At 53.8% G+C, this 115,343-nt stretch carries 105 protein-coding genes and 1 tRNA gene (2 of these 106 cut by a window edge); 46 read left to right on the plus strand and 60 right to left on the minus strand.

Annotated features, from left to right (window positions below; translation table 11 throughout):
* Positions 1-1,720, minus strand: the 5' portion of a protein-coding gene (locus RC73_RS02145) for a DUF2339 domain-containing protein (protein ID WP_039033089.1). Its footprint begins 1,355 nt before the window's first position; the window shows 1,720 of its 3,075 coding nt (coding positions 1-1,720); its start codon is at positions 1,718-1,720; its stop codon lies off the left edge, out of view.
* A gap of 253 nt (positions 1,721-1,973) precedes the next feature.
* On the opposite strand from RC73_RS02145, the gene mpl reads away from it, so the two are divergent.
* The 5 genes from mpl (at position 1,974) to RC73_RS02170 (ending at position 6,364) form a co-directional block, all read left to right on the plus strand.
* Positions 1,974-3,356, plus strand: coding sequence for a UDP-N-acetylmuramate:L-alanyl-gamma-D-glutamyl-meso-diaminopimelate ligase (gene mpl, locus RC73_RS02150; RefSeq protein WP_039033090.1), 1,383 nt, complete (start codon positions 1,974-1,976; stop codon positions 3,354-3,356).
* On the plus strand, positions 3,353-3,994 hold the full coding sequence (locus tag RC73_RS02155; RefSeq protein ID WP_039033091.1) for a flavin prenyltransferase UbiX: 642 nt from the start codon (positions 3,353-3,355) through the stop codon (positions 3,992-3,994). Before mpl ends, RC73_RS02155 begins: the two co-directional genes overlap by 4 nt.
* Positions 3,995-4,001: 7 nt before the next feature.
* A complete protein-coding gene (hpt, locus tag RC73_RS02160; protein ID WP_039033092.1) occupies positions 4,002-4,532 on the plus strand; it encodes a hypoxanthine phosphoribosyltransferase in 531 nt (176 codons plus the stop codon).
* 126 nt (positions 4,533-4,658) lie between these two features.
* Entirely contained in the window at positions 4,659-5,597 is a 939-nt protein-coding gene (locus RC73_RS02165; protein WP_039033093.1) for an ABC transporter ATP-binding protein, read from the plus strand.
* The gene (locus RC73_RS02170) at positions 5,594-6,364 is read left to right on the plus strand and encodes an ABC transporter permease (RefSeq protein WP_039033094.1); all 771 of its coding nucleotides are present in this window, start codon (positions 5,594-5,596) and stop codon (positions 6,362-6,364) included. The genes RC73_RS02165 and RC73_RS02170 overlap by 4 nt, the downstream gene beginning before the upstream one ends.
* A 1-nt stretch (position 6,365) precedes the next feature.
* Here the strand turns inward: RC73_RS02170 and RC73_RS02175 are convergent, their stop codons facing one another.
* From RC73_RS02175 to sfsA, 8 genes are all read right to left on the minus strand, one after another.
* Entirely contained in the window at positions 6,366-6,872 is a 507-nt protein-coding gene (locus RC73_RS02175) for a DUF4124 domain-containing protein (protein WP_039033095.1), read from the minus strand.
* A gap of 158 nt (positions 6,873-7,030) precedes the next feature.
* Entirely contained in the window at positions 7,031-7,876 is an 846-nt protein-coding gene (gene panC / locus RC73_RS02180) for a pantoate--beta-alanine ligase (protein ID WP_039033096.1), read from the minus strand.
* A 19-nt stretch (positions 7,877-7,895) separates the two neighbouring features.
* The gene (gene panB / locus RC73_RS02185; RefSeq protein ID WP_039033097.1) at positions 7,896-8,690 is read right to left on the minus strand and encodes a 3-methyl-2-oxobutanoate hydroxymethyltransferase; all 795 of its coding nucleotides are present in this window, start codon (positions 8,688-8,690) and stop codon (positions 7,896-7,898) included.
* A 77-nt stretch (positions 8,691-8,767) separates the two neighbouring features.
* Complete coding sequence (gene folK / locus RC73_RS02190) at positions 8,768-9,256, minus strand: 2-amino-4-hydroxy-6-hydroxymethyldihydropteridine diphosphokinase (RefSeq protein WP_039033098.1); 489 nt, start codon at positions 9,254-9,256, stop codon at positions 8,768-8,770.
* Between the two features lies 1 nt (position 9,257).
* Positions 9,258-10,643 (minus strand): polynucleotide adenylyltransferase PcnB, encoded by a 1,386-nt coding sequence (gene pcnB, locus RC73_RS02195; RefSeq protein WP_202932874.1) that lies wholly within the window; start codon positions 10,641-10,643, stop codon positions 9,258-9,260.
* Between the two features lie 113 nt (positions 10,644-10,756).
* A complete protein-coding gene (gene gluQRS / locus RC73_RS02200; RefSeq protein ID WP_039033191.1) occupies positions 10,757-11,626 on the minus strand; it encodes a tRNA glutamyl-Q(34) synthetase GluQRS in 870 nt (289 codons plus the stop codon).
* A 68-nt stretch (positions 11,627-11,694) separates the two neighbouring features.
* Complete coding sequence (gene dksA, locus RC73_RS02205) at positions 11,695-12,138, minus strand: RNA polymerase-binding protein DksA (RefSeq protein ID WP_025010051.1); 444 nt, start codon at positions 12,136-12,138, stop codon at positions 11,695-11,697.
* 168 nt (positions 12,139-12,306) lie between these two features.
* Entirely contained in the window at positions 12,307-13,011 is a 705-nt protein-coding gene (gene sfsA, locus RC73_RS02210) for a DNA/RNA nuclease SfsA (protein WP_039033099.1), read from the minus strand.
* A 164-nt stretch (positions 13,012-13,175) separates the two neighbouring features.
* Here sfsA and pepB point away from each other — a divergent pair, with 164 nt between their 5' ends.
* Both pepB and RC73_RS02220 read left to right on the plus strand, forming a co-directional pair.
* Complete coding sequence (gene pepB, locus RC73_RS02215) at positions 13,176-14,453, plus strand: aminopeptidase PepB (RefSeq protein WP_039033100.1); 1,278 nt, start codon at positions 13,176-13,178, stop codon at positions 14,451-14,453.
* Positions 14,454-14,545: 92 nt separating this feature from the next.
* Positions 14,546-15,004, plus strand: coding sequence for a GNAT family N-acetyltransferase (locus RC73_RS02220; protein ID WP_039033101.1), 459 nt, complete (start codon positions 14,546-14,548; stop codon positions 15,002-15,004).
* A 1-nt stretch (position 15,005) separates the two neighbouring features.
* Here the strand turns inward: RC73_RS02220 and thpR are convergent, their stop codons facing one another.
* The gene (gene thpR / locus RC73_RS02225; RefSeq protein ID WP_039033102.1) at positions 15,006-15,554 is read right to left on the minus strand and encodes an RNA 2',3'-cyclic phosphodiesterase; all 549 of its coding nucleotides are present in this window, start codon (positions 15,552-15,554) and stop codon (positions 15,006-15,008) included.
* A gap of 156 nt (positions 15,555-15,710) precedes the next feature.
* Here thpR and RC73_RS02230 point away from each other — a divergent pair, with 156 nt between their 5' ends.
* The 3 genes from RC73_RS02230 (at position 15,711) to mrcB (ending at position 22,844) form a co-directional block, all read left to right on the plus strand.
* The gene (locus tag RC73_RS02230) at positions 15,711-17,882 is read left to right on the plus strand and encodes a putative bifunctional diguanylate cyclase/phosphodiesterase (RefSeq protein ID WP_039033103.1); all 2,172 of its coding nucleotides are present in this window, start codon (positions 15,711-15,713) and stop codon (positions 17,880-17,882) included.
* A 64-nt stretch (positions 17,883-17,946) separates the two neighbouring features.
* A complete protein-coding gene (hrpB, locus tag RC73_RS02235) occupies positions 17,947-20,502 on the plus strand; it encodes an ATP-dependent helicase HrpB (protein ID WP_039033104.1) in 2,556 nt (851 codons plus the stop codon).
* Between the two features lie 14 nt (positions 20,503-20,516).
* A complete protein-coding gene (gene mrcB, locus RC73_RS02240; protein WP_039033105.1) occupies positions 20,517-22,844 on the plus strand; it encodes a penicillin-binding protein 1B in 2,328 nt (775 codons plus the stop codon).
* A 435-nt stretch (positions 22,845-23,279) separates the two neighbouring features.
* Here the strand turns inward: mrcB and RC73_RS02250 are convergent, their stop codons facing one another.
* The 3 genes from RC73_RS02250 to pntA all read right to left on the minus strand — a co-directional run bounded on the left by RC73_RS02250 (position 23,280) and on the right by pntA (position 27,495).
* Positions 23,280-23,987, minus strand: a complete 708-nt coding sequence (locus RC73_RS02250; RefSeq protein WP_039033107.1) for a hypothetical protein — start codon at positions 23,985-23,987, stop codon at positions 23,280-23,282.
* Between the two features lie 485 nt (positions 23,988-24,472).
* Positions 24,473-25,957: a Re/Si-specific NAD(P)(+) transhydrogenase subunit beta gene (gene pntB / locus RC73_RS02255; protein WP_039033108.1), complete on the minus strand. Its 1,485-nt coding sequence runs from the start codon at positions 25,955-25,957 to the stop codon at positions 24,473-24,475.
* A gap of 11 nt (positions 25,958-25,968) precedes the next feature.
* Positions 25,969-27,495 (minus strand): Re/Si-specific NAD(P)(+) transhydrogenase subunit alpha, encoded by a 1,527-nt coding sequence (pntA, locus tag RC73_RS02260; RefSeq protein ID WP_039033109.1) that lies wholly within the window; start codon positions 27,493-27,495, stop codon positions 25,969-25,971.
* Between the two features lie 434 nt (positions 27,496-27,929).
* Between pntA and RC73_RS02265 the strand changes: the two genes are divergently transcribed.
* The 3 genes from RC73_RS02265 to RC73_RS02275 are packed head-to-tail and all read left to right on the plus strand — an operon-like array spanning position 27,930 to position 32,228.
* Entirely contained in the window at positions 27,930-29,735 is a 1,806-nt protein-coding gene (locus RC73_RS02265; protein ID WP_039033110.1) for an assimilatory sulfite reductase (NADPH) flavoprotein subunit, read from the plus strand.
* 32 nt (positions 29,736-29,767) lie between these two features.
* Positions 29,768-31,474, plus strand: coding sequence for an assimilatory sulfite reductase (NADPH) hemoprotein subunit (gene cysI, locus RC73_RS02270; protein WP_039033111.1), 1,707 nt, complete (start codon positions 29,768-29,770; stop codon positions 31,472-31,474).
* Complete coding sequence (locus RC73_RS02275) at positions 31,467-32,228, plus strand: phosphoadenylyl-sulfate reductase (protein WP_039033112.1); 762 nt, start codon at positions 31,467-31,469, stop codon at positions 32,226-32,228. Before cysI ends, RC73_RS02275 begins: the two co-directional genes overlap by 8 nt.
* 548 nt (positions 32,229-32,776) lie before the next feature.
* Here the strand turns inward: RC73_RS02275 and RC73_RS02280 are convergent.
* Both RC73_RS02280 and RC73_RS02285 read right to left on the minus strand, forming a co-directional pair.
* Entirely contained in the window at positions 32,777-34,249 is a 1,473-nt protein-coding gene (locus RC73_RS02280; protein WP_039033113.1) for a S41 family peptidase, read from the minus strand.
* A 71-nt stretch (positions 34,250-34,320) separates the two neighbouring features.
* On the minus strand, positions 34,321-35,232 hold the full coding sequence (locus tag RC73_RS02285) for a phospholipase A (RefSeq protein ID WP_177192581.1): 912 nt from the start codon (positions 35,230-35,232) through the stop codon (positions 34,321-34,323).
* A 383-nt stretch (positions 35,233-35,615) separates the two neighbouring features.
* Here RC73_RS02285 and cobA point away from each other — a divergent pair, with 383 nt between their 5' ends.
* Genes cobA through cysC form a run of 5 tightly spaced genes read left to right on the plus strand, consistent with a single transcriptional unit; the run spans position 35,616 to position 41,165 of the window.
* Complete coding sequence (gene cobA / locus RC73_RS02290) at positions 35,616-36,437, plus strand: uroporphyrinogen-III C-methyltransferase (RefSeq protein ID WP_039033114.1); 822 nt, start codon at positions 35,616-35,618, stop codon at positions 36,435-36,437.
* A gap of 18 nt (positions 36,438-36,455) precedes the next feature.
* Positions 36,456-37,364 carry a sulfate adenylyltransferase subunit CysD gene (gene cysD / locus RC73_RS02295; protein WP_025009976.1) on the plus strand — a complete coding sequence of 303 codons (909 nt, stop codon included), beginning with the start codon at positions 36,456-36,458 and terminating at the stop codon, positions 37,362-37,364.
* On the plus strand, positions 37,364-38,779 hold the full coding sequence (gene cysN / locus RC73_RS02300) for a sulfate adenylyltransferase subunit CysN (protein ID WP_039033115.1): 1,416 nt from the start codon (positions 37,364-37,366) through the stop codon (positions 38,777-38,779). The genes cysD and cysN overlap by 1 nt, the downstream gene beginning before the upstream one ends.
* A gap of 1 nt (position 38,780) precedes the next feature.
* A complete protein-coding gene (locus RC73_RS02305; protein WP_039033116.1) occupies positions 38,781-40,517 on the plus strand; it encodes an SLC13 family permease in 1,737 nt (578 codons plus the stop codon).
* Positions 40,518-40,526: 9 nt separating this feature from the next.
* Complete coding sequence (gene cysC / locus RC73_RS02310; protein WP_025009979.1) at positions 40,527-41,165, plus strand: adenylyl-sulfate kinase; 639 nt, start codon at positions 40,527-40,529, stop codon at positions 41,163-41,165.
* A 14-nt stretch (positions 41,166-41,179) separates the two neighbouring features.
* Here cysC and RC73_RS02315 read toward each other — a convergent pair whose 3' ends face one another.
* Both RC73_RS02315 and RC73_RS02320 read right to left on the minus strand, forming a co-directional pair.
* Entirely contained in the window at positions 41,180-42,010 is an 831-nt protein-coding gene (locus tag RC73_RS02315; RefSeq protein WP_039033117.1) for a TIGR03899 family protein, read from the minus strand.
* 65 nt (positions 42,011-42,075) lie between these two features.
* A complete protein-coding gene (locus tag RC73_RS02320; RefSeq protein WP_039033118.1) occupies positions 42,076-43,278 on the minus strand; it encodes an MFS transporter in 1,203 nt (400 codons plus the stop codon).
* Positions 43,279-43,587: 309 nt separating this feature from the next.
* On the opposite strand from RC73_RS02320, the gene hemG reads away from it, so the two are divergent.
* Together hemG and RC73_RS02330 are read left to right on the plus strand one after the other, a co-directional pair.
* A complete protein-coding gene (gene hemG / locus RC73_RS02325) occupies positions 43,588-44,130 on the plus strand; it encodes a menaquinone-dependent protoporphyrinogen IX dehydrogenase (protein ID WP_039033119.1) in 543 nt (180 codons plus the stop codon).
* A 12-nt stretch (positions 44,131-44,142) separates the two neighbouring features.
* Positions 44,143-44,667, plus strand: a complete 525-nt coding sequence (locus RC73_RS02330) for a cytochrome b/b6 domain-containing protein (protein WP_039033120.1) — start codon at positions 44,143-44,145, stop codon at positions 44,665-44,667.
* Positions 44,668-44,730: 63 nt separating this feature from the next.
* Here the strand turns inward: RC73_RS02330 and RC73_RS02335 are convergent, their stop codons facing one another.
* Positions 44,731-46,347: an AMP-binding protein gene (locus RC73_RS02335; protein WP_039033121.1), complete on the minus strand. Its 1,617-nt coding sequence runs from the start codon at positions 46,345-46,347 to the stop codon at positions 44,731-44,733.
* A gap of 222 nt (positions 46,348-46,569) precedes the next feature.
* Here RC73_RS02335 and RC73_RS02340 point away from each other — a divergent pair, with 222 nt between their 5' ends.
* Entirely contained in the window at positions 46,570-47,139 is a 570-nt protein-coding gene (locus RC73_RS02340) for an NADPH-dependent FMN reductase (protein ID WP_039033122.1), read from the plus strand.
* Between the two features lie 49 nt (positions 47,140-47,188).
* Here the strand turns inward: RC73_RS02340 and ccoG are convergent, their stop codons facing one another.
* The 3 genes from ccoG to RC73_RS02355 form a co-directional block, all read right to left on the minus strand.
* On the minus strand, positions 47,189-48,595 hold the full coding sequence (gene ccoG, locus RC73_RS02345) for a cytochrome c oxidase accessory protein CcoG (protein WP_039033123.1): 1,407 nt from the start codon (positions 48,593-48,595) through the stop codon (positions 47,189-47,191).
* 184 nt (positions 48,596-48,779) lie between these two features.
* Positions 48,780-50,201 carry a sigma-54 interaction domain-containing protein gene (locus RC73_RS02350; protein WP_039033124.1) on the minus strand — a complete coding sequence of 474 codons (1,422 nt, stop codon included), beginning with the start codon at positions 50,199-50,201 and terminating at the stop codon, positions 48,780-48,782.
* 84 nt (positions 50,202-50,285) lie between these two features.
* A complete protein-coding gene (locus RC73_RS02355) occupies positions 50,286-50,828 on the minus strand; it encodes a thioredoxin family protein (protein WP_039033125.1) in 543 nt (180 codons plus the stop codon).
* A 191-nt stretch (positions 50,829-51,019) separates the two neighbouring features.
* On the opposite strand from RC73_RS02355, the gene RC73_RS02365 reads away from it, so the two are divergent.
* Positions 51,020-51,637, plus strand: a complete 618-nt coding sequence (locus tag RC73_RS02365) for a LysE family translocator (RefSeq protein ID WP_039033127.1) — start codon at positions 51,020-51,022, stop codon at positions 51,635-51,637.
* Here the strand turns inward: RC73_RS02365 and RC73_RS02370 are convergent.
* Both RC73_RS02370 and RC73_RS02375 read right to left on the minus strand, forming a co-directional pair.
* Positions 51,626-52,525 carry a LysR family transcriptional regulator gene (locus RC73_RS02370; RefSeq protein WP_264184785.1) on the minus strand — a complete coding sequence of 300 codons (900 nt, stop codon included), beginning with the start codon at positions 52,523-52,525 and terminating at the stop codon, positions 51,626-51,628. The genes RC73_RS02365 and RC73_RS02370 overlap by 12 nt on opposite strands.
* A 189-nt stretch (positions 52,526-52,714) precedes the next feature.
* Entirely contained in the window at positions 52,715-53,041 is a 327-nt protein-coding gene (locus RC73_RS02375; protein WP_039033128.1) for a DUF3144 domain-containing protein, read from the minus strand.
* A gap of 332 nt (positions 53,042-53,373) precedes the next feature.
* On the opposite strand from RC73_RS02375, the gene ung reads away from it, so the two are divergent.
* The 6 genes from ung to RC73_RS02405 all read left to right on the plus strand — a co-directional run bounded on the left by ung (position 53,374) and on the right by RC73_RS02405 (position 60,254).
* Positions 53,374-54,042 (plus strand): uracil-DNA glycosylase, encoded by a 669-nt coding sequence (gene ung, locus RC73_RS02380; RefSeq protein WP_039033129.1) that lies wholly within the window; start codon positions 53,374-53,376, stop codon positions 54,040-54,042.
* A gap of 483 nt (positions 54,043-54,525) precedes the next feature.
* Complete coding sequence (locus tag RC73_RS02385; RefSeq protein WP_144361567.1) at positions 54,526-55,551, plus strand: ABC transporter substrate-binding protein; 1,026 nt, start codon at positions 54,526-54,528, stop codon at positions 55,549-55,551.
* Complete coding sequence (locus RC73_RS02390; RefSeq protein WP_039033130.1) at positions 55,548-56,555, plus strand: FecCD family ABC transporter permease; 1,008 nt, start codon at positions 55,548-55,550, stop codon at positions 56,553-56,555. Before RC73_RS02385 ends, RC73_RS02390 begins: the two co-directional genes overlap by 4 nt.
* Positions 56,552-57,292: an ABC transporter ATP-binding protein gene (locus tag RC73_RS02395; protein ID WP_039033131.1), complete on the plus strand. Its 741-nt coding sequence runs from the start codon at positions 56,552-56,554 to the stop codon at positions 57,290-57,292. Before RC73_RS02390 ends, RC73_RS02395 begins: the two co-directional genes overlap by 4 nt.
* A gap of 40 nt (positions 57,293-57,332) precedes the next feature.
* Positions 57,333-58,142 carry a class I SAM-dependent methyltransferase gene (locus tag RC73_RS02400; RefSeq protein ID WP_039033132.1) on the plus strand — a complete coding sequence of 270 codons (810 nt, stop codon included), beginning with the start codon at positions 57,333-57,335 and terminating at the stop codon, positions 58,140-58,142.
* 108 nt (positions 58,143-58,250) lie between these two features.
* Complete coding sequence (locus tag RC73_RS02405) at positions 58,251-60,254, plus strand: TonB-dependent receptor plug domain-containing protein (RefSeq protein WP_082014223.1); 2,004 nt, start codon at positions 58,251-58,253, stop codon at positions 60,252-60,254.
* An 82-nt stretch (positions 60,255-60,336) separates the two neighbouring features.
* Here RC73_RS02405 and RC73_RS02410 read toward each other — a convergent pair whose 3' ends face one another.
* Positions 60,337-60,897, minus strand: a complete 561-nt coding sequence (locus RC73_RS02410) for a PepSY-associated TM helix domain-containing protein (protein WP_082014224.1) — start codon at positions 60,895-60,897, stop codon at positions 60,337-60,339.
* A complete protein-coding gene (locus RC73_RS02415) occupies positions 60,887-61,357 on the minus strand; it encodes a DUF4920 domain-containing protein (RefSeq protein ID WP_039033133.1) in 471 nt (156 codons plus the stop codon). The genes RC73_RS02410 and RC73_RS02415 overlap by 11 nt, the downstream gene beginning before the upstream one ends.
* A gap of 281 nt (positions 61,358-61,638) precedes the next feature.
* Here RC73_RS02415 and folM point away from each other — a divergent pair, with 281 nt between their 5' ends.
* A complete protein-coding gene (gene folM, locus RC73_RS02420) occupies positions 61,639-62,346 on the plus strand; it encodes a dihydromonapterin reductase (RefSeq protein WP_200887981.1) in 708 nt (235 codons plus the stop codon).
* Position 62,347: 1 nt separating this feature from the next.
* Here folM and RC73_RS02425 read toward each other — a convergent pair whose 3' ends face one another.
* The 4 genes from RC73_RS02425 to RC73_RS02440 all read right to left on the minus strand — a co-directional run bounded on the left by RC73_RS02425 (position 62,348) and on the right by RC73_RS02440 (position 67,068).
* A complete protein-coding gene (locus RC73_RS02425) occupies positions 62,348-63,235 on the minus strand; it encodes a universal stress protein (protein ID WP_039033135.1) in 888 nt (295 codons plus the stop codon).
* 124 nt (positions 63,236-63,359) lie between these two features.
* Positions 63,360-64,334 (minus strand): LysR family transcriptional regulator, encoded by a 975-nt coding sequence (locus RC73_RS02430; protein ID WP_039033136.1) that lies wholly within the window; start codon positions 64,332-64,334, stop codon positions 63,360-63,362.
* Between the two features lie 153 nt (positions 64,335-64,487).
* A complete protein-coding gene (locus RC73_RS02435; protein ID WP_039033137.1) occupies positions 64,488-65,246 on the minus strand; it encodes an outer membrane protein OmpK in 759 nt (252 codons plus the stop codon).
* Positions 65,247-65,289: 43 nt separating this feature from the next.
* Positions 65,290-67,068 carry an aryl-sulfate sulfotransferase gene (locus tag RC73_RS02440; RefSeq protein ID WP_039033138.1) on the minus strand — a complete coding sequence of 593 codons (1,779 nt, stop codon included), beginning with the start codon at positions 67,066-67,068 and terminating at the stop codon, positions 65,290-65,292.
* 532 nt (positions 67,069-67,600) lie between these two features.
* Between RC73_RS02440 and RC73_RS02445 the strand changes: the two genes are divergently transcribed.
* Together RC73_RS02445 and RC73_RS02450 are read left to right on the plus strand one after the other, a co-directional pair.
* Entirely contained in the window at positions 67,601-68,023 is a 423-nt protein-coding gene (locus RC73_RS02445; RefSeq protein ID WP_234501210.1) for a DsbA family protein, read from the plus strand.
* 11 nt (positions 68,024-68,034) lie between these two features.
* Entirely contained in the window at positions 68,035-68,637 is a 603-nt protein-coding gene (locus tag RC73_RS02450) for a disulfide bond formation protein B (protein WP_039033197.1), read from the plus strand.
* Between the two features lie 66 nt (positions 68,638-68,703).
* Here the strand turns inward: RC73_RS02450 and RC73_RS02455 are convergent, their stop codons facing one another.
* The gene (locus RC73_RS02455; protein WP_039033140.1) at positions 68,704-69,123 is read right to left on the minus strand and encodes a VOC family protein; all 420 of its coding nucleotides are present in this window, start codon (positions 69,121-69,123) and stop codon (positions 68,704-68,706) included.
* Positions 69,124-69,174: 51 nt separating this feature from the next.
* Positions 69,175-69,777, minus strand: a complete 603-nt coding sequence (locus RC73_RS02460) for an NADPH-dependent FMN reductase (RefSeq protein WP_039033141.1) — start codon at positions 69,775-69,777, stop codon at positions 69,175-69,177.
* A gap of 139 nt (positions 69,778-69,916) precedes the next feature.
* Here RC73_RS02460 and RC73_RS02465 point away from each other — a divergent pair, with 139 nt between their 5' ends.
* Together RC73_RS02465 and RC73_RS02470 are read left to right on the plus strand one after the other, a co-directional pair.
* On the plus strand, positions 69,917-70,555 hold the full coding sequence (locus RC73_RS02465; protein ID WP_039033142.1) for a helix-turn-helix transcriptional regulator: 639 nt from the start codon (positions 69,917-69,919) through the stop codon (positions 70,553-70,555).
* Positions 70,545-71,258: a 16S rRNA pseudouridine(516) synthase gene (locus tag RC73_RS02470; protein ID WP_039033143.1), complete on the plus strand. Its 714-nt coding sequence runs from the start codon at positions 70,545-70,547 to the stop codon at positions 71,256-71,258. The genes RC73_RS02465 and RC73_RS02470 overlap by 11 nt, the downstream gene beginning before the upstream one ends.
* A gap of 15 nt (positions 71,259-71,273) precedes the next feature.
* Here RC73_RS02470 and RC73_RS21410 read toward each other — a convergent pair whose 3' ends face one another.
* Together RC73_RS21410 and RC73_RS02480 are read right to left on the minus strand one after the other, a co-directional pair.
* The gene (locus tag RC73_RS21410) at positions 71,274-72,356 is read right to left on the minus strand and encodes a methyl-accepting chemotaxis protein (protein WP_039033144.1); all 1,083 of its coding nucleotides are present in this window, start codon (positions 72,354-72,356) and stop codon (positions 71,274-71,276) included.
* 136 nt (positions 72,357-72,492) lie between these two features.
* Positions 72,493-74,028 carry an MFS transporter gene (locus tag RC73_RS02480; RefSeq protein WP_039033145.1) on the minus strand — a complete coding sequence of 512 codons (1,536 nt, stop codon included), beginning with the start codon at positions 74,026-74,028 and terminating at the stop codon, positions 72,493-72,495.
* Positions 74,029-74,364: 336 nt separating this feature from the next.
* On the opposite strand from RC73_RS02480, the gene RC73_RS02485 reads away from it, so the two are divergent.
* Positions 74,365-74,622, plus strand: a complete 258-nt coding sequence (locus tag RC73_RS02485; RefSeq protein WP_039033146.1) for a putative hemolysin — start codon at positions 74,365-74,367, stop codon at positions 74,620-74,622.
* A gap of 24 nt (positions 74,623-74,646) precedes the next feature.
* Here RC73_RS02485 and RC73_RS02490 read toward each other — a convergent pair whose 3' ends face one another.
* On the minus strand, positions 74,647-75,060 hold the full coding sequence (locus tag RC73_RS02490) for an acyloxyacyl hydrolase (RefSeq protein ID WP_039033147.1): 414 nt from the start codon (positions 75,058-75,060) through the stop codon (positions 74,647-74,649).
* Positions 75,061-75,216: 156 nt separating this feature from the next.
* The gene (trpS, locus tag RC73_RS02495) at positions 75,217-76,218 is read right to left on the minus strand and encodes a tryptophan--tRNA ligase (protein WP_039033148.1); all 1,002 of its coding nucleotides are present in this window, start codon (positions 76,216-76,218) and stop codon (positions 75,217-75,219) included.
* A gap of 374 nt (positions 76,219-76,592) precedes the next feature.
* On the opposite strand from trpS, the gene RC73_RS19775 reads away from it, so the two are divergent.
* A complete protein-coding gene (locus RC73_RS19775; RefSeq protein WP_160289555.1) occupies positions 76,593-77,153 on the plus strand; it encodes a HupE/UreJ family protein in 561 nt (186 codons plus the stop codon).
* A 74-nt stretch (positions 77,154-77,227) separates the two neighbouring features.
* Here RC73_RS19775 and RC73_RS02505 read toward each other — a convergent pair.
* The 11 genes from RC73_RS02505 to lptD form a co-directional block, all read right to left on the minus strand.
* Positions 77,228-77,304, minus strand: a tRNA-Pro gene (locus RC73_RS02505).
* Between the two features lie 112 nt (positions 77,305-77,416).
* A complete protein-coding gene (locus tag RC73_RS02510; RefSeq protein ID WP_039033149.1) occupies positions 77,417-77,869 on the minus strand; it encodes a SufE family protein in 453 nt (150 codons plus the stop codon).
* A gap of 3 nt (positions 77,870-77,872) precedes the next feature.
* Positions 77,873-79,087, minus strand: a complete 1,215-nt coding sequence (locus RC73_RS02515; RefSeq protein WP_039033150.1) for an aminotransferase class V-fold PLP-dependent enzyme — start codon at positions 79,085-79,087, stop codon at positions 77,873-77,875.
* Positions 79,088-79,166: 79 nt separating this feature from the next.
* Complete coding sequence (locus RC73_RS02520; RefSeq protein ID WP_039033151.1) at positions 79,167-80,207, minus strand: NADP(H)-dependent aldo-keto reductase; 1,041 nt, start codon at positions 80,205-80,207, stop codon at positions 79,167-79,169.
* 301 nt (positions 80,208-80,508) lie between these two features.
* Entirely contained in the window at positions 80,509-82,530 is a 2,022-nt protein-coding gene (locus tag RC73_RS02525) for a methyl-accepting chemotaxis protein (protein ID WP_039033152.1), read from the minus strand.
* 97 nt (positions 82,531-82,627) lie between these two features.
* The gene (locus RC73_RS02530) at positions 82,628-83,449 is read right to left on the minus strand and encodes a symmetrical bis(5'-nucleosyl)-tetraphosphatase (RefSeq protein WP_039033153.1); all 822 of its coding nucleotides are present in this window, start codon (positions 83,447-83,449) and stop codon (positions 82,628-82,630) included.
* Positions 83,450-83,462: 13 nt separating this feature from the next.
* Positions 83,463-83,843 (minus strand): Co2+/Mg2+ efflux protein ApaG, encoded by a 381-nt coding sequence (gene apaG / locus RC73_RS02535; protein WP_039033154.1) that lies wholly within the window; start codon positions 83,841-83,843, stop codon positions 83,463-83,465.
* A 59-nt stretch (positions 83,844-83,902) separates the two neighbouring features.
* A complete protein-coding gene (gene rsmA, locus RC73_RS02540; protein WP_039033155.1) occupies positions 83,903-84,709 on the minus strand; it encodes a 16S rRNA (adenine(1518)-N(6)/adenine(1519)-N(6))-dimethyltransferase RsmA in 807 nt (268 codons plus the stop codon).
* Between the two features lie 15 nt (positions 84,710-84,724).
* The gene (gene pdxA / locus RC73_RS02545) at positions 84,725-85,711 is read right to left on the minus strand and encodes a 4-hydroxythreonine-4-phosphate dehydrogenase PdxA (protein WP_039033156.1); all 987 of its coding nucleotides are present in this window, start codon (positions 85,709-85,711) and stop codon (positions 84,725-84,727) included.
* A 5-nt stretch (positions 85,712-85,716) separates the two neighbouring features.
* Entirely contained in the window at positions 85,717-87,021 is a 1,305-nt protein-coding gene (gene surA / locus RC73_RS02550; protein ID WP_039033157.1) for a peptidylprolyl isomerase SurA, read from the minus strand.
* Between the two features lie 114 nt (positions 87,022-87,135).
* Entirely contained in the window at positions 87,136-89,448 is a 2,313-nt protein-coding gene (gene lptD, locus RC73_RS02555) for an LPS assembly protein LptD (protein WP_039033158.1), read from the minus strand.
* Positions 89,449-89,608: 160 nt separating this feature from the next.
* Here lptD and RC73_RS02560 point away from each other — a divergent pair, with 160 nt between their 5' ends.
* The 5 genes from RC73_RS02560 to RC73_RS02580 all read left to right on the plus strand — a co-directional run bounded on the left by RC73_RS02560 (position 89,609) and on the right by RC73_RS02580 (position 93,850).
* Positions 89,609-90,661, plus strand: coding sequence for an aminoglycoside phosphotransferase family protein (locus tag RC73_RS02560; protein ID WP_052247939.1), 1,053 nt, complete (start codon positions 89,609-89,611; stop codon positions 90,659-90,661).
* Positions 90,658-91,341, plus strand: coding sequence for an N-acetylmuramate alpha-1-phosphate uridylyltransferase MurU (gene murU, locus RC73_RS02565; protein WP_039033159.1), 684 nt, complete (start codon positions 90,658-90,660; stop codon positions 91,339-91,341). Before RC73_RS02560 ends, murU begins: the two co-directional genes overlap by 4 nt.
* Before the next feature lie 86 nt (positions 91,342-91,427).
* Positions 91,428-92,201, plus strand: a complete 774-nt coding sequence (gene djlA / locus RC73_RS02570) for a co-chaperone DjlA (RefSeq protein ID WP_039033160.1) — start codon at positions 91,428-91,430, stop codon at positions 92,199-92,201.
* A gap of 58 nt (positions 92,202-92,259) precedes the next feature.
* Entirely contained in the window at positions 92,260-92,874 is a 615-nt protein-coding gene (locus RC73_RS02575; RefSeq protein WP_039033161.1) for an outer membrane beta-barrel protein, read from the plus strand.
* A 22-nt stretch (positions 92,875-92,896) separates the two neighbouring features.
* Positions 92,897-93,850 (plus strand): D-2-hydroxyacid dehydrogenase, encoded by a 954-nt coding sequence (locus tag RC73_RS02580; RefSeq protein WP_039033162.1) that lies wholly within the window; start codon positions 92,897-92,899, stop codon positions 93,848-93,850.
* A 1-nt stretch (position 93,851) separates the two neighbouring features.
* Here RC73_RS02580 and RC73_RS02585 read toward each other — a convergent pair whose 3' ends face one another.
* On the minus strand, positions 93,852-94,409 hold the full coding sequence (locus RC73_RS02585) for a class IV adenylate cyclase (RefSeq protein ID WP_039033163.1): 558 nt from the start codon (positions 94,407-94,409) through the stop codon (positions 93,852-93,854).
* Positions 94,410-94,420: 11 nt separating this feature from the next.
* Positions 94,421-95,596, minus strand: coding sequence for a formate-dependent phosphoribosylglycinamide formyltransferase (gene purT, locus RC73_RS02590; protein ID WP_039033164.1), 1,176 nt, complete (start codon positions 95,594-95,596; stop codon positions 94,421-94,423).
* 184 nt (positions 95,597-95,780) lie between these two features.
* Here purT and RC73_RS02595 point away from each other — a divergent pair, with 184 nt between their 5' ends.
* A complete protein-coding gene (locus tag RC73_RS02595; protein ID WP_039033165.1) occupies positions 95,781-97,247 on the plus strand; it encodes an AAA family ATPase in 1,467 nt (488 codons plus the stop codon).
* Here RC73_RS02595 and RC73_RS02600 read toward each other — a convergent pair.
* A complete protein-coding gene (locus RC73_RS02600) occupies positions 97,238-97,765 on the minus strand; it encodes a DUF4136 domain-containing protein (protein WP_039033166.1) in 528 nt (175 codons plus the stop codon). The two genes, RC73_RS02595 and RC73_RS02600, sit on opposite strands and share 10 nt — an antisense overlap.
* A 150-nt stretch (positions 97,766-97,915) precedes the next feature.
* Between RC73_RS02600 and RC73_RS02605 the strand changes: the two genes are divergently transcribed.
* The gene (locus RC73_RS02605; protein ID WP_039033167.1) at positions 97,916-98,227 is read left to right on the plus strand and encodes a DUF1289 domain-containing protein; all 312 of its coding nucleotides are present in this window, start codon (positions 97,916-97,918) and stop codon (positions 98,225-98,227) included.
* On the opposite strand, the gene RC73_RS02610 is transcribed toward RC73_RS02605, so the two are convergent.
* Genes RC73_RS02610 through RC73_RS02625 form a run of 4 tightly spaced genes read right to left on the minus strand, consistent with a single transcriptional unit; the run spans position 98,214 to position 101,404 of the window.
* Positions 98,214-99,491 carry an ATP-binding protein gene (locus RC73_RS02610; RefSeq protein WP_039033168.1) on the minus strand — a complete coding sequence of 426 codons (1,278 nt, stop codon included), beginning with the start codon at positions 99,489-99,491 and terminating at the stop codon, positions 98,214-98,216. The genes RC73_RS02605 and RC73_RS02610 overlap by 14 nt on opposite strands.
* A 19-nt stretch (positions 99,492-99,510) precedes the next feature.
* A complete protein-coding gene (locus tag RC73_RS02615) occupies positions 99,511-100,224 on the minus strand; it encodes a response regulator (RefSeq protein WP_039033169.1) in 714 nt (237 codons plus the stop codon).
* Entirely contained in the window at positions 100,224-100,643 is a 420-nt protein-coding gene (locus RC73_RS02620; RefSeq protein ID WP_039033170.1) for a DUF3019 domain-containing protein, read from the minus strand. Before RC73_RS02620 ends, RC73_RS02615 begins: the two co-directional genes overlap by 1 nt.
* 5 nt (positions 100,644-100,648) lie before the next feature.
* Positions 100,649-101,404, minus strand: a complete 756-nt coding sequence (locus RC73_RS02625; RefSeq protein WP_233962693.1) for a MipA/OmpV family protein — start codon at positions 101,402-101,404, stop codon at positions 100,649-100,651.
* 320 nt (positions 101,405-101,724) lie between these two features.
* On the opposite strand from RC73_RS02625, the gene RC73_RS02630 reads away from it, so the two are divergent.
* Complete coding sequence (locus RC73_RS02630; RefSeq protein ID WP_039033172.1) at positions 101,725-102,900, plus strand: acyl-CoA dehydrogenase; 1,176 nt, start codon at positions 101,725-101,727, stop codon at positions 102,898-102,900.
* Positions 102,901-102,913: 13 nt separating this feature from the next.
* A complete protein-coding gene (locus RC73_RS02635; protein WP_226684440.1) occupies positions 102,914-103,447 on the plus strand; it encodes a GNAT family N-acetyltransferase in 534 nt (177 codons plus the stop codon).
* Positions 103,448-103,586: 139 nt separating this feature from the next.
* On the opposite strand, the gene RC73_RS02640 is transcribed toward RC73_RS02635, so the two are convergent.
* The 6 genes from RC73_RS02640 to pepA all read right to left on the minus strand — a co-directional run bounded on the left by RC73_RS02640 (position 103,587) and on the right by pepA (position 112,511).
* Complete coding sequence (locus tag RC73_RS02640) at positions 103,587-104,546, minus strand: TerC family protein (protein ID WP_039033201.1); 960 nt, start codon at positions 104,544-104,546, stop codon at positions 103,587-103,589.
* Positions 104,547-104,876: 330 nt separating this feature from the next.
* On the minus strand, positions 104,877-107,756 hold the full coding sequence (locus RC73_RS02645) for a valine--tRNA ligase (RefSeq protein ID WP_039033173.1): 2,880 nt from the start codon (positions 107,754-107,756) through the stop codon (positions 104,877-104,879).
* 15 nt (positions 107,757-107,771) lie between these two features.
* Complete coding sequence (locus RC73_RS02650) at positions 107,772-108,236, minus strand: DNA polymerase III subunit chi (RefSeq protein ID WP_039033202.1); 465 nt, start codon at positions 108,234-108,236, stop codon at positions 107,772-107,774.
* 501 nt (positions 108,237-108,737) lie between these two features.
* Positions 108,738-109,775, minus strand: a complete 1,038-nt coding sequence (locus tag RC73_RS02655; RefSeq protein WP_039033203.1) for an NADP-dependent oxidoreductase — start codon at positions 109,773-109,775, stop codon at positions 108,738-108,740.
* A gap of 92 nt (positions 109,776-109,867) precedes the next feature.
* Positions 109,868-110,473, minus strand: coding sequence for a TetR/AcrR family transcriptional regulator (locus tag RC73_RS02660; protein WP_039033204.1), 606 nt, complete (start codon positions 110,471-110,473; stop codon positions 109,868-109,870).
* Positions 110,474-111,002: 529 nt separating this feature from the next.
* Entirely contained in the window at positions 111,003-112,511 is a 1,509-nt protein-coding gene (pepA, locus tag RC73_RS02665; protein ID WP_039033174.1) for a leucyl aminopeptidase, read from the minus strand.
* 238 nt (positions 112,512-112,749) lie between these two features.
* Between pepA and lptF the strand changes: the two genes are divergently transcribed.
* On the plus strand, positions 112,750-113,862 hold the full coding sequence (gene lptF, locus RC73_RS02670) for an LPS export ABC transporter permease LptF (RefSeq protein WP_039033175.1): 1,113 nt from the start codon (positions 112,750-112,752) through the stop codon (positions 113,860-113,862).
* Positions 113,859-114,917 (plus strand): LPS export ABC transporter permease LptG, encoded by a 1,059-nt coding sequence (lptG, locus tag RC73_RS02675; protein WP_028781603.1) that lies wholly within the window; start codon positions 113,859-113,861, stop codon positions 114,915-114,917. The genes lptF and lptG overlap by 4 nt, the downstream gene beginning before the upstream one ends.
* A 182-nt stretch (positions 114,918-115,099) precedes the next feature.
* Here lptG and RC73_RS02680 read toward each other — a convergent pair whose 3' ends face one another.
* Positions 115,100-115,343, minus strand: partial view of an RDD family protein gene (locus RC73_RS02680; protein WP_039033176.1) — the 3' portion only. The gene runs 260 nt beyond the window's last position; 244 of the gene's 504 nt are visible here — the last part of the coding sequence; the start codon falls outside the window, past its right edge; the stop codon is at positions 115,100-115,102.

The raw sequence follows: 115,343 nt of genomic DNA on the forward strand, positions 1-115,343 counted from the left end.
CAAGCTCGCGTCCCAGCTGCAGCAGTTGTTGCTCCCAGCGGCTGAGTTCGGGTTGTTTGTCCAGCAGTTGGTTAAAGCCAAACAAGCTAAGCGTGCTTAGCCCCCAAGCCAGCAGCGGCAGTGACAAGAGCACCGGCGCTTCATTGAGCATATCACCAAGGGCCAACAGGTTGATGACCAGTCCCAGAGCCAGCAGGGTGATGGCCTCGATTCGCAGCGAGGCTTGCTGCTCACGGCAACCTAGCCACATCAACAGCAAGGCTTCGAGCAGTAATACCAGCCCCAGCAGCTCACCACTGAGCAGGCTGAGCGCGGCAAAACCGAGACAGGCACCGGTCGCCAGCCACAATAGCGTCTGCAGCTGTTTGTCTTGTTTAAGCCAGAGCGACAGGCCGATAAGCACGGCGGCGTTGGCCAGCAGCAGCTCGCCGGCGTGGGGGCTGAACTGGCTCAGGCTATAGACCAAAAAGGCCAGCAAGGCCGCCGGCAGAGCCAGCAGTCTGTGGCTGAGGCCTTCCCGGCCAAACAGCCAAAGGCTGCCAAGTCCATAACCATAAAAGAGGCCATGCAGGGAGATGAGCGCCAGAACTCCCATTATCCCTTGCCCTTGCAGCGGCAGCTCGACAAAGAAACTCAGGCTCTCGATACAGGCTATGTGCAGTATGGCTGTCGTTTCCAGCAGCACAGGCCAACGTATCTTGTGACTCAAGAGTAAAGAGCAGCCGCCAATCAGCAGCAGGAAGGGCAGATACATCAAAGGCGCCTGACTGCCGGAAAGCAGCATCAGTGGTGCCAGGGAGCCACCCAGCAAGGCGACTATGCTGATGACTCTGGCTTCCAGTTTCAGCGCCAGACTGTAACCGGCCACAGTGATAAGCAACAGCAGCAGATAGCTGACGCCATCCGGTACCAGCTCGAAGTAGGGACCGACAAAATAGGCGCACAGATAGTTGATAATCAGCCCAAGGCCAACCAGACCCGAGCCGAAATCGGCCATCGCTCTTTGCCGTTTGCGGATAAAGGCCCCCAAGGCCAGAATGCCATTGGCGCAGACAAAGCCGGTCAAGGCCTTTCCGGTATCCGACAGCCAGTGGTTCATGGAATACTGCAGCAGATAACCAAAGCCCAGGGTCATGGCGATGATCCCGGCCAGGGTCATCATAAATACCGGCCCCTGACCTTTGGCGTGATAGTGCTGATAAAAATCTTTGGCTTGTGCGAAGAGTCCCAGCAGGGGGCTCAGCATAGCGGCAAAAAAAGCGGCCACAGCCTGATCAAACTTACGCCCCCAGTTGGGAGTCTGCTGCCCTCGACCCTCTTGTGTTTGGGGGGATACTTTTGGGGCGGCGGTTTGCGCTTTGGCTGCAATTGGTGTTGCGGCTATTTCAGCTGTTGTTGGTTTGGTGTGCTCGATAGGCTGAATATCGGCCCTGCGCTGCCAGGCGTCCTGGCGCTGAGCCTGTGACTCGAAAGACAAGTCGGCAGCTTTTGGCTCGGCCTGAGGTTCATTTGGTTCAGGCATTGCAGACGGCTCGGCAACCTTGGCGACCAAAGGCTGAGCTTGCTCTTCGGCAAGCTGATTGACGGCCGCAAACAGCGCCTCGATTCTTTGTTCTATCGCGTCGAGGCGGATATCTGTCCTGATTTCCAGGTTCGTCTCTTTGAGTTTGAGATCTTCAAGCTCGCGCCTGAGATGTTGGAGTTCTTCCGTTAACTGCATGCTGCTTTCCTGATGCTAATCGCATTTGCGTAGGCTGCGGGCATTTTAAACGCGCGGCCCTGTCCTGACCAGCGTTCGGCTCAGATTTTGGAAAATTCCTTTATCTATTAATCACATTGCTTAGCGGAAGATGAGAGAAAGCTGAACAGCAGGCAGAGGCCTCTCGCGTCTTGCCGGTGGCATAGGTACAATGAGCGGCATGCAAACTCGCCCAACGTGGGGCGAGCGGACTCACTGCAGAAGGATGGCCTTAATGCACGTACATATTCTGGGGATCTGTGGCACTTTTATGGGGGGCTTGGCACTGCTGGCCCGCGCCATGGGACATAAGGTCACCGGCTCCGATGTCAATGTATACCCTCCCATGAGCACCCAGCTTGAGCAGCAGGGAATAGACCTTATTCAGGGGTTTGATCCTTCACAGCTGGATCCCGAGCCGGATCTCGTGGTGATAGGCAATGCCATGAGCCGCGGCAACCCCTGTGTGGAAGCCGTACTCAATCGCGGCCTGAAATACACCTCGGGCCCGCAGTTTCTGCATGACCATATATTGCCCGAACGTTGGGTATTGGCCGTTTCCGGTACCCATGGCAAAACCTCAACCGCCAGCATGTTGGCCTGGATCCTCGAAGCCTGCGGCTATCAAGCTGGCTTTTTGATTGGTGGAGTGCCGCAGAATTTCGGTATTTCGGCCAGGTTGGGCGAGTCGCCTTTCTTTGTGGTCGAGGCCGACGAATATGACAGCGCTTTCTTCGACAAGCGCTCCAAGTTTGTGCATTACCAGCCAAGAACCCTGGTGATCAACAACCTGGAGTTCGACCATGCCGACATCTTCGACGATCTCAAGGCGATACAGAAGCAGTTTCACCATCTGCTCAGAATCCTGCCTGGGGATGGCCGGGTGATCTGGCCGCAAGACAGCCAGGCGGTTGCCGGCGTGATAGCCAAGGGCTGCTGGAGTGAACAGGAAACCTTGAGCCATGAAGCGGGCCAGGGTGACTGGAGTGCCAGAATGCTGGCAGACGATGGTCACGAATTTGAGCTATTTTTCCGCGGTGAATCCCAGGGCATTTTGAGCTGGGGCCTGATTGGGCGTCACAACATAGACAACGCCACCATGGCGATAGCTGCGGCGCGTCATGTCGGGGTCTTGCCGGTAGATGCGCTCAAGGCGCTGGCAGACTTTACCCCGCCCAAGCGTCGTCTCGAGTTACTGGGCAGCGTAGAAGGGGTCAGCGTTTATGACGACTTTGCCCATCACCCAACGGCAATCGCCACAACTCTTCAGGGAATGCGCGCCAAGGTAGGCCAGGGCAAAATCACTGTCGTGCTTGAGCCTCGCTCCAACACCATGAAGCAAGGGGTGCATAAAGACACACTGGCCAACTCCATGGCCCTGGCCGATGAAGCCGTGTTGTATCAGGCGGATAATATCGATTGGGATATTGCCGCGGCCATGCAGGCGGCACCGCTGCCGGTACAGGTTTTGCACGACATAGATGAGATAGTGGCCAAGGTCAGTGGTGAAGCCAAGCCCGGCGATACCGTGCTGATCATGAGCAATGGTGGCTTTGGCGGCTTGCATCAAAAGTTGCTCCAGGCCCTTAAAGCCAGAAGTGGCGAGGTCAAAGCGTGAAATATCAGCAGATTAAGAGTATCAGCCTCGCCTGGACCGGCGCCTCCGGGGCGCCCTATGGGCTGAGGCTGCTGGAGTGCTTGCTCAAGGCCGAGTTTCGGGTTTTTCTGATGGTGTCCAGCGCCGCTCGGGTGGTGTTGGCAACGGAACATGGGCTCAAACTCAGCAGCGCACCGGACAAGGCCACAGAGCAGCTCAGAAAACTGTTTCCCGAAGGCGGTGAACTGAGAGTGCTCGGCAAGGATGAGTGGTTCTCTCCACCGGCGTCTGGCTCGGCGGCGCCAAAGCATATGGTGATCTGTCCCTGCTCAACCGGCACCCTGGCTGCGGTGGCCACTGGTATGAGCAACAGCTTGCTGGAGCGGGCCGCCGATGTAGTGCTCAAGGAGCGCGGTCAGCTGTTGTTGGTACCCAGAGAGACACCTTTCAACGCCATTCATCTTGAACATATGTTGAAACTCAGCCAACTGGGCGCCATCATAATGCCGGCCGCACCCGGCTTTTATCACCATCCCAAATCCATTGAAGATCTGATAGACTTCATGGTCGCCCGGATCCTGGATCATCTGGGTGTCGAACATGCATTAACGGATCGCTGGGGTTATGACAAACCCAAAGACAGTGAGATCGACAATTGAGAGTGATATGAAACACACCACCGAAGTGATGATCTCGGCAGAAGAGATCAACCAGAAACTGGATGAATTAGCCGAGCGCATCAATGCGCATTATGCCAATGCCGACAAATTGCTGATGGTCGGCCTGCTCAAGGGCTCAGTGGTCTTTATGGCCGATCTCTGCCGTCGGATTAAGGGCCATGTAGAGATCGACTTTATGTCTGTTTCCAGCTATGGCAATGCCATGACCAGCACCAGAGACGTGAAGATACTCAAAGATGTTCAGTCGGAAATCGCCGATCGTGATGTGTTGATCGTCGAAGATCTGATTGACTCGGGCAACACGCTCAACAAGGTACGCGAAATGCTGCTGCTGCGTGAGCCAAAGAGCCTGACGCTCTGTACTCTGCTGGATAAGCCGGATCGCCGTGAAGTCGATGTACCGGTAGACTTTGTCGGTTTTACTATTCCTGATGAATTTGTGGTCGGTTACGGTATCGACTACGCCGAGCAGTATCGCAACCTGCCTTATATCGCCAAGGTGATCCCGCAGGAGTAAGCAAGCTGTGATGTCGGCTTTGTTTATATAGTAAGACAGACTCCCGCCACGGCGGGAGTCTTGCTTTTTGCGTCCCGGGCCGCTGCCGATACCCCAGGTATTGGAGGCTCTTTAGGAGAAACATCTATGACGACCAAAGCTCTGGCGTTGGAGCTGGACAATCTTAAGAAGACCTATAAGGGCGGTGTCGAAGCCGTCAAAGGGATCAGCCTGAAAGTGGCTCAGGGTGACTTTTTTGCCTTGCTCGGCCCAAACGGTGCCGGTAAGTCCACCACTATCGGTATCATAAGTTCGCTGGTGCACAAAAGTGGCGGCAGTGTGCGGGTCTTTGGCCATGATCTGGATAAAGAGCTGGAGCAGGCCAAATTGTGTATTGGCCTGGTGCCGCAGGAATTCAACTTCAACCAGTTTGAGACAGTACTGCAAATCGTGGTTAACCAGGCCGGTTATTACGGTGTGCCCAGAGCCGAGGCCCATAAGCGGGCCGAGAAATATCTCAGGCAACTGGATCTCTGGGACAAGCGCAACAGCCAATCCCGGCAGCTTTCCGGCGGCATGAAGCGGCGTTTGATGATAGCCAGGGCCTTGATGCACGAGCCCAAGCTTTTGATCCTCGATGAGCCTACCGCCGGGGTGGATATAGAACTGCGGCGCTCCATGTGGGAGTTTCTCAAAAAAATCAACGCTGAAGGCGTCACCATCATACTGACGACCCACTATCTGGAAGAAGCGGAAATGCTCTGCCGCAACATAGGCATTATCGATAAGGGCGTGCTGGTGGAATGCACCAGTATGAAGTCCCTGCTGTCGAAACTGGATATGGAAACCTTTGTGTTGGATATCAAGCAGCCGCTTGTTGAGGTACCCAAGCTTGGCGATATTAGCGTCAGGCTTACCGATCCAATGACCCTGGAAGTGGACTTGGTGAAGTCCCACAGCCTGAACGCCGTCTTCGGTTTACTGAGCGAGCAGGGGATTGAAGTGCTATCCATGCGTAACAAGGCCAATCGATTGGAGGAGTTGTTTGTGAAACTGGTTGAAAATGCCCAAGGAGGCCAGGCATGAGAGGTCTGTATCTGGTTGCCTTCAAGAGTATTTTAATCAAGGAAATTAACCGTTTTACCCGCATTTGGATACAGACGCTGGTACCGCCGGCGATCACCATGACACTGTATTTCCTGATCTTCGGTAATCTGGTGGGCAGTCGCATCGGTGAGATGGGCGGGGTGTCCTATATGGAGTTTATCGCCCCGGGCCTTATCATGATGTCGGTGATCACCAACTCCTACTCCAATGTGGCATCTTCCTTTTTCAGCGCCAAGTTCCAGCGTAACCTGGAAGAGCTGATAGTGGCGCCTGTGCCTCATTATGTGATGATAGCCGGCTATGTCGGCGGCGGTGTCGCCCGTGGACTGTTGGTGGGCCTGATAGTGACCCTGGTAGCCATGTTCTTTGTCGATCTCAGTGTGCAGCACTTGGGATTGGTGATAGTCACAGTGTTTCTGACCTCAGTGCTGTTTGCCCTTGGCGGCCTTATCAATGCCGTGTTTGCCAAGAGCTTCGACGACATCAGCATCATCCCCACCTTTGTGTTGACGCCGCTGACCTATCTTGGCGGGGTGTTTTACTCGCTGTCGCTGTTGCCTGACTTTTGGCGTGGCGTATCGGCGCTGAACCCTGTGGTGTATATGATCAACGTGTTCCGTTATGGTTTCCTGGGATTTGCCGATATGAGCGTGCCGCTGTCCATTGGCGTGATGCTGGGGTTCTGTGCGGGTCTGTGGTTGCTGGCCTATTATCTGATCTCTCGTGGGATAGGGCTGCGCAGCTGATTCAGGGCTGAGCCTCGGTTTTCTGCTGCAGCAATTGTCTGTATTGCTGCAGCTTGGCTATCTTGTCATCATTGGCGCGTTTGAGCTCATCAAAGTGGGCGTTTATCTTGCCGCGCTGCTCAATAAACGCGGGATCTTCCCGCGCCATTTTCTGCCAATAGCGTTGCCGCTCCTGCTTTTGTAGCTCGCTGGTTCGCAGTATTTCCAGATAGCTGTTTTCCTGCTGCAGCCGATAGACTTCGGCTTCCAGTCGGCGCAACAGCTTGTCTTCGGGCAGGCTGTCGTTCTCCAAAAGGGATTGCAGCGGATCAACTCTTTCTCCCTCGGCCGTTTCCGTGGTCACGCCATACTGGTATTCAATTCTGTGCTGGGTGAAGGCTTGTGGGCAGGGCTGCTGGCTGAATACCACCTTGTCTTCTTTGATACATTTATAGACGGTACCTGCCTGAACTTGCCAAGCGAGCAGCAGTGCAACAAAGAGCCAAAGTCTGGACTGTCCGGACAACATTGGGGTGGGAATCCTTTCGTCACATATCTAAAACAAGTGTAACCAATATGACTCAAACCTTTATTGAAGACCAGTTTTTGACTAAGGAAATTATTGTGGCTGGGGGAAGTTATTGGGCAGAAAATGGAGGGGTAGCTATCCTACCCCTTAAAAAGAGATCAGCGTGACAATATCATATTGTCTATGAGGCGGGCCTTACCCAGATAAGCGGCGGCCAGGATCACCAGCGATTTGTCATCGCTGTTCACAGGCTTGAGGCTTGAAGCTTCACGCACTTCCAGATAGTCGGGCTCAAGCCCGGCGGCGCGCAGGAACTCCTTGGCATTGCTGATGGCCTGGTCGATATCCTGTCCCAGTACGATCGCCTCGGCCAGTTTATCCATGCTTGCCTTGAGCTTGGGCGCCAGCGCCTTTTCGGCCTCGGTGAGGTAACCATTGCGCGAACTCAGCGCCAGGCCGGAATCCTCGCGAACGGTTTCTACCCCTATGACTTCGATGGGCAACGACAGATCGGTCACCATGGTCTTGATCACCAGAAGTTGTTGGTAGTCCTTACGGCCAAACAGGGCGATATCCGGCTGCACTATATTGAACAGCTTACATACTATGGTCGCGACTCCGCGAAAATGCCCTGGACGGCTGGCACCGCAAAGCTCATCGGAGATCCCGGGGACTTCCACAAAGGTCTGGGCATCCAGCCCTTTGGGGTAGATAAGCTCGGGTGTTGGGGTAAACAGCAGCTCGCAGCCGGCTTCGGTCAGTTTCTGTTGATCGGCGCCCAGGGTGCGGGGATAAGCATCGAGATCCTCATTCTTGCCAAACTGCAATGGATTGACAAAAATCGAGGCCACCACGTGATCGGCGCGGCGCGCAGCTTCGAGGATTAAACTCACATGCCCCTGGTGCAAATTGCCCATGGTAGGGACAAAGGCGATGGTTTCCCCCTTTTGGCGCCATTCCCGTACCCGGGCACGGATCTCATCTATTTTGGCTGTGGTCAGCATAATCTGGCGAATCCCCGGCTCAGTTAAAGGTGTGCTCTTCTGCGGGGAATTGTCCCTGCTGAACTTCGTCGATATAGGCCTTCACGGCCTCACGGATTTCACCTGTCTGCTTGAGGTAGTTCTTGGAAAAGCGCGGGATATAGCCGCTGGAAATCCCGAGTACATCGTGCATCACCAGGATTTGGCCATCAGTATCCTTGCCGGCACCTATGCCGATCACCGGAATTTGCAGCGCTTCGGTTATCTGTTTTGCCAACGCTGCCGGGATACATTCGAGTACCAAAAGTTGGGCACCGGCACCTTCCAGCGCCTTGGCTTCATCGAGGATCCGCTGGGCGTTGTCGGCATCGCGGCCCTGCACCTTGAAACCACCGAACACATGCACTGATTGTGGTGTCAGTCCTATATGAGCGCAGACAGGAATGCCGCGCTCGGTCAACATGGAAACCGTTTCCAGCAACCATTGGCCCCCTTCAATCTTGATCATGTTGGCGCCGGCCTGCATCAGCTTGGTGGCATTGGTCATTGCCTGTTCGGGAGTGGCGTAGCTCATAAAGGGTAGATCGGCCATCAACAAACTGCGGCTGATGCCACGGCGAACACAGCGGGTGTGATAGGCCATCTCCTCGACACTGACAGGCAAGGTATCATCGTGCCCTTGCAGAACCATTCCCAATGAGTCTCCTACCAGCAGGACGTCTACACCTTCGCTGTCAAAAGCGGCGGCAAAACTGGCGTCATAAGCGGTCAGAGCGGTAAATTTTCTACCTTCCTGCTTGAATTTACGCAGGGTAGCTGTGGTGATTTTAGACATAATGCTCTTCTTATTAACCGAGTAAAGTGGTGTTATATGCCATGAAGCTTTGGACTGCAACGATCCGGCTCAGTTTCTCAGCCGGAGGGATGGAGCAATTGCAGCGATTGGCGCATGGCATCGGTGATCAGTGTGGCTATGCCGGTGCCGCAGGGCAACACCAGCGAAGGATTGAGTTCTTCCAGTGGAATGAGGACAAACTCACGGCTCTTGATGCCGTAGTGCGGCACAGTGAGCCTTGGGGTCTGTATCTGCTCATCGCCGTAGAGCAGCAGGTCCAGATCCAGGGTTCTGGGCCCCCAGCGCACCAGGCGTTGTCGACCTTGCTGCAACTCGATTGCCTGCAAGGCGTCAAGGAGTTCCAGCGGCGCCAGTTCGGTCTCGAAACAGGCCACCGCATTGACATAGTCTGGCTGGGGAACATCGCCCATGGGAACCGAGCGATAGTAGGATGAAACGCGAAAGCTGTTTTGCAGCGCCAGTTGTTGCAGCGCCAGGCAAGCACTATCAAGCTGGCGCTCGGGAGAGTCCAGGTTGGCGCCCAGCGCCACATAGACTCCGGTCATCTTACTCGGCCGCCTGTGGTTTTTCGCTTGGGCGACGTGGCTTGCGGCGCCGACGCTGATTGGCATTACGGTTGCGGCTGCCGCCGGTTTTGTTGCCGCTGCGTATCAGTTGTTGTCTCTTATCATCATCAGACTCGACAAACTGTTGCCACCAACTGGCTTGCTTGGCCAGATTACCGCCTTCGGCATTGGCTCTGAGCAGCAAGAGATCATAGGCGGCGCGGAACTTGGGATGCTCCATCAGTTTAAAGGCGCGGCCCCCTTGAGAGCGTTCAAAGCGCATCTGTAACTGCCAGATATCCCGTGCCGGAGTGCTGAAGCGGCGGGGAATGCTTACCGAGCGGCACTGCTGCTCAAGTACATCGCCCATGGCGGCAAAGAAAGCATCATAGGGGCTGAGACCGCTCTCCAAGGCGATATCCTGGGCGCGGTTTTGCAGCGGATACCAAAGGAGCGCGGCATAGAAGAAGGCCGGTGTCACAGGCTTGTCTTCACCGACGCGCACATCTGTGTTGTGCATCATTTCGCTCAGCAGTCTGCCGGCCGGGCCCTTGGGATCGTCCCGCAGCAGGCTTTCCACCAGAGGGAATATCGGTGCAAACAGCTGATATTCGCGCATCATCTGATAGTTGTTCAGTGCCTTACCGGCGAAGAACAGCTTGAGTACTTCTTCGTACATACGCGCCGCCGGAATATCTTTCAGCAGCGGAGCCAGGCTCTTGATCGGGGCCGCAGTGCGCTTGTCGATGGACATCCCAAGCTTTGTGGCAAAGCGCACGGCCCGCAGCATACGCACCGGGTCTTCCCGATAACGGGTCTCGGGATCGCCAATCAGTCGCAGGGTTCTGGCGTTAAGATCATGAATACCGCCGCCATAGCTGCGAATGGAGTAGTCGGCAATATTGTAATAGAGAGCGTTGACGGTAAAGTCGCGGCGCTCGGCGTCTTCATCTATGTCGCCATAAACATTGTCGCGCAGCAGTCGTCCGGCCGAATTGACCTTGGAAATCTTCTCTTCGCTGTTACCGTGGTGGCCGCGAAAGGTAGCCACTTCGATAACATCCCGGCCAAAGACGATATGGGCCAGGCGGAAACGACGGCCAACCAGGCGGCAGTTGCGAAACAGCTTCTTGATCTCTTCCGGAGTGGCATTGGTGACCACGTCAAAGTCTTTTGGATCCAGTCCAAGCAGCAGATCGCGTACGCCGCCACCGACCAGATAGGCGTTAAAGCCAGACTTATGCAGGCGGTACAAAACCTTGAGCGCATTCTCGCTAATCTGTCTGCGGGAAATGCTGTGGCCATCGCGCGGGATAACCTCCAGGCTCAAACCTGTGTCTGTGTTGTCTTCTTGTTGAGCCTTGGCTGTCTGACCATCGTCAAACAACTGCTTACAAAACTGACTGATACGGCGAAAAATGGGACACCTCGGAACGTTAACGCAAAATAAGGGTTAAAAACTGGCGGCTATGATATACCAAATAGCGGGCGATGAGTATATCAGCGGCCGATGAGGATCTCTGTCTGTTTGGGAATGCTGTCCGGATCAAACTGAGCCACCGCCTGAGCCAACATCTGAGTCACATCGGCTTGGGGCGTGACAGCGGCCTGGCCGAGAAACTCAAGTGCCGCCAACAGCGCCGGCTGTGGATGGCGTTTATCCACCGGCGTGGCATGGTTTTGCTTGGAGAGCTTGCGTCCAGCCTGGGTGCTGGCCAGCGGCAGATGAAAAAAACTCGGTTCCTGAAACCCGAATTGGCGAAATAGGCTTATCTGTCGGCAACTGGCCTCCAAGAGATCGGCGCCGCGGACGATTTCTGTGATGCCCTGAAAGGCGTCGTCCAGCACTACCGCCAGTTGATAGGCGTACAGGCCATCGCTGCGCTTGATAATAAAGTCTTCTGCGGCGAAGGCCGGGTCGACACAGACTTGACCCAGATGGTCATCAATAAACTGAGCAACCGCCAATTGGTTGTGAATGCGAATAGCACCTTGCTTGAGTTGCAACTCCCGGCAGCGGCCGTCGTAAACGCCCCCTCTTTGCTGGATCTGTTTGCGGGTGCACTGGCAATAGTAGGCCTGATTGGATTTCAGCAAGGCATCTATATGTTGTTGATAGTCTTGCAGGCGTTGGCTCTGGTACAGCACTTCGCCATCCCAGTGTAAGCCAAAGGCTTCCAGAGTGTGCATTATGTCATCGGCTGCGCCGCTGATTTCTCTGGGGGGGTCGATATCTTCTATTCGCAGTAACCACAGCCCTTGTTTTGAGCGGGCGCGTAGATAACTGCCGAGGGCGGCAACAAGAGAGCCAAAATGCAAAGAGCCAGAAGGCGAGGGGGCGAAACGGCCTATGTAGGAAGTGTTGTTCATCAAGGGCAGAGTGACAAAAAAATCGCGGGGCCAGTGTAACACTTGGCCCCGCGCTGTGGCAGATTAGATTAACCTGCCATCTGTTTTTCTTTGATCTCTGCCAGCGTTTTGCAGTCGATACACAGATCGGCTGTCGGTCTGGCTTCCAGACGACGGATGCCGATTTCAACGCCGCAGGATTCACAGAAACCGAAGTCATCTTCTTCAATTTTCTGCAGTGTCTTTTCGATCTTCTTGATCAACTTACGTTCGCGGTCGCGGGCGCGCAGTTCGAGGCTGAACTCTTCTTCCTGGGCGGCACGGTCCACCGGGTCCGGGAAGTTTGCAGCTTCATCCTGCATATGGGTAAGAGTGCGATCCACCTCTTGACGCAACTGATTCCTCCATGCTTCAAGAATGGTTTTGAAGTGACTCAGTTGTTGTGAGTTCATGTACTCCTCACCGGGTTTTTCCTGGTAAGGGTCTACACCAGCGATAGCGAGTACACCAAGTTTTTTAGTGCCTTCAGGCATAACGCATCTCCTGTTTCCATTTGCGTCGTAGGGCGTTCTTATGAACGGCCGCTATCTATATCAGAATCTCTCTACCTAGGCAAATATTTCGATTTACTTATTGCTAATTATTTGAATATGTCTGCTAAACCCGATTAAATCAACTTTTTATCACTTTTTACAGCTGGTTCAGCGGATAAATTCGAGCCTTGATTCCACCCTGAAGCCTTCTGGGGCAAGGCTTGTGGCATAGGCAAGCACTTCTACCCCGGCATCTATGGCTTCGTTCAATAAATCAGCATATTTTGAATCTATATGGCGGGCCGCTGATACGGTTTTTATGCCGGTATGTTGCACTAAAAACACCAATACCCCTCGTTGGCCACTTTTTACCACGGACATCAGTTCCCGCAAGTGTTTCTGACCGCGGCTGGTGACGGCATCAGGGAAGTAACCGTGACCCTCTTCCAAGAGTGTGGTGTTCTTCACTTCGATATAGCAATCGGCCTTTGCCCCTTCGCTGAGAAAAATATCGATACGGCTGTTTTCATCACCGTATTTCACTTCCCGCTTGAGGTTTTGGTATCCCTGTAGTTCCTTGATGACACCTGTTTGGATCCCTTCCTCTACCAGGGCATTGGCCCGGCCGGTGTTGACTCCAATCAGGTCGCCTCCAGGGGTTTGCATCAGTTCCCAGGTGTGGGCGTACTTACGCTTGGGATTGTCCGAACAGGAGAACCAAACCCGCTCGCCGGGGAACTGGCAGTTCTTCATTGAACCCGTATTGGGGCAGTGCAGGGTAATCTCAGTGCCATCATCCAGCCTGACATCGGCCAGAAAGCGTTTATACCTTTGGATCAAAATGCCGGATTGCAGTGGTGGGATAAACTCCATCCCCATCTCCCTGAAGTGACTGAAAACTCCAAAGCCTAGCAGGCTTTACAGTTGGCAACAATTCTCATTCGGCGCGGGGCTTCAAGTGCCGGGCAGGAATGCAGTACACTGGACGCAATTGTGGCGCCTTGCGTTCACTACATATAAAAGAAGAAGGAATCGAAATGAGTCAATCCATGAAGATAGCGCTGACCCATGAGGCCCCTGCGGCCCATTGGGGCAAGGCCGATGTAACCTACAATGCTGAGCAGGCTCAGATCCACCTGCAGGGAAACGATGCCCTGCGACAAATTCAGATGGCCGCCCGCAAACTGCGTAACCAGGGGATCAATCAGGTTTCTTTGGTGGGAGAGGGTTGGGACCTCAACTGTCAGTGGGCCTTTGCCCAGGGCTTTGTCACTGCCAAAGGCGGCCATGAGATCCAGTGGGCCGGTGATGAGGCGCTCAAGGGCGCGCTGACCAGCAGGGCTTACAGCGCATCGTTTGCCCGCAGTCTTATTAATGAAACCCCGGAAAATCTGCCACCACTGAAACTGGCGCAGCAGGCGGCCAATTGGCTGGCCGAACTCGGCGGTGACAAGGTCAGCTACCGGATAGTTGAAGGGGAAGCCTTGTTGCAGGAGCAATGGATAGGCATTCATGCGGTTGGCCGCGGCAGCGAAAGGCCACCAGCGTTGCTGGAACTGGACTTCAACCCTCTGGGGGAAGATGCTCCCGTGTCCGTCGCGTTGGTAGGTAAAGGGATCACCTTTGACTCAGGCGGTTACAGCATCAAGGCTTCCGAAGGCATGCTGGGCATGAAGGCCGATATGGGCGGCGCGGCAACGGTTGCTGCGGCGCTGGGGCTGGCGATTCAGAACGGTCTCGACAAGCGGGTTAAACTCTACCTCTGCTGCGCCGAGAACCTGATCAGTGGTCGTGCCTATAAGCTGGGAGACATACTGACCTACAAGAACGGCACCACGGTTGAAGTGGTCAATACCGATGCCGAGGGGCGCTTGGTGCTGGCCGATGGTCTGCAGGCCGCCTGCGCCAGCGGTGCGACTCGGGTTATCGATGCTGCCACTCTGACCGGCGCCGCCGTGATGGCCGTTGGCCGCAACTATAACGCCATCTTCTCCCCCAGTCAGCCACTGCTGGCGTTGACGCAGCAAAAGGCGGCTCTAGTGGCCGAAAATGTTTGGCCTTTACCTCTGGAGCCTTGGCATAAAGAGATGTGTCCTTCTGCCTATGCCGATACCGCCAACAGCCGCCCGGTAAAAGGTGGCGGTGCCGGTGGCGCTTCCAATGCCGCAGGTTTCCTGTGGCGTTTTGTCAATGAAGGTGTCGATTGGCTGCATATCGATCTGGCCGCCGCATTTGAAGACAACGCTTCGGCCCTCTGGGCAGCAGGCGCCACGACTCATGGTATGTTGACCATAGCCGAACTGCTGGCGGACTGAGTCATAGGGAATTAACGCCCCAACCAAGCCGCCCACAGGGTGGCTTTTTAATGCCTGTGTATCGCTATTTTTTCAACAAAGGGAAGTGCAGGATGAAATTACGCAAGGCAAGAAAGGAAGACGCGCAAGCTGCCTGGGATATCCGTAATCTGGCGATTCAGGCCGGTTGCCAGGAGGTTTACACAAAGGCAGAGCTCAGAATTTGGACCCAAGGCGAGATGCCCTCTGTCTTTATCACCATGGTGGAGAGAGACTTTTATCTAATCGAACATCAGGGAAAAATACTGGCGACCGGCATGCTGGATAACGACCGAATTGAAGCCCTGTTCGTGCATCCACAAGCCATGGGCCAAGGGCTCGGGCGCGACTTACTCGCTTATCTCGAGTCTTTGGCGCGTGAAAAAGGCGTGACCGTGCTGACGCTGGAGTCTACCCTCAATGCCGCCGATTTCTATCGCAGCTGTGGCTTTGGCGGTGAGGGGATAAGCCAATATCACTCCCCAAGAGGCATAGTGCTCGACTGCGTGGTGATGCACAAGGCGCTTAAGTGATTCAGTCGCTTAACGGCCAACTGGTCAATATCCGGTACTCGACGCCGGTTGGAGTACTCAAAGACTCGTAGAGTTGCAGCTCGCTTGGCGTTAAATCGAGCGTTGGAACATCTTCGAGTTCCGGTAGGTTGTCGGCCCTTCGCATCAAGGTGATATGGGGGCGGTAATCATATTCGCTGCTATGCAGCCCCAGGGCGGCCGCCAGTTGTTGCGCCGCCTTGGCGAGCGCCATTAACGCAGGATCTTCGGCTATGCCGGCCAGGCAGAGTATTTTCGGCTCGGGCCAGAAACAGAGATGCTCGAGCCGCACCCGAAAGCGTTTCAAGGGCAAGCCGGGAATGGCAGCGAGTAAATCCTCGAGCTGTTCTGCCGTCACCTGGCCGAGAAACGCCAGGGTGAGATGCAGATTGGCCTCAGTCACTTTCTTGAGACTTGGGGCTGACGGTTCATAAGCTTGTTCACAAGCCAGCTGCAACTTCAGCAAGCTCGCTCTTTCTGCCGCGGCTGGCGAGAATCCGAGAAATAGTCTTTTAGGCGTAATTGGGCTCATTTTTCGTTTCCGGTTAAGGCTTTGGCTTATACTCTTGACCTATACTGTGGCTTATACCATTTTGCATGAGAGTTGACTCACTGCGTTAAAATGGAAGCATAATGGTATCAGATGGATTCTTCAGTTCAGGAACAGTCGTAAGGAAATGACCCCATTATGTCCGTGAGTCTAGCCAATCAATTGCAACATGCCCTGGTGGATGTCTTCAGCGATTCTCCGTTGATCACCCTGGAGCAGAATGTTGATCGCGCCCTGGAGATCATCACCCGGCAACTGGATTGTGACGGGGTATTTGTGCTGGCGGCTGGAAAGGCTCCCGGGCGGCTCAAGACCCGTAATCTCTACCTCAAACCCCAATTCAATACTCTGCAAGCCACCCGAGAGTGGGGGTTGGGGAACATGCCTTTTTTTCGCAATCTGTTACGCCATCCCAAACTCCTGACCCTGGACAGTATTGAAGAGCTTCCCAAGGAAGCTCAGGAAGAGAAACGTTTTTTACGCCAGTGGCAGGTACGTAGCCTGTTGGTTCTGCCGCCACTGAATCTGGGGGAGACCCATATCGCCGTCGGTGCCTTGCAATGCGGTGGTGAAAAGCGCTGGCGGGAGGACTTTGTCAATGAGCTTAGCCATGCGGCCGCCATGATAGGCTCGGCGATGGAACTGACCCGTATCGCATTGGCGCTGCTGGCCAGTGAGCGCAAGTATCAGGAGTTGTTTCAGCAGTTACCCCTGGCTTGTGGTCAGTTGGATAGCAGCAACCAACTGACCATGATGAACCGGATAGCCAAACAGACACTGGTAGCCGCTGATAGCCAGGATCTGCTGACCTTGGTGCGTGAGGATGACAAGGGCATTTTGCTCGATACCCTGGCCGTGGTGCGCGATGGGGTATTGAATCAGGCCTGGTGTGAGGTTGGTTTTCAGCATGGACAGGAGCTCTCCTGGCAAAAGCTCAGTATCAGTCGTAGCAAGGCTGATAAGCGTACCCTGGTGTTGATGGCTGAAGATGTCAGTGAACGTCACAGGCTGGCCAGCGAGCTGTCATTCCATGCCAATTATGATGCTTTGACCGGCCTGCCCAATCGGGTGCATTTCGAAGCCTTGCTGGCCAAGGTGCTCGGCGAGGAACAGGCTCCTCCCGTGTGTATTGCCTTTGTGGATCTGGATCAGTTTCGGGTGATCAACAATGTCAGCGGGCATATCGCGGGTGACAGGCTCTTGTGTCAGGTGGCGCAGCGGCTCAAGCAGCTGGTGCGCAAGGGGGATGTGGTGGCCAGGCTCGGCGGCGATGAGTTCGGGATCCTGATGCATTTTTGTAATCCTGAGTCGGCCAAACATATCGCCGAGCGTATCTGTCAGCAGCTGTTTAATCATGAATTCAACTGGGAAAACCGCAAACATGGGGTCTCGGCCAGCATAGGCATAGCCCAGTTGGAACCATTGGCGCAGGACATCTATACCGTTATGGGCCAGGCCGATGCCGCTTGCCGGCTGGCCAAGGAGCAGGGGCGCAATGGCTGGTTACTCTACGACAGCAGCGATCCCCGCCTCAAGCGGCTCTACAGCGAAATGACCGCCTCGGTCGATGTCCTGGGAGCCCTGGCCAACGACAAATTTGAGCTCTATTTTCAGGAGATCCGCCCGCTGGAGGCTACAGATAGCGGTATGCATCTGGAGATCTTGCTGCGTATGTATCAGGAGGAGGGAGAGATGCTGTCACCGGCGATATTTCTGCCGGCGGCAGAGCGTTATAACCTGGCGTCCAGAGTGGATCGCTGGGTGATAGATCATCTGCTGCTTTGGGGCAATCGGCATCTTGAGTTGTGGCAGTCCCTGTCTTTGGTGTCGCTGAACCTTTCGGCGTCCTCGCTTGAGGATGAGGAGTTTATGGACTGGCTTGAGATGCGTCTGCTGGCCGAGCCCGAGTTGGTCGATAAGCTGTGTATCGAAATCACCGAAACTTCGGTTCTCAGCCAGCTCGAGCAGGCTCATAGGTTGATTGAACTGCTCAAACCTTTGGGTTGTAAGCTGGCGATGGATGACTTTGGCGCCGGTTTTTCCTCTTTTGCCTACCTGAAACAGTTGGCGGTGGATTATGTGAAGATTGACGGCCAGTTTGTGGTCAATCTCTGTGAAGACAAGGCGGATCAGGCGATTATTGCCGCCATGTGTCAGTTGGGGAAGCAGATGGCGTTTCAAACTATTGCCGAGTTTGTGGAAACCGAGGCCATAGTGGCGAAACTGCGGGAGCTAGGAGTGGATTATGCTCAAGGTTACGCCATAGGTAAACCCAGGCCCTTATTGGCGCTGAGCGAGCCAATTCGTTAGGTTAGCCACAGCGGCGGAAACTGGTTACACTGAGCGCCTGTTTTTGTAAGCCATGCCCTGAATCTTGAACGACTTACCCATTCAATCTCTGTTGCCTCAACTGCGCCAAACCTTGGCCACTTGTCAGCAAGTTATCCTCGAAGCACCTACCGGAGCCGGTAAATCCACCGCGCTGCCCTTGGCACTGCTCGACTGGCCGGAAATCGACGGCAAGATCCTTATGCTGGAGCCCAGACGGGTGGCGGCTCGGGCCATCGCCGGCTTTTTAGCGCGCCAAAGAGGGCAGGCGCTGGGGCAAGAGGTGGGGTTCAGGATTCGTGGTGAGAGTCAGGTCAGCGGCAACACCCGACTCGAGATCATCACCGAGGGGGTGCTGACCCGCATGATCCAGCAGGACCCTGAGCTCAAGGGCGTTGCCATGATCATTTTCGATGAGATCCATGAGCGCCATCTGAGCACAGATCTCGGTCTGGCGTTGGCACTGGAAGTGCAGGCCTCATTGCGGGACGATTTACACTTGCTGGCCATGTCGGCAACGCTCGAAGGTTTGCCGTTACAAACCTTGATGCCGGATGCCAAGCTACTTGCCAGTGAGGGTCGCAGCTACCCTGTGACTATCGCCTACAGCGCTGTTTCGGCGCAGAGGCGCAGCGGTTCGGGTTCCGGCTCTGGCATGGCGCCTTGGCTTGAACATATGGGGCGGCAGTTGCTGGCGCTGCTGGACCCTCAGCAGGCCAGTGCTTTGGGGGTTAGCGAAGCGCAGCAACAGGGCTCGATACTCGCCTTCCTGCCGGGACAGGGGGAAATTCAGCGCCTCAAGCACTATCTGCAATCCCGAGTGGCGGCCAATGTGCGCATTTGTCCTCTCTACGGCTCACTGAGTGCCAAAGAGCAGGATGCGGCGATTGCCCCGGCCAATGCCGGTGAGCGTAAGCTGGTGCTGTCCACCAACCTGGCGGAATCCAGTCTGACCATAGAGGGGATTACTCTGGTGGTGGACAGTGGTTACAAGCGCCAGGCCAGTTTCAACCCCCGCAGCGGCGTGACCCGTTTGGGACTCAAGCGTATCAGCCAGGCATCGGCCACTCAAAGAGCCGGGCGGGCTGGGCGCACCAGTGCGGGCTTCTGCTTAAGGCTTTGGGGCCAGGAGGAGCACGGCCGCTTGCCGCAGGCGGATGAGCCGGAAATCTTGCATGCCGACTTGCTCTCCATGGCCTTGGATGCCGCTTGCTGGGGTGTGCGTAGCCTCAGTGACTTGCCTTTACTGACGCCACCGGCCAGAGCCAATGAGGCGGTGGCCTGGCAGCTGTTGCAGTCGCTGCAATTGGTAGACAGGCAACGTAAGCTTACCGCCCATGGCCGCGCGGCCTATGCACTGGGGGCGCAGCCACGGCTGGCGCATATGCTGCTCCGGGCGCAGAGTTTGGGGCAGGGGCGCGGCGAACCTGAGCTCGCCGGTCTGGCTTGTCTGCTGGCTGCCTTATTGGAGGCCAGAAGCCTTGCGGGCAACGGCGCCGATATCATGGATAAACTTTCTCAGGCCACTCAAGGCCTTGAAGCCAGACAAGTCGGCAACTGGCTCAGACGCTTAGGGCTTAATGGCAAGGCGGCAGACTTTCTGAAATTGGCGAATCGTGCCGATTGCGCCCTGTTGTTGGCGCTGGCATTTCCTGACAGGATAGCCAAGGCAAGAGGCGTCGAGGGCTATCAGTTGGCCAATGGCAGCGGCGTGGTGCTCGATGCCGGTGACAGCCTCAGCGGCTGCGAGTTTCTGGTGGTGGCTGATTACCAGGAGACCGAGGGCCGCAGCGCCGGCCGCATCTATCTGGCGGCCGAATTACCGGCGGGGTTGCTGGAAAATGAGCTGGCTTTTCTCTGCACTTGGCAACAGCAGGCGGGCTGGGATGAGTCCAAGGGACGTTTCTTTGCCGAGCGCCAACTGCGTCTTGGGGAGATAGTGCTCAAGCGGGAAGCCGAGAAAGAGGTGGATCCCAAGCTGAGGGCTCAGGCGATTATGACGTTGCTGCGCAGTAAAGGCTTGGCGCTGCTCAATATGGATGAGGATGTCAGGCAGCTCCAGTTCAGGCTGGCACTGGCAAGATCCAAAGATCCGAGCCTATTCCCGGACAGCAGCGATCCGGCGCTGCTGGATTCTCTCGAGGAGTGGTTGGAGCCGTTTTTGAGCGATATCAAGCAGCTAAAGGGGTTAATGGCATTGGATATCAAGCAGTTGCTGCTCAATCGCCTCGAGTGGCAGGCGCAGCAGATGCTGAATGAATGGCTGCCGAGCCATTGGAAAATGGCCACGGGCACCCGGGCGCCGATCCGCTATGATGCCGGCGGGCGGGCGCTGCTGAGCGTGCGTCTGCAGGAAGCGCTGGGCATGGCCGAAAGCCCGCGGCTACTGCAAGGGGAGCTGACCGTAACCATGGAACTCTTGTCTCCGGCGCAGCGCCCCTTGGCACTGACGGCCGATCTGGCCAGCTTTTGGCAAGGGCCCTATGTCGAAGTGAAAAAAGAGATGCGTGGGCGCTACCCTAAACACCTGTGGCCCGACGACCCGGCTAATACTTTGCCGACCAAATTCACCAAGAAAAAGACCTTGAATATCCAGCAGTAAATTTTGGGATAAGCATGACCACCAAGAAAAGTACCACGAAAAAAAGTACCAGAAAAACCAGCAGCAAGAGCAAGCCGGCGCGGCAAAGCCCCGGGTTGTGGCGCAGGTTATGGTCGATAACCTGGAAGCTGGCCCTTATTCTGGTAGCGGCGTTGACCATCTATTGTATCTACCTGGATCAGATCATCGCCCGTAAGTTTGAAGGGCAGAAGTGGCACCTGCCGGCGCAGGTGTTCAGTCGCTCAATGGCACTCTATCCCGGGGCGGCGGTGAGCCACGCCCAGCTGATGGCCGAACTTAAGCTGCTGGGCTATCGCAAGGTGGCCAATCCGCGCCAGGTGGGGGAGTTTTCTGCCTCCAGTACCCGAATCGAGCTGTGGCGTCGCCCCTTCCTGCATCCTGAGGGAAGCCAGGCAGAGCAGCGGGTGATGATAAGTTTCGACTCCAACGGCGTCACTTCGGTGGCGCGCATGAGCGACAAACGTCAACTGGCGGTGTTTCATCTCGAACCTGTGCTGCTGGACAGGATCATCGCCGGTGATGGTGAGGACAGGCTATTTGTACCAACCGAACAGATCCCCGAACACATAGTCGAAGCGCTTATTTTGGTGGAAGACCGCAGCTTCTATGAGCACCACGGGGTGAATCCCTTTGCCATCGCCCGTGCCCTGCTGGTCAATATCAGTGCCGGTCGCACGGTACAGGGCGGCTCAACCCTGACCCAGCAGCTGGCGAAGAACTTCTTCCTCTCCAGCGAGCGCTCCTTAATCCGTAAGGCCAGGGAGGCCTTGATGGCGCTGATTATCGATTTTCGTTACAGCAAGGATGAAATTCTCGAGGCCTATCTCAATGAGGTCTACATGGGGCAGGACAAATCCAGAGCCGTGCATGGCATGGGGCTGGCATCGCAATTCTATTTTGGCCGCCCGGTCGGAGAGCTGACCCTGGCACAGCAAGCCTTCCTGGTCGCCGCTATCAAGGGGCCATCCTACTACAACCCTTGGCGCTATCCTGACAGGGCTCAGGAGCGGCGCGATCTGGTGCTCAGGCTGTTGATGGAAGGCAGCAAAATTTCTGTCGACCAATACAAGGCGGCAGCGGAGTCGCCGCTGGGATTAAGGCGCTCGGACAAGCCGGTGCACCAGAAACTGCCGGCCTTCTTTGCCGTGGTTAAACAGGAACTCAAGGACCGCTATGGTGCGGCGCTGCTGAAGCAGTCCGGCGTCAAGGTCTATACCACTTTGGATCCCATGGCGCAGGAAGCCGCCGAAAACGCCGTTGAGCGAACCCTGAAGGAGCTTGGCAAGAAAGATAAAGAGGTGCAGGTGGGCATGGTGGTGACCGACAAGTACAGCGCCGGGATAGCCGCCATGGTGGGCGATAAGGTGCCGGGCTACGAGGGTTTCAACCGGGCGGTGGAAATTCGCCGTCCCATAGGTTCACTGGTTAAGCCGTTTGTTTATGCCACGGCGCTGGCACAGGGCAGTAAGTTCAATCTCGCCAGCCCCCTCAAAGATGAGGCCATTACCCTCAAGAATGAGCAGGGCAAGACCTGGTCGCCCCAGAATGTGGATCGCAAGTTCCGCGGCCAGGTGCCGCTGTTGACGGCGTTCAAGAAATCGATGAACGTGCCGACCGTGAATCTGGGCATGATGGTTGGCGTCGATGCCGTAGCCGCGACGCTAAAAGAGGCCGGTTGGAATGAAGCTGTATCGGCTTATCCTTCCATGTTGCTCGGCGCCGTGAACGGTTCCCCCTTGATGGTGGCGCAGGTATATCAGACCCTGGCGGACGGAGGTCGTTATCGAAAGCTCAATGCGGTGACTGCCGTGCTGGACAGCGACAACCAGCCCCTGCCTGTGGCCAGTATGCCACGCCATGAGGCGATAACGCCTGCGGCCAACTATCTGGTGCAGTACGCCATGACCAAGGTGGTGGAGTCCGGCACGGCTTCGCGTCTTGGGGCGGCCTTCCCCGGAGTGATGCTGGCGGGCAAGACGGGCACCAGCAACGACCGCCGCGATTCCTGGTTTGCCGGATTTGACGAGCGTAACGTTGCCGCCGTTTGGGTTGGCCGTGATGACAACGGCAAGACCCAGTTCTATGGCAGCAGTGGTGCCATGACTGTTTATCAACGTTTCCTCGCCGAGCGGCCGCCGCTGGGGCTGAGATTGCCGCCGGTCAACGGTGTGGTGCAGGGCTATTTCGACCGGGATACAGGTGCGGCGAAACAAGCCGATTGCCGTAATGTGGTGGCGGTTCCTGCGCTGGCCGATAGTTATCATCCGGCGCCCAACTGCGGTGAACCTTTGCCTTGGTGGAAACGGATCCTCGGTGGTTAACGGCTAAAACTAAGCAGGGCGGCTATACCAGCGGCCCTGCTTATTGAGCAGGCCAAGCTGGGGCACTGAGTGTGCGTGAGCTTTAATCGGGGGGGGGGGCTTCCACACCAACTTTTGGAGGGGGAAATGGACCAACAAGCGGTTGTTCTATCCCAGAGTGGCTGTGAATCGTACCGTTTTGTTCACAGTAATGGCATAGTGATACCACATTGCCAGATTACGTTTAATGCCATTCTCAAGGCAGTGCTTATCCTTGTGAATTTCCCCTCAGGGAAGGTCACCAAGTGCAAGGTAAAGTTATTGCAGCGGAGGGAGAGCCGAAGGCTCGCACTAGAGTAACTAAGACAACTTCTGACTGGTTCCTCCAGGTGAAATTCTAAGTACAAAAAAGCCCCTGTAATTAATTCTACTGGGGCTTTTTTGCAATCCTTTTAGTTAAGGATTTAGAACAGGATACCCTTGGCAACTATCTTGTATACACGGAGTTTCGTTTGAGATACTCCATGACCCAGAATAATTATTATACATAAAAGTTTGTTCAGACTCTCTTGAGGTAAAACGAACAACGAAAGGAGTGTATTGGGAAATACTCGATTGCATTGCCATCTCGGTGATTCCTACGTACATCATGAGTGAGTCATAGCCTCCCCAACTTTGTAGTAGACGTCCCTCGACTTCTATCCGCTCAATTTCATCATCTTCACCTGATGTGGTTTGAAACACCTTATCCAGAGCAATGTTATGCAACTTTGCATTCAGCCTAGAGTAGGTTGCATATTGAGTGATAAGTCTATCCATTGAAGACTCTGGAATACCAAGACTTTGAGCCATTTTTAGCCTACGTGCTTTTATCAAAGCAAAGAGTTCACTCTTTTGCTCAACAGAAAGTGTAGAATAAGTAGTTCCAGCCCCCAAAGAGTTGATGTAAGTAGTCGTTTTTAAAAGAGGTTCTCCTAGGGTTTTCTTCCCGGACATCAGCTGATTTAATTCAGCTGAAAAGTGCAAGTAAGCCTCTGGACTTTGAAAACCAAAGTACTGAGCGTGAGCTTCTACTTTTTTTTGCACATCGCTTTCTGGTTTCGCAATCGCGTTTTGAGAGCAACACCCCAATAACAGAATTGCAAGTAAGATCCGTATACTCATTTCACATCTCCTTTGCATTTTTTAATCTGAGTATATCTAACAGACCTAATTTGCAGGGTCAATGATTTGATTGTCCATAAATTGAACAGTGAACGGGCGGAGATTCGGTGGGCTAAAGACCACTAAAGCCGGTCTTAGTGGCAGGGATGCACTTCTTATCTCATGGCGCAAGAAGCCGCCGAAAACGCCGTTGAGCGAACCCTGACGGAGCTTGGCAAGAAAGATAAAGAGGTGCAGGTGGGCATGGTAGTTGTTTCGGCATAGTGATGCCGCATTGCCAGATTGCTTTTAATACCATTCTCCAAAGCTGAGTTTATCTTTGTGAATCTCCCCTCTGTGCCACGAGGACTTATTCGCACCTTCCCTAAAGACAGCTTGGGGGCAGGAGATAGCGGCCTGAGTGCTCAAACCTGTAAAGAGCAGGCAAAAGAAGAGGGAGCCATCAGGCTCCCTCTATTACTCATGCTGTTACTGCGATAGGCTACTTAGAGTGATTTCAAAATCGCTTCTACGCTGGCCTTGGCATCGCCGAACAACATTTGGGTGTTGTCTTTGAAGAACAGTGGGTTCTGCACCCCGGCATAACCTGTGTTCATCGAGCGTTTGAAGCCGATGACGTTGCGGGCCTTCCACACTTCCAGTACCGGCATGCCGGCGATTGGGCTGGAAGGATCTTCAGTGGCCGCCGGGTTAACCGTATCGTTGGCACCTATCACCAGTACTGTATCTGTGTCTTCGAAATCATCATTGATCTCGTCCATCTCCAGCACTATGTCATAAGGCACTTTGGCCTCGGCCAACAGCACGTTCATATGGCCCGGCAGACGCCCGGCAACCGGGTGGATACCGAAGCGCACTTTCACTCCCAGATTACGCAGTTTCTGGGTGATCTCGGCCACGGGATACTGTGCCTGGGCCACCGCCATGCCGTATCCGGGGGTGATGATCACTGAGCTGGAGTTTTTCAGCAGCTCGGCTACCTCTTCGGCCGTGGTTTCACGGTATTCGCCCATCTCTTCATCACCGCTGGAAACGGCGCCATCGGTACCGAAACCGCCGGCAATTACAGAGATAAAGGAACGGTTCATCGCCTTACACATGATGTAAGACAGGATGGCACCGGAAGAACCTACCAGGGCACCTGTGACGATCAGCAGGTCGTTGGACAACATAAAGCCCGCCGCTGCGGCCGCCCAGCCAGAGTAGGAGTTGAGCATGGATACCACAACCGGCATGTCGGCGCCGCCTATGCTGGCTACCAGGTGCCAGCCAAAGGCAAAGGCTATCAGTGTCATGATCAGCAGAGGCCAGATGCTGCCACCTACGTTGACGAAGTAAATCATCAGCAGCAGGGATACCACTACCGCCAGCAGGTTGAGCTTGTGGCGATGAGGCAACATCATCGGCTTGGAGGAGATAATGCCTCTGAGTTTGCCGAATGCCACCACAGAGCCGGTGAAGGTCACGGCACCGATGAAGATCCCCAAGAAGACTTCCACCAGGTGGATGTTGAGCATGGCGCCAGTCATGGGCTCATGCGATGCCGAGGCGGCGGCTTGCTCTATGGCTGCCCTGGCGGCTTCCAGAGTGGCATTAAGGTCATTACCGACAGTGACTATCACTTCGTTCATCGCCTGTGGGTGCAGGCCGAGGAAAGAGTTGAAACCTACCAATACGGCGGCCATACCCACAAAGCTGTGGAGAATGGCGACCAGCTCAGGCATCTCTGTCATCTCAACCTTGAGCGCCAGACGAATACCTATGGCACCGCCTATCACCATGGCGAGAATGATCCAGTGAACCCCATTGGTTTCGGGATTCAGTATGGTAGCGATCAAAGCGATCGACATCCCTATAACCCCAAACAGGTTTCCATTTTTTGCAGACTCCTGCTTCGATAAGCCGGCGAGGCTTAAGATGAAGAACAGGGCCGCTATGATATAGGCTGCTGTTACCAGTCCTTGAGACACGATATACCCCCTTAATCCTTACGGAACATCTTCAGCATGCGCTGGGTGACGGTAAAGCCACCAAAGATGTTGATACTGGCAATCAGCACGGCGATAAATGCCAGTGCGGTCATCAGGGCCGAGCCCTGGCCAACCTGCAGCAGTGCACCTACCACAATAATGCCGGAAATAGCGTTGGTGACTGACATCAATGGCGTATGCAGCGCATGAGTCACGTTCCAAACCACGTAGTAACCCACCACACAGGCGAGCACGAATACAGTAAAGTGCGACAGGAACTCAGCCGGAGCCACCGAGGCCACGGCGCCGAACGCGGCCACACCCAGAGCACCCAAAATATACTTGAGCTTGGATGGCGCTTTCTCTTCAGCCTTTTTCGGCTCGACTTTGGCAGCCGGTTTTTTGGGCGCTGCGGTCACTGAGATCTGTGGCGGCGGGAAGGTGACTTCACCTGCCTTGACGACCGTCATGTTGCGCATCACCACGTCTTCGAAGTCTATGCTGGCGTTGCCGTCTTTCTCCTTGCACATCAGCTTCATCAGGTTCACCAGGTTGGTGCCGTAAAGCTGGGATGACTGTGCCGGCAAACGCCCTGGCAGATCTGTGTAACCTATGACTTTAACGCCATTGTCGGTCACAAAGAGTTCGCCGCTTTGGGTGTATTCGCAGTTGCCACCGGTAGCGGCCGCCAGGTCCACTATTACTGAGCCCGGCTTCATGGAGTCGACCATCTCTTTGGTGATGAGCTTGGGCGCAGGTTTGCCTGGAATCAGTGCTGTGGTGATGATGATATCCACTTCCTTGGCTTGCTCGGCGAACAGCGCCATTTCAGCCTTGATGAATTCATCAGACATCACTTTGGCATAGCCATCGCTGGAAGAGCCGTCTTCCCCGCCGAAGTCCAATTTGAGGAATTCACCGCCCATGGATTCGATCTGTTCGGCCACTTCCAGACGGGTATCGAAGGCGCGCACTATGGCGCCCAATGAACCGGCGGCACCAATGGCGGCAAGACCGGCAACCCCGGCACCTATCACCAGCACCTTGGCCGGTGGGACTTTACCCGCGGCAGTAATTTGGCCGGTAAAGAAACGGCCAAACTCATGGGCAGCTTCCACCACGGCGCGATAACCGCCGATATTGGCCATGGATGAGAGGGCGTCGAGGGACTGGGCACGGGAGATCCGCGGCACCATGTCCATCGCCATCACATTGATGTTGCGCTGTGACAACTTTTCCACCAATTCAGGATTTTGGGCCGGCCAGATAAAACTTACCAGGGTGGCTCCATCTTTGATTTGGCTGATTTCATCTTCTGTTGGCGCGTTGACCTTAAAGATCAAGTCGGCCTGCCATACATTCGGTACCACACTGGCACCGGCGGCTTCGAAGGCGGCATCACTGAAGCTGGACAGCGCACCCGCGCCTGCTTCCACTGCCACTTCAAAGCCGAGTTTTTTAAGTTGCTCTACCGTTGCCGGGGTCGCAGCGACCCGGGTTTCACCGGCGAGACTCTCTCTCGGTATTCCAATCTGCATGACTATTCCCTGATGGTTGATAAACAAAATTCACCCCGCCAAAACTCCGCTGGCAGAGTGAAAGAATGCAAGTCTGTTGACCTGGACTCGGGGGACTGGTCTTTCCCTTTCCATTGGGGACTTCCTGAAATGTTTTCAGGAACCAAGCCCGCTCATGAATGAAATCCTGGGTGTGGGGTACAGATATTCCTTTCATGGCACCTAGCGTGCTTTTGGCATTGTCGCAAGTCTTTCAATGGAAACAAGCTCATATTCTTCATGTGGTGTGTTTCTCCACTGGTCAGAGCAAATTCTTTGCGCCAGGCCACACTTTTGTAGCTTAATTTTTATACCATGCATATTCCTTATTGATATAAAAAATTAAATATTATTCTTTTTTGCTTTTCGATAGTGGGGCTAAGCTGCTGACATTACTCTGTCACCGGGCCGTCTCAATGTTACTGAAACAACTCTCTTCACTGGCTTCGCCACTCTCAGCACCACAAGTGGATAAGCTTAAACAACTCACCGCCGAGCTCAGCCCGCTGCAGCTGGCATGGGTCAGTGGTTATCTGGCCGCCAGCGCTCAGGGGCAGGAGGGCGCTTCCCCCCAAAACCAGAGCGGGCAAACTCTGACCATACTCTATGGCAGTCAGACGGGCAATGGCCGGGGTATCGCCAAGGCGTTGGCCACCAAGGCCCAGAGTCTGGGCTATGGCGTTAACCTGGCATCTATGGGCGAATACAATGTCCGTAATCTCAAGCAGGAAACCCTGCTGGTGGCCGTGGTGAGTACCCATGGTGAAGGTGAAGCTCCCGATGATGCCATTGAGCTGCACAAGTTTCTCGGCTCCAAACGCGCCCCCAAGCTGGATAAGCTTCAGTATGCGGTTCTCTCGCTGGGGGATTCCTCCTATGAGTTTTTCTGTCAGACAGGTAAAGACTTCGATGCCCGCCTGAGTGCCCTCGGGGCCAAGCCTTTACTGCCCAGAGTGGACTGTGATGTGGACTATCAGTTACAGAGTGACAGCTGGCAAACCGAGCTGCTTGAGCAGGTTAAGCCTCTGCTGCAGGCGGCCGATGGCGCAGCGACCAATGTGGTGTCCATCAATGCAGGTATCAATGGCAATATCGGCCAGGAATATGACAAGCAAAACCCCTACAGCGCCGAAGTGATAGTCAGCCAGAAACTAACGGGCCGGGATTCACTCAAGGATATCCGTCATCTGGAAATCGATTTGGGCGAGTCGTCCATCAGCTATCAGGCGGGTGATGCGCTGGGGGTCTATTTCCATAACGATGAGGCTCTGGTGGCCGAAATTCTCGAGGCGCTGTCGCTGGCGCCGGATACCCGGGTTCAGCTTGGCACCGAGTCTGTGGAGCTGCGTGATGCTCTGATTGAGCACAAAGAGCTGACCCAACTCTACCCCGGTCTGGTGCAGTTTTGGGCCGAAACCGTACAGAGCGACGAGCTGCTCACTATCAGTCAAGACAAGGAGCAGACCCGGCAGTTTATTCTCAGCCACCAACTGGTAGACCTGGTGAAACGCTACCCTCTCAATGGTGCCAAGCTGGATTCTGCCCAGACTCTGTTGGACAAGCTGCGCCCTATTACCCCAAGGCTTTACTCCATCGCTTCGAGTCAGAGTGAAGTGGAGTCTGAAGTGCATCTCACAGTGGCGCTGGTGGAAGAGGAACGTGACGGTCAACGCCGTTTCGGCGCCGCTTCTCACTTCCTGGCCCGGGCCGAGGAGGGGGCTCAGGTGCGGGTGTATGTGGAACCCAACAAGCACTTCCGCCTGCCCGAAGACCCACAGACGCCAGTGATCATGATAGGGCCGGGAACCGGTGTCGCGCCATTTCGGGCCTTCATGCAGCAAAGAGTGGCCGAGGGCGTGGCCGGCGACAGCTGGCTGTTCTTCGGTAATCCCCATTTCGAGCAGGATTTTCTCTATCAGACCGAGTGGCAACAGTACCTCAAGAGCGGCGCCCTGAGCCGGATCTCGCTGGCCTTCTCCCGGGATCAAGCGGAGAAAGTCTATGTTCAGCACAAGATTAAACAACAGGCCAAAGAGCTGTGGCAGTGGCTTGAGCGCGGGGCTCATATCTACCTGTGCGGCGATGCCGAGCGAATGGCCAAAGATGTACACCAGGCACTGCTTGAAGTGGCCATGGAGCAAGGCGGTTTGACGAGCGAGGCCGCCGAAGTGTTTCTCGATCAACTGCGCAGCGCCAAGCGTTACCAGAAAGATGTCTACTGAGCTGAAGAACCTAGGAATAAAGAGATAAGGCCATGAGTGAGCAGAAATTATCCGCCAACGAGCATATCAAGACCGACAGTGACTATCTGCGCGGCACCATACGCGAGGGTCTGGGCACGGAAGTGACAGGCGCCTTCAGCGACGACGATCAACAGTTGATCAAGTTTCACGGTTTCTATCAGCAGGACGACAGGGATCTGCGCAACGAACGTAAGGAGCAAAAGCTCGAGCCGCTGTACAGCTTTATGCTGCGGGCCCGGGTGCCGGGTGGTGTCTGTACTCCAGAGCAGTGGCTGGGTGTGGACAAGATAGCTTCGGAGCTGACCAGCTCCAACAGCATACGTTTGACGACCCGGCAGACATTCCAGTACCACGGCATCCCCAAGCGCAACCTGAAAACCATTATTCAGGGGCTGGACAGGGAAGCGCTGGACTCGATTGCCGCCTGTGGTGATGTGAACCGCAACGTCATGTGTAACCCCAACCCGGTAGAGTCCAAGCTGCATCAGCAGGCTTATTTCTGGGCCAAGAAATTGTCGGATCATCTGCTGCCGCACACCCGTGCCTATGCCGAAATTTGGCTCGACGAGGAGAAGCTGCTCAGCACAGAAGATGAGCAGTCGGCTGCGGTCGAGCCTGTATACGGCAAGACCTACCTGCCGCGTAAGTTCAAGATGGCGGTAGCTGTGCCACCGGACAACGATGTGGATGTTTACACCAATGACCTGGGTTTTATTGCCGTGGCGCAAGAGGGCGAGCTGGTGGGCTTCAATCTGGTGGCCGGTGGCGGTATGGGCTCGACCCATGGCGAAGTGGAAACCTTCCCGCGGCTGGCCGATGACCTTGGTTTTATCAAGGCCGAAGACACCATTAAGTTTGCCGAGGCCGTGATGACAGTGCAGCGCGATTGGGGTAACCGCAGCAATCGTAAACGCTCCCGTCTCAAATACACCATAGTGGATCACGGCTTTGAGGCCTTTAAGGCCGAGGTTGAGAAGCGCGCCGGGGTTAAGTTCGCCCCCAAGCGTGATGTGGTCATTGGCGATCGCGGTGACAGATACGGCTGGGTTAAAGGCATAGACAACCACTGGCACCTGACCCTGTTTATCGAAGGTGGCCGGGTGAAAGATACCCAGGGTAAGTTGTTGCAGACCGGGCTTCGGGAAATCGCTAAAATACATAAGGGCGATTTTCGGATGACTTCCAACCAGAACATTATCATCGCCAAAGTGGCGGATGAGGATAAGGCTGAAATCGAAGCACTGGCACGTAAGTATGGTCTGATGGGGCAGGTGATCACCGCAACCCGTGGCCATTCTATCGCCTGTGTGGCGCTGCCGACCTGCGCCCTGGCCATGGCCGAAGCCGAGCGTTATTTCCCCGAGTTTATCGATCATGTGGATGCGCTGCAGGCCAAGCACGCCATAGGTGAGCAGGCGATAGTCGTGCGTATGACGGGCTGTCCCAACGGTTGTGCCCGCCCCTTTGCCGCCGAGATCGGTTTTGTGGGCAAGGCCCCTGGGCGCTACAACATGTATCTGGGCGCCAGCTTCGAAGGCACCCGATTGAACAAGATGTACCGTGAAAATATTCAGGAAGCCGAGATCCTCAGCGAGCTCGATGCCCTGTTTGGTCGCTATGCCGCCGAGCGCGAAATCGGCGAGAGCTTCGGTGATTTCACGGTGCGCGCCGGAATAGTAAAACCTGTATTGGACGCAGCGAGGGACTTTCATGGCTGATACCACAAGTTTATTGCACAGCGCCGAGGCGCTGCTGGCCTTGCTGGATGCGCCGACCTCTGAGCAGCAAAGTGCCCTCGCTGCCATCAATGGCTATCTTGGCGGATTGAGCGCTGAGGAGCGGATCCAATGGGCCCTGGCCTATCTGCCCGGAAGTCATGCCCTGTCGTCCAGCTTTGGTATTCAGGCGGCAGTGATGCTGCATCTGGTGAACTCGGTGCAGCAAGGCACACAAGTGATTTTGACCGACACCGGCTACCTGTTTCCCGAGACCTACCGCTTTATCGATCAACTGACAGAGCGGCTCGGACTCAATCTCAAAGTCTATCGGGCCGAGACGAGCGCCGCCTGGCAGGAGGCCAGATTCGGTAAGCTGTGGCAGCAGGGGCTTGAAGGGCTGGAGCAATACAACCGCATCAATAAGGTAGAGCCGATGCAGCGGGCACTGGCTGAGCTGGATGTCGGCACCTGGTTTGCCGGTTTGCGCCGTTCCCAGGCATCGACCCGGGAGGCGTTGCCGATTTTGGCTATCCACGGCAAGCGCTACAAGATGCTGCCGATTATCGAGTGGAGCAACAAACAGGTGCATGAGTATCTCAAGTGCTATGACTTGCCCTATCATCCCCTCTGGGAGCAGGGTTATGTCTCTGTGGGTGATAGCCATTCGAGCAAGCCCCTGGAGCTGGGGATGACGGAAGAAGAGACACGTTTCAACGGGTTAAAACGCGAGTGCGGATTGCACTATGAGATCTGATTTTGGGGCCGCTGTCATCAGCGGCCTTTTTCTGTCTGTGGACAAGTTGTCCGGCTTGTCATCTTGTGGTCATCTTGGAAAGTTAACCTTGAGGATTCCTATTGTTACGGTCTTCTAACCGTTGAGGGTTATACTTTAGTACATATTTGTTCACAGGGTTATGCACAGGGCGGTTTTCTGGTTTATAATCCATAGTTCCCGCTGGGGGAAGTGTGATATGTCATTCTGTATCGGGTGTTTTTATGAAACATCGGCTTAGCGGCAGGCAGTGCAGTCGGCAATACACATCAAGACGGCTCGCCTTTATGGCATCGGTTGCCCAGGTTTTTTCAGCAGTCGGTCGCGAGTGACCCCCGAGCTTTGATTGGCTTGCTGGCGCAGCTTCAAAGCACTCTCCGTGTCCCGGATAGCCCACTTACCCTTTCATGGGGCTATCCGGGAATTGTTTGTTCCAAACTTCAACTTCATCTGTGTCTCTACTAACTAAGGTTTTCATCAAGTGACTTTTTGAATGAGTCAACTATTGAAAATAAGATGCCGGAGAGGGGCTACCGAGCAGTTGAGCTGGGCGTAGTCGAGCTTAATTGAGTCTTGGGTTCCATGAGTTCTGATTGAGCATCCTTAGACTTTCGCAAACGCTGCTCCGGGGAGATGAGTGACAGTAATCCCTGCCATTGCAAGGGGGCATCTGTAGGTAGCAACAGGTCCGGTTCTGTGCCGACTCCGGAAAGCAACTGACCATAACCGTCATAGCCAAGCGAGGCGCTGATACTCAGTTTAAGGCCGCTGGCCGGCAGGGTGAAATGATGTAAACGCCCCAGATCGCCGCGGGTCGGTTCGCCCACCAACAACGCCCTGCGCCAGCGTTTGGCGGCATAGGCAATCCATTCACACTCCTGACGACAGTCCGGGCCGATAAGCAGGACCAGGCGCCCGGACTCAGGCACGGGCGCTGCAGTCAGTTTTGGGAGCGGTCGGGCATACCAGTGACTCAGGTTGGGCTGTGGCTGATTGTCCAGTGCGGCCTGTACCGGCGGAAACGGTGCGAATTGAGTGAGCGGTTCAAAGTGCAGTGGCTGCAGAAAGTCGCGCCGTAGCTGCGGTGAGCGGCGGTAGCGGCTATAGCCCAGTGGTTGGCTGCTGAGTCCATCTTGATAGTTGCCGAGAAACTGCAGCAGGCTGTCGCTGAATCCGTTGGCGTGGCGCAGATCCAGCACCAGGGTGTGATTACTCATCGCGCGCAGCAGATCTTGTTGCAGCTGAGGGTCTGTCTCTATGGCGTTGAGATCCGTCAAGGTAAACAGGGCTGTGTCAGGCGCCAATTGTTGCCAACTGGCCAGAATAGACAGAGGAGCACTGAGAAATTGCAGCGGTACTTTTATCTCTATATTTTGTGGCTGGAGATCGGCCCCATAGAGCGTCAGTAGTACCTCATCTTTGACTCTAAGCCCCATCTCCCGCCGCAGAAGATCCAGCTGTTGCAGCCAAGGTATCTGCATAGGTACGTTATTTCGCTGCTCCGGCGGCAAAAAGTGATTGGCAATCTTCTGCCAATGGCTGATGGGCAGGCCATCGATATGGCTGATAAAAGGTGTATCACTTTGAAGGGGCTCGTCCTTGTCATTGAGCGCCAGCCATTTGTCTTCCATGGGCTTGAGCCTGAGGGGCAAGACGCCGGAAGGCAGCGCAGCTTGCTTGACCCTGACTCCGGGGTCTTTTAGCTCTCCCAGCAGTTTATTGACTTCGGCGGTGAAACGATTGATAGCTATGCTGTCTCGGTATTCCTGTTTCAGCCGTTGCAGCCGTTTCTCGAGCCGGGATTCAATGTTCGGATCCAGCACCATAAAGGCCGAGTGCTGCTGCAATTGTTTGAGCAGCACAGTCAGGTCGGCCTGCATCTGCCTTTGGCTAAGCAGCTCTTTTTTCGCAGGCTCAGGCAGCAGGAATCGTCCCAACTGCAGACAGGAGATCAGCAACAGCAGGATAAAGCAGCTAACTATTTCACGGAATCCCGGCTTCATATCTCTCCCTGATATCAGCCTCTGGGCCTATAAATGGCACAGAGGCAATCATTAAGCTCGCCCTTGATAGCTTACAGGATATCGTTGATGGCGACCCCTATACCTATACGCTGATTGTGATCGTTATAGTCGATAAGGCTTTCGCCGTAGCCATTGAAGTATTGTGCATATAGGCGCAGGTTACCGAGTATGGGGTAACTCCAGGTAAACTCCACCGCGCCGCGGTTGGAACTTTGAAGATTGTTACGCAACATCAGGCTGAATCTGTGGTCGTCTATGCCATAGACGCCGGTCAGCTCGAAGTGGCCAAGGTAATCTGTGATATCCGGGTTATCGTCGCCGCGGGGATCTCCCTCATAGTCTTTCTCGCTTTCCGGGATCCGCCACCACACCTTGGCCGCCAGGGCGATTGGGCCTTTGTCGAACACCATGGTGCCATAAATACGGTTCCAACTGCGGGACAGGTCGCCCGACTTGCCATTGGACTGATGCACCGCACCAAAGCCCCAGAAGGAGTTGGTGAAACCGGCTATTTTCCAGTCGTTGTTGAACAACATAAAGAGTTCGGGCTCGTGGTTGGTTTCCCGAAACGGCGAGGAGATATCCTTGTTGTACACCTGCCACCAGGATTGATTGGTATAGGCGAAAAACAGGTGACCATTGTCGCCAAACACGTTGTACATCAGCGGGAATTTGAAGCTTATTTGAAATTTGGCTTCATATTTATCCAAGGTTTCATCTTCTGAAGTCGTTTTCGATTCAAAAGGGGCCATATTGGGCGAAGGATTATAGGTGACCGGTAGTATGTAATTGACCTTGTGCGGGGTGATAACAAAGGGTCGCTCTGAGGTTTCCAGCTCCTCTTGCACCCTTTGATCGACCAGCGAAGGGCCATTGGCTTCGGCGGCAGAGAGTTGGCTGGACGGTAATATGACCAGGGCCAAGGTCAGGCCGCTGAGGCTGGAACGGATTTTGGTATACATATTCTTCCCTGTTGTCTCTGAGGCTTGATGGGTGCCCGGCTATTGTTTCGGCTTGAGAGTGTAACATCCTGGCTTTAGCCTGCACATTCCCATCCCGAGTCGTAGTCACTGAGCTTAAACTAGAATTTTTTGCCATAAGTTAGTGCCAAATGCGGCAGTAAACAATAAAAAATTTCATCAACCCGGTTCGACTCTATTTCCGTAATTCATTGAAAGTAAAAAGTAATGTTTTTTATTAACAGATTTATCCGTCCCAGATATCTTTTTCATTACCGCGATTTCCTCTTATATATCTAAAAGTAATAACAACTAATGATTCTCTATTTATAGTGGAATATGTGTAGCCGCTATATTGCTTGCATCAGCAAGATGGGGAATAGCGCATGGAATTACTGACACTGCCCGGTAAGCGGGCCAAGGGCAAAGTTTATCTGCTTGGAGCCGGTCCCGGCGATCCAGAACTATTGACCGTCAAGGCGTGGCACCTGCTTAAGCGCGCCGATGTGGTGCTGTTCGATGCCTTGGTCAGTCCCGAGATCCTGGCGCTGATCCCCGAAGGTGCCGAGCGCATTGCCGTGGGCAAACGGGCCGGTGAGCACAGTGCTTCTCAGAGTGAAATCAATCGTTTGTTGCTGACCAAGGCCTTCACCCGCCAAACCGTGGTCAGACTCAAGGGGGGCGATCCCTTTATCTTCGGTCGCGGCGGCGAGGAGTTGCAGACTCTGGCGCAGGCCGGCGTTGCCTTTGAAGTGGTGCCGGGCATCACGGCCGCCAGCGGTACCGCCGCCTATGCGGGGATTCCCTTGACCCACAGGGATTTTGCCCAGGGGGTCAGCTTTATTACCGGTCATTGCCAGCTGCAAAACCGCCCCATGGATTGGCAAGGCTACGCCAACCCGGCCAACACCCTGGTGGTGTACATGGGGATCCTCAATGCCGGGCTTATTCAGCAACAACTGATTGCCCATGGTCGTAGCCCACAGACGCCGGTGGCCATAGTTTCCAAGGCCACGACTAGGCAGCAACAGCGTGTTATCGGCACTCTGGAGCAGTTGCAAACCCTGGCTCAGGACTCGCGGGTAGTGATGCCGGCGCTGATGATCATAGGCGAAGTAGTCGCTCTGGCGGACAGCCTCAGCTGGTTTGAACCCGAGGCGGCGAACAATGGCCTGCAACTACAACATGATGCTGTTACAGCACTTTGAATCAATTGGAGAAATAAGATGTCAGGGCCAGTGTTGAGTCACCTTGAACAGTTGGAAGCCGAGAGCATCCAGATCTTTCGCGAAGTTGCCGCCGAATTTGACAACCCGGTGATGTTGTATTCCATCGGCAAGGATTCTTCCGTGCTGTTGCATCTGGCGCGCAAGGCTTTTTATCCGGGCAAGATCCCTTTCCCCTTACTGCATGTGGATACCGACTGGAAGTTTCGCGAGATGATACGTTTTCGCGATCAGGCGGCCAAGAAGTACGGCTTCGAGCTTCTGGTGCACAAGAACCCGCAAGGCCTGGCGATGGGCATGAATCCCTTTACCTTCGGCTCGGCCAAGCACACAGACGTGATGAAGACCGAAGGCCTGAAACAGGCCCTGGATAAATACGGTTTCGATGCCGCTTTTGGCGGCGCCCGCCGCGACGAGGAGAAGTCCCGCGCCAAGGAGCGTGTCTATTCCTTTCGCGATCGCCATCACCGCTGGGATCCCAAAAATCAGCGCCCCGAGCTGTGGCACACCTATAACGGCCAGGTCAACAAGGGGGAGAGCATCAGGGTCTTCCCGCTTTCCAACTGGACCGAGTTGGATATCTGGCAATACATCTATCAGGAAAACATCGACATAGTGCCGCTCTATTTTGCCGAGCAGCGCCCTGTGGTGGAGCGCGATGGCAGCCTGATCATGGTCGATGACGAGCGGATGCCGCTCAATGAAGGCGAAGTGCCCGAGTATCGCCGGGTGCGTTTTCGCACTTTGGGGTGTTATCCCCTGACCGGCGCCATAGAGTCCAGTGCCGCGACACTGGCAGAGATTATCGAAGAGATGTTGCTGTCCCGCTCCAGTGAGCGTCAGGGACGGGTCATCGACAGGGATTCGTCCGGGTCGATGGAAAAGAAAAAGCGTGAGGGGTATTTCTAATGTCGGTTGCACAACAAGTCAATGAGCTGGGTATAGAGCAATATCTTGAAAATCAGCAGCATAAATCGCTTTTGAAGTTTCTGACCTGTGGTTCCGTGGATGACGGCAAGTCAACACTGATAGGCCGTTTGCTGCACGACAGCGCCCAGATCTATGAAGATCAACTGGCGGCACTGCACAAGGATTCCAAGAACCATGGCACCACGGGCGAAGCCGTGGATCTGGCCTTGCTGGTGGATGGCCTGCAGGCCGAGCGCGAGCAGGGGATCACTATAGATGTGGCTTATCGTTATTTCTCTACCGAGAAGCGCAAATTCATCATTGCCGACACTCCCGGGCATGAGCAGTACACCCGCAATATGGCGACCGGCGCTTCCAACTGCGATCTGGCGATTATCCTGATCGACGGTCGCTACGGGGTGCAGACCCAGACCCGCAGACACAGCTTTATCTGCTCTCTTTTGGGGATCAAGCAGTTCATCGTGGCCGTCAACAAGATGGATCTGCTGGATTTCAGTGAGGAGCGTTTCGAGGCGATCAAGGCCGACTATCTGGCGTTTGCCGGCCAGTTGCAGCTGGAAGATATCCGCTTTGTACCGCTGTCGGCACTCGATGGCGACAACCTGGTGAACCGCTCGGCGCGCACCCCTTGGTATCAGGGTGAAACCCTGCTTGCCATGCTGGAGAGTGCGCCTGTGACCGGCTTTAATCACGCCTTCGATGCCCGCTTCCCGGTGCAGTATGTCAGCCGTCCCAACCTGGATTTCCGCGGTTTTGCCGGTACTTTGGCCTCCGGCAGTCTGCAAGTTGGTCAGAGGATCAAGGTGCTGCCTTCGGGGAAAGAGTCGACTATCGCCTCGATAGTCACCTTCGATGGTGATCGGCAGCAGGGCTATGCCGGCCAGGCTCTGACCCTGACCCTGAATGATGAGATAGATATCAGCCGCGGCGATGTGATAGTACCGGCGGCGAGCCCTGTGGGCGTTTCCAACCGGCTGCTGGCCAAGGTGGTGTGGATGCACGAGCAGCCGCTGACACCCGGCAAGCAATACAACATCAAGCTGGGAACCAAAAAGGTGCCCGCCAGTGTCAGCCGCATATTGCACAGCATAGATGTGAATACCCTGGCACAGGATAGTGTTGCCGAGCTGAGCCTCAACACCATAGCCCTGGTTGAACTTGAGCTGAGCGAGGCCCTGGTGTTCGATGCCTATAGTGACAATCGCGATACCGGCGGTTTTATCTTTATCGATCGTATCAGCAATGTCACAGTCGGTGCCGGTATGGTGCAGCAGGCGCTTGGGGAAACTGAAAAAACGACCCATTTCAGTGAGTTTGAATTGGAACTCAATGCCTTGATCCGCAAGCATTTCCCCCATTGGCAGGCGCTGGATATCCGCGCTCAGGGAGACTGAATTGTCTGAAACCTGGATCCTGGGGTTAATACTGCTCGCGCTGCTGGCCGGACTTGTCAGTGGTCTGGCATCACCGGCCATGCTGTTTACCATAGCGGCGCTGCTCAGTTACCTCTTGGGTATGCTGGAACTGGAGTCGCTGCTGGGCAGTTTTACCAACGCCAGTCTGGTGACTCTGGTGCTTCTGGTGCTGGCAACCACGGCACTGGAGAAGACGCCATTGCTTGGCAGGTTAAGCCAGGTCATAGGCTCAGGCTCCTTGGGGCTGACCATGGCCAAGCTGGGGTTTTCCACCGCGCTGCTGTCATCTTTTACCAACAATACCGCAGTGGTGGCCTCGCTGATTGGCGTGGTGCGTCGCAATCAGCAGCACGCACCGGCCAAGTTATTGCTGCCCTTATCCTACGCGGCGATTTTGGGCGGCACCCTGACCCTGATTGGCACCTCGACCAACCTGATAGTGAACTCCTTTGTTGAAAACGCCGGGCTGAAACCCCTGGGCTTTTTTGAGTTTTCCTTGATTGGCCTGGCCGTGGTGGTGGCCGGTATCGCGCTTTTGGTGTTGCTGTCACACTTGTTGCCCGATGGCGATGAGCAACATGGTGATGAAAGTCTGCCCTATCTGTTGGAAGCCAAAGTGTTGCCCGGCTCAACCCTGGTGGGCCGCAGCGTGCAGGACAACAGACTCAGGGCCCTGAAAAAGCTCTATCTGGCTGAGCTCGAGCGCAGCGGCATTCGCATCTGCCCTGTGCCGCCGCAACTCGTGCTGGCTGCGGGGGATGTGCTGCGCTTCAGCGGCGCGGTGGAGTCGGTGGAGTTGCTGCATCAATTCGATGGTTTGGAGTGGTTCGGCAAGCAGCAGGCCAGGGGCCAGAATCTGGTGGAAGCCGTGCTGGCGCCGTCTTCGGCTTTGGTGGGATCGTCACTCAAGGCCTCGCGATTTCGGGAGCAGTTTGATGCCGCCGTAATGGCGATTCGCCGTGGCCATCATCCACTCAAGGGCGGCTTGGGCGACATAGTGCTGCAGGCCGGAGATGTGTTGCTGTTGACCCCGGGCGATGGCTTTGGCCGTAATCCGCGTCTCAGTACCGACTTTGCCGCCGTCAGCGGCCTGGACCTGAGTGTCAGGCTGGACAGTCGCCGCAGTCAGTGGGTGCTGGCGGGCTTTGTGCTCACCATAGCTGCCAGTCTGCTGGGCTGGCTGCCGCTGGCCAAGGGGCTGGTGCTCTTGCTGCTCAGTTATCTGGCGATAGGTGCTGTGACCCTGGGCGAGCTCAAACGGCGGTTCCCGCTGGAGCTGGTGTTGATTGTCGGCAGTGCCCTGAGTCTGGCTAAGCTGATGTTGGATACCGGCTTGGCCAAAGGGATGGCCGATACTCTGCTCGGCGCTTTTTCCGGCTTTGGGGTCTTTGGTGCCTTTGTCGGGGTTTATTTGCTGACCTTGCTGTTGACCGAACTCATTACCAACAACGCGGCGGCGGCCTTGGCTTTTCCCGTGGCCTATGCGATTGCGACCAGCTTCGGGGTCGACAGTCGGCCCTTTATTCTGGCTGTGGTGTTTGGTGCCAGCGCCAGCTTTATTTCGCCCTATGGTTACCAAACCAATCTGATGGTGTTCAACGCCGGTAATTACCGCTTTATTGATTTTGTGCGCTTGGGGCTGCCGCTGTCGCTGCTTTACTCGGCGATAGTTCTGTTTCTGGTGCCCATGCTGTTCCCCTTTGATGCGGGTCTTTAAGGAGTGACAATGAAGAATTCTACCCAGCCCAATGCCGATATCGTTTGGCACCAGCATGCTGTCGATCAGGCGGCAAGGGCAGCCCAGAAGGGCCAACAACCTGTGCTGCTCTGGTTCACCGGGCTGTCCGGCGCCGGCAAGTCGACCCTGGCAGGCGCCCTGGAGCGGGCACTGTTCGAGGCGGGGTTTCATACCTATCTGCTCGATGGCGACAATGTGCGTCATGGTCTTTGCAAAGATCTCGGCTTCAGCGCCGCCGATAGGGATGAAAACCTGCGAAGAGTGGGCGAAGTGGCGCACCTGATGGTGGATGCCGGTTTGCTGGTACTGTCGGCCTTTATCTCGCCGACCCGGGCCGAGCGTGATGCCATTCGCTGTCGGTTTGCCGCGGGACGTTTTATCGAAGTGCATGTTTCCACGCCGCTGGCTGTGTGTGAGGCCCGCGATCCCAAGGGCTTGTATCAGAAGGCGCGTAAGGGGGAGATCCGAGACTTTACCGGGATTTCGGCGCCCTACGAAGAGCCGTTGGCCGCCGAGTTGACCATAGATACCAGCAAGGGCGATCTCAATACCCAGGTGCAGGCATTGCTGGATTACCTCTCTGCCTTGGAAGTGATCCCATCGACGCGATTACAGGCCAGCGCCTGAGGCTCAGTTGATGCCTAGCTAATGCTGAAGTCTTTGGTAAACAAGGCCTTCAGCGCCTTGATATAGGCTTCGTCTTCCCTTGGGCGCACCAAGAGTGCCAGTTCATCGCCCACAGGGGTAAAGCGGTAGTAGCTGAACAACAGGTGGCCTGATTTGGGGGTCAGCTTCAGGTGTTGCTGCTGGATCTGCAGTTGCAGTGGGCTCTTGCTGTCCAATATGCCGGTCTCGAACTCGCCTCTGTGCAGTATGCCGCCATCCACCAGGGTGAGTATGCTTGAGTAGGGCATGCCGAATTGCGACAACCCCAGGTTGACCGCGCTGTGTTTACGAAAATACTGGCCTATGCCGCCGCTGACTCTGTAACCACTGATAAGCTTGAGTCGGCTTTCATTGTTGACCTTGACCGCCATCCCCAGCGCTTTTTCCAGTATGTGTGCCTCTCTCAAGGTCAGCTGTTTCAGGGTTGCCAGGGTACGCAGGCTGAAGTTGCCTGGATTGATGATTTCACTGGAGAGGATCCGAGCCCACAGATCCTGCATCTTGCGATTGTGGATCTGCTCGGCCATTTGGAAGAATTGATGTACCCAGTCGGGATCCAGCTCCACCCCGGTCACGTCGGATGGGGTATAGCTCAGTGCCATGGCATAGATGTTTTCCAGGTTACGTTGGTACTGGGCTTGCTGTTTGTCGATGCGAAAGGCGGCCCGCTCGGCGACGCTGGCATTGGCGGGTTTGTAGTCCTGCTCAGAGGCGAGTCCCAGCAGGCGCCCGAGGCGCAGTGCCTTCTTGCGGGCCGATGCCTGACCTGGCTCTTCGATTTCTCTGGGGAGTTTTTCCTCTGCCATCTTAATTATCTTCTAGCAAAAACTGTGCTTATTTATGCATAGTTTTCAGTTAGTTGTCCAGTAGTTCAGCCGGCTTCCTGCTGTTGGGTTTCTGCAACGAGAGTCTTGTGCCAACTGAGTTCGCGCCCAGGGGCAGGATCTTTGGGCACCAGGCGTGCCAGCAACAGCGAACAGGCGGCGAGTCCGGCACCGATATAGAATACTGCCGCAGGTGAACTGAGCCAGAGCACTCCGAGCAATACCGGGATCACCACGGCCGCGATATGATTGATGGTAAAGCTGACCGACATGGTGGCGGCAATGTCTTTGGGCTCGGCAATTTTTTGGAAATAGGTCTTGATGGCAATCGCCATGGCAAACAGCAGGTGGTCTATCACATAGAGTGCCGCTGCCATGTGGCCGTCCTCCACCAGGGCATAACTGATAAATAGCAGCACCAGGCCGATATATTCCAGGGTCAGGGCGTGCCTTTCTCCTATGCGGCCGATAAAGCGGCCTATGGCCGGGGCAAACAGCAGGTTGACTACATAGTTGATCAGGAACAGAGCCGTTATCTCACTGACGCTGTAACCGAACTTCTCCACCATCATAAAGCCGGCGAACACCATAAATATTTGCCGTCTGGCTCCCGAGAAAAAAGTCAGCAAGTAATAAAGCCAGTAGCGTTTTCTGAGGATGATTTTCTTGTGCTGGACTTCGCCGGTATCGAACCTGGGGAAATAGCAGTAGAGGGTGATCACCATTAAAAGCCCCAAGGCCCCTATAAGGCTGTACATCCAGACATAGTCCAGCTTGAAGACTGTCATCACCAACCAGATGCTGCCATACCCCCCCAGGGCGGCCGCAGCGCGCCATGACATGGCCTTTCCCATAAAACCGGCTGTCTGGGACTTGTCGACCCATTGCAGGGTCAGGGATTGATTGATGGTTTCAAAGTAGTGAAAGCCAACTGACATTAAAACGGTCGTCAGGTAGAGTCCCAATACCTGGGGAAAGAAACCGGTAATGCCCACTCCAATACACAGCAGCGCCAGCGACAACAGAGCGAAGGCCTGTTCTTTAATCAACAGCAGCACAAAAATGGCGCTAAAGGCCAGAAAACCGGGAACTTCCCTGAGGCTTTGCAGCATGCCTATTTCGGCGCCGGTAAATTGTGCTCTTTCAACAACAAAGTTGTTCAACAGGGCCTGCCAGACGGCAAATACCAAGGACATGACAAAGGTCATCCATAGTAGCAAGGCCTGGGGATTGCGGCTTGGTTGCTGCATCTTGTTTAGAAAATGGCTGCAGAGTATCAGCTTATGCTAATGCCTGAACCTGGAGATAACCAGAAAACTTTGTTGAAAAATATTATTCGGCTGTAAAGCTGCTGTAGCGCCAAGGTTCCACTGTTATAACGGCTCCTTGAGGGACGGTTACTCAAAGGGTCTCACAGCGGTTATTTTTTGTGAACTACTCGGTATTTCCGCGGCTTGGATAGCGTTTCGCCCTTCGCCCGTGATCTGTTTCATGTAAATGAGCTAATGGATCACCTAAGATGACATCAGTACTAAGAGATTGAACTATTAGGGGTTAAGGTGAGCAAGACTCTTCTGCTGTATTCCAGCGTGCATGGTCAGACCCGCAAGATCTGTGACGTTATGGCAAAGCAACTTGGCGCTTTGGGGCAGCAAGTGACCATGGCGGCGATAGATGATGCGCCGGATCTGGCCGATTTTGATCGGGTCGCCATTGGAGCCAGTATTCGACACGGCAAACACAATCCCGCCGTGTTCGACTATATCCGTCAACATCAGCAGCAACTGGAAAGCAAGGCCAATGGCTTCTTTTCTGTGAGTCTGGTGGCGCGCAAGCCGGAAAAAAATACTCCTGAAACCAACCCTTACATGCAGGCGTTTCTTGCCAAGACTGAATGGAAGCCCAAGCAGTTGGCCGTATTTGGCGGCAACCTTGACTATCAGGGCTATGGAGCCATGGACAGAAATATCATACGTTTCATCATGTGGATCACCAAGGGACCGACCGATCCCAATACCTGTATTGAATACACTAATTGGGACAAGGTGCAGGAATTTGCCGAGCAATTGGCGGCGCAGGCTCTGATCTCCAGAGCGGGTTAAAGCGAGGCAGAAATGGCTCTGTTGCAACGTCTTTGGCGCTTCTATAGTGCCCATCAACACTTGTTGTTAATGCTCTTGTGTTTGTTTCTGGTGCTGGGTAGCAGCAGTTTGATGATGATCCGCAGCATCAGGGCCGGTGCCGGCTTCTGGGATCTGAGCCATGTTTATCTCGGGTTACTGTGTGTGCCGTTGTCGCTGACGTTTCTTGTGAGTAACTGTACTGCTGGCCGCTGGCGTCAGTATTTCAGCCTGTTTATCGGCGATTGGCGCCAGATAGGTGCCGATATCGGCGGCTTGTTCAAAGGCAAGTTACCGGTTGCCGGTGGCAAGGGGCTGTTCAGCCTGATAGAAGGGCTGGGGATGTTACTGCTGCTCGGTGTTGCCCTGACCGGCCTGCTCTGGTATTTGACCCAAGGCTCCAGTGATGCGCTGCTCTGGCGTGGTTGGCATAAACATTTGGCTCACGGTTTTATCGGATTTTTGATAGTGCACGCCATCTGTGCCCTCAGCCATTTGCTGGACTTCTTCCGTCAGTAGCACGCTGAAAGTAAAAAACTTTGGTAATAAAAATGCCGCTTTTAAGCGGCATTTTTATCTGACTTATTTGCGCAGTGCACGCCTGAGTATCTTGCCGACCGTGCTCTTGGGCAACTGGGCGACAAACTCTATCACCTTTGGCACCTTGTAGGCCGCGAGCTCTGCCCGGCAGTGTGCCTCTATAGCTGCTTGAGCCTGGGTGGCATCGGCCTCGGGTTTGAGTACAATTACCGCCTTGACAGCTTCACCGCTGCGCTCATCTTCAACACCGATAACCGCACATTCAAGTACCAATTCACAGCGGGCCAATACGTTTTCGACTTCATTGGGGTAAACATTGAAGCCGGAGACGATAATCAGATCTTTCTTGCGATCCACTATGCTGTGATAGCCATCTTCGCTCTCAATGGCGATATCCCCAGTCTTGAAGAAGCCATCCTCTGTCATCACAGCCGCAGTTTCATCGGGCTTTTGCCAGTAACCACTCATCACCTGAGGGCCGCGCACCGCCAGCTCACCGGCTTGCCCCGGCGGTAGGGGCTGGTCATTGCCATCGAGAATTTGCACCTGAGTTTCGATAACCGGCTTGCCTATGCTGCCCAGACGTTCCAGCCCCGGCGCGTTGAGGGAGATAACCGGTGAAGTCTCACTCAGGCCATAGCCTTCGGATATGGTACAGCCAGTGGTTTGTTGCCAGAGTTTGGCCGCGGCTTCGGTCAGGGCTGTACCGCCGGAAATGGTGATCTTCAGATGAGAGAAGTCCAGTTCACGGAAGGCTTGCTGGTGGCACAGGCCAACAAAAAGGGTGTTGAGCCCGGCAAATCCGGTAAAGGGATATTTGGCCAAGGTCTTGATCAGTGAGGCTATGTCCCTCGGATTAGGAATGAGTACTGTCAGGGCGCCTCGCTCGAAGTAGAGCACCAGATTCACCAAGAAGGCGTAAATATGATAGATGGGCAGCGGGGCGATGAAGATCTCTTCTCCCTGAACCAGGTTGGCGCCGATACGTGATTCACATTGCAGGGCGTTGGCAATCAGGTTTTTGTGGCTGAGCATAGCTCCCTTGGAAAGGCCTGTGGTACCGCCCGTGTATTGCAGCGCCACCAAATCGTCCAGCTTCAGCTTTACTTCGGTGAATTCCAGCTGACGCCCCTGTTCAAGAACTTTGGTAAATTCGAGGTTTTTCAGGCCGGTCTTGGGTTGAATTTGTGGCTCGATAAGATCCAGCGGATGGGTGGATATCACAGTTTCTATCGGGGTGCTGGCAACGACCTTGGCCAGAATCGGCAAGAGATCTGACAGTACCACCAGCGCCTTGGCGCCTGAATCTTTGAACTGATGGATCAATTCCCGTTCGGTATACAAGGGGTTGGTATTTACCAGTACCAGGCCTGCGCGAATAGCGCCATAGGCGGCAATAACGAATTGGCTGATATTGGGCAGTTGAATGGCGATGCGATCGCCGACTTGCAACTGGGTATTGTGCTGCAGGAAAGCGGCAAAGGCGCGTGAATCCCTCTCCAGTTCCCGGAAGCTGATGGCCTTGCCGAGGCAGGCAAAGGCGCTCTTGTCGCCATAACGCTCACAACTGCTGACTATCATATCTGCAAGAGAGTCGTAGCGGGAAAAATCCAACTGAGTCTGGCTATCGTATACCTGATTCTGTATCACTCTTGTCATCACCTTTTCCTTTGGAATTTATTATTGTTATTGGGTTTTGAATACTTATCCAGCCATGATATTAACTTTGGCCCGTGCTTCCCCCGACACTTTCTGCACCTTTTGGAGTGCTTAGTAATGATCAGAGTTCAGGTTAGAGGCAAAGCGCGGTCAAGGCAATGGTGACTGATGAAAAATCCTGTGCAATAAGTGGGTTAATTGACTGTAATTAAGGATAAAAACATGCAGAAACTGCGGATAAAGTTTATTTCCGGTAGCCTGAGGAAAGGTTCGTTCAACACCCGCCTAGCCCTTTATGCCGCAACAGTGGCCGCTGGACTGGGGCTGGAGCCTGAAGTGCTGACACTGAATGCCTTTCCCATGCCTCTGCTCAATCAGGATGAAGAGGCCGAATTTGGCGCTCCCGAAGCTGCCGTGGCACTTAAGGGCAAGCTGTTGCGGAGCGATTGTCTGGTGCTGGTGTGCCCCGAGTATAATGGTTCCATGACTGCGGCATTGAAAAATGCCATCGACTGGCTGTCCCGTCCGGCAACTCAGCCCGCGGGCAATGTATTTGCCGGTAAATGGGTGGCTTTGATGGCGGCAAGCCCGGGAGCTCTCGGGGGGCTCAGAGGCTTGACCCCGGTCCGCGAACTGATGTTCAACCTGGGAGCGCTGGTATTGCCCGAGCAGTTGGCGCTTGCCAAGGCTCACGAAGCCTTTACCGAAGATGGTTCTCTGCTGGGAGACTACCAGCAGAGCAAGGTGAAAAGCATACTGCAGGGGCTGATTGCCCAGCAGAGTAGAGGATAAAAAAGCGGGCGACGAAGCAGGGTGAAACACTTCGTCGCCCTGAGGCAACTCAAGGGGCAAAAAATACCGACTTCTGGCTGACGCTATTATCTGGCGCATCGGCCTCAAGCACTTTAAACAGCAGATTGCTGCGGTTGTTGTCAATTTGCGCCACAGGCACAGTCAGGGTCAGCGGCAATTCATACTGCTCGCCGGCGGCGATATGAACGCTATTGGTCGACAACTGATAGGGCAGGGCGCCGCTGATCTCTATCCGGTAGTGCTTATCCTGCTGGGTTTTATTGCGTATTTTCAGCAGATAGCTGTTTTCTATGCCGTCATCCAGGGTTTCCCGGTACAGGCTCTGGCGGTCGCGGATCACATTGAGCGTGATGGGATCCCGCGAGTAGATATCCAGCCCCATGGTGCAGAGTATGGCTAACAAGGCGGCACCATAGCCAATAAAGCGTTTGCGTTGCCACAGTGGTGGAGTTTGCCCGGTCAGTGACTCTTCACTGGTATAGGAGATGAGCCCGGGGCGATAGCCAAACTTGCTCATGGTCTGATCGCAGGCATCGACGCAGGCGCCACAGTTGATGCACTCATATTGCAGGCCGTTACGAATATCTATCCCGGTGGGACACACCTCGACGCAGAGATTGCAATCGACACAGTCGCCAAGCTCTGTGGCTTGTTTGCGCTTTCTTGGGCCGCGGCTTTCACCCCGCTGGGCATCATAGGTCACTGTCTTGGTGAAGGAATCGAACATGGCCGATTGGAACCTTGAATAGGGGCAGCAATGCAGGCACATCTGTTCGCGCATCCAACCGGCATTGAGATAGGTACACAGGGCAAAAAAGTACACCCAGGCGCTATCCAAAAAACCGGCGGAGAAGGTAAAAATCTCCGGATACAACTGCTTGGCCGGTACAAAGTAGGCGATAAAGCCACAGCCGGTGAGCAGTGAAATCAATATCCACAGCAGGTGTTTGCCGCCGCGTTTGCTGGCCTTGCTGAGGCTCATGGGCGAAGCGTCCAGCTTGATCCTCTGGTTACGGCTGCCTTCGAGCTTCTCTTCTACCCAGGCGAAGCCGAATGTCCAGGCGGTTTGCGGGCAGAGATAGCCACACCAGATCCGGCCCCAAAACAGGGTTACAAAAAACAGGGCAAAGGCGGCGGCGATAAAGAACCAGGCCAACAGGGTAAAATCCTGGGGCCAGAGGCTAGCACCAAAAAAGTAAAACTGTTGATTGGCCAGATCGAACCAGATGGCCTGTCGCCCCTGCCAATCGATAAAGGGCAGTAACAGAAACAGGGCTATCAACAGGGCGTTGAGGCCGCTGCGCCAACGCTGAAAATAACCGCGTTGGCTACGAAAGTGGATTTTACCGCCTTGGTGGCTGCTCTTTTTATCTTGGGGGGAGGGGATAAAAGTGACCGGAATCGCTTCCGATGACTGTCTTGCCTGTTGAACCATGCTATTTCCTGAATGACGACTGACATACGGCTAGGCAATCGCAAGAGACGTGCCAGTTCAAATACAGGATTAACTTGTTGATTTATATCTAATGTTTATTTAGATGTAGGAAACCCAACTCACGACATAGCGTGAGTTGGCGATATGTCGTGACTTTTTACGCTTTGAATCCCCTGTTATGGCTTTAACTGCCTTGGCGGCAGATCCCCAGCTTTTGCATCCGGGATCTCAAGGTGCTGGGAGGCAGCCCCAGACTGCTGGCCGCGCCCCTTGGGCCGGATATTCGCCAGTGACAGGCATCCAGAGTCGCCTTGATATGAGCCGCCTCCACTTCGGCCAGAGTCTGACCCACGGTCGGCAGCTGTGTATCGCTGGGCAAGGGAGCGAGATGCAGTATCGGCTCGCGGGCAAGGATGGCTTCCCGCTCCAGCAGGTTTTGCAATTCACGCACATTTCCCGGCCATTGATATTGCATCATCCGCCGCAGACTATCGCCATCAACGCCCGCCAGCGGTTTACCCAGTTTCAATGACAGACTCTTGAGCAGCTGTTGCACCAGCTCGGGAATATCTTCCCGCCGCTGTCTCAGTGCCGGGACCTTGAGCGGAAAGACATTGAGTCGGTAGAAGAGATCCATCCGGAACAGACCTTGCTCCACCCGCTGCTGCAGATCGTGGTGAGTGGCGGCGATCAGTCGAATATCCACCTTGATACTGTCGCTGCCGCCGACGCGTTCAAACTCCTGCTCCTGAATGACCCGTAGCAGCTTGGATTGCGCCTCCAGACTGAGCTCGGCCACTTCGTCGAGGAACAGGGTGCCTCTATGGGCCAGTTCGAAGCGCCCCTTGCGCCGCTGACTGGCACCGGTAAAGGCGCCTTTCTCATGGCCGAATAGTTCGCTCTCCAAGAGTCCGGCAGAGAAGGCGGCGCAGTTGACCGAGATCATCGGCTTGTCTTTGCGGCTGCTGAGTCGGTGCAACTGGCGGGCGACCAGCTCCTTGCCGGTGCCATTTTCCCCCTGGATCAACACGGTACTGTCGGTATTGGCCACCAGGCGCAGCTGTTTGAGCAGAGTTTGGATCATCGGGCTGTTACCGGCAATCTCCTGGGTGCCCGTCTTGTCTTCCAGCTCGGCCTGCAGCCAGGAGTTTTCCGAGGCCAGCTGTTCCGATAGCGCCTGTACCTGTTCCAGCGCCTGACGCAGCGACAACTCAGTCTGTTTTTGCAGGCTAATGTCGCGAAATATCGCTACTACGCCCTTGAGCTTACCATCCTGCCACACTGGGGTGGAACTATAGTGTACGGGAAAGCAGCTGCCGTCCTTGCGCCAGAAGACTTCCGTGGTGATTTCTCTGGCTTTGCCATCTTTGAGTGTCTGATAGATGGGGCAATCTTCGTGGGGATAGGCGCTGCCATCGGCATGGCTGTGGTGGTGAAAGTCATGGATCTTGCGCCCCAGGAGTTCGGCGGTGCTCCAGCCGGTCATCTTCTCGGCAGCTGGGTTGATAAAGACGGCATTGCCTTTAAGATCAAAACCATAAATGCCTTCACTGACGGCATTGAGCAAGAGGCGGTTTTCGGGTAAAAAGCTGTTTGAGTCAGACAAGAGCGGCTCCTTCGGCACTGAGGACTGCGCCAGTATAGAGCCGCTTACGGGGCTTGTCAGTATAGAGGCACGATATATCGTGCCTTACTGCCTGGCTTGAACATGAGCCAGCACCTTGAGCAGATCATTGACCGTCAGGACGCTGGGCATCACGACTCCCTCGGGCACGGCCGGGCCATGGATGCGGTTATAAGGCACTCCGGCAACGCCCTGGGAGCTGAGATAGTTGGATACCGCCGGGTTGGGCTTACTGAGGTCGCCGCGCATCAATACAATATTCGGCTCGGCCAGCGCTCTGACAATCTGCTCCCGATGGAGCACATTGGCCTTGTTGGCCTGGCAAATCAGGCACCAATCGGCACTCACATCGATGACGACTGTTTTGCCTTCGGCCACCAGAGCCGGGATTGCCTGGCTGTCTAAGGTTTGCCAATGCAGTTCCCGGTAAGCCTCATAATCTTCGCCGCGATACACAAAACTGACCACGGCGGCGACACAAAAAGCCATTCCTCCCAACACCAGGATCACCGCCATGGGGATCTTGGCGCCGCGGCGTTTTTTGATTAACAGCAGCACAATCACTGCTATCAGGCTGAGCAGAGCCAGCATGCTGAGAGTAAGTATCATCCGGGCCTCAATGGGGGTAGGGAGCTATAAGGGCGCCCAGTATAGTCAGCAAGCCTTAAAACTAATTGAAAATTGGCGGCTCGAAAGCGCTGGCTTCATAGAGTATATTGACCAACCTGTTGCGGATGGTACTTGTCTTTTGTGGGCCACAAAACAGGGCTAAATGGTGTGGGTTTCATCGAGGGGAAACAATGAATTGGAGTGACTGGTTGGGACTGGTGGCTATCTCGTGTTTGGGGGCCATGTCACCCGGGCCGAGCCTGGCCATGGTGGTGCGCCACACCTTGGGTGGCGGTCGCAGTCGCGGTATTACCTGCGCCTGGGCACACTCTTTGGGGATAGGTGTTTACGCCTTTATCACTCTGCTGGGTTTGGCTGTGGTGTTGAAACACACCCCTTTGCTGTTTAATGGCATCGCCTTATTGGGGGCGCTTTATCTCGCCTGGCTTGGAATTCAGGCACTGCAATCCAAGGGCGGAATGCAGCAAAAGCTTAGTGCCGGCAAGCCGACGAGCATGCTGACAGCCGCCCGTGACGGTATTGCCATTTCATTGTTTAACCCGAAAATTTTGCTGTTTTTCCTGGCCTTGTTCAGCCAGTTTGTCGCCGCCGCAGACAGCCTGCTGGGGCGAGGCATCATAGTCTTGACCCCCATGCTGGTGGATGGACTCTGGTACACTCTGATAGCCTTCCTGTTGTCTCAGCCCAAGGTGTTACCCAAGCTGAGAGAGAAGGCACAGTTGATTGACCGCCTTAGCGGCCTGGTGCTTATCCTGTTGGCCGGGCGGGTGATCTATTCACTGCTGTGATTGCAATGCCTGCTCGAGATGTTCCCTGAGGGCGATAACCAAAGGACTGAGCTGGCGTCTGTCGGCGCAGAGCATATTGAGTGGTGCTTCTTCACCGCGCCACTCGGGGCAGAGTTGTAGTAGTTGACCATTTTTCAGTTCTTCACTGATATCGAGCCGTGACTTGTAGGCTATGCCTTTGCCGGCCACGGCCCAACGCCGTACCAACTCGCCATCATCGGCGACTCTATCGCCTTTGACCTGCACAGTGATTTGGCCCGACTGTGACTGAAAAAGCCACTTGCTGTGAGTCGCATCGGCCAGCATAAAGCACAGGCAGTTGTGTTTTGCCAGTTCCTCCGGGCTGCCCGGCGCACCGAACCTGGCAATATAGTCGGGCGAGGCGCACAGCACCCTGTCATTTTGGCGACAAAGCGGCAGGGCGATAAGCGCCGAGTCGGCTGGCAGCCCGTAGCGGATCACTAGGTCGACGGGTTGGCGATAGATATCCGTCAGGCGATCGCTTATCTGCACCCTGATACTCACCTGTGGGTGGCGTTCCATAAATTCATCCAATATCGGCAGCAAGCGGTTGCGGCCGAGATCCGATGGCAATGACAACTGTAACTTGCCCTTGAGCAGGCTCCGACCTTGTTGAATCGCCTGAAAGCCATTATCGAGAATATTCAGGGCTTCATTGCAGTGTTGCAGAAAGATTTCGCCTTCCTGAGTCAGACGCAGGCTGCGGGTAGAGCGGACAAAGAGCACAGTGTTGAGTTGGGCCTCAAGGCGCTTGATGGCAGCGCTGGTGGCGGCTGGAGTCAGATCAAGCTGTTGTGCCACCCGCGACAGGTTGCCCTGTCTGGCGGTTTCGCTGAATATTTTCAAGTCCTGCAATGCTCGTATCATGCGCGGTTACCGAGAATAGTCCTGTTGATGACTCTGGTATTTATGCCTGTAATTGGCAGATATTCAAATAAATTTTGAAAGTGTCGCGGAAGAAACAGAGGTTGTGATGCGCTGACGAGACCGAGAAGGGGAAAGCCGGAATGGTGTAATAGTGCGGGGACCAGGCCCCGCAGCTGCAATAAACGGAGCCTAGATCTTGAATTGCTGCACGGCACTATCGGCCGCTTCGGTAGTTTCTTCGTTGTTGACTACTGGAGGGTTGGCAATGTGATCTTCCAGGTTGTCATCCAACATGTCGCGATATTCGGCGGTAAACCACTCCAGGGCATTGGCTTTTTCGGCGCCCAGATCGGCAGACTTGATCGAGGCTTCAAAGGCGTTGAAGCGGGCGGCAGCAAATCTCAGAGCGGTGCCAACCTTGCCGACGTCGCCTTCTTGCTGGGTCAGTTCATTGGCGAGGGCGATAAACTGATCTGCTAACTGGAATATGGTGGTTTGGTTGTTGGCATCTGACATATTATATTCGCTCTTGCTAAGCCAAAGATTGAGGGCCGATTCTAACCTAAAAAGACGCTATGCCAAGGAAAAAAATGAACGATTGAGATCTGAGTCCCCGCGCCTTGGGGCAAAGTTCTTGGCATTTGGGTAAAAAGTGGCTCCAACCGTTGCGGCAGTTGCTGTCACTCAAGTCTGTGTCCGTGGGGTATCTTGGCTTACACTTCAAAAGGTTGGCTTGCAAAATTGACTCGGGTTCCTTCGAATACAGGCCTCAGAGTCTATGCTCGGCGCTTGTATCCCGCAGTCGGCACTCTTAAGCTATGGCCTCTTTTACGCAGAGGATTATCACCATGGCGCTTTCCGCTGACTGGCAGGCATTTATCGCCGCCGAACAACAGGTCCCTTATTTTCAGCAACTCAGTGAGTTTGTCGCCGCAGAGCGCGCCGCCGGCAAGGCCATCTTTCCTCCTGAAAACGAGGTGTTCAGTGCCTTTGAACTGACACCGCTGGACAAGGTGAGAGTGGTGCTTATCGGTCAGGATCCTTACCATGGCCCAGGGCAAGCCCATGGCCTGTGTTTCTCGGTCAAACCCGGGGTGAAGGCGCCACCTTCGCTGGTCAATATGTACAAAGAACTGGCGACTGACATCCCGGGATTCACAATCCCGGATCACGGCCATCTTGTAAACTGGGCCAAACAAGGGGTCTTGATGCTCAACACTGTGCTGACAGTGGAACAGGGCAAGGCGCACTCCCATGCCAAAGCGGGCTGGGAAACCTTCACCGACAGGGCACTGCAGCTGCTGGATCAGCGTGAAGAACCGATTATTTTTGTCCTTTGGGGCAGTCATGCCATTAAGAAAGGCAAGCTTATCAAGGCGCCGCAGCACAAGATCTTAAGCGGCCCGCATCCTTCACCTCTTTCTGCCTATCGCGGTTTCTTTGGTTGTGGCCATTTCTCGGCCATCAATCAGCAACTCAAGCAGTGGCAGCAAGCGGAAATAGACTGGCAGGTATAGGACGTATCCCCAGACTCCCTCTTGATTCTGTAAACTTTGAACTGCGCCGCGCAGGCCAGCAGTGCCGGACTATTTCATCAAGGTACGCTAGTGTGCCGACATAAATTATATGCTGCGCCGGAGCGGCGACTGAGGTCTGCACGCTCCTGACCCATAATGCTCAACCAGCCCCGAATGCATCTATGGGAACATAGGATGAAGCCACAGATCTGCCTTTATAATTCCTGAGCAGCAAGACCATTATTTGATTGTGTTATTGACTGGTTCGAGAAAGGAGCCGGTGCGGATACCCTTGTCTATGTTTGCCAGATAACTATCTGCCTTTTAAGTTATTTCTTCCACGCGCTTGTATAGCGTTTTTAAGTGTTCGCTGTTGCAAATCTTTTAATTGTGATCTCCATCCATTGCCAAAGTGGGTGGATAAAGGTAATTTTCAGCGCTGTATATTTTTGTATATATCGATTGGCGGTGAGGATAACAAGATTGGATAGAAGGAGTGTTATTAAGGGCGGCTTAAGTCTAGGCTTGTTGGCCTTTTTGCCCATGCTGGCCAATGGAACTGAGTTGACCCCAAATGGGCAATTGTCGCTGCCACAGGCTAAAGATATCAAGCGGGTGGTCAGTGCCGGCGGGCCGGCTGATCTGCTGTTGCTGGCCTTGAGTCCGGAAAAACTGCTCGGCTACGCCCATCTCAAGCCGGCTTTGTTACAACAGCATGGATTTGCTCCGAGTCTGTGGCAAAAGCCCAGACTGGGCCGTTTGGTGGGCCGCAATGCCAGTCTTTCGTTGGAAAAGCTGATGACTCTGGATGCCGATCTTGTTGTTGACTATGGCAACCTCAGCCAAAACTACCAGTCGATGGCACAAAAGGTGGAACGCATCAGCGGCGTGCCGTTTTTGCTGCTCGATGGCTCACTCGCAGGTACTCCGGCACAGCTGAGAAAATTGGGGCAGGTATTGGGAGTCAACGAGCGAGCCGATTTTGTTGCCAAGCGTACGGCAGAAATACTCAGTGATGCCAGAGAGTTTGGCCGCAGTTTGGGGGAGCCGCTCTCTTTTTACTTCGGCCGCGGGGCGACAGGGCTTGAAACCGGAGTTACAGGTTCCATTCATACCGAAGCCATAGAGCAGCTTGGGCTTAAGAATGTCGCCAAGGCCGGTGACTACCGCGGCTTGGCCAAAGTCTCTTTGGAGCAATTAATGGCCTGGGAGCCTGAGCTAATCATAAGTCAGGATCCCGCCTTTATCCGCCATATTCGTCAAGACCCGGTCTGGGGCACGCTGGCGGCTGTGCGTAATCAGCGGGTCTATTGGTTGCCGAACAAGCCCTTTGGTTGGATTGACTCACCGCCGGGAATAAACCGGTTGCTGGGCATGAGTTATCTTAGACTGCTTTTATCCGGCGCTGATGAGCAGGCCAAGCAAGCATTGGTTAAGGATTTCTACCGCGATTTTTACCACAGTGAGCTGAGTGGAGAGCAGGCTGCCAATCTGCTGCGCTCCGCATGAACGACAGAATTAAATACCCACTGGCGGCCGGGATCTGTCTCGGTATTCTCTGTTTTGCTGCGGCCAGTGGCCAGTATCCGCTTAGCCTGGTGCAGCAGGGCCAAGCGCTATGGCATGCTATCGGCGGCGATGTGGCCGTCCTGGACAGCAAGAGTATCAGTGTCTTTTGGCATTTGCGGCTGCCCAGAATTTTGGCGGCGCTTATGATAGGAGCCGGTCTGGCCGCCAGCGGCGCCGCCTATCAGGGGATGTTCCGTAACCCTCTGGTATCACCTGATATTCTGGGCGTTTCCGCCGGGGCTGGCCTGGGGGCTGTTCTGGGCATCTACCTGGACTTACCGGTTTACAACATCCAGCTGTTTGCCTTTCTCGGCGGTTTGCTGGTGGTGGCTCTGGTTTGTCTGCTGGCGCGGCTCAGTCGTCAGGGCGATCCAGTATTGTCTTTGGTTCTGGTGGGCATAGCTATTGGCGCCTTGTGTGGCGCCGGTATTTCATTGATGAAATTATTGGCCGATCCCTACAGTCAGTTACCTTCCATTACTTTCTGGCTGATGGGCGGGTTGTCGGATATTACGCTGGCAGACCTCAAGTCCAGCTTGCTGCCCATGTTGCTGGGCTTGGTACCGTTAATGCTGCTGCGCTGGCGTATGAATCTGTTAAGCCTGGCCGACGATGAGGCCAGCAGTCTTGGGCTTAATATAGCGAAAACCCGGCTGATATTTATTTTGGCGGCTACTTTGCTGACTGCGGCGGCGGTATCCATCGCCGGTATCATAGGTTGGCTTGGGCTGGTGGTGCCGCATATAGCCCGCCTGCTGGTGGGCGCCGATTTCAGACGCTTGTTGCCCATGTCCATGCTACTGGGTGCCTTTATGTTGCTGCTGACCGACACTCTGGCGCGCACTCTGGCGCCAATCGAGTTGCCGCTGGGGATTTTAACCGCGTGTATCGGCGCGCCTTTCTTTATGTTTTTACTGTTAAGAGGCGGAGGTCGGGGCCAATGATCGCCAGCATGCAAGGCGTCACAGTGGGCTATGCCGGTAAGCCTTTGCTGGCAAATGTAGAGCTTTGTTTGCCGGAAGCTGAAATCGTCTGTTTGCTCGGCTGTAATGGCAGCGGCAAGACCAGCTTATTGAAAACGCTGCTTGGCTTGCTGCAACCACTGGCCGGTGAGATAAAGATAGCCGGCAGGCAAATTCATCAATGGTCGCAGCGCGAGCTGGCACAGCAGATGGCCTATGTGCCGCAGGCGCAGTTGAGCCGTTTTTCATTTCGGGTGTTGGAAATGGTGCTCATGGGCTGCCAGTCGCGACTGGGGCCGTTTGCCGTGCCCGGCGCCAATGAGCAGAAGCGGGCGTTGGCGGCTTTGAAGCAGTTGGATATAGCTCACTTGGCCGATTGCGCCATGGATCAGATAAGCGGCGGCGAACGACAACTGGTATTGATTGCCAGGGCCCTATTGCAATCGCCAAGACTGCTGGTGATGGATGAACCGGCCGCCAGCCTGGATTTCGGCAATCAAATCAAGTTGCTGGCTCAGGTTAAACGACTCAAGCAGCAGGGAATCGCAGTATTGATGTCGACTCACCATCCACGTCATGCCGAGCTGTTGGCCGATAGCGTGGCCTTGGTGGAACCCGGTCATGGCCTGAGACAAGGCGCAGTGGCCGGGCAGTTGCAAGTATCAGGACTGGCGCAGCTCTATGGCGTCAGTGAATCTGCGATTGCCGAGCACCTTTGAGGTGTTGACGGGAGCGCTAAATTTTAAGCAAGGTGATTTCATGATAATAGAAGAGCTGGACTTTGCCGCCATGTACCGCGAGCACCTGCAAAGGGCTGAACGTAGCCACAAGAGTGCCGAACATTGGGACAAGCGCGCGGAAAAGATGGCCGAAAACTGCGCCAGACCCAAGGACAGTTACTTGGAGGGCTTTTTCAAGCTGATGGACTTGAGTGATTGCGACACGCTTTTGGATATGGGCTGTGGCCCTGGCTCAGTGTGTCTGGGGTTGGCCGACAAGATGCAGGCCGTCTATGGCCTGGATTACAGCAGCGGCATGTTGGAAGTGGCCAAACGCCGCGCCGATGCGGAAGGTTTGAGCAATGTCACTCTGATTAAGAGAGCCTGGGAAGATGATTGGAGTGATATCCCCGTGTGTGATATCGCAGTAGCGTCGCGCTCGACTCTGGTGGGCTGCCTCAAGAGTGCCCTGGAAAAGCTCAATCGTCAGGCCCGCAAAAGGGTTTATACCACACATACAGTCAGCTCAACCTTTATCGACCCCGCCATTATTCAAGCCATAGGTCGTAAGGTGGTGACTCTGCCTAACTATCTGTATGCGGTGAATATTTTGCAGCAGATGGGTATTAAGCCCAAGGTGGACTTCATCGAGTCCAGTGGTTGCATGAACCAGGCTGAGAGTTACGCTCAGTTTGAAGACAACGTTGCCTGGTCGCTGGGGCCGCTGGATGAACCCGAAAAACTGCGGTTGCAAGAGTATTATCAGCGTCATAAGCAACAGGACAAACCGCTGCGAACCGGCGATCGCAGCTGGGCCATGGTCTATTGGGATGCGACTCCCCTGTCCTGAGTCAGAGTCTGATTAGTTATTGCCCGGACTCGCACCGAGCTCCGGGTATTTTTTTAATTATCGATATATAGAGATTTATATATCGATTGGATGTTGAAGGTCTGTAGTATGAAACCAAAGCACTATTACTCTATTCTGCCGCTGATGCTGGCTTCTCCGTTGGCGCTTGCCGATGGCAGCGTGGCTGAACCTGAGAGTAAAAACGAAACCAAAATAGAAAGGATCAGTGTCTGGGGCAGCCCGATTGCTGCCAATCAGGACAGTGTCAATCAAGACACCATCAAGATGCTGAATAAGCAGAACGTGGCAGAGGCGCTGAATATTATTCCCGGGGTTAGCCTGCAAAAATCCGGTCGTCGTAACGAGGTACAGGTTAAGGTTCGGGGTTTTGATAGTAGGCAGGTACCGCTGTTTTTTGATGGAGTCCCGATTTACATCCCCTATGACGGTAATCTGGACTTGGGGCGTTTTTTGGCGTCGGATCTGGCCTCGGTGGAAGTCTCCAAGGGGTATGCTTCTTTGCTGCAGGGACCGAATATGATGGGCGGTGCCATCAACCTGACGACCCGCAGACCCAAGAAGAGCTTTGAAGCACAACTGAGCGCTTCTCAAGGTTGGGCCCGTGGAGAGGACAACGGTTATAGCCTGGATGCCAGCCTGGCCGGCAGTAATGATTGGGGCTTTATCCAATTGAGCGGCAATAAGCTGGACAAAGACTTTGTTGGCCTGTCCCACGATAACGACAACCCGATCGCCGGCAGTGACGGCAAACGCGCCAACTCGGCATACAGCGATAGCCGCGGCACCGCCAAATTGGGGCTGACTCCCAATGAAACAGACGAGTACATTTTTACTTATATCCGCCAGGAAGGGGAAAAGAACAGTCCGCCTTATGCCGGCACTGAAGCTGATATTCGCCCTACCTATTGGCAGTGGCCGCAGTACGACAAACAGAGCTTTTACTACAGCGGCTATACAGAGTTCACCCCCGGGGTTGTGCTGCACAGTCGCCTCTATCGCGATGAATTTGAAAACACCCTGAGGATATACAAGAGCCTGAAAAACCTGCAGCAACAAAAAGGCCCCTACAGTCATTATGACGATGCCAGCAATGGTGCCGGTCTGCAGCTCAGTATCGATATGCGCAAAGACGATATCTTGTCGTTTGCCGCTCACTGGAAGGAAGATCTGCACAAGGAACAGGGGGAGCCAGGGGGGGAGTTTGACAAGTACAAGGACAGAACCCTGTCGGCGGCAGTGGAGTATCAATGGGCCCTGAGAGAGAACCTGGATCTGGTTGGGGGCATCAGCTTTGACTCCCGCAAGAGCCTTGAAGGCTACAAACATGAAAAGGATGGCAGCCTGACCCGCTATGAAGACAACTCGCAGCATGCTTTCAATTGGCAAGTGATGGCCCGTTATGAGTTGGATAACCTGGATACACTGCAACTGTCTCTATCCCAGCGCAGTCGCTTTCCGACATTGAAAGAACGCTACACCACTTTCAGGCCCGCCTATGGCCAAACTGCCATAGTCAACCCGCATTTGGAGCCTGAGCGGGCGACTAACCTGGAACTCAGTTATCAGACAACTCTGGCCGCTAACTGGCAACTGGACAGCAGTGTCTATTATAACCGGGTGTCCGATGCGATTTTGACCCATAACATCACCCCGACGCTTATCCAAAACCGCAACAGCGGCAGGGTAGATTACAGCGGGCTGGATCTGGGGCTTTATGGCGATCTCAGCGATTGGGCCAGTGTAGGCCTGAGCTACAGCTATATTCACGCCGATGTTGAGGATGAACAGCTTGATGTTACCGGCCTGCCGGATCATCAACTCTTTGCCTGGGTTAAGCTGACCCCGCTGGATAAGCTGGACATCATCCTGAGTCAGGAAGCTCGCAGCGACAGCCTCAGCAGCTCCAGAGGCACTCAGGTAGCCAGTGGCTTTGGCGTGACCGGCATTCGCTTCGATTACCGTCTCTGGCAGGGGCTGAGTGTTAATGCCTCGGTCAATAATCTGTTTGACCGCAACTACGCCTACAGTGAGGGCTTCCCCGAGGAGGGACGTAACTATTGGCTGGGAGTGGAATACCGTTTCGGTCGTTAAGCTCTTCAAGGGGACAGAAAACGGAAGAACCCGGCTATGACCGGGTTCTTTGTTATCTGCTAGCGTTTTTGCTCAAAGAGCGTTAGCGCAGCAGAATAAACAGCAATGGCAGTAGGATACCTGTGAGTGTCAGCCAGGTCTTGCGGCTTTTCATCACGTTACTGCTACGCAACATCACTAGCGCAGATAATGCCAAAAACAGCAGCATGGCGGCATAGATGTCGGCAATCCAAGTCCAGGCGTCACGGGCATGGTTGAGGTGCAGATAGTTGAGCGCCTGCAACAATGGCCTGTTGTTTACCATCTCGGCCGAGACACTGCCGGATACCAGGTTGGCGCTCAGCAGGCTGCCGTCTTTGAGAAATAGTTGGTACTCTGTGGCGCTGGCGCGGTAACCGCTGCGGATATTATCCTGCAGCGAAAAGTGCCTGCTCAACAGGCTTTGAATGTCATTATTACCCAGTGAAGGACTCAGCCCTTCGACACGGCTTTCGCTTTGGGTTATCTGATAGTTGGGGTTCCAATCATTGATATGATTGACGGCAATTCCCGAAATGGCATACACCAGAGTCATGCCTATGCACAGATACCCTATGTCTCTGTGTAATAAACGTATCCTTTTGCGCAGCTTATTATTCAGCATCACGGATCTCGACCCCGTATGGATGCAACTGATAGAAAGTCACGGCTTGAGTAATAGACTCGGGATCGAAAGGTTTGTTGTGTTGCAGGGCCTGATGTCCGAGATAAGCGCGGGTTTGTTCGAGATCCAGCTCAATTGCCTCTAAAGCTCCGGTAGCATAGGCTTTTTGCCCTCTGGCACTGATGGGAAAGACCATCTCACCGTCACGAACCTTGATTCTCAAACGATCAAAGCTGTCGTCGGTTGCCAGCTCCATCCAGCAGCCTCGCTTACTGCACACTGAGACTATGGTGCCTTCCACTGTGAGTTCCTTACCCAGATAGTCATTCGGCGATGCCATCAATGTGGAAATGGGCACTAAGATATTCAGATCGACCGCTTTGCCAAACAGGCTGTTGGCACTGTAGGCCAGAGGGGAAATAAACAGGGCTACCAATAAGATTAACTGATTGAGACGCATGGGAGTGACCTTTGTAGTTGAATTTTTAATTGATAATACTGGGTATTTGTATGGCGATACTGTTGAAGCGAGCACAGGTGTAGCAGTATTTATGGCTTTGAAATTCAAATATGCGAGCGAGTTGGCACTTTGCCGATTAGTCAAGGTTATCTGTTTATTTTCATAGGGTTTCCAATATGTTCAGATTAGCATCTGCGCCCAGGTTAGAGCACTGTCCGAGACTGGTCAGAGTGCGGCCTAACGTGAAACAATAGTGTGACTGACACATGAAAGGAAAATACATGCAGCCTATTTTGATCACCGGCATAGGAAAGCGTCTGGGACTGGCAATGGCCAAGGACTTGATGGCTCAGGGCTACCCACTTATCGGCACTTATCGCAGCCACTATGCTGCTATCGACGATCTCAAGGCAGCGGGCGCTGAGCTGTATCGAGTGGATCTTTTGCAAAATAGCGAGATCAAAGCCTTTATTGCCGAGGTAAAAAGCAAGCATGAGTCTCTGCGGGCAATCATTCACAACGCCTCGGATTGGATGCCGGAGCGGCCTGACATAGATGCCGCAGAGGTTTTTGACAGCATGATGCAGATCCACGCCTCCGTGCCCTATCAGTTGAATCTGGCACTGGCGCCGCTACTGCAGACAGATGAGATAGGCAGCCGAGATATCATCCACATCAGCGATTATGTGGCGCAGAAGGGCAGTAAGAAGCACATAGCCTATGCCGCCAGTAAGGCGGCGCTGGATAATTTAACCCTGTCATTTGCCGCCAAGCTGGCGCCGGGTGTCAAGGTCAACGGCATAGCACCGGCACTGATGCTGTTCAATGAGCAGGATGACACGGCCTACCGGCAAAAGGCGCTTGCCAAGGCATTATTGCCTAAAGAGGGCGGCGAGCAGGAGATGCTGACCGCGGTGAAGTATCTGATGACCAGCCGCTATATAACGGGCCGCACTCTATCACTTGATGGTGGGCGGCCGCTGAAGTGATTTAATGCAGCAAGGGGCAACTGGGTTTTAACGCCAGTACATCGCAGCGCAGTTGATTGAGCATCTGCTCTGAGGCGTGGCCGTTGAGTTCACTCAACAAGCCCCTGTGCTCTGCTGCCCCCATGATAACTATGTTGCTGTGCCATTTTTGAGCGGCTTCCGGTACTACATGATCTGGCATGCCGCTGGCCAGATGCAACTGTTCGTCACTCAAAGCCAAAGGCCTGGCAACCTGTCGCAGTTTATGCCATTGATTGTCTTTCAGTGAGCGACAGCCGGGTAATAGGTTATCGAAGGCCATGCTGATGTCGGCTTCCTGATAGCAATTGAGCAGATGTAATTTTTGTTTAAGTAATCCGGCAAATTCATTGGCTTGTTGCAACAACCTGTGATTGAAATGGGCATGATCTTCCGTGTCTTCATCCAGCTCCAAAGCCGCCAGCAACGACCCTTGTTGTTCCCAGGGAGAGTCGCTGACAAACATCACCGGCAGGGGAACTCGTTGCAGCAGTTGCCAGTCATAGGTATGGCCCAACTCACACTGCAGGGCTGAGTAACTGTGATGTTCTACCAACAGCAGATCGTAATGTGCTTGTTTGAGCTCAATAAGAATGGCGGTAGGCAGATCTTTGGCCTGACATTGCTTCACGCAAAGGTTCAACTCTCTCGATGGATAATGGGGGCGTTTTTCCCTTAGATGGGAAACCAAGGGCTGGGGATGTACTTTTTGCTGTAACCACTGACCAATACCCTGATACTGGGGGGTTTTGACTCTGAGCAGTGTGAGCTCGGCATGGCTGGCATTGGCCAGTTGCACAGCCTTTCTCAGGGCCAGTTTTCCTCTATTGCTGTCGTCTGAAACGGCCAGCAGGCGTGTAAAGACACTCATGACGCTATCCTCGAAGCCAAGTCTAATCTTGGCTTCGTATAAGTCTAGCTATACCAGGCTGCGCCATCAGATCCTTTTGCTCTTGAAACGCCTGTCAATAGTGGCTTTTGCTCTGTTTGGTTGCTTAGACTTGGTTGCAGATCAGTGACTCCAGCAGCTGATATTTACGGCAGGCAAAATGACGGAATGATTCGCTGATAAAGCTGATTAACCAGTCGGACTCCACTGAGCCGTAGCGAGCGGAAGAGATATACAGTTTATAAATAAACTCGACATCGGATAGACTGCTTGGTGCTTCCAGTACACAAAGCTCAGTACCTATTTCTTCCAGAGGGAAAGCCAGTGCCGAGGTATACACCAGGGCGTTACTGCTCTTGAGGACTTCGATTATCTCACTGATGCTGCTAATTTTAGCTCTGATCTTGAAGTGTGGAAATTTGAGCTTCATGGTCTTTTCGATCAGGGATTGACCATAAGAGTTGAAACCGCACAAGTCGTGCAATACCACGGGGAAATCCAGTAGATCCTTTAGATCAATATGTCCTTTCTTCGCCAGGTAATGATCATGACGCATAAAGAAATACCTGCAACAGGGTAGCAGATCTACCTTGTAGAGAGAACTGAGCGAGGTTTGGTTAACGTGAATGCCAAAGTTGATAGAGCCGGTGAGAATTTCATCAAAACTATTTTGATTCCAACTGCGGGTACAAAGTATCATTCTAGGAGCGATTTGATTGGCTTGTTCTATTAACTCTGGAAACCAGTTGCAGATAGTATTATCGGCCGCAAGCCAGACTTCCTTATCGATATTCATAGGCGAAAAGTCACAACTGTTTAGCAGATCATCTTCAATTCTTAATATAATATCCTGAACAGTGCTTTTAATTTTGTTGCACTTTTCTGTTGGGGTGAAGCCGTACTTTGTTCTGACAAACATTTCGTCATTAAATATCTGTCTTATTTTTTTTATATGATAGCTGATTCCAGATTGAGTCAACCCTAATTCTTGAGCAGCAATACTGGCATTTCCATGCTCCAGGATAAGCCTTATTAGCTGAAGGTGAATTAGTGATAAATTGTTTATGTCGGCTTTATTCATGGTCGGCTCCCCTTTTTATACAAGATAGTATATAAAATGGAGATTTACTGTGACCCGCGTCCATCAAGAGTGATATGTATTTTAACATTGCCAAAGGTAATAATGTGATCCTTATTACCTTTGGCATACTTTTTGTGTTATTTATTTGTTTTTTTAAAATTGATATCCTAACTCGAATAACAGTTCTCCTCCATGATGAATTGAACCTCCCCAAGCATCTCGATACTTATATGCCAATGAAGCTGAGGCTTGAGGTAGGAGTTGATAATCCAACCCCAAAATTGCTTGATAACCAGAATCCCGATAAAGGAAAGTTGTTACTTGTTCATCACTGCGATCAAATTGGGTTTCAAAGTAAAATTTACCCAGTAATTCCTGAGTTATAGGATATGCTATCTGCACCACTGCGGCATAACCACTGCTGCCATTAAAGTCTTGCTTAGAGGCATCCATATCGCCCCAGGCGTAATGGGCGCCAATCGCCATGGTTCCTTTAAGCTTCTGCCACTGAATGTCGTAAGACAAGCCGTAGTAGAAGTTTTCTTCGGTACGGTGTTTATTGTTGGCCGTAAAAGACTGCAGCCAAAGGTTAAAGGAACTATCTCCCAGATTGTAGTCCAGCTTTAGCCAGGACTTGACGGTAGCGCCGGCCTTTTCGCCTTGCTGATTGTCGTTGTCGTCCAGGGGATTTTCCAATGTCAGCCAAGCCGCAAAATCGCCCCAACTGGCGCGGGTAGTGTTGGTAAAGCTGAGGTAACTCTGACTATAGAGATTAGGGTTGTTGTCCTTGACATCCAACAGGTGTTCATAGCCGACTTTGATGCCATTTTGTTGTTGGAATACCTCTGCTTGGGCCGTGGGGATCAGCAGCAACAAGGGCAATAGCCGCAGTAATGAAGTCCTTACTAACATAGTGTTACCTTAGGCCGGGAAGCTCCCGGCCGTTAGAGTCAAATCAACGTCCGAACATCTTCGCCGGTTCAATAAACAGGCCACGATAATGGGGCTGGCCAGCCTTGTCGGAGAGAACGTCGATTTCCAGTTTCACTTCCTTGGTGCGGTAATCAATCTCATTGAATTTGCCTGTGACTCTGCCGGGCTCAAACAGATTGATAGAGCCACCAAAACCAAAGATGGTGTTGTGGTCGGCAACGTATTCCACGTTGGAGGTGATAGGGCTATACCACTCGTAGCCCCGTTCTTTACCGTATTCCCAGATTTGCTGCACTGTCATATTGTTTTCGTCGATTTTATATTCCACAAAGCGACTGTATTTCTGGGTGGGTAAAGCGGGTTGGGTATAGTGGCGACCATCACCGTTATCAAACACAGTTAAGGTGCCTTTGCTGCTCAGCCAGGCTGTGTGCTGGGTATAGGTGAAGTCAAAGTCGCCTTGGCAATCACCTTGCTCAGAGCAAGCAATGGCCTTGCCTTTGGCATCGACGGGCTTAAGGAGCTTTTTGGCCAGTTCTCCCTTCCAGCCTATGCTGGGGGTGAGGATCCATTTGACCTGTTTATCGCGGGTGATCTTCACTACCCCTTGGTGGCGCAGCGACAGAATGATGCCGTCATCTTTGGGGTCGTAGGAAATGGAGTTGACGTGGGCCCAGTTACGACCTGCGGCTATACCTGGAATATCGCCATAGGGAGCATCTATCTTCATTTCACCGGCGGCTTGACCGGCATGGTCGAGATCCACGTTGACGCAAACAGCGCCCATATCCAAGGCCTTGAGCAAGGCATCACGGTAGGGATCGAGAATCTTATTGAGATCCCAGACATCAACCAAATTCCCCTGTTGGTCTACCTCGAGGATATGGTCCCTGACGGTATGCACCTTGTCCCCTTGTGGGTTGACATAGTTGGTCTTGGCGCCCCTGAGTAATAGGTTGCCATTGGGCATGGTTATGCTTTCATGGGACAGGTCCTGATAGCCCCTTGGGATCTTGAAGTCGACTATCTTACCCATCAAGTCCAGATATCCGAAATGTTGACCTTGGACAAAGCTCAGATTACCGCGGCCATCCTTTCTCAATCCCATCAGATAGCCGCGCTTGTTTACGTCGATATCACGGCCATTATAGGTGGCATCCTGATCCAACCACCAACGTGTTTCACCTTGTGTATCAATGATATAAGTAAGAGGGGCCATGTCGAATGTCATGGCGCCCAATGCTGGGGTCGACTCGAAAATACCGGCATCCTTACTCTTGACTCCGGACCAGTGCAGATCTGAACCTTGGAATACCATGGTATGAGAGTTCACCATTAACAGTCTGTCTTTAAAGTTTTTATCGACTTTCTTGACCTTTACTTCCTGCATCGAAGTAATATTACGGTTATCTATGTACTTGTTCTCGAGTGCACTGGTGAGAATTTCATATTTATCGCTATATTTTTTACCATCTAGAGTGAAGTTAACACTGACCTGATTCTTATAATCGGCATACAGACCGAAAATAGGAATACCGTCATGTCTGTTAATAGTTTTGGGACCGACCGGATAGGAAATACTGACTCCATTCTTACCTTTTCCGGCCACGGTAACGCTAACATTGGACACTCGCTTGCTACCCAAATCGACTAAGGCAGTGAGTGGCGAATTACCATAGGGGTTGACAATAATCCCTCCTAAGTTTCCAGCTGGCGGTGCTGGGTAAAAACCAGCAGCAGAGACAGAGGCTGATAAACCAATACCTAATACCACAGCCAATGAAGTGAGTGACTTTTTCATATCATCATCCTTTGTTTTTAATAGACGCTTATTAATTAAGTTGAACGGAGGAATTTAATTTGAGGCCATAGTCACATTTGGCGTTTTTAATGTTTGGTTAATGTTTTGTTTGTGCTCTTGTTTAAGTCTTGACTTATAACTTCAAAAAAATTGATTTACCTTATTGGTTTGTTTGTAATCCATTATTTTTTGAAATCCATATTGGTTTATTTGAATTCTGTTGTTTATTTTGTTGTTACTCACAGTGTTATTAATTATCTGGAGTGGCTTGTTGTGATTGGTTTTTATATTGGCATTATGGGGTTGAATCTGATTGATGGATAAGAGGTCGAAAATGAAATTTATTAAAAAATTTGTAGTGGGTGCTTTTCTACTGGGAAGCTGCAATGTAATGGCATTGGATTTGGAAGAAGGAAACCATTATCAAGTTTTACCGGAAAATGTTCAGTTTCAGGCTAATAAACAGGTAACCAAAATTTTTTCTGTCAACTGCCCGTTCTGCTACAAGTATGAGAAGTCTGTTGTTCCCGGAATGGTTGGAAATTTGCCTTCCGGCGTGGATTACGATGCTTATCATATTTCCAGTAAATCGCCTTTTGGTGCCGAAGCCTCTGAGGTCTTAGCGGTGGCCAAGGTGTTAAGTGAAGACAAATATAAAGCTGCCAAAATGGCTTTATATGCCAGGATCCACGATAAGAAGGCCAAGTTTACCAGTGGTGATGAGCTCATCCGTTTTGGCCTGAGTCAGGCTGGGATCTCGCAAGAAGAGTTCAACCGTCTCAAGGGAACCCCTGAAGTGAAACAACTCTTGGCCAAGTGGGACCAAGGGATTGCCATCGCTAAAATCCAGGGGATCCCGGCGCTGGTGGTCAATGGCAAGTATTTGATCAATACCAAGTCGATTCGCAGTATGCCTATGCTGGACGAAATGATCCTTGAATTGTCCAAGAAGTGAGGATAATGCAGATGAATCTTGTTAGCCGTTTGTTTGGGGAGTTTAAGCAGGCTCCTTTATCAACCTTGGGCCGCTGGCAGGCTCAGAGAGGTGTGTGGTTGCTGATGGCCGGAGCTGCGCTGTTTCTGTTGTTGTCGGCAATGGGGTATTTCCAGTGGTTTTTGGCCATGGATCCCTGTGAGCTCTGTGTTTATATTCGTTTTAGTCAGTGCTGTATCTTGATTGCCGGTATTGCCATGGCGATTAAGCCTTCCAGTCAATGGCTCAAGGTCTTGGGATTGGCGCTGGCTTGGTATGGTGTGATCCAGGGGATGCTCTGGTCAGTTGAGCTGCAACAGATACATGCAGCTGCGCACATGCTGGATGGTGGCGATATCTTTGCTACTGGTGGCGGTGGTGCCGCTTGTTCAACCGAACCGCATTTCCCCTTGGGGTTACCGTTGCATGAATGGTTACCCTATGAGTTTGCGCCGACAGGGGGCTGTGGAGAAGATGATTGGTCACTGCTGGGAATGAATATGGCTGATTATTGCATCATAGCCTACAGCATTTTCAGCCTCGCGCTGGGTGCCGTCACCCTGGGCTGGTTATACAGTCTGTTTGCCAAGAAGTGAATCAAGGCGGCTCCCCCACCCAGTGAGCGAAGGCGAGGGAGCCTGTAAGGCTATTTATGACTGCCCTTAGCTAGGGCGATTGCGCTGTTTTGGCAGATCGCTCAGGTACTGGACAAACTCCACTTCAAACCCGGCCGGGTCGATAAAGTACACATTGCGGCGCCAGGGCTCGTCAGCACCGTCTTTATCTATGCTATAGCCTGCGTCCTGCAGGCGCTTGATCACCCCGTCAATGTCTGCTGTGACAAAGGCGAAGTGGGCCAGCCCGGGTTGATGACCGCTCAAGTCGCGGTTATTGCCTTCGCCATTATCGCTGAAAGCCAGGTATTGATAGTCATCACCGAAGTGGAGCCATTTTCGTGGCTTGCCATACCAGCTTCCTTCTCCTTGGCAGCGGATCTGCCAGTGAGGAAAGGCGGCGCGGTAAAAATCCAGGGTCTTGGGGAGGTCAGCGACCACCAGGTTCAGATGTTCCAGTTGTATCATTTGCGTTCTCCTTGGTATTTGCCCTTTTTCCTTCTTATTCGGGCCTTTTGTTTACATGCCGTAGCAATATTCCTGTTGTTTGGGAAAGGGGGCGTCCCTGTGGGCAAAACGTATCTGTGCCAGTGCTGCTGCATACTGGGCCAACATATGCAGGCTGTAGCCGATCCTTTCTCTTAATCTGGCATCGCGGATGCTGTCGCATTCGGGGTTGAGCATTTTCTCGACATCGCGGACGATCAAATGATCCGGCACCGCCACCAGTTTGTTGTTTTTCATGGCGTTCATTCTCAATTCACTGATGGGATAGGCGCCGCTTATGCCTGAGACAACTGCAACCAGCAGCACAGGCTTATGGGCCGTATGTTGGCTGTCACACATCAGCAGAAAGTTCTTCAACAAAGGTGTCGCCATGCCGCCCCATTCCGGAGTGATAAGCACCAGAGCATCGGCTGCTGTCACCTTGGCTTCTATCCGTTGCCAGTCGGCGCCCTTGTGTTGTTGTTCACCATCCCAGAAGGGAAGATTGAAACCGCAGAGCTCCAAATGCTCCGCCTCTGCGAGCTGCTTGGTCTTTATTTCCCGGGTGATGAATTCTGCGACCTTGGCACTCTGGGATTGGAAACGTTGGCTGGCGCTGACGACTAGGTATTTCATGTTAAGTAAACCTTTTTGTTTATTTATTGTTTTATAAGGTATGTGCTTTACTTAATAATGTAAAGATAAAATAAACAAAAAAGTTTATTTATTCTGGATGCGGCGTCCTGATCCGGGCATAATCAGCGCTGGAGGTGCCATGAAGACCACAGACAAGATAGTCGACATTCTCAAGTTGAACGGAGCCCAGACGGCCCAGAGCCTGGCCGCTGAGCTGGGGCTGACCAGTATGGGGGTGCGTCAACATCTGCAAGCCCTTGAAGCCGAGGGGCTGGTGCGGACAGAAGATAGAGCCGAAGGCCGCGGCAGGCCTGCGCGTTATTGGACGTTGACCGAGCAAAGTCGCTCGCTGTTTGCCGACCGTCACGATGAGCTGAGTCTGCAACTGATAACTTCAGTGCGTCAGGTCTTTGGTGATGAGGGCTTGGATAAACTCATCAGTCACAGGGAGCAGCAGAGCCTCGAGAGCTATTCGAGCCAGATGGCCGCTGCCGCTTCCCTGGCCGACAAGCTGGAATGCCTGGCCGAGATCCGAAGCCGTGAAGGCTATATGGCGCAGATTGAAGCGGACAGTACCGGCTTTTGGCTGTTGGAAAACCATTGCCCCATTTGTGCGGCGGCCACGAGTTGCCAGAACTTTTGTCGCTCTGAGTTGGCGCTGTTCCGGCAGTTGCTGGGGCCCGAAGTGGAGATCAGTCGCCGCGAACACATTCTGGATGGTTCACGTCGCTGTGCTTATCGGATTGAAGCTAAAGGCGCCTTAAACGATGCGCAGTAAGAGGGGACGACTGGACAGGTTTCTTGCCGGGCAGCTGAATATTCCCCGCAAACAGGTCAGGCAATTGCTTGCCGATGGCCGGGTTTGGCTCGATGACGAGCAGGTGTTTGCCGCAGACAGGCTTATTCATGAGTTCAGTCATATTCGTCTCGATGGGCAATGGCTGCAGCGGCAAAACCCTGTCTATTGGATGCTGAACAAGCCTGCCGGAGTAGTGAGTGCCACCCAGGATCCCGAGCATAAAACCGTGCTCGACTGCCTGCCCCCGGCAGCATTGGTGCCGGGGCTGCATATCGCCGGCCGCCTGGATAAGCAGAGTACTGGACTGGTGCTGCTCAGTAATGATAGCCGCTGGACCCAGGCGTTGACCCTGCCTTCATCGAGTAAAGCCAAGCGTTATCGGGTGCGTCTGGCCAATCCGCTGGATGACACTTATATTGAGGCTTTCAGGCGCGGATTCTTCTTTGAGTTTGAAAACGTCATCACAGCGCCGGCCGAGCTGAAAATGTTGGCAAGCCATGAGGCCGAGGTGATACTCACGGAGGGCAAATATCACCAGATAAAACGCATGTTCGGCCGCTTTCGTAACCCTGTGCTGGCGCTGCATCGCAGTCAGATAGGTCAGATAGTGCTGGATGACTCTCTGGCCGAGGGCGAAGCCAGAGAGTTGACCCGGGAAGAGGTGGAATCGGTCGCTTACTGACGATTTTACTGACGGCTACTGAACTGCGGCGATAATGCTATCTATGGCAAGTACCACCTGCATACTGGCATCTTCCATCCGTTGCAGCGCCATTACCTGCTCTGTGGTGTCGCCGGCTGCGGCCTGTTCCAGCGCCAGGCGGCCACTTTCGTGCACCAATGCATGCGGCGCTTCCAACTCGCGGAACCCCGGGAGTGAGCTATAGAGGCTGGCGCCTTGTCCTTCGTAGTACCACTTACCCAAACGGCAGTCATGGTGGCTGTTTACCGGCTGATCAAAACACTGGTTTTGCAGCAGTTCATAGATATTCTGCTTCCATACCGCATGATCCAGCTTGGTGGTGTTGAGGAAAGACACTGTCGCGGCATGGCTGATCACCTGTTGCATCTGCGCCGATTGCGCCAATACCTGAGTGACCACTGTGTCTATCTGCACTGCCGAGCTGGCCACTTCATCGGCGCAGCCTTGGTTGTCATCTGTCAGGGTTCGTATGCTTTCTGACTGAGTGATGATCTGTTGCACCAACTGCTCTATCTGTTGGCTGGCGTCACTGGCCTTGGCCGCCAACTGCCGGACTTCATCGGCCACCACCGCAAAGCCGCGACCTGCCTCTCCGGCGCGGGCGGCTTCGATGGCGGCATTGAGTGCCAACAGGTTGGTCTGTGCCGAAATGCCCTGAATGGCGCTGACAAACTGGCTGATGCTTTGGGTACTGGTATCCAGTTGCGCCACTGTTCCCAGGCTATGCTGTGACTGTGAACTGAGCAGATGGGCTCGCTCTCCCAATCTGGTCACGGCGCTGCGGGTTTGCTCGAACAGGGCGTTGAGTTGCTCCAGTTTGCTTTGCTCCTCAAGCAGACGTCCGGCGTCTTCGGCCATGGCCTCGCGTACCGATTGCAACATGAGCCCGCCCTGGTTCTGGCAGGCCAACATGGCGGCGAAGTCGCGGTTTTGCGCCAGTGCCTGGTCCCTTTCCTTTTTAAGCTGCCCCAGTTGTAGCTGCAATTGCTCCAGTGTCGCCTGGTGCTGCTGGCTCTGTTCATCGAGCCGCTGTTTCAATGAATCTATCTGCCGGTGAAGATGATGGTTAAAAAGCATAAAACTTCCTTGGATACAAATAGTTGCATTCTATTTATGGCTATTTTAAGCATAGACTTTGGCCTGTTCCCTTGGCGGGATCAAGCTCTCATTTACAATCAATATAAAAAACGCCACCCTGAGGTGGCGTTTCCAATCAGGCTTGGGCCTGCTGCATTCTCAGCAGCCACTTACCGTAGATATAGATGCCGACGGCGGAAATGGTGCCTATGGCGCCTATGATGTACCAGGCCATGCCTATGTTGTGGCTCTGGTAGAGGATCTCAGTCAGCTCGCGGCCACTTTGGCCGGTGAACTCAACCAGTTTATGAAAGGCTTCCCCCTGCGGAATGGCAGCTACATCCTTCTGTGACATGCCCTTATCCAGCAGCATCTCACGGGAGAAGATCTCTTTGGAGGCAAAGATCTCATAGAGTTTGGGGCCGAAATAGCCTTCCAGGCCCCAGCCTATGCCCTGTGGCAACATCACAAAGCCGAGGTACATGGCCTTCTTGCCTTCGGGGGCGATATTGCCCATAAATTCGTTCTTCTTCGGGCTTATCATCATTTCGCCGAGGGAGAACATGGCGATAGCCAACACGATAAACCAGGCCGCATGGGTGGCACCGATCAACACAAAGGCAAATATAGACAGCAGACAGCCGGCCAGCATGGCGCTGGTGATACGGTACTTGGCGGTCAGAGCGGCTATCAGGAAGCAGCTGGTCATAATCAGACCCGCGTTGAGGTTGAGCATGCCTTCCGGCATGACCTTGGTACCTTCGTTGTTCAGCCCGAGCCAGAATTGCAGTATGCCGTTGCTGGTGCCTTCAGGGCCAAACAGGCTGGTGACAATCACGCTGGTATCCACCCATTCGGCAATATGAATAGGCAGCACGTCAAACAGGGAGTTGAATAGGAACCAGAAGCCGGAAAACACCAGCATATAGTAGATGACTACCGGCTTTTTCAGCTCGCTCCAGGCATCTTTCCAAAGCATCTCCTGCTTGAGTTCACCGGACTTGATCTTACGTTGCCGTTCCAGGCGTTGCTCTTTACCCGGCTCTTTGTACGTCAGCAGGAACAGGAAGTTGAGCGAGATAATGGCGGCGCAGGCGTAGAATACATTGTCCCAGGACAGCTGCCGCATATGCACCGCCACCAAGGGGCCAAGGAAGCCACCGATATTTACCACCTGATAGAAGATACCCCAGGCCATGGAGGTGTTGTTACGGTTGGTGGACAGCACCAGCGTTCCCTGGATGCCGGGCTTGAAGATGCCGGTACCGGCCGCCAGCAGCATGGCACCGAACAAAAAGCCCCAGAAGCTGGGGAAGAAGGCCATACAGAGGTAGCCACAGATCTTGATGATGGTTGAGGCAAAGATGGTCTCTTTGTAGCCGACCCTATCTGAGATCCCGCCGGTAAATACCGGCACAAAGGTCTGCAGCAAGGCCCAGGCTGAGATAATGATGCCGTAATCGCTGAGGCTGATACCTAGGCCGCCTTCGGAAGCCGGCGCCTTGGCATAGAGTCCGGCACTGGCCTTAACGCCGTAGTAGGCGATACGTTCAACCAGTTCCATACCGCCGACCAGCCAGAAGATATAGCTTAAACTGGCGATGGAGGCCCACATTCCCAGTTGCTTGACTTCGCGCAGGTCATTGCCTGCACAGGAGTTGGAGTCGCTCATACTCTTCCCTTGTCTGTATTATTATGTTTGTAGGTCTTTTATCAATTGCAGGCTAATGCCTTGTATCAAAAAAGGTGATAACCGCGACACTTTACCCGCTTTACTGTCAAACACCAAAAAACAAGCCTGATCAAATTGGAAAAATCATGTTCTGCCTGGCAAAAATTGCTGCTTACTTTTAACAATATTCATAACTTTCAAATCATTAACTTGGATAAGTGGCTCATTCGCTTGCAGACCTTGCTATCTCCTTGTAGCTTGGAGTTTGTTTGAGCTGATACTGGAAAGTCTGCGGTGGCAATTGGGCGCGCCCAAGGGACTGAGCAAGGAGCCAAGATGCGAGTATTAACTGTAATGATTGTGGGCACTGTGCTGCTGTTGGGGGGCTGCTCTGAAGAGGCGGCAAAAACCGGGTCCGAGAGTCTGAAAGATACTGTGGGAAGCCCTAATCCGGCAGCGGTATTTTGTGTCGAATCCGGCGGTAAGCTGGAGCTGGTTCAGGAACAAAAGGGCACTGTAGGCTATTGTCACCTGCCGGATGGCAGCATTGTGGAAGAGTGGGCCTATTTTCGGGCCAATCATCCGCTAAATTGATTGGCCCGATCCCCTAAAAGGGTGTTAGAAACGGTAGCTATAGGCCTGGTTGACAAAGTCGAGCCCTGGGTTGGGTTTGCTGAGGCCCGCATTGGAATAATGCAGGTAGGTGATGGAGCCTGTCTGTTTGCGCTCACGGCCAAATTTGAAGGCAAAGCCTATCCCGGCCTCCAGATAAAAGTCCAGCCATTGTCCCCTCATCAGCGGGTATTTCAATATGGGTGACATGGCCAGCAGATGATTGACATCATGCTGGTTATTTTCGCCGCATTCCCAAAAGTTGATACTGGCTTTCAGGGGCAGTTCAAAATTTCCACTGATAGGTTTCAGGGGATCCAGATACAGCTGATAAGCCAGTTTGCTACCCTTGGCCTGGCCTTCTTCATGGATATAGTTGATTGCCACACTTTGTTCGGCGGCGTTGGCATAGCTTGGCATGATACAGCACTGCAATAAACTGCCCAGTAAAAAACAGCCTGGCTGGATAGCGCTCGCAGTATCAAGGTTAGTATGAGTGCCAACAGGGGGAGTTGTTTCTGTGAGAGGCTCAGCCAAGTGCCGGGCTTATAGACCCTTGGCTGAGTGAACAATCGTTTAGCGAAACAGATTCAGTCCCATGGCGGCTTTGACATCTTGCAGTACGGCATCACTTATGGCTCTGGCTTCTTCCGTACCTTTTTGCAGTATCGCCAGCAGTTGCCCTTTGTCTGCCAGGGCTTGCCTGCGCCGCTCCCGCATGGGCGCGAGTAATTCCTGCAGGCAGTCGTTGAGTATCCTTTTGCACTTCATATCGCCGAGGCCGCCTCGGCGATAATGGGCCTTGAGCTCGGCTACCAAGGGCTTGTCCGGATGGAAGGCATCGAGATAGCTGAATACCGTGTTGCCCTCGACTCTACCCGGATCTTCTACTCTCAGATGGTTGGGATCCGTATACATGGAAAACACCGCTTGCTTGAGTTCATCACTGCTCATTCCCAGTTCTATGGTATTGCCAAGGGATTTGGACATCTTGGCTTTACCGTCGAGCCCCGGGAGGCGGCCTGTGTCACTGAGAATCGCCTGACACTCCTTGAGCACTTCGGCCCCCACCAGATTGTTGAAGCGACGGACGATTTCATTGCTTTGCTCCAGCATGGGCAACTGATCTTCACCCACAGGCACATGAGTGGCCCGAAAGGCGGTAATATCAGCGGTCTGACTGACGGGGTAGACCAGAAAACCCGCCGGTAGGCTGCGCTCAAAGCCTTTTTGCTGGATCTCCGCCTTGACTGTGGGATTGCGCTCAAGCCGGGCAACCGTCACCAAGTTCAAGTAGATACAGGTGAGTTCCGACAACGCCGGTAGTGCGCTTTGCAGGCAAAAACGTGTCTTGGCCGGATCCAACCCGGCCGCCAGGTAGTCGGCCATGACTTCGAGAATATTGTCGGTCACCTTGGCCGGGTTATGGCCGTTGTCGGTCAAAGCCTGATAGTCGGCGATCATTACGTTCTGATCGAATTCGTCCTGAACCTGGACTCTTTGCCTGAGCGAACCAACATAGTGGCCGATATGCAGTTTGCCTGTGGGTCTGTCGCCTGTGAGTATGATCTGTTTCATCTTGTTCTCCTTGAGATTGCCGGAGCCATAAGACGTACAGATACACAAAGGCCGCCTTATGGCGGCCCGGAAGATATGATTTTACCTATGTTTAATCCTGACGCCGCCGGTTTGGGCTGCGCCACCAAGTCTGTTGCATGAGCAATGAGTCGATTGGGGAATACATAGGATTAATCAAAAATACATTTAAAGACCCAAGGATAGTAAGTCCTGAGTCTGTGTTATGCAAGTCAATTAAAGTGAGGTTATTTGTCAGGAGTTTGTGCCAGGTCAAGCATTTTTTAACTGTAAGGTATAAGGTTAAAGCATAGTCACTCGGCAAGTGAGAGGTGCTTATGATGCGGTCCTTGTTTGCTGGCAGATCTTGGCTGTTCTTGGGTGTTGGCGCCAGTCTGCTGTTGTCGTTGGGGGTTGTGGGACGCTTTCCCGAGCAGGTGATGCAACTCAACCCACTGATGTTGTTGGCCAGTCTGCTGGTGGCCGTGGGCGTCGGTGTCTGGTCGGCGCAGCTTGGTGGTAAAGCCTTGTGGGCAGTACCTCTCTCCTTTGTGCTGGTGATGTTGGCCGGTACTTTGATGGCGCAAACCTCGGTGGCGCTTATCGTCAGTAAATCCTTTGTCCTCTTGTCCATGTTTGTGCTCGGCATGTTGATTGCCGGTAATATCTGTTTTGCCACCCATATCGCTGCGGCAATGGTTGGCATGTTGGCATTTGCTCATGGCTACACCCTGGGCAGCGCCAATCTGGGTGTAGCCGACTGGACCCTCAGTGGCTCCAACTTGTTCTTGGGCTATCTGGTGGGGATTGGCGCGACGGTGTTGATCCTCAGCATGGTAGGGGAGGTAACCTGTAAAGTGCTGGCTAAGAAACAGCTGCAATACGTGCTCGGCACTTGTCTGTTGCTGGCCGGCTTGATGATGGTTGTGGCAGTGTGACGGGGCAGAAACAACAAGGGCAAGTTCGATGAACCTGCCCTTGAGTCTTTATGCCGCTTGGATAGCGGTTTGATTGGTCGGAGCGACAAGATTCGAACTTGCGACCCCTGCCTCCCGAAGACAGCGCTCTACCGGGCTGAGCTACGCTCCGACTCTGGAACCAGATGGTAAGTGAAGCTTAATTGGAAAAATGCCAACCAGGCCGCAAAATTATTCTCCGATGTGAGCTTGACAGTTGAAGCGCTGAAAAAAGCATCATGGCATTACCCTCGGCTGAGCTCGATGATTCTGCTTATCAGGGCATAGAGGCCGTTGCTGCGTGATGGGCTCAGTTGCCCCTCCAAACCCAGTTGCTTGAGATAAGCCTTGGGCTCAAATTGCGCCAGGGTTTGGCTGTCGCTGTTATTCACAGCATGCAGCAACAGGGCGATCAGCCCCTTGACGATGCGGGCCTCGCTGTCGGCAATAAACAGATGCTTACCATCGATTTGACAGTAATAGAGCCAGGCGGCGCTTTCACAGCCGCGTACCCGGGCGGCTTCAGTTTGCAGCTCGGGTGGCAGGGCCGGTAACAGCTTGGCGCCTTGCATTAACTGGCGGTATCTGTCCTGCCAATTATTGGCCGAGGAGACGGCTTCAAATAAGTCGGCCAGTGGCGCCTGGGTTTGCTTGGCAAACTGGATAAAGTCGGCAGCAGTGAGTGTTTGCTCTGTCATGGTTCAGTATCCCAGTAGTTCGGCGCTTGCCTTCAGGGCATCGAGAAAACGTTTGATATCTTGCTCATCAGTGTAGATCCCCACAGAGGCCCGGCAGCAGCCCTTGATACCCATCAGCGACATCAGTGGCATGGCGCAATGATGGCCGCAGCGTACCGCTATGCCTTGTTGATCCAGCAGTATGCCTACATCCTGGTGATGCTCCCCCTTGAGATTAAAGGCCACGGCGCCCAGATTATCCCCGTGGGCGGCGTAAAGTTCGACCCCGGCAATGGCGGATAACCCCTGTTGCAGCTTGTTCAGCAGTTTTTGTTCGGCAAGCGCCAGGGCTTGTCTGTCCTGCTGTTCGAGAAAGGCGATGGCCTCTCCCAGACCTATGACCTCGGCGATCGGCGGGGTGCCGGCCTCGAGGCGGTTGGGCAAGTCGCCAAATGTACTGTCTTGGAAACTGACGGTTTTTATCATCTCACCGCCGGTCAGTAGTGGCTCCAGGGTGTCCAGCAATTCATAGCGGCCCCAGAGTACACCTATGCCGCTGGGGCCATACATCTTGTGGCCGGAAAAAGCATAAAAGTCGCACCCCAGTTGCTGCATGTCCAGCGGCAGGTGAGCAACGGCCTGGGCACCGTCCACCACACTGATGGCGCCGGCGGCGCGAATATCCTGACACAAGGCTTTTATGTCATTGACTGTACCCAATACATTGGAAACATGGCTGAGGGCCACCAATTTGGGCCTTTGCTGGAGCAGCAGGCCAAAGGCCGCCTTATTGAGGCGCAGATCTTTATCCAGTGGTATGGGTTCCAGCCTGGCACCACTGCGTTTGGCCAGTTGTTGCCAGGGCAGCAGATTGGCGTGATGAGCGCAGCTGTCGACCAGAATGAGGTCATCTCTGCCAAAGCGCTCGCCAAGGCCCCAGGCCAGCAGGTTGATGGCTTCGGTGGTGCCGTGGGTGAAGATGATCTCTTCCCGCCGGGCGGCATGGATAAAATCTTGCAAGGCATCACGCACAGCTTCGTAGGCCTGGGTCGCCCGGGCGGAAAGCTGATGGGCCGCTCTGTGCACATTGGCGCAATCTTCACGGTAGAAACGCGCCATAGCTTCCAGCACCCGCTGGGGTTTTTGGCTGGTGGCGGCCGTGTCGAGATAGACCAGGGGATAATCCCCCAACATCTGGGTGAGCGCGGGAAACTGGGCGCGCAATTGTGGAGTGCTCATTGCTGTGGATCTTCAATCAAAAGGGCGCACAGATCTTTATGGATTTGTGCGCCCAATGCAAGACGAAATATCTCAACCCTTAAGGACAGGGCAGGCGAAATCGGCTCGACAGCGAGTTGAGCTCACCGAGCAGTTCCTCACTCAGCTTAAGCTGCGAGGCGGCAATGTTCTCCTTTAACTGCTCCAGATTGGTGGCGCCTATGATATTGCTGCCCACAAAGGGACGGGAGTTGACGAATGCCAGTGCCATCTGCGCCGGGCTTAGGTGGAATTTTTGGGCCAGCTTGACGTAGGCCTCGGTGGCCTCAAGCGCCAACTCGGTGCCGGTATAGCGGGCGAAGCGCTTGAACAGGGTCAACCTGGCGCCTGCCGGCCACTGACCATCGAGGTATTTGCCTGTGAGGGTGCCAAAGGCCAATGGTGAGTAGGCCAGCAGCGGTAACTCTTCGCGGTGGCTTATTTCACTCATGCCCACTTCAAAGCTGCGATTCAAGAGGTTATAGGGGTTTTGCACGCTGACAATTCGCGGCAGGCCGTGTTTCTCGGCCAGTTGCAGGTATTTCATCAGGCCCCATGGGGTTTCATTGGAGACCCCTATATAGCGCACCTTGCCGACGCGGATCACTTCGCTCAAGGCTTCTAGGGTATCCAGGATGGGGGTCATCGACTCCTGCTCCTGCTGCTCATAGAAGAGTTCGCCGAAGAAGTTACAGTTTCTGTGGGGCCAGTGGATTTGATAGAGATCGATACAGTCTACGCCCAGGCGCTGCAGCGAAGCATCCACCGCCAGCTGGATGTTGCGCCAGTCCAGTGCCATCTTGCTGCGGATATAGTCACTCTTGCCGCCGGGAGCCGCCACCTTGGTAGCTATCACCAGGTTGTCTCTATTGCCGCGGGCCTTGAGATAGGCGCCAAGAATGCGTTCGGTCTCACCCTGAGTCTCGGGTTTTGGCGGCACCGGATACATCTCGGCAGTGTCGATAAAGTTAATCCCTTCGGCTAGGGCCATATCTAACTGGGCGAAGGCCTCGGCCTGGCTGTTTTGCTCGCCCCAGGTCATGGTGCCGAGGCACAGTTTGCTTACTTCCAGAGTAGAGTGGGGGATACGTCTGTATTCCATTGAAAGCTCCCGCTAATTTCCTTATCTGCAAGCTAACAAGCGACAGAGGTTGATTGTCAATAAATAAAACAGGTTTTTGTGTCACTTTTGTTGCTTGTGCCTGTTGCTGTAGGTAGAGGTGAAACACAGAAGTAATCGATGAGGGGAATAACCAATGGTGGATTTATGCCTTCTTTGAGCCCCAAAGCCTGGCTCTGCTTTGGAGTCTTTGGGGCGTCAATCCACTGACCTCTGGTTTGAGCGCCGAGTTTTCTCTCTATTCAGACGGTGAAACATTCTCGGCTCCGGCCAACCATTGGCGTTAAACTTTAAACTCGCCAACCGAAGCCTGCAACTCTTCGGCGAGTTGCGCCACCTGATGGCTGGATTGGGCGGTCTGATCGGCGCCTGAGGCGGTTTCTTCCGAGATCAGTGCAATATGTTCCAGTTTTTCTGAAACCTGCTGGCTGACCAGGTTCTGCTCCTGAGCGGCGTTGGCGATTTGGGTGCCGGCATCGAAGGCCTGATGAACAGATTCGCTGATGGCTTCCAGAGCCTGATTGGCTTGCTCTGTCTTGGCGACGCAGGAGTTGGCCTGGGCGCGGCCCTGTTCCATGACAGCGACCGCCTCTTGGGTGCCTGTTTGCAGCACCTGGATCATCTGCTGGATCTCCTGGGTCGATTCCTGGGTGCGGGAGGCGAGGTTGCGTACCTCATCGGCCACAACGGCAAAGCCGCGTCCCTGTTCACCGGCCCTGGCGGCCTCGATGGCGGCGTTGAGAGCCAGTAGATTGGTTTGCTCGGCAATGCCGCGGATCACATCCAGAATCGAGCCAATGGCGTCGCTGTCTGAGTGCACCTTGTTGATCACCTGTCCCGCCTTGGCGACTTCGTCGGCCAGTGCTTCTATGGTGCGGCGGTTTTCCTCGGCAATGATCCGCATATTCTGAGCTTCTTCATCGGCCTGTTTAATCTGGCTCAGGGCGTGATCTGCGCTGTGGGATACCTGCTGGGCACTTGAGCTCAGCTCTGTGGTGGCTGTGGCTATCTGATCTACCTGACTCTTTTGCTCCTGGATCCCGATAGTGGTTTGTGAGGTGACTGCCGAGGTTTGTTCGGCGGCGGCTGCCAACTGGTTGGATCTATCCAAAATGCCGCGAATAAGACCTCTGAGACTGTCGATAAGGCGGTTGCAGTTGCGGGAAAGCTCGGCAAACTCATCCTCGCCTGAGTCATCCAGTTTATGGGTCAAGTCACCGGAAGCGAGGATATTCAATGCTTGATTGATACGGTTGAGTGATGCGGTCAGTGGTTTCACCACGGCAATACTCACGGCTATGGCTACCAAAATAGCTACCAGCACCACCAATAGGGTCTGCATACTGGCCGAGTCGATACTGGCCAGGGTTTTGGCATTGATCTCGTTGGTCAGGGTTTCGATGGCCCCGGAAAGAGCCGCCATTGCCTGATTGGCATTTTGTTTGTCGGTTTCCACTTGAGCCAGTGCCACCTGAGTACTGGCCTTGAGTTCAAGTTGGGTTGCTTTCTGGGCCTGAATCGAGTTTTTGCCTTTAAGATGCTGGTTGAGTTTGCCAAGCTCGCTGGTCAACTTATTGAGCATGTCGGTATCAATGACACCTGTGCCGTGACGACTGATGTATTCCAGTTTGGCCTCGGCTTCGTTGCTGATATAGCCAAGTTCTTTGACTATGATCTCGTATTTGCTGCGGTCTTCGGTGGCCACCAGATCGTAAACCGTGCTGATCAGATTTGTGACATTGCTGTCCAGTGCTGCGGCAGAAGCGGCAATTTCCCGCTCTGTGGTGTTTTCACTTTGCTCAAGATCCATCAGGTCCAGCAGCAGACTGGCGGCATCATCGGCGGTTGTCTCCAATTGATCCCGCTGTTTATTGAGGCTTTCCTGCTGTTCCAGCGCACTGAGGTGGTCGGCCATCATGCGTTCGCTGGTGTTGATAAAGGCCTGATAATTGCGCTCTACTTGGGGCAGGATCTCTTTGAGTCCGGGTTCGTGCTGTACCAGTTTCGACAGACTGGCAAATTGCGCCTTGAAGCTTTGCTTTTGACTACCAAACAGTTGTTGGATCGGCGGCAGCTTATTGGCCTTGGGGACATGGTAACCCACCAGAACCAACCTTTGCTGCTCGCTGAGGGTCTCACTCAGTTCGCCGGTTGATTTCAGTGCCGGAATACTCAGTTGTTGTAGAACTTCTGTCGTGTTTTTCAGTTCATTGTTGGTGAACCAGGAAACAGCACCAAGCAGGATCAATAGCAGGGTGACTACGGCAAATCCTGCTATGACCCGGGTTGCTACATTCAACTTCATAGGCTACTCCGGATAAGGTTGTGGTTTTTCTCTTGGAAAAATCTTTTAGTTTTCATAGGCACGTTACCAAATGGTTATCGGCGTATGTCAGCTAAGCTTAACCTTTTTTTAACCTGGATTGGGTAATTTTTTGATCGGTTTCCAGGTGCCAGAGTGTTAGGTGTTCTCCCCAACAGCAGCCGGTATCCAGCGCCTGCAGTCTTTCGCCATCGACCTTGCCCATCAGGGCGGCCCAATGACCAAAGACCCGGGTGTAGTCAGCTGTGTTTGATGGGAATAAAAACCAGGGTTTGAGATTGGGATCTTCGCATTTGGCCGGCGGCACCTTGCAGCTGAAGTCCAGAGCGCCGTCGAGATAGAGGTAACGCATTCGGGTCAGGGCGTTGATACAGTACCTGAGTCTGGGCAGGCCACTGAGCGCACTGGACCAGTCTTCCGGCTCTTCTGTGTACATCCGGGCGATGAGACTGTCTAAATAGTCGGCTCTTTGCAATGCCTGGCTGACGGCGTCCGCTTCCTGTCGCAAGGTTTGGATGTCCCACTGGGGCGGCACGCCTGCGTGGGTCATGATGAGTTTGTGTTCGGGCAACTCACGCATCAAAGGCTGGTTTCTAATCCAGTCGATGAGACTGTCTATATCTGTAGCGTCCAGTAGCGGTTGTAGCTTGTCGCTGGGTTTGGCGCGTTTGAGCCCGGCCTTGACGGCCAGTAAATGCAGGTCATGATTACCCAGCACAGACTTGGCCGAGTCGCCGAGATCGCGGAAGAATCTCAAGGTCGAGAGAGAATCCGGACCGCGGGCGACCAGATCGCCGACCGCCCACAGCTCGTCCTTGGAGGGATTAAAATCGACTTTCTCCAACAGGCGTTGCAACTCGTTGAAACAGCCTTGAATATCGCCGACAAAATAGTGAGCCACAGTTATCTGCCCATTAGTGCACCTGGCCGGGTACAGCCAGGCGGAAAGGAGGGATCTGGGCATAGAAACTCTCGCCCGCATCGGTTTCCATCAGGTAGCTGCCTTCCATAAAGCCCAGCGGCGTTTCCAGCACTGTGCCGCTGCTGTATTGGTAGGCGGTATTGGGCTTGATCCTCGGAGTTTCGCCGACGACACCAGCACCCTGAACTTCGCTTTGTTGACCATTGCCATCTGTTATCACCCAGTGGCGACTCTTGAGGGTCACCGCCTCATCACCCAGGTTGATAATTGTGATGGTGTAGCTGAAAAGATACTTGTCTTCATCCGGCGCAGACTGGTGTTCTATATACTGGGTCTGCACCTCGACTCTGATACGGCTTTTCTGGGGATTCATCTTAAGTTCCTGGCCAAAATCTCTGATGGAAAGGAAGGACGCCGACCGGCGTCCGGATGTTATGCCTGGCGGTCGCTCAGTAAGTTGGCGATGGCGACATATTGCTCGACGCTGATCTGCTCGGGTCTGAGGCCGGGATCGATTCCCAGGGTCTCATAATCGGCATCATCAAGCAGCCCCTTGAGGTTATTCCTCAGGGTCTTGCGGCGCATATTGAAGGCGGTGCTGGTTACCTTGCTGAGCATGGCAACGTCTTTGGCTGGCCAGGGTTTGGTTTCATAGGGCACCAGGCGCACCACGGCGGAATCGACTTTAGGTGGCGGCGTGAAGCTGCCCGGTGGCACTTCCAGTACCGGCACTATCTGGCAATAATATTGGGCCATGACGGTCAGGCGGCCATAGGCCTTGCTGCCCGGGCTGGCTGAAAGCCGCAGTACCACCTCTTTTTGCAACATGAAGTGCATGTTGGTGATCTGCTCGGCATATTCAAACAGATGGAACATCAGCGGCGTGGAGATATTGTATGGCAGGTTACCGAAGACCTTGAGCTTCTTGCCTTCTACCATCAGCTTGTTGAAGTCAAACTGCAGGGCATCACCCTGATGAATTTCCAGTTTGTCTTTTAACACAGGATGCTGCTTTAGACGCTCCACCAGATCTCTGTCCAGCTCGACCACGGTCAGCTTGTCTATGGCACTGGCCACAGGTTCGGTCAGGGCCGCAAGACCCGGGCCGATTTCGACCATGACATGCTCATTATCCGGGGCGATAGCCGCCACAATACGGTTGATCACATTGTCATCGGTCAGGAAGTTTTGTCCGAAACGTTTTCTGGCGGTATGGCCTAAGTGTACTTTATTGCTCATTGATACTCAGTTGGATCAGTTTTTGCCGGCCAGTTCTATGGCCTTGTTGAGTGCACAGACGAAGCTGCCGATATCGGCCTTGCCTGTGCCTGCGAGTTCCAGTGCCGTGCCATGATCCACCGAAGTGCGGATATAGGGCAGGCCCAGAGTGATATTAACCGATTTGCCAAAGCCTTGTGATTTGAGCACGGGCAGGCCCTGGTCGTGGTACATGGCCAGCACCACATCGGCGTCTTGCAGATATTTGGGTTGGAACAGGGTATCGGCAGGCAGAGGGCCTATAATGCGCATCTGCTCCTGCTCTCTGAGCTCGTTCAGCGCCGGGATGATCACATCCAGCTCTTCCCGACCCAGGTGGCCATCTTCACCGGCATGGGGGTTGAGGCCACAGACATAAATCTTGGGGTTGTCCAGGGCAAACTTATTCACCAAGTCCTGGTGCAGTATCTTAATGATCTGATGCAGGCGTTCGCGGGTGATCGCCTTGGAAACGTAAGCCAGTGGAATGTGAGTGGTCACCAAGGCTACCTGCAGACCTGGGCAGGCGAGCATCATCACCACATCCTGGCAACCGGCCTGATGGGCAAAAAACTCGGTATGGCCGGAAAAAGGGATCCCGGCCTGATTGATAATGCCCTTGTGGACCGGACCTGTCACTACAGCGTCAAACTCGCCGTTCATGTTCTTTTCACCCGCATAACGCAGGGTGTCGACCACATAGGCGCTGTTTTGCTCATTGAGCACGCCGCAGCGCGGCTCACAGGCCATGGGAAAGGGCACTATGGTCAAACTACCGGCTTGCTGTGGCTTGGCTGCTTGGCTTGGTTGATAAGGCTTGAGCTGGAGACTGAGCCCCAGCATCTTGGCGCGCGCCTGCAATAAGGCAGGATCCGCGCACACAACCAGCTCGGCCAGCCAGTCGCGCTGCGCCAGCTGTACTACCAGATCCGGACCTATGCCGGCAGGCTCTCCGGGGGTAATGGCAATACGTTTAATATCCAAGCGACTTAACCTCTGTCAGTTTCTGGGTCGAAGAGTTCAATGTATGCGTCGGCCCGCATTTCGTCCAGCCAGTTTTGTAACTCTTCGTTGAATTTGCGGCGGAAGATCAACTGATGCGCACGGTTGGTATTGAACTGATCCGTGGCATCGGTTTTGCGTCTCTCTTCCAGCTGAGTGATGTGCCAGCCGTGGGTTGAACGGAAGGGCTCACTGATTTCACCTTGCTTCAGGCTGTTGAGTGTTTGGGCAAACTCGGGCACATAAATGCTTGGGGCAGCCCATCCCAGCTCACCGCCTTTGGTGGCGCTGCCGGGATCTTCCGAATACTGGCGCGCCAGATCTTCAAACTTGGCTTCACCGCTGCGGATCTGTTTGAGGAACTGCTGCAACATCGCTTTAGCTCTATCTTCAGACAGAATTGGTGATGGCTTGAGCAGAATATGGCGGGCTCTGACTTCCTCAACTTCCTGAGTCTGTAGGCCGCGGGCGTCCATAATTTTGATGATATGGAAACCGGCACCACTCTTAATGGGGCCTATGATGTCGCCTGTTTTGGCATCAGCAATGACTTCGGCAAACAGGGTTGGCATCTCATTGATGTTCATGTAGTCCCAGATACCACCTTCCAGCGCTTTGGGGCCTGCGGAGGAAGCAATGGCTGTTTCACGGAAGTTTGCGCCGGATTTCAGACGTTCCAATACGGTATTGGCACGTTTACTGGCCGCTTCCAATTGCTCTGAGCTGGGGTTGGAAGGCACTTCGATCAGTATGTGGCCAACCTGATATTCGACGTCTTTCAGGCCCTGTTCCTTGATCAGTTTCACCAGGCTGTTGATCTCCTGGGGTGAAACCTGGATTCGGCGTTGTACTTGAATGCGCTGGATTTCACCCAGAGTCACTTCTTCACGCAGTTGCTCGCGGTATTGACTGAAGCTGTTGCCATCGGCTTCAATTTCGGCACGCATCTGGGCGACCGTCATGTTCTGTTGCTTGGCGATATTCTCTATAGTTTGGTCCAGCTGCAGATCCCCGATATGCAGGCCGATACGGTCGGCCATCTGCAGTTGCAGACGGGTCAGGATCAAACGCTCAATAACCTGGGTGCGCAGTGCCTGATCTGAAGGCAGGCTTTGGCCGGCGGCCTTGGCGTTGGCCTTGACTGTGTCGACCATGTTCTGGACTTCACTTTCCAGCACTATGCCGTCGTTGATTTGCACCGCAACGCGATCCAGCAGTTGTGGTGCCGCCAGGGAAGCCTGGCTCATGACTAGAGCAAAAAATCCAAAAATCAGTTTCTTACAGGGTTTCATCCACAAAATCCTTGCCACATTTTCGTTTCGTTGGCCGCCGATGGCAGCGGCCCGGGTTGTCCAGATTGGACTCTCTGTCCTGTCCGAGGTTCAGCAATCTACCACAAATCTTGATTAATTCCTTAGATAAAGTGGTTTGCGGTAGTTGAACAGACCTTCATCCAACATGTCGTTGACCCCCAGAGGACCTGAGCCACCGAGACCTTTGATCACAAAGTTGAGGTAGACGCCGGTTTCGAACATTTCGCGCTCGTTGGGGGCGGCAGTCCTGAGGTCGTCCTCATAGTTGGTCTTGATACGGTAGTGGTAGCTCAAACGCACTGCCCAGCAGCATGACTCGTACTGGAAGCCGGTATAGCTTTCCACCGAGCGTTCCTCTTTAAGGTCGTAATACCAGTTACCGACAAAATAGAGTTCATCGGTAATAGGCCAGGTAGTACGGAAACCAGCCTGGGAGATATCCACTCTGTCGTTGGTGTTACTGTTGAGCAGATCCGGCACATAACGATAGCTGAACTGTAGCAGCTTGTTGGGGCCGGGGCGGTAGTCCAGAGATGCTTCGCTCTTCTTGTTGGAGCTGTTACGGGTATCGTATTGAATAGCACCACTGACAAACCAGTCTTTGTAGACTCGGGCATCCAGCTCAGCGGCCAGTACCGAAGTTGATGGTTGCTCCGTGAGGTCATCTTCATAGAGGCTGACCTTGCTGTCATCGAAATAGATGATCTGGCCCAGGCTGAACTTCAGTTGTTCCAGGTTACGCTCATCAAACAGGCGGGTGGTCAGACCCAGGGTTAACTGGTTGGCATCGGCGATGCGGTCCAGCCCCGAAAAGCGGCGGTCGCGGAACAGGCCGAAATAGTCCTGTTGCAGTTCACCCGTGTCATAAAGACCGATTTTGGACTGGTCTTCATAGCCGACATACAGATACTGGAATTGAGGTTCCAATGTCTGGCGATAGTTTTGGTTAAAGTAGTCGGTATAGCGCTCGAAGTTTATCTGACCGTGAATTCTCACCTGAGGCAAGGTACGGCTTATACTACTCTCCTGCTCGGACTGCTGAATATTGTGCTGCCAGTAGTTGGTTTGCATCAGCTTGACTTCACTGGTCAGTGAGCCTGCCGGGCCGTGAATAGGCAGAAGGATACTGGGCTCCATATGTACCCGTGTTGCCGTGGTGTAGATATCTTCTTTGTGACGGAAGTTGGTTATCTCTGAGGCGAAGTTGAAATCCAAGCCTTGCCACATTCCCGGAGTGCGGTAGTTGAAGTTCAGCTGCGGCATCACCTGATAGGGCCGTTCTTCCTTGCCCAATACTTTGATGTCCTGCACTCTGGCACTGAAGTCCCAGTTGTCGGTGAAATAGGCGATTTCACCAACCCGGGACAACTGGTTGTCCGTGGCACGATTGACATCAGAGTTGAGATCGTTGAAGTAGTTGTTGTCCGAGACATCGGTATAGTTGGCTAACACCCGCCAGTTTTCATCCAGAGCGTCGCTGTGTTCCCAGTGATACATATAGCGGTTGGGGCTGCCATCGAGCATGTTATCGCTGCCCAGGTATTCCAGGTTGAACTGGCCTGTAGGCGTTTGTCGATTACCTGCATCACCCAACAAATAGCGGAATTCTGTCTTGGTAAACAAGCCCCGCGACGACATATAGTGTGGGGTAAAGGTCAGATCGTACTCGGGGGCTATGTTCCAATAAAACGGCGCGGCAAATTCCACCCCGTTGGTGGTGCTGGAACTGAAACTGGGGAACAGGAAACCTGTCTTGCGTTTCTCCGAAACCGGCACTGTCATGTAAGGAATATAGAATACCGGCACCCCGCCTATTCTGAGTTTGGCATCCCAGATCTCCCCCCACTCTTCCTTGCTGTCGATTTTGATCTTCTCGGCTTCCAGCAGCCAGGAGACATTATCCGGTGGGCAAGTGGTGAAGTTGGTGTTGTTCAGGATCAGGTTGTTGTTTTGGGTGATTTCCAGTTTCTGGGCATCACCGTGAACCTGCTGACCGTGGAGCCAGTACTGTGCCCCTTCAAGGGTAGCGTTATTGGAACGCATCTGTGCCATCAGCGAGTCGGCGGTCACGGTAAACAGCGGGTCTTGAAATACCAAGTTACCCTGAGCGGTTAATTGTTGCTCCTGCTGATTGACAGTAGCCCTTTCGGCGGAAATTCTGCGCCCGGCCTGAGAAAAGGTCACATTGCCTTCAAAGCTGGCCTCGAGCCCCAATTGTGCCGAAGAGGCATCCGAATGGATCTGTATTTTTTGATCGGCCAAAGGGCCGCTGCTTTCCCCAACCTGATGGTAGGGAACCGGAGGCAAGATAACACATTGAGCGTTGTTGCCGCCCTCCTGAGAAAGGGGTTCAGCCAGCGTCAGGGGGGGTAAAAGGCTCAGTGCCAGAAAATATCGGATCTGCATCTTAGGTCAATTATTTAGATTTCTTTGTCTGGACAAGTATTCGGAGGGAAAAGTTGCATCCTGCCTCGGGCAACGCAGCCATAAAAAACTCTGTATTTATTGGCTGTTTCCTGTTTTTTACCTCGGTATAATAAAGCAATTTTTCGTCAAGAGCCATGAGATGACCTTGTCTGACCCCAGATTTCTTTCCATGTCGTGCTGGTTGCAGCAACTTTTCGGTAAGCCCTTGCAAGCCAAGCTGATTTCCGGTGACGCCAGCTTCCGGCGTTATTTTCGTCTCAATGTTGATGATTGTGATTACATAGTCACAGACTCTCCGCCCAACTTATTGGATAACAAGCCCTTTATTGCTTTGGCACGGGCATATCATCAAGCGGGTATCCGAGTGCCCAAGGTGCTTGAGTTCAATGAGGCGGAGGGCTTTATCCTGCAGCAGGATCTTGGCGATAACTTGCTGTTGCCCGAGTTGACTGAAACCAATGTGAGTGCTTGGTATCTCAAGGCGCTGGCGATTTTGCCGGATATCGCGGCGGTGCGGGAAAGTGAGCTTGGTCCCTTGCCCGACTATGATGCGGCCTTTGTCGAGCGCGAGCTGGCGATTTTCAGCGAATGGCTACTGGAAAAACACTGGCAAGTCTCCCTGACAGCCGCTGAGCATACTATGTTGGCCGAAAGCTTTGCTATTCTGACTGCCAGCGCGCTTGCGCAACCCCTGGTCGGTATGCACAGGGATTTTCACAGCCGTAATCTGATGCTTAAAGAAGGTAAGCTTTGGGTAATAGATTTTCAGGATGCCGTATTGGGACCTGTGACCTATGATGCAGTCTCGCTGCTGAGAGATTGCTATATACGTTGGCCGGATGCGATAGTCGAGCCGCTGCTCAAAGCCTTCTTTGAACAGTGCCGCGAGCTGGGGTTGGTTGGCAAAGATGTTGATTATGCCACTTTCAGTCGCTGGTTCGATCTTATGGGAGTGCAGCGACACCTGAAGGCGGCGGGTATCTTTGCCCGCTTGCATCACAGAGATGGCAAGTCAGGTTATCTCAAGGATATACCGCTTACACTCGGTTATGTGGCCGATATCTGCGAGCGTTATCCTCAGTTGCAGGCGCTTTCCTCTTGGGTCAGGCTGAGGTTATTGCCGCTGACTCAGCAGCAGGCTCAAACCCAGTCTCAATTACAGTCCAGACCACAAGCAGAGGAGCACAAATGAAGGCGATGATTCTGGCAGCCGGCAGAGGAAAGCGTCTGCGTCCTTTGACCGATAAGTTGCCTAAACCCCTGGTGCCCGTGGCCGGTAAGCCCTTGATTGAGTATCACATTGAACGTTTGGCCACCATGGGTGTGACAGAGTTGGTGATCAACTGCGCCTGGCAGGCAGACAAACTGATTGAACACCTGGGAGACGGCAGCCGTTTTGGCGTGACGATTCATTACAGCCGTGAGATTGAAGCGCTGGAAACCGGCGGCGGGATCAAGAAAGCCCTGCCACTGCTGGGTAATGCACCTTTTTTGGTGATTAACGGCGATGTGTTTATCGATGCCATGCCTGAGCTGCCCAATTTGGCGGCTGATACTCTGGCGCACCTGTTTCTGGTGGATAACCCGGCGCAGCATCCCGAGGGAGACTTCGCCTTGCTGCCGCAAACATTCGGCTATTCGCGGGTCAGTGACAGGGGCGCGCCCAGGTACACTTTCTCCGGGGTGGGAATATATCGCCCCGAATTATTCGATGGGGTAGCAGAGACACATTTTGCCTTGGCGCCGCTGCTGCGGCAAAAGATGGCGCAGGGGCTTATCAGCGGCAGTCATTTCACCGGTTATTGGTGTGATGTCGGCACACTGGACAGGTTGCAACAGCTGGAGCTGAGGCAGGCCAAAGGGGCTGTTTAACCACGACCCCGCAAGCAGACACAAGATAAGACAGTTCAAGATTGAATATTGGCCCGGCCAAGGGCGGGCACACTATGGGATAACAGATGCGTATTTGGGGTAAATTTTTCGGCGGTGTCATCGGCTTTATGTTCGGGCGTTTCTTCGGTGCCTTACTGGGGATCTGGCTTGGACATCTATATGACAAGCGGATGGCAGCTGCTCAGGGGGAAAGTGCCGGCAGTCGGCAGGCTGAGTTTTTCAACACCACTTTTGCCGTTATGGGGCATATCGCCAAGGCTTCTGGACGGGTGACTGAAAATGATATCCGCATGGCCACCAGTCTGATGGATATGTTGCGCCTCAGCGGCGCGGCGCGAAAAGATGCCCAGCAGGCGTTTCGCGAGGGCAAGGAGCCGGACTTTGAACTGGAAGCCAGCCTGCGCCGTTTTCGGCGCATCACCTTTGGTCGCCGGGAAGTACAGCAGATGTTTCTGGAAATTCAAATCCAGACAGCCCTGTCTGACGGTGAGCTGCAGGACAAGGAATATGCAATACTGCAGGTGATTGCCAGAGAGCTGGGATTCAGCAGCTTTCAGCTCGATGAGCTGCTCAAGCGTTGGCAGGCAGAGTTTCGCTTTCAGCAAGCGCCCGGCGATCATAGACCATCGGTTGCCGATGCCTATGAAGTCTTGGGGCTGTCGGAGTCCGCCAGCGATCAGGATGTCAAACGCGCCTATCGTAAATTGATGAATGAACATCATCCGGATAAATTGGTAGCCAAGGGCTTACCGGAAGAGATGATGGAGTTGGCCAAGCGTAAGGCTCAGGATATTCAGGCGGCTTACGACAGGGTCAAGAGCAGTAGAGGAATGCGCTGAGCCTAGCCCTTGGGGGGCGGCTCATACTGTTAAAGAGGGTTCACCCAAGGAGAGCGCCATGAAACTTGCTTATTCAATTCCCTTGCTTTTGGCCCTGAGCGGTCAGGCTCAGGCCGAAGTGTTTGTTGCGCCGTTCGGCGGTTACAGCTTTGGCGGCAATGATCTGGACTATAGGTCCAGCGAAAGCGCAGTTAATGACAACAATAGTGCGGATATTACCGAGGCCGGTCATTTTGGCTTTATGTTGGGGCTGACGACGTCAGATCCGGGTGACATGTATCTGCTTTACTCCCATCAGGGCACTGAGCTCAGTGGCAATGGTTTTCCGGGCGCTGACAAGCTGATGGACCTCAGCGTTGATTATCTGCATCTGGGGGGCACGCTCTATTTTCCCAAAGACAAGCTGCGGCCCTATGTCACCGCCAGTGCCGGTTTGACGCAACTGCGTCCCGAGTATGGCAGTAATGAGACCCGTTTTTCCATGGGACTTGGGCTGGGGCTGGATTATCAACTGCTGGAGCAGCTATCCCTGTTTGCCGATGTGCGCGGCTATGCGACCCTGATAAACAGCGACAGCAGCCTGTTTTGCGATGCCAATCAGTGCTTATGGCATATCAAGGGCGATACCCTGTGGCAGGGACAGGTCAATCTGGGGTTAAGATACCGTTTCTGAGTGGGGTAACAAAGAGGTGAGTATGAGCTTAAAAATAGTAGTTCTGGATGGCTTTTGTCTCAATCCTGGCGATCTCGATTGGTCGCCACTCAAGGCGCTTGGGGAGCTTAGCGTCTATGACAGAACCCCGGCTGAGCTTGTGCTGCAGCGCGCCCAAGGCGCCGATATTCTGCTCACCAACAAGACAGTGCTCGGGGCGCAGCAACTGGCGGCGCTGCCCGGGCTCAAGTACGTAAGCATTCTTGCCACGGGCACCAATGTGGTCGACTTACAGGCCGCCGGCGACCTTGGCATCACAGTCACCAATGTGCCTGGCTATGGTCCGGATGCGGTGGCGCAGATGGTTTTTGCCCATCTCTTGTATCACACCCAACAAGTGGCGCAGCACCACCAGGCTGTGGCGGCGGGGGCCTGGAGCCAGTGCGCCGACTTCTGTTTTACGCTGTCACCGCTGATGTCACTCACGGGCAAGGTGATGGGAATAGTCGGTTATGGTGATATAGGCTCGCGAGTGGCGAATATTGCCAGGGCGCTGGGGATGCGGGTGCTGCTGCATACCCGAACTGAGCGCCATGACCTGGCCGAAGGCATCAACTGGGCGCCACTGGAGCAGTTGTATCGTGAAGCCGATGTGATCTCGCTGCACTGCCCGCTGACCGCGGCGACCGAGAAGATGATCAATCAAGACTCGCTACAGCTGTTAAAGCCCGGGGTGATTTTGATCAATACCGCCCGTGGTGGGCTGGTGGATGAAATTGCGCTTGCCACAGCACTCAATCAGGGCAAGTTGCGGGCCGGAGTGGATGTGCTCTCCAGTGAGCCTCCAATGCCAGACAACCCCTTACTCAATGCCAAAGGAGTCAGCATAAGTCCGCACAATGCCTGGGCGACAATAGAAGCCAGGCAGAAGCTGTTGGATATTGCCGTGGACAACCTGCGCGCCTTTATTGACGGAGACTCAGTTAACCAGGTTTAACTCAATAAGGTATAGTGCGGCACAGTTGCCGATAGGAGCAGGGCTCCAACATGGCTTGGGTCAGCCCGAACCGGGCCGCCAGTTGCCAAAGCTCGCTGCGAAGCTGCTCCAGCTTATCGCTATCGTCGGTCATGATCGCCAGCTCGGCAAAATCGCCGAGCCCCGCCAGGCTGTCCAGCGTCATATGCCACTTGCCGATAAAGTAGATGCTGCGGCGTTTTTGCAGCCGCTGCACCGGCACATAGCCCATGGCGCTGAGCATGCTGCGGGCCCTGGCGGCATCCGAGATATTGACCGCCTCACAGCAATCCGCTCCCGGGCCCTTGAGGATCCACAGCAGATTGTTGGATGGCTGCATCTCCCGGATGCACAGAGACTTGTCCGCCGCGGCCAGTTGACCATCCGGGGTATCGAAGTAGCAGTCGTCCTCCTGATTATCGGCAAACATGCACTCATGCTCCATGGCATTGAGGCGCTCAAGCAGTTGTTGTTTGCTGCAAGATTCATTCAGACGGAACTTGAGTTCCACTTCATACTTACCCTGAAAATGCTGGCTCATGGCGGCTTCTTTTAAAAAATTACTTCTACTTTGGCGGCGCTGCGTAGCGCCTTGTCTATGGCACTTTGGATATCCAGATCCCTTGCCAGGGCAACTCCCAGACGGCGGCGACCATGGATCTCCGGCTTGCCGAACAGTCGCAGCTGGGTGTCGGCTTCGCTCAGCGCTGCTGCAAGGCCCGTGTAGCGCAGGTTGTTTGAGTCGCCTTCTTTGAGCACCACAGCCGAAGCGCTGGGGCCGTGCTGGCGGATATTGGCGATCGGCAATCCAAGAATGGCACGCACGTGCAGGGCAAACTCGGACAGATCCTGGCTTATCAGGGTCACCATGCCGGTGTCGTGGGGCCGGGGCGAGACTTCAGAGAAGTAGACTTCATCGCCCTTGATAAAGAGTTCTACCCCAAACAAACCATGGCCGCCGAGCGCCTCAACCACTTTGGCGCCTATCTGTTGCGCCTTTTCCAGGGCCACTTGGCTCATGGCCTGTGGCTGCCAGGATTCGCGGTAGTCACCGTCTTCCTGCCTGTGGCCTATAGGCGCACAGAAATGAATGCCGTTGACTGCACTTATGGTGAGCAGGGTGATTTCGTAGTCGAAAGGCACAAAGCCTTCGACTATCACCCGGCCTTGCCCGGCGCGGCCACCTTGCTGAGCATACTCCCAGGCCGCGGCTATCTGAGCTTGTTCGCGGATCACGCTCTGGCCCTTGCCCGATGAGCTCATCACAGGCTTGACCACGCAGGGCAAACCTATTTTGGCCACCGCCTGATTGAATTCTGCTTCAGTGTCACAAAAGACGTAGGGCGAGGTGGGGATCCCCAACGTCTCTGCCGCCAGACGGCGAATGCCTTCTCTGTCCATGGTCAACTGGGTGGCTCTGGCGGTGGGTACCACCTTCAGGCCTTCGGCCTCCATTTGCGCCAGCGTCGCTGTGGCTATGGCTTCGATTTCCGGAATGACCAGATGGGGTTTTTCCAGCTCGATGACGGCGCGCAGCGCCTCGGGATCGAGCATGTTGACCACATGAAAACGATGGCTGACCTGCATGGCAGGGGCATTGGGGTAGCGGTCGACGCCGATGACTTCGACGCCCAGGCGCTGCAGTTCAATCGCAACTTCTTTGCCCAGTTCGCCGCAGCCGAGCAGCATGGCGCGCACGGCGCCTTGGCTAAGGGGAGTGCCTAACATAGTGTGGGTACCTTTGGTTATTGTAGCTGCCTGTGGCAGCGGATTTTTTTGCTAGTTTACCCTTTGGTAATCGACTTGGGCGGAAGGCTTGATAAATTGTGCGCTGGATCACTGCTTACGTTGCTGTGGCGAATGTTGGAATTTTGTTGTTCTTAAGTCCGTTATTATCGTGCGGGAAGCCAGAATGCAGGATGTCAAAGACTTAACCGGGGTGCTCAGGGGCGGTACGCCCTTGGTGATAATTGAAACGTATGAGGAACCCAGGGTATTGGAACTGCTCAAACGAGTGGCCGGTGTACTGATGCGGCCCCTGTATGGCTGGAGTGTTACCCAGGGGCTCAAGCGGCTGGACAGGGAAGTTGGGGTGCAGAAATTCAATGCCGAACCGACCGATATTCTGGCGCACATCAAGGCCAGCCAGCAGCAGGGGATCTATGTGCTTTGTGACTTTCACCCTTATGTGGTTGAGGCGCCGCGTAACGTGAGAATGATCAAGGAGATTGCCCTTGAGCACGAAACCTTGCAGCACACCCTGGTGATGGTCAGCCACGCCTTTGATGTTCCCCCTGAACTGAGCCGATACTGTGCTCATTTCTCCCTTTCCATGCCAGGGCAGGCCCAGCTGGAAAACCTCATCATAGAGGAAGCGCGCCTGGCCCGAGCCAAAGGGGCCTTGAATCGTCTCGATGAAGCCGTGATCCCACTGCTTGCCGGTAATCTTCGCGGTCTGAGCCATGCCGATGCCCGCCGTCTTGCCCGTAAGGCCATCTGGGATGATGGCGCCTTGTGTCACTCGGATATTCCCGTGGTCAACAAGGCCAAGTTTGCGCTTTTGGATATGGAAGGTGTGCTGCAATTTGAGTACGACACCTGTGACTTTGCCGATGTTGCCGGGCTGTCCAGACTCAAGGAGTGGCTGAATCACAGGCGCCTTGGCAGCGATGCGCAAGCATTCGATACGCCCAAGGGCGTGATGCTGCTTGGGGTGCAGGGCAGCGGCAAGAGCCTGGCGGCCAAGGCGGTGGCCGGTATCTGGCAGCGGCCTTTGCTGCGCCTGGATATGGCCGGACTCTACAATAAGTACATAGGCGAGACGGAGCGCAACCTCAAGAAAGCGCTGGAGATGGCGGAATTGATGGCGCCCTGCGTACTCTGGATAGATGAAATTGAAAAGGGGCTGGGCAGCAGTAACAGCGATGAAGGCTCCTCGAAGCGGATCCTCGGCACCCTGCTGACCTGGATGGCAGAGCGCAAGTCCGAAGTCTTTATGGTGGCGACCGCCAATGATATCAGCGCGCTGCCTCCCGAGCTGCTGCGTAAGGGACGCCTGGATGAGATATTTTTTGTCGACTTGCCGGACAGCTCCACCCGGGAGGAGATCTTCCGTATCCACTGCCGTAAGCGCAATATCGATCCGGCCGCGCTGGAATTGGCGAGTCTGGCAAGCGCCAGTGAAGGTTTCTCCGGCGCCGAGATAGAGCAGGCGGTTATTTCCGCCCGTTATGCTGCGAGGGCTGCGGGGCAGGAGGCCAATCAGGCCTGGCTGCTCGATGCCCTGAGTCGGACCCGCCCCTTATCTGTGGTGATGGCCGAAAAGCTCAACGCCCTGCGTCAATGGGCCAACGGCCGCACTGTGATGGCTCACGGTTGAGGCGGAAACTGGCTCAGGATCCGCATCACGGTTTCCCGAGTTGCCTCTGCCTTACCTTCACCGCCATCGCTGAAGCTGAACTGATCGCTGCCGCGCCAGATGAGGCGGTTGCTACTCGCTTCTATGATATCGATTTGTATGGTTTGGAGTTTGGCATCGGCGCCCAAGGGCACACCCACACTGGTGCCTACGCCAATGCCGCCGCCAGAGCCCCAGGTGCCGCTGCCAAGGCCGATGGAGAGGCCTGAGTCTTTCGGCTTATCTGTAGTGCGAAAGGCAAAGGAAACCTTGAAGTCCGCTGACTCAGTGACTTCAGTAAATTGTTTGCTTTTCAGCGTGTCGACAATTGCCTGATTGATCCGCTCGGCGCTCAGGGGGTCATCACTGCTGGAAATCGGCAGGGAGGTGAACTTTTGTAGCTTGGCGAAGCTGTATCCTGGGTCGTAGTCCTGTTTCGGCTGCTGGGCGCAGGCCGTCAGCAGCAGGGGTAACAGCAGCAAAAGTGTCCTGAATGTCATCGCTTGTCCTCCGTGAAAGGATATACCTTACCCTGTGACTTTGTGCCAAAGCGGCCGTTAGTGCAAGAAGCGGATAAAAAATCGCCTTTTTAAGAATGAGATGATATACCTAAGGTTTACCCATCAGATAGAGCCTGCATTTACGCCCCTATGGAACAACTGGTCTTTTTTGATATCCCCAGCCCCTGTATCGGTGTCTGCCAGACAGATGCCAAGGGCTATTGCAAAGGTTGTTTCCGTAACCGTGAAGAGAGGTTTGATTGGCTCAATTTTTCCAACGCCCGCAAGTTGGATGTTATTCGCCTGTGCAAGGCGCGTAAACGGCGTTGGCAACTGGCGCAAATAAAGGCGCGCAGGGCGCAGCTAAAGGTGGAAGAGCTGCAGTTGAATCACAGCCTGGACTTTGATGCCAAAGACGACGCAGACGAGCCTCTGGACTTCAGTGATTTCAGTCTCGATTGAGTTCACGCTTGGGCAGGCTGATGCAAAAACGGGTTTCCCCGGGGCGGCTGAATAGCAGGATTTCCCCATGATGGCGTTCGGCTATACGCTTGATTATTGCCAGCCCCAGCCCAAAGCCTTTATTGTTGTTGCGTGAGGTATCGCTGCGGACAAAGGGCTCGAATATCTTGCGTTGTTCCTCTTCGGGGATCCCTTCACCATCGTCTTTAACCTCAATAGTCACCCTGTCTTTTTCATCACTCAGAGTCACCTGAATTTGGCTTTCGGCAAAGCGCTGGGCATTGGTGAGCAGGTTTTGCAGTGCTCTTTCAATCAAGGCCGGTTCACAGGTGAAGGGCAGTTTGGCGACGGAACTATCCAGGGTTATTGGAATCGGGCTCAGGCTCTGCAGTCTGTCTATCACCTGGCGGCAGAGGGCGGTGAGATCGCAGCTCTCCTGTCTCAGCCCTGTTTGGGCCGACTCCAGGCTGGCGTAGGTGAGCATCTCCTGCAGCAAGGATTCCATCTCTTTGACATCTTCTGTCATGCCGGCAATAAAGTCGGCTCTGGCGGTTTCATCGGCTCCTTTACGGCAATAGTTGGGGATCAGCGCCAGGGCAAACTTGAGCCTGGCCAGCGGCGTGCGGATCTCGTGGGATACAGCATTGGCCAGGTGTCGTTGGTTGTCGATAAGAGCACCGATATGCCGTGCCATCTCATTGAAAGTGTGCGCCAGGGGCTTTACCTGAGAGCGGGGCGACAGCTTGATACGGGTATCCCATTTGGCTTGTCCGAGGGCTTCAGTTGCTTGTTTGAGCACTTTAAGATCTCTCGATAGCGGCCAGACCCAAACCAAGGCCACACCGGCCAGCGACAGATAGAAAAATAGGGTGAATAGGCCACGCAGTCTGGCTCTGGGATCTGTGTCTATCGGGCCTGTCATCAGCACCTGTTGGTCCAGGCGGATAAACTGCATCTGCCTACCTGAGTTGGTCAGGGTAGTGAAGACTTCACCGGGAGCTAACTCGCCATCATCGGCCAGGGTGATCTTGTCGGCACTGAACAGACGCAATGGATAGGTGGCATTGACATTGGCGGTGGCGATCGCCTGTTGCCGCTGTTCTGGGCTCATGGGCTTCAAGATGGCTGCCATGGCCATAAGTGGCGCATCGGCCAAGAGTTCCGCCTCGTCATCGTGTTGCTGCCAAAGGGCGTCTAGGGTCCATCCCAGCCCGAGAAAGCTCAGGCTGATCAGTAGATACAAACTGATGAAGAGGCGTTTCACGCGGTAACCTATTTGGGGATTAGCTGTTCCAGGCTTCGGGGGCAAATAGATATCCCTGGCCCCAAACCGTCTTGATCCTGAATGGCGTTTCTATGTTATCGCCCAGTTTTTTACGCAGGCGGGAGATACGTACGTCTATCTTGCGATCCTTGCCATCGAAGTCGATATTCAGCAGGCACTGATAGATATATTGGCGGCTCAGTACTTGGCCGGCCTGGGATGCCAGCAGCCACAGGAGTTCAAATTCGTGACTGGTGAGATCCACCTCTTTATCGCCCAGACGAATTGCCTGGGTGTGAGGATCTATGCTCAGCTTGCCAAAGCTCAGGCAGTGAGATTCTGCCATAGGTGGCTTGGTATGACGTCTCAGCAGATTGTTGATCCGCGCGACCAGGAGTGCCGGGTCAACCGGTTTAACCACATAGTCATCGGCTCCCAGTTCCAGGCCTTTGATTTGATCTTCATTGGAGCCAAGTGCGCTCATCAGCAGGATAGGGCCGGCAAAGTAATCCGGCAGTTTTTCGCACAGCGACAGTCCATCCATGCCTGGTAGCATGATGTCCAGCAAGATAATATCAGGTTTGTAGTTGAGCAGTCGGGTCAAAACTGTGTCACCGCGGCGCTCAACTTCTACATGCATGCCATGGGACTTGAGATAATCCACAATAAGGTTGGCAAGACGAATGTCGTCTTCTACCAATAAAACTCGGTGAGTCGATTGCGCTGAGGTCATCAGAATAAACTCCAAGGGTTGCGATATCTGCGCCTGACATTGGTGTCAGATACGGGGGTCGTTCTAAAGTAAACGCCGGCTAAGGTTTGCCATGTGTCTTTATCTACCATGACAAAATGAATGTCCTCACTGGTTGTGAGCCGGAATGTGAGGCTGTGCACATCTTCAGTTTCACTGCACCAACGTTGTAACCCTTCATAATCAGAAAGGATACAAACCGCACCATTTGTATTAGTCCAGCTTAAACTGACATCAAGCGAACAGGTGTCCTCTTCACTCTTGAGAATACAGAGCTGAGGTGTGATAGCCAGCTTGATTTCTTGATTGTTATTATCTGGGTCAGCCTGCACCTTGGTTGCAAATATCATTGACAACATCAGCAGCAGGAACAGCCAACGCCAGCTGTTTGCTATGCGCACCTTGTTTAAAACCTATAGGCAGCACCAATGAAAAAAGCCCTGACATCATCTTCATCCAGCAGAGGGCTCTTGGCTATTTCATCGGCAAGTTTGGTATAACGCAGTCCCAATATAAGATCCCAGTCCTCGTTGAGGCTATAACGGCCGGTAAACTCCAGCCCGCGGTTAAAGCCTGAACTCCCCTGGTAAGCCTGACTCCAATAGGCATTCTCGCTTGGTCTTACGCCAAAGTAATAATCGACTATTTCTTTACTCTTCCACTCTATATTCAGGGCGAACTCAAGTTTCCAGCGTTCCAAATTCAGCTGATACAACCACCTGGCTTTGGCCTCAGTGCCCTGGTGAACATTGAACATATCATGAGTAAGCGAAAGATTCAGTATACCGTATTGAGTGTAAAAAAAAGCCTCGGCTCCGCCAAGAAATGTAAAGTGTCTGTCTTCCAATTCATTAAATACTTTTGGTGGTTCATTGGCTTGCATTAACATCATGGGTGCCGCGCGACTCTCGGTGGCCTTGGAGATCTGAGAGCTGCCACCGAAAGTAAATACATTACTGGGGTCCCAGCGATAGAAAAAAGCCCGCTCTTTGCTGTAGGCCGTCACCAGATTAATGGTGTAGTTTTCCGACTCGGCCAGGGTTAGTCCCAGATTACCGTTATCAAAAAACCAGTTTTTACCATAGTAGGCAATACTGGGAATGACATAGAGGGGAATATCGTCCTGCTGGCGTAAGGGGTTGGTTTTTTGACCGTAACCCAAGGCCAGTCCTAGATCCCATTTATCAATAGGGATGCATTCTGTCTCTTTGCAATAGGGATGTGCCCAGGCATTGAGAGACAAGAGGCCGATTATGAATAAGCAGAGCCGTACAGACATTGAATACCGAAAATATTACTAAAAGCTATGACCAAGAATAGTGCTGAAGACTAACATTTGTGCGGCGCAAATTCAGAGATTTCTTTCATGAAAGTAGCAATTTGATACAGACGTAATCTTTGTTTGGCGGAGGTTTCAGCGCTGGGCAGAAATCCGGGACTGAGTTAGCATGATGAAAATCAGCTGAAAAAAAGGACAAAGCTATGGCCCGTAACCCCTTCGATTGGCAAGATCCCTTGCAGTTTGACAGCCTGTTGCTGCCGGAAGAAAGGATGATCCGCGACACTGTGCATGAATATGCCCAAAGCAAGTTGCAACCCAGGATCCTGCAGGCAAATCGCGAGCAATACTTTGATCCCGAGATCATGACAGAGCTCGGTGCTCTGGGGTTACTCGGGGCGACTCTGCCGACTGAATATGGCGGCGCCGGGGTCAACTATGTCAGCTATGGCCTGATTGCCCGGGAGATAGAGCGGGTCGACAGTGGTTATCGTTCGGCCATGAGTGTGCAGTCCTCTTTGGTGATGCATCCGATTTTTGCCTACGGCAGTGAAGAGCAGAAACAGAAATACCTGCCAAAGTTGGCACGGGGGGAGCTGATTGGCTGTTTTGGGCTGACCGAGCCGGATGTAGGTTCAGATCCCGGCGGCATGAAGACTCGCGCCGAAGCTATCCCCGGAGGGTATCGGCTCCATGGCAACAAGATGTGGATCACCAATTCACCGATTGCCGATCTCTTCCTGGTTTGGGCCAAGCTTGATGGGGTCATTCGTGGCTTTTTAGTGGAAAAGGGCACCCCTGGGCTGTCGGCGCCCAAGATAGAGGGCAAGTTCTCTCTCAGGGCCTCGATAACCGGCGAAATTGTGCTGGACGGGGTTGAAGTGGGTGTCGATGCTCTGCTGCCCAACGTCGAGGGGCTCAAGGGGCCCTTTGGCTGTCTCAACAAGGCCAGATACGGCATCGCCTGGGGCGCCTTGGGCGCGGCCGAGTTTTGCTGGCATGCCGCACGGCAATACAGTCTGGACCGAGTCCAGTTCGGCAGACCATTGGCGGCCAATCAGCTAATCCAGAAAAAGCTGGTGGATATGCAAACAGAGATCACCACGGCGCTGTTTGCCTGCTTGCAGGCCGGTCGCTTGCTGGATCAGGACAGTTTGGCTATCGAGGCCATCTCGCTAATCAAGCGTAACTCCTGCGGCAAGGCGCTGGAAATTGCTCGCCAGGCCAGGGACATTCACGGTGGTAATGGTATCAGTGACGAGTTTCATGTCATCCGGCATCTGATGAACCTGGAAGCGGTCAATACCTATGAGGGGACCCATGATATTCATGCCTTGATCCTGGGACGGGCCCAGACAGGCTTGGCGGCTTTTAGTTAAGGAGAACAACAGAGTGCAGGTAACAGATTTTGAACCCAAGGTGAGTCAGTCACAACAAGAGGTAGTGGTGCGCCACAGCGAGCACACGGATATTCCGGCAATACGGGCGCTCTTCACTCAGCCCAGCTGTTATGCCGGCACTTTGCAGCAGCCCTTTCCGTCACTCGAAAAGTGGTATAAGCGCCTGGGCGAACTGCCGGATGGTTACTATTCACTGGTCGCAGAGTGGCAAGGGGAGGTGGCCGGTCAGCTCTCCTTACAGGTGCAAACCAACCCCAGACGTAAGCATGTGGCCGACCTGGGGATGGCGGTGAGTGAAGAGTGCCGCGGTATCGGCGTGGGTTCTGCGCTGTTGGCGGCCGCAGTGGATTTGGCCCATAACTGGTTGGCGGTGAGACGCCTTGAGCTGACGGTTTATACCGACAATCACGCCGCTATAACGCTCTACAAACGCCATGGCTTTGTGATTGAGGGCGAGGCGCGGGACTATGCTTTTCGCGATGGCGAGTATGTGGATGTGTTTTTCATGGCCAACATCCGCGAATGATTACTCAAACATCAAGAACAGATAGACCACAAACAACACCAGGTGAGTCGCCCCGTGCAGCGCATGGGTGCGACCACTACACTCAGGATCATTTTTCATTATCTTGTGCCCCCTTCGAGTGACGGACAAAAGACAGGTATTATGCCTGTGGCTGCTTCCCCTTATCCCGGGTCAGCCACAGACTGCCCAGTATGCTGACCAGTAGAATAATCGCGATGACCGCCAGTGCCAGCATGATAGGTAGATGATAGATATCCAGTAGAAGCATCTTGATACCGATAAACATCAGGATCAGCGCCAGGCCATATTTGAGCAGTACAAAACGTTCGGCGGCGCCCGCCAACAGAAAGTACATGGCCCTGAGGCCCATGATGGCGAAGATGTTGGACGTCAGTACGATAAAGGGATCTGTGGTGACCGCGAAGATGGCCGGGATACTGTCGACAGCGAAGATGATGTCGCTGATCTCCACAGCGATCAACGCCAGCAGCAGGGGAGTGGCAAATAATACGCCGTGGCGACGCACCACAAAATGCTCACCTTGAAGATTTTTCACCACCCTCAGGTGTTTTCTGAGCCAGCCGAGCAGCTTGTTGTTGGAGAGATCGGTTTCATTATCTTCCTTGGTAAACAGCATCTTGACGCCGGTAAACAGCAGAAATGCCCCGAAAAGATACAGCACCCAATGGAACTGATTAATCAGCCAAGTGCCGCCAAATACCATGGCGGTACGCATCACTATGGCGCCCAGTACTCCGTAGAGCAGCACCCGTCTTTGCAGTTCGGCGGGGATAGCGAAATAGCTAAACAGCATCAGCCAGACAAACACATTGTCCACGGCCAGGGCTTTTTCGATGAGGTAGGCGGTGAGAAACTCCAGCCCTTGTTGATTGGCGACTTCGAGACCTGCGGTCTGTTTCAGGTAGAACCAAATCCCTAAGTTGAACAGCATGGCGACGCTTATCCATACCAGGGTCCAGATCCCCGCCTCTTTGATAGAGACTTTATGGCTGTGACCACCGCCGACAAACTTAAGGTCTATCCAAAGGATCCCCAGTACTATTACCAGAAATCCGCTCCATAACCACCAGGTACCCATTTCATTTTCTCCAAATACAACAAAGCCTGCCACCGACGGCAGGCCAGCTGAAGGAGCGCGGATCTTGCCTGTCGGCAAGGTCTCACTTACAAAGCACAGCTCAGTGGCTTTGCCCGGTTGCCGGGTGCGCAAACACCGTAATGACGACAAGCCGGCGAGAAGTTACTCCCCTTGGAATATTCTTCAATCTAACAATATGTTGTTCCGATAGCCAGACTTAGCTGATGAAATTATCTGAATTCGGGGGCCATTTGGAGTCGAGGGCAAGCGAATAGTAAAAAAGGGCAGTCGATTGACTGCCCTTGGGTTTTATGGCTCTTGGGTTAACCGTTAGGCTTCCAGTTTGGCCAGCTCGGCTTGTTGCTCTTTGAGCTTGTCCATATCGCGCTTGAGATCAGCCATCTTGCTGCGCTCTTTGTCGATAACGGCTGCCGGGGCTTTGGCGACAAAGCCTTCATTGGACAGCTTGCCTTCAATGCGGGCCACTTCGCCACTCAGCTTCTCCAGCTGTTTGTCGATACGGGCCATTTCGGCCGCTACGTCGATAAGCCCTGCCATAGGGATCAACAGTTCCATCTCGCCTACCAGTTGGGTGGTGGACATGGGCGCGTTGTCGCCATCGGCCAAAATCGTCATGCTTTCCAGCTTAGCCAGGGTAGTGAAGAAGGTTTGGTTGGCCTCTACACGGGCCTTGTCGCGAACACTGACACTGCGCAGCAAGGCGTTGAGCGGCTTGGACGGAGCTATGTTCAGCTCGGCGCGGATGTTACGCACGGCAACAATCACTTGCTTGACCCATTCCAAGTCGGCCATGGCCTCGGTATCGACTTTGTCGGCCTGATACTCAGGGAAGGCGGCCAGCATCAAGGTTTCACCTTCTACACCGGCAAGTGGTTTGACACGGTGCCAGATGGTTTCAGTGATGTATGGCATCAATGGGTGCATCAGGCGCAACAGCTGCTCGAGTACAGTCACCAGAGTATGACGGGTGCCACGCTGCTCGGCTTCAGAGCCGTTTTGCAGCACAGGCTTGGTCAGCTCAAGATACCAGTCACAGAACTGGTTCCAGGTGAATTCGTACAGGGTATTGGCGGCCAGGTCGAAACGATAGGCGCCCATATGCTCTTCGAAGGTCTTGACCGTTTGGTTGAACAGACCTGTGATCCAGCGATCCGCCAGCGACAGCTGCATCTCACCGCCGGCCTTGCCGTTAGGTGAGTTGGGGCCGCAATCCTGATCTTCCGTGTTCATCAGTACATAGCGGGAAGCATTCCACAGCTTGTTACAGAAGCTGCGGTAACCGTCCAGGCGCTTCATGTCCCAGTTGATGTCACGGCCGGTGGATGCCATGGCAGCCAGGGTAAAGCGTAGCGCATCGGTACCGTGGGCTTCGATGCCGTCGGCAAACTCCTTGCGGGTGCTCTTTTCAATCTTGGCGGCCAGTTGCGGCTGCATCATGTTGCCGGTGCGCTTGCCAACCAGAGACTCGAGATCTATGCCATCGATCATATCCAGAGGATCCAGCACATTGCCCTTGGACTTGGACATCTTGTTGCCTTGCTCATCACGGATAAGCCCGGTCACATAGACAGTCTTGAAGGGTACCTGAGGTGTGCCGTCTTCATCCTTGATGAAGTGCATGGTCATCATGATCATCCGGGCTACCCAGAAGAAGATGATGTCGAAACCTGTCACCAGCACGTCTGTGGGGTGGAAGGTTTTCAGCTCAGGAGTCTGCTGTGGCCAGCCCAGGGTTGAGAAGGTCCACAGGGCAGAGGAGAACCAGGTATCCAGTACATCATCGTCCTGACGCAGAGCAATATCGCTTGCCAAGTTGTGCTTGGCGCGTACTTCGGCTTCGTTACGGCCGACATAGACCTTACCGCTGTTGTCATACCAGGCCGGAATGCGGTGACCCCACCACAGCTGGCGCGAAATACACCAGTCCTGAATGTCACGCATCCAGGAGAAGTACATGTTCTCGTATTGCTGAGGTACAAACTTGATATCGCCGTTTTCCACCGCTTCTATGGCTGTCTTGGCCAGTGGTTTGACAGACACATACCATTGGTCGGTCAGCAGCGGTTCAATCACCACGCCGCTGCGGTCGCCATAAGGCACTTTCAGGCCGTGGGGCTCGATTTTTTCCAAAAGACCCAGGGTCTCGAATTCGGCGACAACGGCATCGCGGGCCTTGAATCTGTCCATACCGGCATAACGGCTTGGCAAAGAGGCGTCCAATTCGGTGTTGAGGCTACCGTCGACATTCACTACTTCGGCCACAGTGCGGATGGCGGCATCCTGGGTAAGGATGTTGAACATAGGCAGATTGTGACGCTTGCCGACTTCATAGTCATTGAAGTCGTGGGCCGGAGTGATCTTCACGCAGCCGGTACCGAACTCCATATCTACATAGTCATCGGCCACCACAGGAATACGGCGGTTAACGATTGGCAGAATGATCTCTTTGCCAATCAGGGATTGATAACGCTCATCGTCAGGGTGCACGGCAACGGCACTGTCACCCAGCATGGTTTCCGGACGTGTGGTGGCGACAATCAGATAGTCTTTACCGTCGGCGGTCAGGGCGCCATCGGCGAGTGGATAGCGGAAATGCCACATGTGGCCCTGCTTTTCCTTGTTTTCCACTTCCAGATCGGAAATTGCAGTGTGCAGCTTGGGATCCCAGTTAACCAGGCGCTTACCGCGATAGATGAGGTCATCTTCATAGAGGCGAACAAACACTTCCTGCACGGCTTCCGACAGGCCTTCGTCCATGGTGAAACGCTCACGGTCCCAGTCTACCGAGGCGCCCAGGCGACGCATCTGGCGGGTAATGGTGCCACCGGACTGGTTCTTCCATTCCCATACCTTGTCCATAAAGGCTTCACGGCCCAGGTCGTGGCGGCTCTTGCCTTCTTCGGCGGCGACTTTGCGCTCCACCAACATCTGGGTGGCGATACCGGCATGGTCGGTACCCACTTGCCAGAGGGTATTCTTGCCTTTCATCCGCTGGTAACGGATCAGGGTGTCCATAATGGTATCCTGAAAGGCGTGTCCCATATGCAGGCTGCCGGTGACATTCGGCGGCGGGATCATGATGCAATAGTTGCCCTGGGACTCGTCACCGTGGGGCTTGAAGTAACCTTTCTCTTCCCATACACGGTAGAGCGCTTGTTCAATAGACTGCGGATTGTATGTTTTTTCCATGGGAACTGTCGTTTCTCAAACAAAATTAAGTGGTTGTGTTGCCAAATCCTGGGTGCTGAGCGTGACTCCCAGATTACGATACTGGCGGTATCTGTCCCTGGCCAGGGCCTTGTGTTGCTCATCACCGGCAACAAAATCTATGATCCTGCCAAAGTTTACCGCAAATGCCGGGGCTTCTGTGGCCAGATTGATCAGTATCGGGCGGCGTTGGTTGGGCCCCAGCTTGTCAAAGCCGATTTCAACCGGTGCACCGGCGGCAGGGCCTTCCCCTTTAAGGTTATGGGGCACGAAAGCACTGGGTTCAAACTGCCAAAGCAGTTCATCAATCCCATGGGCCTGCGCCTGATCCTCACAGTGAATATAGAGCCATTCACCCTTGGCATAATGCTGCCCGGCCAACTGACAGGCAAGCAGTTGCAACTGCTCGGCGCTTGGTTGCTGTGCTGCATTTGGCAGCAGATAAAAAGTTGCCTTGCTCATCGCCTGCATCTCACCCCTGCACAGAACACTGGTAGCCATTTGACATAAGAGGAGGATTTTACACCTTTTGGCCAAAGGTTGAAATGGTCAGCGCCATCCCGATAAGGCTCTTGAGCTATTAGCTAATAAGTCATACGTGCATAAAATGGATCAAGATTCAGTTTGGCGTTGTCTTGCTGCCAACCATATTGAGCTGCTGTTTGATGTTAAGCGTGAGGTGATTTTAAGGAAACCTAAGGAAGGCGCTAACAAGTCCCATGTGTGCTCTGCGTCGGCCTACAGGCCTGAATGCAAGATTCAAATTAAAGGAAGTGCCCGGATTGTCTTTGAATCCCGGTTTAAGCTGGAGCCAAGGCTTTGTTAAAGATGGCGTGAATAGCCTGAATTAAGCCGTTAAAATTGGCGGCCCTCTTGGCGTTTATGCTTAAGAGGGCCGCAGGTCTTGCTTTGCTGGTTACCGAATGGCCGCAGCAATCAATCTAGTGCAGCCATCAGTTTTTATCACAGCGGCTCGGCAACCTTGATCACCAGCTTGCCGAAGTTTTTACCTTCAAGCAGGCCGATAAAGGCTTGTGGGGCCTGCTCCAGCCCTTCGACCAGTTGCTCCTTGTATTGAATTTTGCCCTGAGATACCCAGGCATCCATATCCTTGGCGAACTCTTCATATCTGTGGCCATAATCGTCAATAATGATAAAGCCCTGCATCTTGATCCGCTTCACCAGAATGGTGCTCATCAGCAGTGACAGGCGATCCGGACCGGCCGGCAACTCAGTGGCGTTATATTGAGACACCAAACCACATACGGGGACTCTGGCGCTGGTATTCAGCAGGGGCAATACGGCATCAAACACCTTGCCGCCGACGTTCTCGAAATAGATGTCTATTCCCTGGTCGCAGACTCGGGCCAACTGCTCGGCGAAGTCCTCTGCCTTGTGATCCAGACACTCATCGAAACCCAGTACTTCTTTGGCGTGGCGACATTTCTCAGCGCCGCCGGCAATACCTATGACCCGGCAGCCCTTGAGTTTGCCTATCTGACCTACGGTTGCGCCAACCGGTCCGGTCGCGGCGGCAACCACCAGAGTTTCTCCCGCTTTGGGCTGGCCAATATCCAGCAGTCCCATATAGGCGGTGAAACCCGGCATACCCAAGACTCCGAGGGCGTATGAAGGGGCAGCAGGCGCTTTGCCGAGTTTCAACAATCCTTCACCGTCTGAAAGGGCATAGTTTTGCCAGCCGGTGTAGGCGAGCACCCACTCACCGACTTCAAAGTCAGGATGACGGGACTCTTCTACCTGGCAAACTGTGCCGCCGACCATGATATCGTTCACGGCTACCGGCTCGGCATAGGATTCTGCATCACTCATGCGGCCGCGCATGTATGGATCCAGCGACAGGTAGATGGTGCGCAGCAACACCTGGCCGTCGTTTGCCACCGGCTTGCTGCTGCTTTCCAGACGGAAGTTTTCTGCGTTGGGAGCGCCGCTCGGGCGAGAGGCCAGCACAATGCGCTGATGTGGGGTTTGATTGGCAGTCATAATAGGCTCCATTGGGTTTTATTGCTTGATTAGACCGGTCGTCTAGTGCTCGGTTAAAAAAATCCCGCCACCTGTGTGGCGGGGAGTATCTGTTATTGGCCGCTGTTGTCCAGCCTGCCTGCGAGTATGCTGTCAGTGGTTTGCATCGCCAGGTTGAGGGCGTTTTTATCCTGGGTCAGCTTGCTCATCAGGCTGGCTCCCAGCCAGAGGTTGTAAAGTAGCTGCGCCGTCTGTTCACTGTTGCCGACCTTGACAGAGCCATCCCGGTTTCCGGCTTCGATGCATTCGGCAATGGTGGCAATGATCCGCTTGGCGCCTTGCAGCAGCGCCATACGCATAGGTTCAGAGAGATCGGCTACTTCGGCGCTCAGCTTCACCACCAAGCATTTTTGTGCGCCGCAGACATCGGCGTCGCAATCCAGCCAGAGTTGCCAGTAGCTTTGCAGCCGCTGCAGCGCCGGAGTGCGTTCATGGCCCAAAAGTGCCTGCAGCTTATTCTGATAATCGTTGAAATAGTCCTTTATCAGGGCTTCGCCGAACTGCTCCTTGGATTTGAAGTAGTGGTAGAAGGAGCCCTTGGGGACTTCTGCATGTTGCAGCAGTTGTGACAGGCCAACATTGGAAAAGCCTTTAGTTACGACGAGCTGGTAACCCGTGTCCAGTATGTGTTGGCGTGTGCTTTGTGTCTGTGTGTTCATGACAGCCAGTATAATCACCATTAGACCAGTCGTCTAGTATTTTATTTGAACAGCAGTTGTTTGGCTTGAAATCTCAACGGCAATACCAAGTGACAAAAAAAAGTGACAGGAAGTAACTGGATGAAAAGCAATGAATTAAAGCGTTCAGAGTTAAAGTAAACGGGGTCATGTCGGCTGGAACTGTATTGGCAAACTCAGCTGTGCAAACTTAGTCTGAAGCCGAGTTTTATGGGGGCTGTTTTGAGCCACTGCCTTTCAACAGGGCGGTTTATTGTGGCTTAGCTCTGTGGCTTCGCTCTGTGGTTTGAGCCGTGGATGAATACCATTTTGCCCAAGCGCCGACGCTTTCGGCGATAATCAAAAGGCGGGGGCGATAATCAAAAGACGGGGGCGATAATCAAAAGACGGGGGCGATAATCAAAAGACGGGGAAGGAGCAGGGCAAAGGGAAGATTGGCTTTATAAAATAGCCCACAAAAAGAAAAAGCGAAGCACTGGGCTTCGCTTTTTATTGGCAGGGAGTCAGGCGCTTATTCGCCTTGCTCGACCCCGGCGCGGTTGAGCAGGAACTGCGCCAGCATAGGAACCGGACGACCGGTCGAGCCCTTGTTGGCGCCGCTGTTCCAGGCTGTACCTGCTACATCCAGGTGGGCCCAGTGGTATTTTTTGGTAAAGCGCGACAGGAAACAGGCCGCCGTGATAGACCCGGCAGGGCGTCCGCCCAGGTTGGTCATATCGGCAAATGGGCTGTCCAGCATCTCCTGGTACTCATCCCATATCGGCAGGCGCCAGGCGCGGTCACCACTCTGCTCACCGGCATTGAGCAGCTCACTCGCCAGTGGGTTATGGGCAGAGAACAGACCTGAGGCGTGTTTACCGAGCGCGATAACACAGGCACCTGTCAGAGTGGCGGTATCGACCACCAGTTCAGGGTCGAAGCGCTCCACATAGGTGAGTACATCACAAAGCACCAGACGGCCTTCGGCGTCTGTGTTGAGCACTTCCACGGTTTGACCGCTCATGGTGGTGAGAATATCACCTGGGCGATAGGCGTTGCCGGAAGGCATGTTTTCACAGCCGGCCAGTACCCCAACCACATTGATGGGCAGCTTCATTTCACAGATGGCCTTCATGGTACCCAGTACCCCGGCAGCGCCGCCCATGTCGTATTTCATTTCATCCATGGCTTCACCCGGCTTGAGTGAGATACCACCTGAGTCAAAAGTGAGGCCCTTACCCACAAGCACTATCGGCTTGGCGGTCGTGTCGACGGCGCCTTGATATTCCATTACTGTCATGATGGACTCGTTGGCACTGCCACGGCCCACGGCCAGGTAGGCGTTCATGCCAAGCTTGGCCATCTGCTCTTCACCAATAGTGCTGACCTTCAGGTTCTCATGCACTTCGGCCAATTGCCGGGCCTGTGAGGCCAGATAAGCCGGGTTGCAGATGTTGGGTGGCATATTGGCCACGTCGCGGCACAACTGCATACCGGCGGAAACGCCAACACCGTGCTCGATGGCGCGCTCGCCAACCGTCAGTTCACGGCGGGTTGGGACATTGAATACCAGTTTGCGCAGCGGGCGACGGGTCTCGCCCTTACGGGTCTTGAGTCCATCGAAGCTGTAGAGGGTAGAGCTGGTGGTTTCCACGGCCTGGCGCACTTTCCAATAAGTGTCGCGGCCTTTAACGTGCAGTTCGGTCAGGAAGCACACGGCTTCCATTGAGCCGGTATCGTTGAGGGTGTTGATCGTCTTGGTGATGATCTGCTTGTATTGGCGCTCGTCTAGTTCTCGTTCTTTTCCGCAACCTACCAGCAGAACCCGCTCACTCAGCACATTGGGTACATGATGCAGGAGCAACATCTGCCCGGGCTTACCTTCCAGATCACCGCGACGCAACAGGTTGCTGATGTAACCTTCACTGATTTTGTCCAGTTGTTCGGCGATGCCGGACAGGCGACGGGGTTCGTAAACGCCTACAACTATGCAGGCCGAGCGCTGTTTTTCGGGGCTGCCGCTCTTTACGCTAAACTCCATGAGCTCTCCTAGATTCTTTTAAAGACAAACTTTTTTATTTATTGGATAATGTCTGCTTGTGCCGCCTAAAGGCGGAAAATTTCCTGCAGCAGGGGGCTGGTTTGGCTGACAAGAATCATACGCCTGAAACAACCAAAATGCCGCCTGTTATGGTCAGAAAACTATCAAAAGTAGACAGTCTACATGAAAGTAACACTGACACCAGCAAAAAGATAAGTTTGGATACCGGATTCAGCCTGTGATTGTATTTAGATACTTGATCCGCGAAGTTTTGAAGGCACAAATAGCGGTGCTTTCAGTCTTATTAGCTATTTTTATCAGCCAGCAATTTGTTCGCATCCTGGCCGATGCCTCCGACGGCGAATTTCCCGCCTCCCTGGTGCTGACTCTGATAGGCCTTAATCTGCCCGAATTGACGGTGCTTATCCTGCCTCTGAGTCTGTTTCTGGGGATCTTGCTCGCCCACGGCCGCATGTATGCAGAAAACGAGATGGTGGTCTTTCACGGGGTCGGTATCAGCGAATGGTATGTTACCCGGGTAACCTTGATCCTGGCGTTGCTCAACAGCTTGTTTACCGGTTATCTGGCGCTTTATGTTGCGCCTTGGGCCCAGGACAAACAGCACGCGGTTTTGGAGAAGGCCCAGTCAGAGGCTGGGTTAGCCGCCCTGGTTCAGGGGCGCTTTCAAACCAGTGCCAATGGCCGGGCAGTGCTCTTTGTTGAAAAAATCAGTAAAGACAATGAATTGGAAAAAGTCTTTGTGGCCCAGCTTCCCGATGCGGAAGATGAGAGCGGCGTTACCAACCTGGTCGTGGCCCATGGTGGCCGGGTGGTGGAAGACGCAACAGGTGGCCAGCGGCTCAAGCTCGATGACGGCGTGCGTTATCAGGGAGCACCGAACCGGGTGGATTACCAGGTGATTGAGTTCGGCGGTTATCAGATGCAGCTCAAAGAGCAGGAAGTGGATGAGAGGGATCGCAAGTTATCTGCCGTGCCTTTCAAGGAGCTGCTCAATACGCCGGGGCCGGAAGCCGTAGCCGAATTCCACTGGCGACTGGCGATTCCGCTGGCTATCCCTTTGATGACGCTGATTGCTGTGCCGCTGGCGCGGGTCAATGTGCGCCAGGGCAAGTTTGCCAAGGTATTCCCGGCGGTATTGCTCTATCTTGGTTATTTCGGCTTGATGGTCGCCGGGCGCAAGGCGCTGCAGGATGAGGTGATCCCGGCCTGGCTGGGAATGTGGTGGATCCATGCCTCGGCATTGGTGATGGGCATCTTGCTGATAGGTAAGGGCAGACCTTTGGGCACTCGCCTGACCGGTCTGTTCAAACGCCGGGGGGCCGCAGCATGAAGATACTGGACTGGTATATTGCCAGAGTATTGCTCAGCACTTCTGCCCTGTGTCTGCTGATTTTGACCGGGCTTTCCGGGATCATCAAATGGGTCGATCAGCTGCGTTTGGTAGGGCGGGGCAGCTACACCATGATGGATGCCGCCGTCTATGTGCTGTTTTTGATCCCAAGAGATGTGGAGATGTTTTTCCCCATGGCCGTGTTGCTCGGGGCGCTCATCGGCATGGGCATGCTGGCCTCCAACTCTGAACTGATAGTGATGCAGGCCTCCGGCATGTCGCGGCTGCAGATCACCCTGTCGGCGATGAAGACGGCGGTTCCTTTGATGCTGATGGTAATGGTACTGGGGGAGTGGGGCGCACCGGTGGCGGAGCAGAAGGCCTATGAGCTGAAGACCAATAAGATCTCCGGCGGCAACCTGATTAAGTCTCACCGCGGGATTTGGGCCAGAGATGGAAACCTGTTCGTCAATATTGGCGAGATTGAGGATGTGACTCGTCTTGGCAATATTACCCTTTATGAGTTTGACTCTGAGCAGAAGCTGGCCAGTGTGGTGCACGCCGAGCAGGCTATTTACACCAAGGAATATTGGCGTTTATTGGAGGTTCGCCGCACTGTGTTCAAAAATGAGCAAGTGGTGCTGGATAACCTCAAGGAAGACAGATGGCCCTCCAGTTTGACACCGGACAAGCTGAGTGTGGTGTCGGTTAAACCCGATGCCCTGTCTATCCGCGGTTTGGTCGGTTATCTCGACTATCTGAAGAACAATAATCAGGATGCCAGTCGCTATGAGTTGGCGCTGTGGCGTAAGGTGATGCAACCCATCACAGTGGCTGTGATGATGCTGGTGGCGCTCTCTTTTGTGTTCGGGCCGCTTAGAACCGTCACCATGGGGGCCAGGGTATTACTCGGGGTGATAGCCGGCTTTACCTTCTATATCTGTAATGAGATCTTCGGCCCCATGAGCATAGTCTATGAGCTGCCGGCCTTGATGGGGGCCATGATGCCGAGTGTGCTGTTTACCGGCGCGGCTATCTACTATATCCGCCGCTGAGGACGCTGAGGATTGAGGGCTTGAGAGTAAAGCCGCTGCGGTTTAAAGCCTCCCTTGTTGATTAACCCTATGAAAAAGCCCTGTCACTGACAGGGCTTTTTGCTGTGGTTTGCGTATTAGTATCTAAAAAGCTCTATTTTAATGCTACCGCTACCTGGGTATTTCAGGCCATTACCTCAGAATCAGTGCCAGTTGCGCAGTGAGTTGGCTTCTTTACTGAGAAGCACCACTTCGGAGCGGGTCATGCTGTCCTGCAGTGCCAGTTTGTCACCGCTGAACAGGATCCACAGGTTGCCTATCCCCAGCAAGGACCAAACCACCCGTGCCAGCGCGGTAATAAAACTCAGGTTTTGGCCGTTGGGATGCTGTACCTTGAGGCGCCAGGCGCGCATGCCCAGAGTCTGGCCGCCCTTGGACCAAAAGAGA

It is taken from the genome of Shewanella sp. ECSMB14102 (genome assembly GCF_000813075.1).
In the GTDB taxonomy this organism is placed as follows: Bacteria; Pseudomonadota; Gammaproteobacteria; order Enterobacterales; family Shewanellaceae; genus Shewanella; species Shewanella indica.

Excerpts from the sequence above, each read along its gene's own strand:
- mpl (WP_039033090.1), top strand. The coding sequence starts at position 1,974 with ATGCACGTACATATTCTGGGGATCTGTGGCACTTTTATGGGGGGCTTG.
- hpt (WP_039033092.1), top strand. The coding sequence starts at position 4,002 with ATGAAACACACCACCGAAGTGATGATCTCGGCAGAAGAGATCAACCAG.
- RC73_RS02165 (WP_039033093.1), top strand. The coding sequence starts at position 4,659 with ATGACGACCAAAGCTCTGGCGTTGGAGCTGGACAATCTTAAGAAGACC.
- RC73_RS02170 (WP_039033094.1), top strand. The coding sequence starts at position 5,594 with ATGAGAGGTCTGTATCTGGTTGCCTTCAAGAGTATTTTAATCAAGGAA.
- RC73_RS02175 (WP_039033095.1), bottom strand. The coding sequence starts at position 6,872 with ATGTTGTCCGGACAGTCCAGACTTTGGCTCTTTGTTGCACTGCTGCTC.
- panC (WP_039033096.1), bottom strand. The coding sequence starts at position 7,876 with ATGCTGACCACAGCCAAAATAGATGAGATCCGTGCCCGGGTACGGGAA.
- panB (WP_039033097.1), bottom strand. The coding sequence starts at position 8,690 with ATGTCTAAAATCACCACAGCTACCCTGCGTAAATTCAAGCAGGAAGGT.
- folK (WP_039033098.1), bottom strand. The coding sequence starts at position 9,256 with ATGACCGGAGTCTATGTGGCGCTGGGCGCCAACCTGGACTCTCCCGAG.
- gluQRS (WP_039033191.1), bottom strand. The coding sequence starts at position 11,626 with ATGAACAACACTTCCTACATAGGCCGTTTCGCCCCCTCGCCTTCTGGC.
- dksA (WP_025010051.1), bottom strand. The coding sequence starts at position 12,138 with ATGCCTGAAGGCACTAAAAAACTTGGTGTACTCGCTATCGCTGGTGTA.
- sfsA (WP_039033099.1), bottom strand. The coding sequence starts at position 13,011 with ATGGAGTTTATCCCACCACTGCAATCCGGCATTTTGATCCAAAGGTAT.
- pepB (WP_039033100.1), top strand. The coding sequence starts at position 13,176 with ATGAGTCAATCCATGAAGATAGCGCTGACCCATGAGGCCCCTGCGGCC.
- RC73_RS02220 (WP_039033101.1), top strand. The coding sequence starts at position 14,546 with ATGAAATTACGCAAGGCAAGAAAGGAAGACGCGCAAGCTGCCTGGGAT.
- thpR (WP_039033102.1), bottom strand. The coding sequence starts at position 15,554 with ATGAGCCCAATTACGCCTAAAAGACTATTTCTCGGATTCTCGCCAGCC.
- RC73_RS02230 (WP_039033103.1), top strand. The coding sequence starts at position 15,711 with ATGTCCGTGAGTCTAGCCAATCAATTGCAACATGCCCTGGTGGATGTC.
- mrcB (WP_039033105.1), top strand. The coding sequence starts at position 20,517 with ATGACCACCAAGAAAAGTACCACGAAAAAAAGTACCAGAAAAACCAGC.
- RC73_RS02250 (WP_039033107.1), bottom strand. The coding sequence starts at position 23,987 with ATGAGTATACGGATCTTACTTGCAATTCTGTTATTGGGGTGTTGCTCT.
- pntA (WP_039033109.1), bottom strand. The coding sequence starts at position 27,495 with ATGCAGATTGGAATACCGAGAGAGAGTCTCGCCGGTGAAACCCGGGTC.
- RC73_RS02265 (WP_039033110.1), top strand. The coding sequence starts at position 27,930 with ATGTTACTGAAACAACTCTCTTCACTGGCTTCGCCACTCTCAGCACCA.
- cysI (WP_039033111.1), top strand. The coding sequence starts at position 29,768 with ATGAGTGAGCAGAAATTATCCGCCAACGAGCATATCAAGACCGACAGT.
- RC73_RS02275 (WP_039033112.1), top strand. The coding sequence starts at position 31,467 with ATGGCTGATACCACAAGTTTATTGCACAGCGCCGAGGCGCTGCTGGCC.
- RC73_RS02280 (WP_039033113.1), bottom strand. The coding sequence starts at position 34,249 with ATGAAGCCGGGATTCCGTGAAATAGTTAGCTGCTTTATCCTGCTGTTG.
- RC73_RS02285 (WP_177192581.1), bottom strand. The coding sequence starts at position 35,232 with ATGTATACCAAAATCCGTTCCAGCCTCAGCGGCCTGACCTTGGCCCTG.
- cobA (WP_039033114.1), top strand. The coding sequence starts at position 35,616 with ATGGAATTACTGACACTGCCCGGTAAGCGGGCCAAGGGCAAAGTTTAT.
- cysD (WP_025009976.1), top strand. The coding sequence starts at position 36,456 with ATGTCAGGGCCAGTGTTGAGTCACCTTGAACAGTTGGAAGCCGAGAGC.
- cysN (WP_039033115.1), top strand. The coding sequence starts at position 37,364 with ATGTCGGTTGCACAACAAGTCAATGAGCTGGGTATAGAGCAATATCTT.
- cysC (WP_025009979.1), top strand. The coding sequence starts at position 40,527 with ATGAAGAATTCTACCCAGCCCAATGCCGATATCGTTTGGCACCAGCAT.
- RC73_RS02315 (WP_039033117.1), bottom strand. The coding sequence starts at position 42,010 with ATGGCAGAGGAAAAACTCCCCAGAGAAATCGAAGAGCCAGGTCAGGCA.
- RC73_RS02320 (WP_039033118.1), bottom strand. The coding sequence starts at position 43,278 with ATGCAGCAACCAAGCCGCAATCCCCAGGCCTTGCTACTATGGATGACC.
- RC73_RS02330 (WP_039033120.1), top strand. The coding sequence starts at position 44,143 with ATGGCTCTGTTGCAACGTCTTTGGCGCTTCTATAGTGCCCATCAACAC.
- RC73_RS02335 (WP_039033121.1), bottom strand. The coding sequence starts at position 46,347 with ATGACAAGAGTGATACAGAATCAGGTATACGATAGCCAGACTCAGTTG.
- RC73_RS02340 (WP_039033122.1), top strand. The coding sequence starts at position 46,570 with ATGCAGAAACTGCGGATAAAGTTTATTTCCGGTAGCCTGAGGAAAGGT.
- ccoG (WP_039033123.1), bottom strand. The coding sequence starts at position 48,595 with ATGGTTCAACAGGCAAGACAGTCATCGGAAGCGATTCCGGTCACTTTT.
- RC73_RS02355 (WP_039033125.1), bottom strand. The coding sequence starts at position 50,828 with ATGATACTTACTCTCAGCATGCTGGCTCTGCTCAGCCTGATAGCAGTG.
- RC73_RS02365 (WP_039033127.1), top strand. The coding sequence starts at position 51,020 with ATGAATTGGAGTGACTGGTTGGGACTGGTGGCTATCTCGTGTTTGGGG.
- RC73_RS02370 (WP_264184785.1), bottom strand. The coding sequence starts at position 52,525 with ATGATACGAGCATTGCAGGACTTGAAAATATTCAGCGAAACCGCCAGA.
- RC73_RS02375 (WP_039033128.1), bottom strand. The coding sequence starts at position 53,041 with ATGTCAGATGCCAACAACCAAACCACCATATTCCAGTTAGCAGATCAG.
- ung (WP_039033129.1), top strand. The coding sequence starts at position 53,374 with ATGGCGCTTTCCGCTGACTGGCAGGCATTTATCGCCGCCGAACAACAG.
- RC73_RS02390 (WP_039033130.1), top strand. The coding sequence starts at position 55,548 with ATGAACGACAGAATTAAATACCCACTGGCGGCCGGGATCTGTCTCGGT.
- RC73_RS02395 (WP_039033131.1), top strand. The coding sequence starts at position 56,552 with ATGATCGCCAGCATGCAAGGCGTCACAGTGGGCTATGCCGGTAAGCCT.
- RC73_RS02400 (WP_039033132.1), top strand. The coding sequence starts at position 57,333 with ATGATAATAGAAGAGCTGGACTTTGCCGCCATGTACCGCGAGCACCTG.
- RC73_RS02405 (WP_082014223.1), top strand. The coding sequence starts at position 58,251 with ATGAAACCAAAGCACTATTACTCTATTCTGCCGCTGATGCTGGCTTCT.
- RC73_RS02410 (WP_082014224.1), bottom strand. The coding sequence starts at position 60,897 with ATGCTGAATAATAAGCTGCGCAAAAGGATACGTTTATTACACAGAGAC.
- RC73_RS02415 (WP_039033133.1), bottom strand. The coding sequence starts at position 61,357 with ATGCGTCTCAATCAGTTAATCTTATTGGTAGCCCTGTTTATTTCCCCT.
- folM (WP_200887981.1), top strand. The coding sequence starts at position 61,639 with ATGCAGCCTATTTTGATCACCGGCATAGGAAAGCGTCTGGGACTGGCA.
- RC73_RS02425 (WP_039033135.1), bottom strand. The coding sequence starts at position 63,235 with ATGAGTGTCTTTACACGCCTGCTGGCCGTTTCAGACGACAGCAATAGA.
- RC73_RS02430 (WP_039033136.1), bottom strand. The coding sequence starts at position 64,334 with ATGAATAAAGCCGACATAAACAATTTATCACTAATTCACCTTCAGCTA.
- RC73_RS02435 (WP_039033137.1), bottom strand. The coding sequence starts at position 65,246 with ATGTTAGTAAGGACTTCATTACTGCGGCTATTGCCCTTGTTGCTGCTG.
- RC73_RS02440 (WP_039033138.1), bottom strand. The coding sequence starts at position 67,068 with ATGAAAAAGTCACTCACTTCATTGGCTGTGGTATTAGGTATTGGTTTA.
- RC73_RS02445 (WP_234501210.1), top strand. The coding sequence starts at position 67,601 with ATGGTTGGAAATTTGCCTTCCGGCGTGGATTACGATGCTTATCATATT.
- RC73_RS02450 (WP_039033197.1), top strand. The coding sequence starts at position 68,035 with ATGAATCTTGTTAGCCGTTTGTTTGGGGAGTTTAAGCAGGCTCCTTTA.
- RC73_RS02455 (WP_039033140.1), bottom strand. The coding sequence starts at position 69,123 with ATGATACAACTGGAACATCTGAACCTGGTGGTCGCTGACCTCCCCAAG.
- RC73_RS02460 (WP_039033141.1), bottom strand. The coding sequence starts at position 69,777 with ATGAAATACCTAGTCGTCAGCGCCAGCCAACGTTTCCAATCCCAGAGT.
- RC73_RS02465 (WP_039033142.1), top strand. The coding sequence starts at position 69,917 with ATGAAGACCACAGACAAGATAGTCGACATTCTCAAGTTGAACGGAGCC.
- RC73_RS02470 (WP_039033143.1), top strand. The coding sequence starts at position 70,545 with ATGCGCAGTAAGAGGGGACGACTGGACAGGTTTCTTGCCGGGCAGCTG.
- RC73_RS21410 (WP_039033144.1), bottom strand. The coding sequence starts at position 72,356 with ATGCTTTTTAACCATCATCTTCACCGGCAGATAGATTCATTGAAACAG.
- RC73_RS02480 (WP_039033145.1), bottom strand. The coding sequence starts at position 74,028 with ATGAGCGACTCCAACTCCTGTGCAGGCAATGACCTGCGCGAAGTCAAG.
- RC73_RS02485 (WP_039033146.1), top strand. The coding sequence starts at position 74,365 with ATGCGAGTATTAACTGTAATGATTGTGGGCACTGTGCTGCTGTTGGGG.
- RC73_RS02490 (WP_039033147.1), bottom strand. The coding sequence starts at position 75,060 with ATGCCAAGCTATGCCAACGCCGCCGAACAAAGTGTGGCAATCAACTAT.
- trpS (WP_039033148.1), bottom strand. The coding sequence starts at position 76,218 with ATGAAACAGATCATACTCACAGGCGACAGACCCACAGGCAAACTGCAT.
- RC73_RS02510 (WP_039033149.1), bottom strand. The coding sequence starts at position 77,869 with ATGACAGAGCAAACACTCACTGCTGCCGACTTTATCCAGTTTGCCAAG.
- RC73_RS02515 (WP_039033150.1), bottom strand. The coding sequence starts at position 79,087 with ATGAGCACTCCACAATTGCGCGCCCAGTTTCCCGCGCTCACCCAGATG.
- RC73_RS02520 (WP_039033151.1), bottom strand. The coding sequence starts at position 80,207 with ATGGAATACAGACGTATCCCCCACTCTACTCTGGAAGTAAGCAAACTG.
- RC73_RS02525 (WP_039033152.1), bottom strand. The coding sequence starts at position 82,530 with ATGAAGTTGAATGTAGCAACCCGGGTCATAGCAGGATTTGCCGTAGTC.
- apaG (WP_039033154.1), bottom strand. The coding sequence starts at position 83,843 with ATGAATCCCCAGAAAAGCCGTATCAGAGTCGAGGTGCAGACCCAGTAT.
- rsmA (WP_039033155.1), bottom strand. The coding sequence starts at position 84,709 with ATGAGCAATAAAGTACACTTAGGCCATACCGCCAGAAAACGTTTCGGA.
- surA (WP_039033157.1), bottom strand. The coding sequence starts at position 87,021 with ATGAAACCCTGTAAGAAACTGATTTTTGGATTTTTTGCTCTAGTCATG.
- lptD (WP_039033158.1), bottom strand. The coding sequence starts at position 89,448 with ATGCAGATCCGATATTTTCTGGCACTGAGCCTTTTACCCCCCCTGACG.
- RC73_RS02560 (WP_052247939.1), top strand. The coding sequence starts at position 89,609 with ATGACCTTGTCTGACCCCAGATTTCTTTCCATGTCGTGCTGGTTGCAG.
- murU (WP_039033159.1), top strand. The coding sequence starts at position 90,658 with ATGAAGGCGATGATTCTGGCAGCCGGCAGAGGAAAGCGTCTGCGTCCT.
- djlA (WP_039033160.1), top strand. The coding sequence starts at position 91,428 with ATGCGTATTTGGGGTAAATTTTTCGGCGGTGTCATCGGCTTTATGTTC.
- RC73_RS02575 (WP_039033161.1), top strand. The coding sequence starts at position 92,260 with ATGAAACTTGCTTATTCAATTCCCTTGCTTTTGGCCCTGAGCGGTCAG.
- RC73_RS02580 (WP_039033162.1), top strand. The coding sequence starts at position 92,897 with ATGAGCTTAAAAATAGTAGTTCTGGATGGCTTTTGTCTCAATCCTGGC.
- RC73_RS02585 (WP_039033163.1), bottom strand. The coding sequence starts at position 94,409 with ATGAGCCAGCATTTTCAGGGTAAGTATGAAGTGGAACTCAAGTTCCGT.
- purT (WP_039033164.1), bottom strand. The coding sequence starts at position 95,596 with ATGTTAGGCACTCCCCTTAGCCAAGGCGCCGTGCGCGCCATGCTGCTC.
- RC73_RS02595 (WP_039033165.1), top strand. The coding sequence starts at position 95,781 with ATGCAGGATGTCAAAGACTTAACCGGGGTGCTCAGGGGCGGTACGCCC.
- RC73_RS02600 (WP_039033166.1), bottom strand. The coding sequence starts at position 97,765 with ATGACATTCAGGACACTTTTGCTGCTGTTACCCCTGCTGCTGACGGCC.
- RC73_RS02605 (WP_039033167.1), top strand. The coding sequence starts at position 97,916 with ATGGAACAACTGGTCTTTTTTGATATCCCCAGCCCCTGTATCGGTGTC.
- RC73_RS02615 (WP_039033169.1), bottom strand. The coding sequence starts at position 100,224 with ATGACCTCAGCGCAATCGACTCACCGAGTTTTATTGGTAGAAGACGAC.
- RC73_RS02630 (WP_039033172.1), top strand. The coding sequence starts at position 101,725 with ATGGCCCGTAACCCCTTCGATTGGCAAGATCCCTTGCAGTTTGACAGC.
- RC73_RS02640 (WP_039033201.1), bottom strand. The coding sequence starts at position 104,546 with ATGGGTACCTGGTGGTTATGGAGCGGATTTCTGGTAATAGTACTGGGG.
- RC73_RS02645 (WP_039033173.1), bottom strand. The coding sequence starts at position 107,756 with ATGGAAAAAACATACAATCCGCAGTCTATTGAACAAGCGCTCTACCGT.
- RC73_RS02650 (WP_039033202.1), bottom strand. The coding sequence starts at position 108,236 with ATGAGCAAGGCAACTTTTTATCTGCTGCCAAATGCAGCACAGCAACCA.
- RC73_RS02655 (WP_039033203.1), bottom strand. The coding sequence starts at position 109,775 with ATGACTGCCAATCAAACCCCACATCAGCGCATTGTGCTGGCCTCTCGC.
- RC73_RS02660 (WP_039033204.1), bottom strand. The coding sequence starts at position 110,473 with ATGAACACACAGACACAAAGCACACGCCAACACATACTGGACACGGGT.
- pepA (WP_039033174.1), bottom strand. The coding sequence starts at position 112,511 with ATGGAGTTTAGCGTAAAGAGCGGCAGCCCCGAAAAACAGCGCTCGGCC.
- lptG (WP_028781603.1), top strand. The coding sequence starts at position 113,859 with ATGAAGATACTGGACTGGTATATTGCCAGAGTATTGCTCAGCACTTCT.